The organism is Clostridium sp. LIBA-8841 (assembly GCF_034439435.1).
Lineage (GTDB): Bacteria > Bacillota > Clostridia > Clostridiales > Clostridiaceae > Sarcina.
The window spans coordinates 1,153,430-1,268,772 of sequence record NZ_JAPCKJ010000001.1; the positions used below are offsets into that span (position 1 = coordinate 1,153,430).

At 29.3% G+C, this 115,343-nt stretch carries 104 protein-coding genes, 9 tRNA genes, 1 pseudogene and 2 riboswitches (2 of these 116 running past the window's edge); of the genes and pseudogenes, 11 read left to right on the top strand and 103 right to left on the bottom strand.

Going from position 1 to position 115,343, the window contains the following annotated elements:
* The 4 genes in view from selB to OIF33_RS05040 are tightly spaced (at most 44 nt apart) and all read right to left on the bottom strand, a layout consistent with a single transcriptional unit that may run on beyond the window.
* Nucleotides 1-366 carry the 5' portion of a selenocysteine-specific translation elongation factor gene (gene selB, locus OIF33_RS05025; protein ID WP_322503127.1) on the bottom strand. It extends 1,557 nt beyond the left edge of the window, so only the first 366 of its 1,923 coding nucleotides appear in the window; its start codon is at nt 364-366; its stop codon lies off the left edge, out of view.
* Nucleotides 367-1,755, bottom strand: a complete 1,389-nt coding sequence (gene selA / locus OIF33_RS05030) for an L-seryl-tRNA(Sec) selenium transferase (RefSeq protein WP_322503128.1) — start codon at nt 1,753-1,755, stop codon at nt 367-369.
* A 16-nt stretch (nt 1,756-1,771) separates the two neighbouring features.
* Complete coding sequence (selD, locus tag OIF33_RS05035) at nt 1,772-2,803, bottom strand: selenide, water dikinase SelD (RefSeq protein ID WP_322503129.1); 1,032 nt, start codon at nt 2,801-2,803, stop codon at nt 1,772-1,774.
* A gap of 44 nt (nt 2,804-2,847) precedes the next feature.
* Nucleotides 2,848-3,588 carry a helix-hairpin-helix domain-containing protein gene (locus OIF33_RS05040; RefSeq protein WP_322503130.1) on the bottom strand — a complete coding sequence of 247 codons (741 nt, stop codon included), beginning with the start codon at nt 3,586-3,588 and terminating at the stop codon, nt 2,848-2,850.
* A gap of 195 nt (nt 3,589-3,783) precedes the next feature.
* On the opposite strand from OIF33_RS05040, the gene OIF33_RS05045 reads away from it, so the two are divergent.
* The gene (locus OIF33_RS05045) at nt 3,784-5,118 is read left to right on the top strand and encodes a D-alanyl-D-alanine carboxypeptidase family protein (RefSeq protein ID WP_322503131.1); all 1,335 of its coding nucleotides are present in this window, start codon (nt 3,784-3,786) and stop codon (nt 5,116-5,118) included.
* Between the two features lie 115 nt (nt 5,119-5,233).
* Here the strand turns inward: OIF33_RS05045 and OIF33_RS05050 are convergent, their stop codons facing one another.
* The 27 genes from OIF33_RS05050 to OIF33_RS05180 all read right to left on the bottom strand — a co-directional run bounded on the left by OIF33_RS05050 (nt 5,234) and on the right by OIF33_RS05180 (nt 31,255).
* A complete protein-coding gene (locus OIF33_RS05050) occupies nt 5,234-6,130 on the bottom strand; it encodes an RluA family pseudouridine synthase (RefSeq protein WP_322503132.1) in 897 nt (298 codons plus the stop codon).
* Nucleotides 6,127-7,440, bottom strand: a complete 1,314-nt coding sequence (locus OIF33_RS05055; protein WP_322503133.1) for an LCP family protein — start codon at nt 7,438-7,440, stop codon at nt 6,127-6,129. Before OIF33_RS05055 ends, OIF33_RS05050 begins: the two co-directional genes overlap by 4 nt.
* A gap of 21 nt (nt 7,441-7,461) precedes the next feature.
* Complete coding sequence (yqeK, locus tag OIF33_RS05060) at nt 7,462-8,034, bottom strand: bis(5'-nucleosyl)-tetraphosphatase (symmetrical) YqeK (protein ID WP_322503134.1); 573 nt, start codon at nt 8,032-8,034, stop codon at nt 7,462-7,464.
* 2 nt (nt 8,035-8,036) lie between these two features.
* Nucleotides 8,037-8,645 carry a nicotinate-nucleotide adenylyltransferase gene (gene nadD, locus OIF33_RS05065; RefSeq protein WP_322503135.1) on the bottom strand — a complete coding sequence of 203 codons (609 nt, stop codon included), beginning with the start codon at nt 8,643-8,645 and terminating at the stop codon, nt 8,037-8,039.
* Between the two features lies 1 nt (nt 8,646).
* Nucleotides 8,647-8,949: a ribosome assembly RNA-binding protein YhbY gene (gene yhbY, locus OIF33_RS05070; RefSeq protein ID WP_322503136.1), complete on the bottom strand. Its 303-nt coding sequence runs from the start codon at nt 8,947-8,949 to the stop codon at nt 8,647-8,649.
* 17 nt (nt 8,950-8,966) lie between these two features.
* Nucleotides 8,967-10,253: a GTPase ObgE gene (gene obgE, locus OIF33_RS05075; RefSeq protein WP_322503137.1), complete on the bottom strand. Its 1,287-nt coding sequence runs from the start codon at nt 10,251-10,253 to the stop codon at nt 8,967-8,969.
* A gap of 168 nt (nt 10,254-10,421) precedes the next feature.
* Nucleotides 10,422-10,724, bottom strand: coding sequence for a 50S ribosomal protein L27 (rpmA, locus tag OIF33_RS05080; protein ID WP_300349168.1), 303 nt, complete (start codon nt 10,722-10,724; stop codon nt 10,422-10,424).
* A 3-nt stretch (nt 10,725-10,727) separates the two neighbouring features.
* Nucleotides 10,728-11,099: a ribosomal-processing cysteine protease Prp gene (locus OIF33_RS05085; protein ID WP_322503138.1), complete on the bottom strand. Its 372-nt coding sequence runs from the start codon at nt 11,097-11,099 to the stop codon at nt 10,728-10,730.
* A 9-nt stretch (nt 11,100-11,108) separates the two neighbouring features.
* Nucleotides 11,109-11,420 carry a 50S ribosomal protein L21 gene (rplU, locus tag OIF33_RS05090; protein WP_003452389.1) on the bottom strand — a complete coding sequence of 104 codons (312 nt, stop codon included), beginning with the start codon at nt 11,418-11,420 and terminating at the stop codon, nt 11,109-11,111.
* Nucleotides 11,421-11,545: 125 nt separating this feature from the next.
* Nucleotides 11,546-12,988, bottom strand: a complete 1,443-nt coding sequence (locus OIF33_RS05095; protein WP_322503139.1) for an Rne/Rng family ribonuclease — start codon at nt 12,986-12,988, stop codon at nt 11,546-11,548.
* A gap of 18 nt (nt 12,989-13,006) precedes the next feature.
* Nucleotides 13,007-13,708 (bottom strand): TIGR03936 family radical SAM-associated protein, encoded by a 702-nt coding sequence (locus tag OIF33_RS05100; protein ID WP_322503140.1) that lies wholly within the window; start codon nt 13,706-13,708, stop codon nt 13,007-13,009.
* On the bottom strand, nt 13,692-15,545 hold the full coding sequence (locus OIF33_RS05105) for a TIGR03960 family B12-binding radical SAM protein (protein WP_322503141.1): 1,854 nt from the start codon (nt 15,543-15,545) through the stop codon (nt 13,692-13,694). Before OIF33_RS05105 ends, OIF33_RS05100 begins: the two co-directional genes overlap by 17 nt.
* A gap of 131 nt (nt 15,546-15,676) precedes the next feature.
* Nucleotides 15,677-16,531, bottom strand: coding sequence for a site-2 protease family protein (locus OIF33_RS05110; RefSeq protein WP_322503142.1), 855 nt, complete (start codon nt 16,529-16,531; stop codon nt 15,677-15,679).
* Nucleotides 16,518-17,384, bottom strand: coding sequence for a M23 family metallopeptidase (locus OIF33_RS05115; protein ID WP_322503143.1), 867 nt, complete (start codon nt 17,382-17,384; stop codon nt 16,518-16,520). The genes OIF33_RS05110 and OIF33_RS05115 overlap by 14 nt, the downstream gene beginning before the upstream one ends.
* Before the next feature lie 238 nt (nt 17,385-17,622).
* The gene (rodA, locus tag OIF33_RS05120; protein WP_322503144.1) at nt 17,623-18,747 is read right to left on the bottom strand and encodes a rod shape-determining protein RodA; all 1,125 of its coding nucleotides are present in this window, start codon (nt 18,745-18,747) and stop codon (nt 17,623-17,625) included.
* Between the two features lie 148 nt (nt 18,748-18,895).
* A complete protein-coding gene (gene minE / locus OIF33_RS05125) occupies nt 18,896-19,168 on the bottom strand; it encodes a cell division topological specificity factor MinE (protein ID WP_322503145.1) in 273 nt (90 codons plus the stop codon).
* 11 nt (nt 19,169-19,179) lie between these two features.
* Nucleotides 19,180-19,977: a septum site-determining protein MinD gene (gene minD, locus OIF33_RS05130; protein WP_322503146.1), complete on the bottom strand. Its 798-nt coding sequence runs from the start codon at nt 19,975-19,977 to the stop codon at nt 19,180-19,182.
* A gap of 27 nt (nt 19,978-20,004) precedes the next feature.
* On the bottom strand, nt 20,005-20,640 hold the full coding sequence (gene minC / locus OIF33_RS05135; RefSeq protein WP_322503147.1) for a septum site-determining protein MinC: 636 nt from the start codon (nt 20,638-20,640) through the stop codon (nt 20,005-20,007).
* A 285-nt stretch (nt 20,641-20,925) separates the two neighbouring features.
* The gene (locus tag OIF33_RS05140) at nt 20,926-23,922 is read right to left on the bottom strand and encodes a penicillin-binding transpeptidase domain-containing protein (protein ID WP_322503148.1); all 2,997 of its coding nucleotides are present in this window, start codon (nt 23,920-23,922) and stop codon (nt 20,926-20,928) included.
* Between the two features lie 8 nt (nt 23,923-23,930).
* A complete protein-coding gene (gene mreD, locus OIF33_RS05145; protein ID WP_322503149.1) occupies nt 23,931-24,428 on the bottom strand; it encodes a rod shape-determining protein MreD in 498 nt (165 codons plus the stop codon).
* A gap of 15 nt (nt 24,429-24,443) precedes the next feature.
* A complete protein-coding gene (gene mreC / locus OIF33_RS05150; protein ID WP_322503150.1) occupies nt 24,444-25,295 on the bottom strand; it encodes a rod shape-determining protein MreC in 852 nt (283 codons plus the stop codon).
* A 3-nt stretch (nt 25,296-25,298) separates the two neighbouring features.
* Entirely contained in the window at nt 25,299-26,327 is a 1,029-nt protein-coding gene (locus tag OIF33_RS05155) for a rod shape-determining protein (RefSeq protein ID WP_322503151.1), read from the bottom strand.
* 19 nt (nt 26,328-26,346) lie between these two features.
* Nucleotides 26,347-27,030: a RadC family protein gene (gene radC, locus OIF33_RS05160; RefSeq protein ID WP_322503152.1), complete on the bottom strand. Its 684-nt coding sequence runs from the start codon at nt 27,028-27,030 to the stop codon at nt 26,347-26,349.
* A 46-nt stretch (nt 27,031-27,076) separates the two neighbouring features.
* A complete protein-coding gene (locus OIF33_RS05165; RefSeq protein WP_322503153.1) occupies nt 27,077-27,655 on the bottom strand; it encodes a Maf-like protein in 579 nt (192 codons plus the stop codon).
* A 226-nt stretch (nt 27,656-27,881) separates the two neighbouring features.
* Nucleotides 27,882-28,676: an SPOR domain-containing protein gene (locus OIF33_RS05170; RefSeq protein ID WP_322503154.1), complete on the bottom strand. Its 795-nt coding sequence runs from the start codon at nt 28,674-28,676 to the stop codon at nt 27,882-27,884.
* Nucleotides 28,677-28,877: 201 nt separating this feature from the next.
* A complete protein-coding gene (locus tag OIF33_RS05175) occupies nt 28,878-29,696 on the bottom strand; it encodes a PHP domain-containing protein (RefSeq protein WP_322503155.1) in 819 nt (272 codons plus the stop codon).
* A gap of 107 nt (nt 29,697-29,803) precedes the next feature.
* Nucleotides 29,804-31,255 carry an aminoacyl-histidine dipeptidase gene (locus tag OIF33_RS05180; RefSeq protein WP_322503156.1) on the bottom strand — a complete coding sequence of 484 codons (1,452 nt, stop codon included), beginning with the start codon at nt 31,253-31,255 and terminating at the stop codon, nt 29,804-29,806.
* A 124-nt stretch (nt 31,256-31,379) separates the two neighbouring features.
* Here OIF33_RS05180 and pyk point away from each other — a divergent pair, with 124 nt between their 5' ends.
* Nucleotides 31,380-32,804 carry a pyruvate kinase gene (pyk, locus tag OIF33_RS05185; protein WP_322503157.1) on the top strand — a complete coding sequence of 475 codons (1,425 nt, stop codon included), beginning with the start codon at nt 31,380-31,382 and terminating at the stop codon, nt 32,802-32,804.
* An 89-nt stretch (nt 32,805-32,893) separates the two neighbouring features.
* Here the strand turns inward: pyk and rpsA are convergent, their stop codons facing one another.
* From rpsA to OIF33_RS05270, 17 genes and pseudogenes are all read right to left on the bottom strand, one after another.
* Nucleotides 32,894-34,030 carry a 30S ribosomal protein S1 gene (gene rpsA / locus OIF33_RS05190; RefSeq protein WP_322503158.1) on the bottom strand — a complete coding sequence of 379 codons (1,137 nt, stop codon included), beginning with the start codon at nt 34,028-34,030 and terminating at the stop codon, nt 32,894-32,896.
* 145 nt (nt 34,031-34,175) lie between these two features.
* On the bottom strand, nt 34,176-34,379 hold the full coding sequence (locus tag OIF33_RS05195; RefSeq protein ID WP_322503159.1) for a heavy metal-associated domain-containing protein: 204 nt from the start codon (nt 34,377-34,379) through the stop codon (nt 34,176-34,178).
* Between the two features lie 106 nt (nt 34,380-34,485).
* A complete protein-coding gene (gene yaaA, locus OIF33_RS05200; RefSeq protein WP_322503257.1) occupies nt 34,486-35,250 on the bottom strand; it encodes a peroxide stress protein YaaA in 765 nt (254 codons plus the stop codon).
* A gap of 187 nt (nt 35,251-35,437) precedes the next feature.
* Nucleotides 35,438-35,845, bottom strand: a complete 408-nt coding sequence (locus OIF33_RS05205) for a CBS domain-containing protein (RefSeq protein ID WP_322503160.1) — start codon at nt 35,843-35,845, stop codon at nt 35,438-35,440.
* Between the two features lie 84 nt (nt 35,846-35,929).
* Nucleotides 35,930-36,832 (bottom strand): 3'-5' exonuclease, encoded by a 903-nt coding sequence (locus tag OIF33_RS05210; RefSeq protein ID WP_322503161.1) that lies wholly within the window; start codon nt 36,830-36,832, stop codon nt 35,930-35,932.
* Nucleotides 36,833-37,068: 236 nt separating this feature from the next.
* Nucleotides 37,069-38,814, bottom strand: coding sequence for a DUF262 domain-containing HNH endonuclease family protein (locus OIF33_RS05215; protein WP_322503162.1), 1,746 nt, complete (start codon nt 38,812-38,814; stop codon nt 37,069-37,071).
* Between the two features lie 194 nt (nt 38,815-39,008).
* Nucleotides 39,009-40,796: a MutS family DNA mismatch repair protein gene (locus OIF33_RS05220; protein WP_322503163.1), complete on the bottom strand. Its 1,788-nt coding sequence runs from the start codon at nt 40,794-40,796 to the stop codon at nt 39,009-39,011.
* 116 nt (nt 40,797-40,912) lie between these two features.
* Nucleotides 40,913-42,945 (bottom strand): annotated as a pseudogene (gene ptsG, locus OIF33_RS05225) (glucose-specific PTS transporter subunit IIBC).
* Nucleotides 42,946-43,105: 160 nt separating this feature from the next.
* Nucleotides 43,106-43,954, bottom strand: a complete 849-nt coding sequence (gene licT / locus OIF33_RS05230; protein ID WP_322503164.1) for a BglG family transcription antiterminator LicT — start codon at nt 43,952-43,954, stop codon at nt 43,106-43,108.
* 182 nt (nt 43,955-44,136) lie between these two features.
* Nucleotides 44,137-45,033 carry a metal ABC transporter substrate-binding protein gene (locus tag OIF33_RS05235; protein WP_322503165.1) on the bottom strand — a complete coding sequence of 299 codons (897 nt, stop codon included), beginning with the start codon at nt 45,031-45,033 and terminating at the stop codon, nt 44,137-44,139.
* 155 nt (nt 45,034-45,188) lie between these two features.
* Entirely contained in the window at nt 45,189-47,957 is a 2,769-nt protein-coding gene (locus OIF33_RS05240; RefSeq protein ID WP_322503166.1) for an ATP-binding protein, read from the bottom strand.
* Nucleotides 47,947-49,092, bottom strand: coding sequence for a DNA repair exonuclease (locus OIF33_RS05245; RefSeq protein ID WP_322503167.1), 1,146 nt, complete (start codon nt 49,090-49,092; stop codon nt 47,947-47,949). The genes OIF33_RS05240 and OIF33_RS05245 overlap by 11 nt, the downstream gene beginning before the upstream one ends.
* Before the next feature lie 285 nt (nt 49,093-49,377).
* Nucleotides 49,378-49,560: an alpha/beta-type small acid-soluble spore protein gene (locus OIF33_RS05250; protein WP_322503168.1), complete on the bottom strand. Its 183-nt coding sequence runs from the start codon at nt 49,558-49,560 to the stop codon at nt 49,378-49,380.
* Between the two features lie 217 nt (nt 49,561-49,777).
* A complete protein-coding gene (locus OIF33_RS05255; RefSeq protein ID WP_322503169.1) occupies nt 49,778-51,913 on the bottom strand; it encodes a bifunctional metallophosphatase/5'-nucleotidase in 2,136 nt (711 codons plus the stop codon).
* Between the two features lie 173 nt (nt 51,914-52,086).
* A tRNA-Trp gene (locus tag OIF33_RS05260) sits at nt 52,087-52,162 on the bottom strand.
* Nucleotides 52,163-52,190: 28 nt separating this feature from the next.
* A tRNA-Trp gene (locus OIF33_RS05265) sits at nt 52,191-52,266 on the bottom strand.
* A gap of 213 nt (nt 52,267-52,479) precedes the next feature.
* Nucleotides 52,480-53,100, bottom strand: a complete 621-nt coding sequence (locus OIF33_RS05270; RefSeq protein ID WP_322503170.1) for a CBS domain-containing protein — start codon at nt 53,098-53,100, stop codon at nt 52,480-52,482.
* Nucleotides 53,101-53,399: 299 nt separating this feature from the next.
* On the opposite strand from OIF33_RS05270, the gene tsaE reads away from it, so the two are divergent.
* Genes tsaE through rimI form a run of 3 tightly spaced genes read left to right on the top strand, consistent with a single transcriptional unit; the run spans nt 53,400 to nt 55,008 of the window.
* Nucleotides 53,400-53,864, top strand: coding sequence for a tRNA (adenosine(37)-N6)-threonylcarbamoyltransferase complex ATPase subunit type 1 TsaE (gene tsaE / locus OIF33_RS05275; protein ID WP_322503171.1), 465 nt, complete (start codon nt 53,400-53,402; stop codon nt 53,862-53,864).
* A complete protein-coding gene (gene tsaB, locus OIF33_RS05280) occupies nt 53,858-54,562 on the top strand; it encodes a tRNA (adenosine(37)-N6)-threonylcarbamoyltransferase complex dimerization subunit type 1 TsaB (protein WP_322503172.1) in 705 nt (234 codons plus the stop codon). The genes tsaE and tsaB overlap by 7 nt, the downstream gene beginning before the upstream one ends.
* The gene (gene rimI, locus OIF33_RS05285; RefSeq protein ID WP_322503173.1) at nt 54,562-55,008 is read left to right on the top strand and encodes a ribosomal protein S18-alanine N-acetyltransferase; all 447 of its coding nucleotides are present in this window, start codon (nt 54,562-54,564) and stop codon (nt 55,006-55,008) included. Before tsaB ends, rimI begins: the two co-directional genes overlap by 1 nt.
* Nucleotides 55,009-55,042: 34 nt before the next feature.
* Here the strand turns inward: rimI and OIF33_RS05290 are convergent, their stop codons facing one another.
* Together OIF33_RS05290 and tex are read right to left on the bottom strand one after the other, a co-directional pair.
* A complete protein-coding gene (locus OIF33_RS05290; protein WP_322503174.1) occupies nt 55,043-55,633 on the bottom strand; it encodes an ECF transporter S component in 591 nt (196 codons plus the stop codon).
* Between the two features lie 126 nt (nt 55,634-55,759).
* Nucleotides 55,760-55,876, bottom strand: a riboswitch (FMN riboswitch).
* A 95-nt stretch (nt 55,877-55,971) separates the two neighbouring features.
* Complete coding sequence (gene tex, locus OIF33_RS05295) at nt 55,972-58,134, bottom strand: RNA-binding transcriptional accessory protein Tex (RefSeq protein WP_322503175.1); 2,163 nt, start codon at nt 58,132-58,134, stop codon at nt 55,972-55,974.
* A 261-nt stretch (nt 58,135-58,395) separates the two neighbouring features.
* Between tex and OIF33_RS05300 the strand changes: the two genes are divergently transcribed.
* Complete coding sequence (locus OIF33_RS05300; protein WP_322503176.1) at nt 58,396-59,739, top strand: M28 family metallopeptidase; 1,344 nt, start codon at nt 58,396-58,398, stop codon at nt 59,737-59,739.
* 135 nt (nt 59,740-59,874) lie between these two features.
* Here OIF33_RS05300 and prfB read toward each other — a convergent pair.
* The 6 genes from prfB to OIF33_RS05330 form a co-directional block, all read right to left on the bottom strand.
* A protein-coding gene (prfB, locus tag OIF33_RS05305) for a peptide chain release factor 2 (protein ID WP_322503177.1) occupies nt 59,875-60,970 on the bottom strand; the annotation gives its coding sequence in 2 pieces (ribosomal slippage) (nt 59,875-60,891 and nt 60,893-60,970; 1,095 coding nt in all).
* Between the two features lie 151 nt (nt 60,971-61,121).
* The gene (secA, locus tag OIF33_RS05310) at nt 61,122-63,644 is read right to left on the bottom strand and encodes a preprotein translocase subunit SecA (RefSeq protein ID WP_322503178.1); all 2,523 of its coding nucleotides are present in this window, start codon (nt 63,642-63,644) and stop codon (nt 61,122-61,124) included.
* A gap of 234 nt (nt 63,645-63,878) precedes the next feature.
* Nucleotides 63,879-64,418, bottom strand: coding sequence for a ribosome hibernation-promoting factor, HPF/YfiA family (gene hpf / locus OIF33_RS05315; RefSeq protein WP_322503179.1), 540 nt, complete (start codon nt 64,416-64,418; stop codon nt 63,879-63,881).
* Nucleotides 64,419-64,869: 451 nt separating this feature from the next.
* Nucleotides 64,870-65,529 carry a ComF family protein gene (locus tag OIF33_RS05320; RefSeq protein WP_322503180.1) on the bottom strand — a complete coding sequence of 220 codons (660 nt, stop codon included), beginning with the start codon at nt 65,527-65,529 and terminating at the stop codon, nt 64,870-64,872.
* Nucleotides 65,505-66,467 (bottom strand): hypothetical protein, encoded by a 963-nt coding sequence (locus OIF33_RS05325; RefSeq protein WP_322503181.1) that lies wholly within the window; start codon nt 66,465-66,467, stop codon nt 65,505-65,507. The genes OIF33_RS05320 and OIF33_RS05325 overlap by 25 nt, the downstream gene beginning before the upstream one ends.
* A 17-nt stretch (nt 66,468-66,484) precedes the next feature.
* On the bottom strand, nt 66,485-68,719 hold the full coding sequence (locus OIF33_RS05330; protein WP_322503182.1) for an ATP-dependent RecD-like DNA helicase: 2,235 nt from the start codon (nt 68,717-68,719) through the stop codon (nt 66,485-66,487).
* 136 nt (nt 68,720-68,855) lie between these two features.
* Between OIF33_RS05330 and nagA the strand changes: the two genes are divergently transcribed.
* A complete protein-coding gene (gene nagA / locus OIF33_RS05335; RefSeq protein ID WP_322503183.1) occupies nt 68,856-69,992 on the top strand; it encodes an N-acetylglucosamine-6-phosphate deacetylase in 1,137 nt (378 codons plus the stop codon).
* A 221-nt stretch (nt 69,993-70,213) separates the two neighbouring features.
* On the opposite strand, the gene metK is transcribed toward nagA, so the two are convergent.
* From metK to OIF33_RS05380, 9 genes are all read right to left on the bottom strand, one after another.
* Entirely contained in the window at nt 70,214-71,389 is a 1,176-nt protein-coding gene (gene metK, locus OIF33_RS05340) for a methionine adenosyltransferase (protein ID WP_322503184.1), read from the bottom strand.
* Nucleotides 71,390-71,623: 234 nt separating this feature from the next.
* Nucleotides 71,624-71,730: riboswitch (SAM riboswitch) on the bottom strand.
* Nucleotides 71,731-71,806: 76 nt separating this feature from the next.
* Nucleotides 71,807-71,892, bottom strand: a tRNA-Tyr gene (locus tag OIF33_RS05345).
* Between the two features lie 5 nt (nt 71,893-71,897).
* Nucleotides 71,898-71,973 (bottom strand) — tRNA-Thr (locus OIF33_RS05350).
* 30 nt (nt 71,974-72,003) lie between these two features.
* A tRNA-Tyr gene (locus OIF33_RS05355) sits at nt 72,004-72,089 on the bottom strand.
* A 5-nt stretch (nt 72,090-72,094) separates the two neighbouring features.
* A tRNA-Thr gene (locus OIF33_RS05360) sits at nt 72,095-72,170 on the bottom strand.
* Between the two features lie 17 nt (nt 72,171-72,187).
* Nucleotides 72,188-72,263 (bottom strand) — tRNA-Val (locus OIF33_RS05365).
* Nucleotides 72,264-72,267: 4 nt separating this feature from the next.
* Nucleotides 72,268-72,353 (bottom strand) — tRNA-Tyr (locus tag OIF33_RS05370).
* 5 nt (nt 72,354-72,358) lie between these two features.
* Nucleotides 72,359-72,434 (bottom strand) — tRNA-Thr (locus tag OIF33_RS05375).
* 163 nt (nt 72,435-72,597) lie between these two features.
* A complete protein-coding gene (locus OIF33_RS05380; protein WP_322503185.1) occupies nt 72,598-73,260 on the bottom strand; it encodes a hypothetical protein in 663 nt (220 codons plus the stop codon).
* A gap of 100 nt (nt 73,261-73,360) precedes the next feature.
* Here OIF33_RS05380 and yyaC point away from each other — a divergent pair, with 100 nt between their 5' ends.
* Nucleotides 73,361-73,891, top strand: a complete 531-nt coding sequence (gene yyaC / locus OIF33_RS05385; protein ID WP_322503186.1) for a spore protease YyaC — start codon at nt 73,361-73,363, stop codon at nt 73,889-73,891.
* A gap of 38 nt (nt 73,892-73,929) precedes the next feature.
* Here yyaC and mreB read toward each other — a convergent pair whose 3' ends face one another.
* The 24 genes from mreB to OIF33_RS05505 all read right to left on the bottom strand — a co-directional run bounded on the left by mreB (nt 73,930) and on the right by OIF33_RS05505 (nt 96,267).
* Nucleotides 73,930-74,967, bottom strand: a complete 1,038-nt coding sequence (gene mreB / locus OIF33_RS05390; RefSeq protein ID WP_322503187.1) for a rod shape-determining protein MreB — start codon at nt 74,965-74,967, stop codon at nt 73,930-73,932.
* 88 nt (nt 74,968-75,055) lie between these two features.
* Complete coding sequence (spoIIID, locus tag OIF33_RS05395) at nt 75,056-75,307, bottom strand: sporulation transcriptional regulator SpoIIID (RefSeq protein WP_003452341.1); 252 nt, start codon at nt 75,305-75,307, stop codon at nt 75,056-75,058.
* A 71-nt stretch (nt 75,308-75,378) separates the two neighbouring features.
* Nucleotides 75,379-76,146 (bottom strand): M23 family metallopeptidase, encoded by a 768-nt coding sequence (locus tag OIF33_RS05400; protein WP_322503188.1) that lies wholly within the window; start codon nt 76,144-76,146, stop codon nt 75,379-75,381.
* 111 nt (nt 76,147-76,257) lie between these two features.
* Nucleotides 76,258-77,280 carry a stage II sporulation protein D gene (gene spoIID, locus OIF33_RS05405; RefSeq protein WP_322503189.1) on the bottom strand — a complete coding sequence of 341 codons (1,023 nt, stop codon included), beginning with the start codon at nt 77,278-77,280 and terminating at the stop codon, nt 76,258-76,260.
* A 112-nt stretch (nt 77,281-77,392) separates the two neighbouring features.
* A complete protein-coding gene (gene murA, locus OIF33_RS05410; protein ID WP_322503190.1) occupies nt 77,393-78,658 on the bottom strand; it encodes a UDP-N-acetylglucosamine 1-carboxyvinyltransferase in 1,266 nt (421 codons plus the stop codon).
* Nucleotides 78,659-78,680: 22 nt separating this feature from the next.
* A complete protein-coding gene (locus OIF33_RS05415; protein ID WP_322503191.1) occupies nt 78,681-79,325 on the bottom strand; it encodes a hypothetical protein in 645 nt (214 codons plus the stop codon).
* A 169-nt stretch (nt 79,326-79,494) separates the two neighbouring features.
* Nucleotides 79,495-79,896 carry a F0F1 ATP synthase subunit epsilon gene (locus OIF33_RS05420; protein WP_322503192.1) on the bottom strand — a complete coding sequence of 134 codons (402 nt, stop codon included), beginning with the start codon at nt 79,894-79,896 and terminating at the stop codon, nt 79,495-79,497.
* Nucleotides 79,897-79,911: 15 nt separating this feature from the next.
* Entirely contained in the window at nt 79,912-81,309 is a 1,398-nt protein-coding gene (gene atpD / locus OIF33_RS05425) for a F0F1 ATP synthase subunit beta (protein WP_322503193.1), read from the bottom strand.
* Nucleotides 81,310-81,322: 13 nt separating this feature from the next.
* A complete protein-coding gene (atpG, locus tag OIF33_RS05430) occupies nt 81,323-82,174 on the bottom strand; it encodes an ATP synthase F1 subunit gamma (protein WP_322503194.1) in 852 nt (283 codons plus the stop codon).
* 64 nt (nt 82,175-82,238) lie between these two features.
* The gene (gene atpA, locus OIF33_RS05435) at nt 82,239-83,747 is read right to left on the bottom strand and encodes a F0F1 ATP synthase subunit alpha (RefSeq protein WP_322503195.1); all 1,509 of its coding nucleotides are present in this window, start codon (nt 83,745-83,747) and stop codon (nt 82,239-82,241) included.
* A 10-nt stretch (nt 83,748-83,757) separates the two neighbouring features.
* The gene (locus OIF33_RS05440) at nt 83,758-84,297 is read right to left on the bottom strand and encodes a F0F1 ATP synthase subunit delta (RefSeq protein ID WP_322503196.1); all 540 of its coding nucleotides are present in this window, start codon (nt 84,295-84,297) and stop codon (nt 83,758-83,760) included.
* Between the two features lie 2 nt (nt 84,298-84,299).
* Nucleotides 84,300-84,779, bottom strand: a complete 480-nt coding sequence (locus OIF33_RS05445) for a F0F1 ATP synthase subunit B (protein WP_322503197.1) — start codon at nt 84,777-84,779, stop codon at nt 84,300-84,302.
* A gap of 100 nt (nt 84,780-84,879) precedes the next feature.
* Nucleotides 84,880-85,098, bottom strand: coding sequence for an ATP synthase F0 subunit C (gene atpE / locus OIF33_RS05450; RefSeq protein ID WP_011592986.1), 219 nt, complete (start codon nt 85,096-85,098; stop codon nt 84,880-84,882).
* A gap of 61 nt (nt 85,099-85,159) precedes the next feature.
* Nucleotides 85,160-85,834, bottom strand: a complete 675-nt coding sequence (locus tag OIF33_RS05455; protein WP_322503198.1) for a F0F1 ATP synthase subunit A — start codon at nt 85,832-85,834, stop codon at nt 85,160-85,162.
* 51 nt (nt 85,835-85,885) lie between these two features.
* Nucleotides 85,886-86,254 carry an ATP synthase subunit I gene (locus OIF33_RS05460; protein WP_322503199.1) on the bottom strand — a complete coding sequence of 123 codons (369 nt, stop codon included), beginning with the start codon at nt 86,252-86,254 and terminating at the stop codon, nt 85,886-85,888.
* A 686-nt stretch (nt 86,255-86,940) separates the two neighbouring features.
* Nucleotides 86,941-88,119, bottom strand: coding sequence for an acetyl-CoA C-acetyltransferase (locus tag OIF33_RS05465; RefSeq protein WP_322503200.1), 1,179 nt, complete (start codon nt 88,117-88,119; stop codon nt 86,941-86,943).
* 266 nt (nt 88,120-88,385) lie between these two features.
* On the bottom strand, nt 88,386-89,540 hold the full coding sequence (wecB, locus tag OIF33_RS05470; RefSeq protein ID WP_322503201.1) for a non-hydrolyzing UDP-N-acetylglucosamine 2-epimerase: 1,155 nt from the start codon (nt 89,538-89,540) through the stop codon (nt 88,386-88,388).
* 64 nt (nt 89,541-89,604) lie between these two features.
* Entirely contained in the window at nt 89,605-90,234 is a 630-nt protein-coding gene (gene upp / locus OIF33_RS05475) for a uracil phosphoribosyltransferase (protein WP_322503202.1), read from the bottom strand.
* A 45-nt stretch (nt 90,235-90,279) separates the two neighbouring features.
* Nucleotides 90,280-90,729 (bottom strand): ribose 5-phosphate isomerase B, encoded by a 450-nt coding sequence (gene rpiB / locus OIF33_RS05480; RefSeq protein WP_322503203.1) that lies wholly within the window; start codon nt 90,727-90,729, stop codon nt 90,280-90,282.
* 266 nt (nt 90,730-90,995) lie between these two features.
* On the bottom strand, nt 90,996-92,048 hold the full coding sequence (locus tag OIF33_RS05485) for an L-threonylcarbamoyladenylate synthase (RefSeq protein ID WP_322503204.1): 1,053 nt from the start codon (nt 92,046-92,048) through the stop codon (nt 90,996-90,998).
* 22 nt (nt 92,049-92,070) lie between these two features.
* Complete coding sequence (locus tag OIF33_RS05490; RefSeq protein ID WP_322503205.1) at nt 92,071-92,661, bottom strand: hypothetical protein; 591 nt, start codon at nt 92,659-92,661, stop codon at nt 92,071-92,073.
* Between the two features lie 78 nt (nt 92,662-92,739).
* Nucleotides 92,740-93,822: a peptide chain release factor 1 gene (prfA, locus tag OIF33_RS05495; RefSeq protein ID WP_322503206.1), complete on the bottom strand. Its 1,083-nt coding sequence runs from the start codon at nt 93,820-93,822 to the stop codon at nt 92,740-92,742.
* A 56-nt stretch (nt 93,823-93,878) separates the two neighbouring features.
* On the bottom strand, nt 93,879-95,642 hold the full coding sequence (gene prmC / locus OIF33_RS05500) for a peptide chain release factor N(5)-glutamine methyltransferase (protein WP_322503207.1): 1,764 nt from the start codon (nt 95,640-95,642) through the stop codon (nt 93,879-93,881).
* Between the two features lie 25 nt (nt 95,643-95,667).
* Entirely contained in the window at nt 95,668-96,267 is a 600-nt protein-coding gene (locus OIF33_RS05505) for a thymidine kinase (protein ID WP_322503208.1), read from the bottom strand.
* Nucleotides 96,268-96,422: 155 nt separating this feature from the next.
* Here OIF33_RS05505 and rpmE point away from each other — a divergent pair, with 155 nt between their 5' ends.
* Nucleotides 96,423-96,629, top strand: a complete 207-nt coding sequence (rpmE, locus tag OIF33_RS05510) for a 50S ribosomal protein L31 (RefSeq protein WP_003452406.1) — start codon at nt 96,423-96,425, stop codon at nt 96,627-96,629.
* Between the two features lie 108 nt (nt 96,630-96,737).
* Nucleotides 96,738-97,862 (top strand): MGDG synthase family glycosyltransferase, encoded by a 1,125-nt coding sequence (locus OIF33_RS05515; RefSeq protein WP_416173351.1) that lies wholly within the window; start codon nt 96,738-96,740, stop codon nt 97,860-97,862.
* Nucleotides 97,863-97,969: 107 nt separating this feature from the next.
* Here the strand turns inward: OIF33_RS05515 and rho are convergent, their stop codons facing one another.
* The 12 genes from rho to OIF33_RS05575 form a co-directional block, all read right to left on the bottom strand.
* On the bottom strand, nt 97,970-99,436 hold the full coding sequence (gene rho, locus OIF33_RS05520) for a transcription termination factor Rho (protein WP_322503210.1): 1,467 nt from the start codon (nt 99,434-99,436) through the stop codon (nt 97,970-97,972).
* 260 nt (nt 99,437-99,696) lie between these two features.
* Nucleotides 99,697-101,304 carry a CTP synthase gene (locus tag OIF33_RS05525; RefSeq protein ID WP_322503211.1) on the bottom strand — a complete coding sequence of 536 codons (1,608 nt, stop codon included), beginning with the start codon at nt 101,302-101,304 and terminating at the stop codon, nt 99,697-99,699.
* A 349-nt stretch (nt 101,305-101,653) separates the two neighbouring features.
* Complete coding sequence (locus OIF33_RS05530; protein ID WP_322503212.1) at nt 101,654-102,073, bottom strand: DUF1934 domain-containing protein; 420 nt, start codon at nt 102,071-102,073, stop codon at nt 101,654-101,656.
* A gap of 23 nt (nt 102,074-102,096) precedes the next feature.
* Entirely contained in the window at nt 102,097-103,077 is a 981-nt protein-coding gene (locus OIF33_RS05535) for a tRNA 4-thiouridine(8) synthase ThiI (RefSeq protein ID WP_322503213.1), read from the bottom strand.
* 45 nt (nt 103,078-103,122) lie between these two features.
* Nucleotides 103,123-103,752 (bottom strand): stage II sporulation protein R, encoded by a 630-nt coding sequence (gene spoIIR / locus OIF33_RS05540; protein WP_322503214.1) that lies wholly within the window; start codon nt 103,750-103,752, stop codon nt 103,123-103,125.
* Nucleotides 103,753-103,820: 68 nt separating this feature from the next.
* Nucleotides 103,821-104,687 (bottom strand): 4-(cytidine 5'-diphospho)-2-C-methyl-D-erythritol kinase, encoded by an 867-nt coding sequence (gene ispE, locus OIF33_RS05545; protein WP_322503215.1) that lies wholly within the window; start codon nt 104,685-104,687, stop codon nt 103,821-103,823.
* Between the two features lie 134 nt (nt 104,688-104,821).
* Nucleotides 104,822-107,446 (bottom strand): cyanophycin synthetase, encoded by a 2,625-nt coding sequence (gene cphA / locus OIF33_RS05550; protein WP_322503216.1) that lies wholly within the window; start codon nt 107,444-107,446, stop codon nt 104,822-104,824.
* Nucleotides 107,433-108,260: a cyanophycinase gene (locus tag OIF33_RS05555; protein WP_322503217.1), complete on the bottom strand. Its 828-nt coding sequence runs from the start codon at nt 108,258-108,260 to the stop codon at nt 107,433-107,435. The genes cphA and OIF33_RS05555 overlap by 14 nt, the downstream gene beginning before the upstream one ends.
* A gap of 103 nt (nt 108,261-108,363) precedes the next feature.
* A complete protein-coding gene (locus tag OIF33_RS05560) occupies nt 108,364-109,926 on the bottom strand; it encodes a DUF3794 and LysM peptidoglycan-binding domain-containing protein (protein WP_322503218.1) in 1,563 nt (520 codons plus the stop codon).
* Between the two features lie 363 nt (nt 109,927-110,289).
* Entirely contained in the window at nt 110,290-110,526 is a 237-nt protein-coding gene (locus tag OIF33_RS05565; protein WP_003462688.1) for a Veg family protein, read from the bottom strand.
* Between the two features lie 163 nt (nt 110,527-110,689).
* Nucleotides 110,690-111,577, bottom strand: coding sequence for a sporulation peptidase YabG (gene yabG, locus OIF33_RS05570; protein WP_322503219.1), 888 nt, complete (start codon nt 111,575-111,577; stop codon nt 110,690-110,692).
* Between the two features lie 118 nt (nt 111,578-111,695).
* Complete coding sequence (locus OIF33_RS05575) at nt 111,696-112,700, bottom strand: CotS family spore coat protein (RefSeq protein ID WP_322503220.1); 1,005 nt, start codon at nt 112,698-112,700, stop codon at nt 111,696-111,698.
* Nucleotides 112,701-112,811: 111 nt separating this feature from the next.
* Here OIF33_RS05575 and OIF33_RS05580 point away from each other — a divergent pair, with 111 nt between their 5' ends.
* A complete protein-coding gene (locus tag OIF33_RS05580) occupies nt 112,812-113,930 on the top strand; it encodes a glycosyltransferase family 1 protein (RefSeq protein ID WP_322503221.1) in 1,119 nt (372 codons plus the stop codon).
* A 61-nt stretch (nt 113,931-113,991) separates the two neighbouring features.
* Here OIF33_RS05580 and OIF33_RS05585 read toward each other — a convergent pair whose 3' ends face one another.
* Together OIF33_RS05585 and OIF33_RS05590 are read right to left on the bottom strand one after the other, a co-directional pair.
* Nucleotides 113,992-115,032, bottom strand: coding sequence for a CotS family spore coat protein (locus tag OIF33_RS05585; RefSeq protein WP_322503222.1), 1,041 nt, complete (start codon nt 115,030-115,032; stop codon nt 113,992-113,994).
* A 15-nt stretch (nt 115,033-115,047) separates the two neighbouring features.
* Nucleotides 115,048-115,343, bottom strand: the end of a protein-coding gene (locus tag OIF33_RS05590) for a hypothetical protein (RefSeq protein WP_322503223.1). 388 nt of this gene lie beyond the right edge of the window; 296 of the gene's 684 nt are visible here — the last part of the coding sequence; the start codon falls outside the window, past its right edge; the stop codon is at nt 115,048-115,050.

Genomic DNA, 115,343 nt, shown 5'->3' on the forward strand with positions numbered 1-115,343 from the left:
TTCATCAACTAAATCCTTTTTAGTCAGAGCAACTATGCATTTTTTAACCTCTAAAAGCTCTAATATTTCTAAATGTTCCTTAGTTTGAGGCATTATTCCTTCATCTAGGGCAATAATTAGAAGAACTACATCTAATGATGTAGCTCCTGCTAACATGTTTTTGATGAACTTTTCATGCCCTGGAACATCTATTATGCCAGCTCTTTTTCCTGATGGTAAATCAAAGAATGTAAAACCTAAATTAATAGATATTCCCCTCTTCTTTTCTTCATCAAGCTTATCAGTTTCTCTCCCTGTTAAAGCTTTTATAAGAGTTGTCTTACCATGATCTATATGTCCTGATGTTCCTATAATCACATGTTTCATCTATTTTTCACCTATTTCCTTTAAAGCATTGAATATAACTTCATAGTCATTTTCTAAAATAGTTCTAAGGTCTATATAAACTGCTCCTTTATAAACTCTAGTTATTATAGGAATCTTATACTCCCTTAAAGCTCTTTCTAGATTAACTTCATTTATATTTTCTGAACTTATTTTAAGTAGATAAGTAGCTAATTTGCTATCTGGCATTGAACCACCACCAACTGTTGATTCACCCTCTTCTATAGAAAACTTATAAAATCCATTTAAATTTTCTAATTCATTATAAAGCCTATCAGCTCTTTCTCTTATTTCATTTAAATCTAAAGTCATCATATGAAGAGTTGGTATCTTTTCAATTGCCTCTTTTTCATTTAAATAATGTTTTAAAGTAATTTCTAAAGCAGCTAAAGTAAATTTATCAACTCTTAAAGCTCTAGTTAATTGATTCTTTTTTATTTTGTCTATGAACTTCTTTTTACCTACAATAATTCCAGCTTGTGCTCCACCAAGCATTTTATCTCCAGAGAAGGTTACAACATCTACTCCGGCCTCTAAACTTTCTATTACTGTTGGCTCTTTTTCTAGTCCATATTTACTTAAATCAATTAAAACACCACTACCAATATCCTCTATTACAGGTATATCTCTTTCCTTTGCTAAATTACATAGCTCAAGAGCACTTACACTCTTAGTAAATCCTACTATTTTAAAGTTTGAACTATGAACTTTTAAAAATGCTCCGGTCTCTTCAGTTATGGCATCCTCGTAATCATATAAATGTGTTCTATTGGTTGTTCCTACTTCCACAAGCTTAGCTCTTGAAAAATTCATTACTTCTGGAATTCTAAAAGAACCGCCTATTTCAACAAGTTGCCCTCTTGAGACAATTACTTCTTTATTTTCACAAAGAGAATTTAATACAAGCATTATAGCTGCCGCATTATTATTTACAACTAAAGCAGCCTCAGCTCCTGTAATATCTTTTATGATATTTTCTATAAGGGAGTATCTTGATCCTCTTTCTCCCTTTTCTAAATCATACTCTAGATTGCTATAGCTTGAAGCTGCTAAAGCAACTGCTTCAGTGGCTTCCTCACTTAACAAAGATCTTCCTAGATTAGTATGAATAACAACACCTGTTCCATTAATAACCCTTTTTAAATTTCTTTCTCTTTTTTTCAATAATCTATCTTCACATTTAATTTTGGCTTCTTCCTTTGTTAAAGCATAATTTGCTTCTCCACTTAAAATAGCCATTCTATTTTCATTGATTATATCCCTTAAAGTACTTACAACTGTTTCTCTCCCGTTTTTATTTAAAAAGTCCTCATTAAAAATACCAAGTATTTCATCTATCTTAGGCAAAGCTCTAAGAAGTTCTTTTGTCATGTTATCCTCCTAAAAACTACTCTACTACTATATATGCATCACTGAAGTCTTCGACACGTCCTATAACAGCACTTTCTACCTCTAATTTTTCTAATCTAGTTAGTATATCTATATATTCATCCTCTTTACAACTGATTAATAATCCACCTGATGTCTGAGGATCAAATAATATATCTTCCATCCAACTTTCAACATTCTTTAAAAGATATTTTCCTTCTAAATATCTTTTATTCTCATAGCATCCAGCAGGTACTAATCCCATATTAGCATATTCCTTAGCCTCTTTAATAAATGGAATTGCATCCTTAAAGATTCTAAATGTTTTTTTAGATGGTTCTGCCATTTCATATGCATGACCTATTAGTGAAAATCCTGTTATATCCGTACATGATGTTATATTATAGTCAGTTATTATTTCACCTGCATACTTATTTAAATATGCCATTACTTTTACTGCTTTTTCATAAGCTTCTTTAGAAGCTATTCCAGCTTTAATCGCTGTATTTACTACTCCTAATCCAATAGGCTTAGTTAGAATTAAGATATCACCTGTTTCTGCACCATAATTCTTAAGAACTTTATCCGGATGTACAATTCCTGTAACGGACAAACCATACTTAGGCTCATCATCTTGAACTGTATGACCTCCTACTATTACGGCTCCAGCCTCTAAAACTTTGTCTGCTCCCCCTCTTAATATCTCACCTAATATATTCATATTTAGACAATTTGGAAAACAAACTATATTTAATGCCACTATAGGCTTTCCTCCCATGGCATAAACATCACTTAAAGAGTTTGCTGCAGCTATTTGCCCAAAAGTATATGGATCATCTACTATTGGTGTAAAGAAATCCAAGGTTTGAATTGTTGCCATCTCATCATTTAATTTATATACTGCCGCATCATCAGATGTATCTATTCCAACAATTAAGTTTTCATTATTCATTTTTGGTAATTTACTTAAAATTTCTGAAAGAGCCCCCGGCCCTATTTTGGCTGCTCAGCCAGAAGTCTTTGATAGTTCAGTTAATCTTTTTTCTATCATAAAACTCCACCTCTTTTCTAAATAATAATATTCATTATATCATATTACTTTATAGAAATTTTATCTTTTATCTTCTCTAATGTTTTTTCTCCTATTCCACTTATATTAGTAATCTCATCAACACTTTTAAATCCACCTATTTCTTCTCTATAATCTATTATAGCCTGTGCTTTGCTTTCTCCTATACCATTTAGAGTCATAAGTGTTTCCTTAGAAGCAGTATTTATATTAATAGTTGAACTTTCATCACTACTACTTATCTTTTCTTCCGGTGAATTATTACTGACATTCTTAGAATTTTCATCATTTAACGCTTCTTCTAAGTCTTCTGTTTCATCTTGAACGTCATTTATATTTCTAACTACTACACATTGTCCATCACTTAAGTATAAAGCTCTATTTATATTGCTTAAATCAGCTTCTTCTGTAGGTCCACCAGCTTTCTCTATAAGCTCGTAAATTCTACTTCCATTTTCTAATACATAGACATTTGGATTTTTTACTTCTCCTTTAATTTCTACAACTATTTTTTCTATATTACTACTCTCTTCTTCACTACTTTCATTGCTATTCACTTTTTCATTTTCTTCAATATCATCATTCTTTTTAGTTTCTTTTAAATTTGATTCACTTTGCTCCTCTTCTTTTTCAGTACTTAAAAATAATCTTTCCATATCATCTTCACTTATTTTTTTATCATTTGTCTTTGAATAACCAACAAATAAAAACCCTATAGCTACTACAGCAATTATTAAGCTTCCTATAATTTTTTCTTTTTTCTTCATGACGCCTCCCAACATAAATTTACTGCGAATTTATTTTTTAATTAAAGTATAAAAATTATAAATTCTCAAATTTATCTAATATTATTGACATTTCCAATATTTTTAAGTACCAAATTCATACAATTCCATAGAAAATATGCTGTTTTATTGTTATAATTATTGTTGCGACCAAAATTAAAAAAAATTGGAGGCTTTATGAATATAAATTGTAAGAATCTAAAGAAAAAATTTGCATTTATAATATCAATAGCTTTTCTATTCGTCTTAATTTTAAATGTAAATGTTTTTGCTGAAACTGCTGCTCCTGAGATTCATGGTGAAGGAATGGTACTTATGGATGGCGCTACTGGAGAGGTATTAGCTGAGAAAAATGCTAATGTAAAAATGGCTCCAGCATCTACTACAAAAACTATGACAGCCTTGCTTACAGTTGAAAAAGCTAAGCTAGATGATGTTGTTACTATAGGAAAAAATCCTCCCTTAGCTGAAGGTACCCGCGTTGGACTTCAAGAAGGAGATAAATATACAGTGGAAGAATTGCTTAATGCATTATTGATACAATCTGCTAATGATGCCGCTGTGGCTTTAGCAGAGCACATATCTGGATCACAAGAAGAATTTGCTAAACTTATGAATAAGCGTGCCTTAGAACTTGGCGCTAAAAATACTCACTTTGTTAATGCCAGTGGGCTTTTTGAAGAAGATCATTTAACTACACCTTATGATTTAGCTTTAATAATGGACTATGCTTCAAAAAATCCTATTATCTGTGAAACAACAGAAAAAGTGGCTCATGAAATGCCTAAAAGCGTTGTAAGTGGAGAAAATATATGGGCAAATAATAATAACCAACTTATTCATACAACAAGCCCTTATTATTATGAAAATATATTCTGCAATAAAACAGGATATACAACTAAGTCTAAACATACCTTTGCATGTGCAGCTAAAAAAGGTGATAGAAAATTAGTTCTTACTCTCTTTGGATACGATACTAAGGAACAATATTATGAAGATACCAAGTCACTTTTAAACTATGGCTTTGATAATTTCTCCTTAGTAAAAATATATTCCAAAGGTGATATTGCAAAAGAATATTATATTGATGATAAAAACACACTATCTCTAGTTGTACCAGAAGATATCTATAAAACCTTTAAAAATTCTGATATAGAAAATTTATCTGTAGGTGATATAAAGAAAAACTTAAATATAGATTTTTCAGTTAATTCTACTACTCCAATATCCAGGGGTATAGATATATTAAAAAACAATACTCATTTTGTTGGAACAATTATGGTTGGAAACACGCCTTATAAAAGTTTAGATCTTTTAAATGGCAATGATATAACATATACAAATTTCGAAAAACTTATTATAAAACTTAAAAGCTTTAGTGGTTTTTATGTTGCTTTAACCATTATAGGGCTTATATTTGCCGTTATTTTAATATTGTTTATAGTAAGAATTATTTCAACCATAAAGAGAATAAGAAATAGAAAAAAGCGTAATTCATATTTATATAAATAAAAAGCTCTATTTCAAACTATTGTTTTAGATAAATCTGAAAAATTAGATAAAAATTAACATTCTATTAAAACAAAGCTAAATAATAAAATAAGTAGTTTTAAGCAAATGCTTAAAACTACTTATTTTTTAATTTATTTATTAAAAGTTTCATATCTTCTGGAAGATCTGCTCTTAAACTTAAAGGCTCTTTCGTCTTAGGGCTATAAAAATCTAATCCATAAGCATGTAACGCCTGTCTTGAAATATCTTCAGCATCCTCTGTTCCATAAAGTGAATCACCAAATATAGGATGTCCTAAGCTGCTTAAATGAACCCTTATTTGATGTGTTCTTCCTGTTTCTAATAAACACTCAACTAAGTCAGCTCCATCATAACTCTCTATAACCTTATAGTGGGTTATGCTCTCTTGTCCTCTTTCATCAACAACTCTTTTTATTGTATCTTCTTCTGGTCTATAAATAGGTCTATTTATAGTTCCCTCTTTTTCTTCTAAATTTCCATGAACTATAGCTAAATATCTTTTTTGAAATTTATCTGTTTTCATTTCATTAGATAAAACCATATGAGCATACTGATTCTTTCCTATGATTATAAGTCCTGAAGTGTTCATATCTAATCTACTAACTAGCCTAACTATACAATCCTGATTACTTTCTTTGAAGTAATATAATATACCATTAGCTAAAGTTCCATTAGGATGACTTCTTGTAGGATGTACAACCATAAACGGTTTTTTATTTAAAACTAATATATCACTATCTTCATAAACTATTTCTAAATCCATTTTTTCTGGTTCAATATTTTGAGATTCTTTCTTTGAAAGTTCAATTTTAATCTCTTCACCAGTTTTAACTACATAGTTCATTTTAACTGCAACACCATCTACTTTAATTCTCTTATCTATGGCAGCACTTCTTATTAATCTTGAAGATAATCCTAGCTCTTCCTTTAAGAACTCTCTTATCTTTCTTTTGTCATATTCTTTAGTTATTTTACTTTCTAAAATACTCATTGCATCTCTCCGAAATTTTTAAAGTCTTTTCCAAGTAAGATTACTACATCATAAGTTCCATTACTATCATACTTAGATGGTATTCCCTTTTTAATATCTTTTATCTTTAAATCATTTTCCATAAAAGCTCTAGAACTCTCATCCTTTATTAAAATCTGAGATTCTTCTCTTGACTCTCCATTTCCAACATCAACTTTAGGATATCCATTTTCACTTAACTGCTTTTGTACATTACCTGCTAAACCATTTATCTTAGTACAATTTAAAACTTTTATAGATAATTCCTCTCTAGCAAGACTAGGTATAACATTTTTTCTACCGCTTAAATCACTACTATTTAATTCACTTTTTAATTCCTTAGTAGCTTTTTCATCAGGAATATAGTAAGAAACATCCCCAATATACTTTCCTTCTCCAGGTAAAGTAACCATTTGTATATTACTACTATCGGTCTCTAACGCCTTAAGACCATATGCAACAGTAACATCTAAAGGTAAATCAGTTTCTATATTTTCATTAAGAACATCAGCTATATTATCTATTTTAGTTATCATAGAGAATGATAGAACCTTATCTATAACAGCATTCATAAGTTTTTGTTGGTTTTTAATTCTATCAATATCTCCATTTGCAAGCCCTGTACCATCATTATTCTTTCTCCATCTAAAGAACTCTTCAGCCTTTTGACCATCTAAATGTACAGTTTCACCTTCATTAAAATGTATGTGTAAATCTTGCCCTGGATCATCATAATTCATATCCTGCTCGATATACATATCCACTCCACCAATAGCATCTATTATGCCTCTAAAGCCTTCATAATCTACTTTAACAACATAATTAACCTTAACATCTAACATATTGCTTACAATATCCTTAACAAGTTTTTCGCCTCCAATAGGATAAGCCGCATTTATCTTTTGTGACTTGCCTCCTATTTTAACTCTAGTATCTCTAGGAATAGAGACTAGTTTAGCCTTCTTAGTTATAGGATCAAAATTAGCTAATATTATTGTGTCGGTTCTTTTTATATCTTTATTACCAACATCATTTGTATCACCAATATCCATTCCTAATAAAAGAACATTTATTGGCTCTTCAACTTTTATTACATCTTGCTTTACGTCCTTAACTATATCAAAAACTTGCCCTAGAAAACTACCATATTTAAAATAAACATATCCAAAAACACTTATTGAAAAAATAAGAATAAAGGCTAAAGTGCAAAGAATTATTCTTTTAATTAATCTTTTCTTATTGCTCTTCTCTTTATTCTTTCTTTTTTCAACTCTATTTTCTTCATTCCCCATATAATCCCCCCAATTATTTAACTAAGCATTTTTATTCATTATTAAAAAATTTCTTGCCTCTATAGTTAAAGGATGTATCAAATTACCTTGTTTTATCACAAACAAGATTGTATTTTCTAATCCCTTTAATACGCCTTCATCTAAGTCTTCTTTAGTTATTTTTCTTAGTTCTTGAACTCCTAGGAAATCTCTTCCTGGCTCAATATAATCAGCTATATATATTATTTTTTCTAAAGTACTCATATCTCTTTTAGCTAAAGTATGGTATTTTACAGCATCTAAAACATCCTCATCTTCTATACCAAACTTCTCTTTAGCAATTATAGCTCCAACAAACCCATGTAAAACTTGAGGAGATTTTAAAGTTATTTCATCTAAATCATAATCTCTCTCTTCTAAAATTTTAATTTGTTCACCTACTGGTACATATTTTGCTACATCATGAATTAGTGCAGCTAACTCTGCCTTATTAACGTCCTCACCATTAAGTTTAGCAAGTTCTTTAGCAGTTTCAACCACACCTAAGGTATGTGAGTATCTACTTCCCTTAAGAGTCTCTTTAACATATTCATTTATTCTTTCTAATGACCACATAGCTACTTTCTCCTATATAAATTGTTCTTATTTATTATATCCATTACACCTGGTGGTAGAAAGAATTTTACTTCTAAGGAATTAGCTACTCTTTCCCTTATAAAAGTAGAACTAATTTCTATATTAAGTAAATCTAAATATACTATATTAGTACAATATTCTTTCTCAAACTCTTTTTTCCTTTTTAATAAATCATTTTTATTAAATCCAGGTCTATTAAAAACAACTAAATTACTAAATTTGAAAATATCGCTTATATTTTTCCATGAATTTAAATTTAAAAGACAATCTGCTCCAGTTATGAAATAGAGCTCTACTTCTCCAAAACTTTCATTTAAATATCTTAAAGTTTCATAAGTAAAGCTCAATCCCTGTTTCTCTATTTCATAGTTACTTATGGAAAAAAAGCTATATGGATTTATAGCTTTTTTAACCATTTCATATCTAATTATTTCATCAGTTATATCCTTATTCCTCTTATGCGGAGGATTACCTGCTGGCATAAATATAACTTCATCTAATTCTAGTTCTTTATAGGCTTCATAGGCTATATAAATATGACCTATATGTATTGGGTCAAAGGTTCCCCCAATTACTCCTATTTTTTTCATATTACTTCCCTTTTTTAGGTAATTCTATCTTAGGATTATTTTTTGATGCTCTGTAAAGAACTATCTTATTTCCTATAGATTGAACTCCTTCACAGTTTAATCTTTCGCAGATGAAATTTGAAGCTTCTCTTGTCTCTAATCCACTGTTTTCAAGAACGTTTATCTTTAATATCTCTCTTGCTTCTAAAGCATCATCAACTTGCTTTAAGAAGTTCTCTTCTATTCCGTTTTTTCCTATTTGGAATATAGGAGTTAATTTAGCACCTAATCCTCTTAAATATGATCTTTGTTTTGTTGTTATCATTCTTTGTCCTCCATTAATTATAGTAAGTATTCAAACTCAAAGTCATTTAATCTTACCATATCGCCATCTTCTATTCCCATGTCTCTTAACTCTTGGAATATTCCCTTATTATTAAGAACTTTATGGAAATATCTTAATGAATCTGGATCATTTACATTAACAGCTAATAATAATCTGTCTACAAATGAACCTTCTACTACATAAACTTTTAATCCATCTTCTTCTATTGGGTTTATAGTATATGTAAACTTCTTATCCTCTGGGATGAATCTTTCATCTTCTGGGATTTCTAAGTCAGTTACAGGAATATCTTTAAGCATTCTAGCTGCTTCTTTGATTACTTCCTCTACTCCTTGTGAAGTAGCTGCTGACATTTTAAATACTTTATCAAAGCCCATTTTATTAACTTCAGCTTTAAAGTTTTCAAAAACTTCTTCATCAAATAACATATCACTTTTGTTTGCAACAACTATTTGAGGTCTATCCCAAAGTTTAACACTATAGTTCTTTAATTCTTCATTTATTCTCTTGAAGTCTTCTACAGCATCTCTTCCTTCAATACCTGATATATCAACAACATGTATTAAAAGTCTTGTTCTTTCTATATGTCTTAAGAAGTCTAATCCAAGTCCAACTCCCTCAGAAGCTCCTTCTATAATACCTGGTATATCTGCCATAACAAATGGCTCTATTCCTGGTACTGCAACAACACCTAAGTTAGGTTTTAAAGTTGTGAAATGATAGTTAGCTATCTTTGGTTTAGCCTTAGTAACAACTGAAAGGAATGTTGATTTACCAACGTTAGGGAATCCTAAAAGACCAACATCTGCTAAAAGTTTTAACTCTAAAGCAACCCATCTTTCTTCTCCTGGCATTCCAGGTTCAGCGAAAGTTGGTGCCTGTCTTGTTGGTGTACAGAATTTGCAGTTTCCTTTACCACCTTTACCACCTCTACAGATAGTAAATTCGTCATCTCTATGAGAAAGGTCTGCCATTACTTTATTAGTTTCAACATCTCTTATGATAGTTCCCATTGGAACTTCTACTATTAAATTTTCTCCATCTCTTCCGTAACATTTAGAGCCTTGACCGTCTTCTCCTCTGCCTGCTACGAATTTTCTCTTATATTTGAAATCTAAAAGAGTTGTCATTCCAGGGTTAACTTTAAAAGTTACATTTCCCCCTTTACCACCGTCTCCACCGTCTGGCCCACCAAGTGGAACATACTTTTCTCTTCTAAAAGAAACAGAACCGTGACCACCATCTCCAGATTTCACAAATATCTTGGCTGTATCTATAAACATGTTTTCTCACCTTGCTTTCTCTATAAAATATACCTTTTTAGTATATTATAACCTTAGTTTAATATAAAAACACAGCTTTTTTAAGTGCCATGCTCTCATATGATAAAAAATTTTTATACTTAATCAAAAAGCACCCTAAGTAAGGGTGCTTTTATAAAACTAAATATATTATTCAGCTATAACTTCTTCTACGTTTACTGGGTAAACAGAAGCTTTTTTCTTGTCTCTTCCAAGTCTTTCGTATTTAACAACACCATCGATTTTAGCGAATAAAGTATCGTCTCCACCTTTACCTACGTTAGCACCTGGATGAATCTTAGTTCCTCTTTGTCTTACTAATATATTTCCAGCAAGAACAAATTGTCCATCTGCACATTTAACACCAAGTCTTTTACTCTCAGAATCTCTACCGTTCTTTGAGCTACCAACCCCTTTTTTATGTGCAAATAATTGAAGGTTCATTATTAACATAGTCTACACCTCCTCTTTTATTATCTCTATATATTTACAACGCGTTTTCTTTCCTAAACTGCTATCCAGCCCTAGGACTAGACTCGCTAAGCTCATTTCAAAAGTTTTAAGTAAAACCTGAGCTTCAACTATCTCCTCATGAGTAAACCCATTTAGATCTAGTTTTAAATATCCATCACTCATTTCATAGTTTACATTTAGCTTTAACACTTCATCTAAACCAATGATTGCACTTTGAGATAATACTGATACGGAATTACATATCATATCGTATGCCTCTCCAGCTAGAACCGCATCTCTGCATTGCATCGCGTGTCCTTTTATAGTGAAGGAAATTATGTTATCTTCTCTTGATTGAAATTTAACCTTAATCATATCAGAAAATTAAGCTTCGATCTTTTCGATAACGATCTTAGTGTAAGGTTGTCTATGACCATTTTTTCTTCTGTAGTCTTTCTTTCTCTTGTATTTGAATACAACAACTTTCTTAGCTTTTCCTTGAGCTAATACTTTTGCTACAACCTTAGCACCCTCAACTACTGGTGCACCAACTTTGATTTCTCCGTCTTTAGCGACTGCAAGAACCTCTGTTAATTCAACTGTTGAGTCAACTTCAGCGTTAAGTTTTTCAACGAATAATACGTCTCCTTCTTGAACTCTGTATTGTTTTCCTCCTGTAGTTAATACTGCGTACATTAAAACACCTCCTCATAACGGTCTCGCCACTTAAGGTATAACTTCAAAAGTTATTTTTAAAACCTATTCGCGAGCGGTTTACAAAAGCCATTCTATCACAGCCACCATCTTTTGTAAAGCTAAATTTAATATTTCTCGATATTCTTCACCAAATACTCACTTACGCTTTCTATTTGATTTTTAAAGATTAATGGTTCTACTTTATAAAAATCTTTGAATTCTTGAAAATTCAAGTAGATGTTTAAATCTAATGCTCCAATTTCTTTTAAAAACTCAAAAATATTTCCTCTAATATCTTTTTCATAAATAGAGTTTATTTCTATGTGAAAGTCTTTTATATTTCCTTCCCCATTTTTCTTTAAAATCTCATTTCTTAAAAGAAGATTTATGTAAGATAATTTCAATCTTTTTCCATGACCATTACATGCTGGACAATTTTCTTCTATATACTCATAAATGCTTTTCCCTTTTCTATATCTAGTTATTTGTACTAAACCAAGCTCTGTAAAAGGGAATATCTTAGCTCTTTGGCTATCACTTTTAAATTCTTCTTTTAAAAGCTCCAAAATTTTTCTCTTGTTCTCTTTTGAATACATATCTATAAAATCAACTAATATTATTCCACCTAAGTTTCTAATTTTAATTTGCCTAGCAATTTCTTTTGCTGCATTTTTATTAGTTTCATAGGCAGTCTTTTCTTTATTTTTATGATTTGTATTCTTTCCTGAGTTTACATCTATAACATACATTGCCTCAGTCTTTTCAATAACTATATCTCCACCACAACTTAAATTAACTCTGTTGTTCCTAAGGCTAAGAATTTCTTTTTCTATTCCGTAATAATCAAAAAGACTTCTTGCCTCATCATATAGAACTACCTTTAAATACTCTGAGTTAGAAATACTATCCTTTATTCTTTCATAGTCTTCTAATGAGTCAACAATTATTGAAGATGTATCCGCATCAATGTCATCTCTAATTATCTTGTTTATAAGGTCCCCTTTGCCCAATAATCTTTTTGGATTTAGTGAAAATTTCCCTTCTCTTATGACATCTTTATAAATTCTATATAACTCTTCAATTTCATCTTGAATTTCATCTAGAGTTGCAAATTGAGCTTTAGTTCTAACTGTAATTCCTACTTCACTTGGTTTTAACAATGAATTCTCAAGCTCTTGTTTAAACTCTAAATTCTCTATTTTTCTTGAAACCGAAATATCATTTGTTGAAGTCTCTAAAACACAATATCTTCCTGCTAGAGAAATCTTTGAAGTAACCTTAGCTCCTTTATTTCCAAGCTGTTCCTTTAATACTTCAACAATTACTCCATCACCTTGTTTTAAATCTTTATCCTCTTCTCCAATTACCATATAAGCTTGTTTGTTATAGCCTATATCTATAAAGGCACTTTTTATTCCTGAAACTACTCTCTTAACTACACCTTTATAGATTTCTCCTTGAACTGGCTCTAGGCTCTCTTCTTCTATATAGCACTCACTTAAAAGATTATTTTTCTTTATGGCGACTCTTAATAAATTTTCTCTTCTTTCTACGTATATATCTCTCATGAATTCACTTCCTAAATTTTATATGTATTTATATAAAGGAACTAATATATCTCCTTTGTATGCGTACATCTCAACTCTTTTTATTTCTACGAAAGCTTCTTCATTAACATTTGAAGTATTTTCCTTTATAACATTAGCTAAAAGATCTGCTGAAAGATTCTCTCTACTTCCGCAGCTAATTGTTGCATTAACAACTAAGCAATCATCCTTAGTCCAACATTTGAAGTCCTTTATAAATGGTTTTATATCAGCTTCTTTTTCACCTTTTTTAGTCTTTTTAATTGTTACTATTTCTTTTTTAGTCATTAAAGCATTAACTTCTTCTTCAGCTTTAGAAACATCACTATACTTTATTTTTATTGTATAGTTAGCAGCATCTAAAAGAGCCATTGCAGGTGGTAATCTCTTAATATTATGGATAACAGGACTTTTTGAAGCCTCTAAGAATTTAATCCCTTTAGCTGAGAACTCATTTAATTGTTCTTTTACAGCGTCAACATTCATATCTTCTTCTAGATTTAAGTCTAAATAATCCCCCTCTGAATAAACACCAACTGATAAAGGTTGTGCTATTGCTAAAGCCATATGAGGATTGAAGCCCTTTGAATATCCAACTGGAAGCCCAGCTCTTCTTACTATTCTTTGAATTGTTCTCATTAAATCTAAGTGAGAAATAAATTTTATATCTGCATCTTTAGTAAATTTAATTAAGTATCGCACCTTCAAAACACTCCCCATCTTTAAAGTTTACATTTACTCCACAACCTGTACATCCTTTTCTACAGTTTTGAGTAAGGTCGGCAGTTCTTGCCTTTTCATTCTCTCTTTCAAGGTACTTTCTTGTAACTCCAATATCTATGAAATCCCAAGGTAAAACTTCATCATAGCTTCTTTCTCTATAAGCATAGAAATCTCCATCTACATTGCACTCAGCCATAGCTTCTTGCCATGTTTCGAAGTTGAAGTATTCTGACCAACCATCAAACTTAGCACCTTTTTCATAAGCTTTTATTAAAACATCACAAAGTCTTCTGTCTCCTCTTGCTAAAACTGCTTCCATGTATGATGTTTTTTGCTCATGATAGTTGTAGTTTATACTTCTTGATTTTATAGCACCTTTAACAGCCTTGATTTTCTCAGTTACAACATCCATTTTCTCCATTGGAGCCCATTGGAATGGTGTAAATGGCTTTGGTACAAGAATAGAAGTACTTACATTAATTCTAAGTCCTTTATTTCTTATATGTTTTGGTACTGCAAAATATTGATCTGCAATCTTTTCAGCTAATAATCCAACTTCAGCTGCATCCTCAACTGTTTCATAAGGAACTCCTAGTATGAAGTATAATTTTATTGTACTCCATCCTGATTCAAAGGCATTTTTAGCAGCTTCTAATATCCTTTCTTCGCTTAAACCTTTGTTTATAACATCTCTCATTCTTTGAGAACCAGCCTCTGGAGCAAATGTTAAACCAGTTTTTCTAACTTTTTGAATTTCTTTTAATAAATCAACTGAAAAAGCATCAACTCTTATTGAAGGTAAAGCAACACTTACATTATTCTTTCCATGTTCTTCTATAAGGTCTGTTACTAACCCTTGTATATCTGAGTAATCACAAGTACTTAATGAAACTAATGAAACCTCATCATATCCTGTAGCCTTAAGCATCTTTCTAGCTTGCTCAACTAAAGTCTTTCTACTTTTTTCTCTAACTGGTCTGTATATCATTCCAGCTTGACAGAATCTACATCCATTAGTACATCCTCTGAATAATTCTAAAACAACTCTATCATGAACTATTTCACTATAAGGCACTATTAAGCTATCTGGGAATTCAACTTTATCAAAGTTATTAACTATTCTCTTCTTAACTGTTTTAGGAACATCATCATACTTAGGAGTAAACTCTTTTATAGTTCCATCCTCATTGTATGTAACATCATATAATGAAGGAACATAGACACCTTGAATCTTACTTGCTTCTCTTAAATAAGCATCTCTATCAAAGTTATCTTTATGTTTTTGATAAAGGTCTAATAAGTCATTTATAGCCTCTTCACCTTCACCTAATTGAACTATGTCAACTATATCGTATATTGGTTCTGGGTTGTATGCACAAGGACCTCCAACAATAACTATAGGATCATTACCTTTTCTTTCTGAAGCTCTTAACTTAACTCCACCCATATTTAACATGTTTAATATGTTTGTATAACTCATTTCGTATTGAAGAGTAAAACCTAAAAATTGAAACTCACTTATAGGATCTTTAGTTTCTAAAGCGTATAATGGTACATTATTTTCCCTCATAAGTTTTTCCATGTCTGGCCATGGAGCATATACTCTTTCACAATATGTATCTTTTCTTTCATTTAAAACATGATATAAAATTCTTGAACCTAAGTGAGACATACCTACTTCATAAACATCTGGGAAGCAGAATCCAAATCTTATGTCAACTTCTTTTGGGTCTTTTATCACTTCGTTAAGTTCTCCACCTACATATCTAGATGGTTTCTCAACTCTATATAAAATATCATCAGTTATTCTTACCATTTAGTTTCCTCCTACATTTCTATAAAAATATCAAAGCTAATATCTATAATAAAAAGAGAAGTATACCTACTATACTTCTCTAATATTAACAACTTATATTCTATCACAAAGAATAATTATAACCAATATATTTATTCTTTTCTATACTTAGTGTAATATTCTCTTAAATTCATATTCCCAATTGACTTTAATATCTCTATTATTTCATTCTCTTTTAAAATATAAAGTATATTCATCTCTTCATCTAAAACGTAAAATATATTAAATCTATTTTTGTCAATAATTCTAAGAAGATTAACCATATCTTGTTCACAATATACTGAAGTGATTCGACTGTCTATGTATTTTTTATTAATTAATCGTTCTTTCTTTTTCGTTATATCACTCATAATTATATACATTACCTTTCTTCTTTCATTATAACTTAAATATATTATAAATATTCCTGCTAATATACTTGTTATATTAAATTTGCCTAAAATCAAAATTCCTAATATAGAAAGTGAAATAAAGGCTATTCCGAATGAATAGCTTATCTTAATCAATACATCATTAACGTCTTTAAATATCATTTTTTCTTCTAAAATCGCACCTAATATTTTCCCCCCATCTAAAGGGTACGTCGGTAGCAAATTAAAAATAAATAGAACTAGATTTATTTCATAAGAAGAATAAATATATTCACTTTTAAAAAATACCTTATAAATACAAAAGAAAACAATAGCTGCAACACAATTTAAAATTGGCCCAGCTGAGCATATTATTAATTTTTCTCTAGAGCTTAAATCCTCAAAGTCTTTAATTTCTAATCTAGCACCTAAAACATGAAGCTTAAATTTTTCAGATTCTATATTTAGTTTTAACATAACGAAATAATGAGTTAACTCATGTATTATAATCCAAAAAAAGGCTAGGGATAAATCAAATATAAATCCTAAAGTAAAAAATATTATTAGTTGAGCCACAATTTTTTTATTTATTGTCACTGCTTTCAACTCCTAGAAAACCTAAGTTTTTCTCTGGACTAACATACTTACTTTCTAATAATACCTGAAGTATTAATCCTTCTGCCTTTTTATTTTCAGAAGAACTTCCTATCACTTCATCCCCCTCTATACTATCCCCTTCTTTTTTTATTACATCATCAAGATTATGATATAAAATTTCTAAATCATCTCCATGCTTCACCCTAACGCTATATGTTTCTTCCACTTTCTCAACTTTACTTATAGTTCCTTTTAATAAACTTTTTACTTCTCCTTTTTCACCATTTAAATATAGTTTTTCTCCTTCTAAATCAGAACTTTCTAATTTCTTAACACTTCCCTTAAAAGGAATAACCTTACTCTCTCTTAAAAAATCCATAGAATTTTTTTCAACTACTTCAAAATTATTGAATCCAATTATATCTTTATTATCTTCTTTGTTAGAGTCTTTATTTTTTTCTTCTTGAAGATTATTTACTTCACTTTCCACGTTTACTTTCTTTAAATTTCCATTATCACCAATACTTTTGCTAATAGCAGAGACTATTTTGCTTTCATTTAGTGCCAGTTCTTTATAATATCCATCAGTTGATATAACTTCTTTAAATTTATTGCATAAGCCATTTAAAGATTCATTTTCTACTTGATTTATTATAAAAAAGCTAAAAAAAATAAAACAGCTAAAAATTGATGAAAATAAAATATCTTTAACTACATATTTTCCTAAGCTTTCTTTATTTTTTCTTCTGTAATTTCTCTCATTATTTAATTTCATTTCATAAGTAGGAGAAGTTTTGTCAACTTTATTTATTTTTCTATAATACTTCTCATATTCTCTGTTATAATTCCCCATTTTCTTCTCCTTTCTTTAATCTTTAATGATACTTAATATATATTTTTTATATGTATTTTATAGAACTATTTAATATAAACTGAAAAATGATTTAAAGAATATTTTCATTAATTTTAATTAGGGCTCTATTTTAAACATCCACCTAAAACAGAGCCTTTAATTAAAATATTCAAAAGAACAGACAAAAAAATAAAAGCATAGAAATTTAAAATAAATTCCATGCTTTTATTGATTTTATTTAGAATTTTAACTTTTTCCTTCTCATTGATATATTTAAAACTAACCCAACAGTCATTACAGTTGTCAATAGAGAACTGCCTCCGTAACTTACTAATGGCAAGGTTATTCCTGTTATAGGCATTATACCAATTGTCATACCAATATTTTGTAATATAGCAAATATGAAATAGGAGGCGAATCCTACACATATTATAGAACCAAATATATCCTTGGCGGTCTTCGCTGTCATTATTATTCTATATATCATTATGGCATACAATGTTAAAAGGAATATACCTCCTAAAGTACCCCAGTGCTCTCCTATTACAGCGAATATAAAGTCTGTTTGTCTTTCTGGAACGAATTCTGAAGAATATCCGCCACTTTCACTATTTAAGTCTAATCCTGTTCCAAAAAAACCACCTGATCCAATACCTATTTTAGATTGAGTTAATTGAAGATTTATACCTAACTCATCCCCATCAGGATTTAAAAAACCAACAAGTCTGTTTTTTTGGTAATCCTTTATAAGACCTGAGTTCCAAACTAAGGCTATTGCAACTACTATTGATAAAAGACCAGCACCGATTACTTTCATATCTAATCCAGCAGCAAAGAATATACCAAGTGCTATGAAAAATGAAACCATAGTCATACCCATATCAGGTTGTACAACTATAAATATCATTGGTATTATTGCATACATTGCAACTTTAAGAAAATTCCTCAAGTCATTTATTCTCAAATCAATTTCTTCCATCTTTTTGGCCAGCATAAGTATCATAGCTATTTTGGCTATTTCCGAGGGTTGAATACTTACTGGTCCTAATACAATCCATCCTCTAGCACCATTTATTACACTACCTGCAAATCTAGTTATTATAAGTAATACTATGGAACCCCAATAAAATATTTCAACGTAATTGTAGATTATGTTATAATCCCACAAAAGTAATATGTACAAAACACACATTGATATTATAAACCATATGAACTGTTTCTTAGCAAAAAATACTCCCCATTGAGATCTTGTTCCTAAATATATGTTTAATATTCCAAAGAGTATTATTACTATCATAGATACTAAAAGCTTATAATCAATTTCTCTTCTTAGTTTACTATCTAGTTTTAGTCTACTAAGCATTATAGTACCTCCACAAACTTTATTTATTTAACATGACTATTTATATAATACTTTATTTTTACCTATTTTGAATTACAAAATTCTGAACTTTTTAAAAGATTAATAAAAAGCTATCTCAATAAACTTGAAATAGCTTATATTTTTTACCTTATCTAGCTTTTCCTTTTATATTCTTTATAGGAATATTGGCTACTAAAGATGGAGATTCCCCTTCTATTGCATTTGACTTTGTAACAGTTATGTCAACATCTTCATTTTCAATCTCAACGTACTTAGAAAGAACATCTAATATCTCTAATCTTATTTTATCTAAAACTTCATCAGATAATTCTCCCCTATCATGGATTAGAATAACTTTCAATCTATCTTTAGCAACTTGTTTTGGTGTAGGTTTGCTAGAAAAAACATTTAAAAAACTCATTTTTTTCTCACCTACCCTCTTCTAAATAATTTTAATATTGAACTAAATATACCTTGATGTTCTGTATTTAAATCCATTATTGGAACATCTTCTCCTGTTATTCTTCTTCCTATGTTTCTAAATGCTTGTCCAGCACTAGCTTTTTCATCTAAAACTATTGGTTCACCCTTATTAGTAGAAACTGTTATATTTCTATCATCTGGTACAACTCCTAAAAGTTTTACTGAAAGAGTTTCTATAATATCTGATATGTCTAACATATCACCTTTTTTAGTCATTTCATAATTTAATCTATTTACTATAACCTCATGGTTTTCTAATCCCTTAGCATCAAGCTTTCCAATAACTCTATCTGCATCTCTTACAGAAGTTATTTCTGGATTAACGACTACGATAGCTCTATCTGCTCCAACTATAGCATTTTCAAATCCTTGTTCTATACCTGCTGGGCAGTCTAAAATTACATAATCAAACTCTTCTTTTAATTCATTCACTAATCTTAACATTTGCTCAGGGCTTATATCATTTTTGTCCTTAGTTTGAGCTGTTGGTAATAAGAATAAATTATTAAATCTTTTATCTCTTATTAATGCTTGTTTAGTTCTACATCTATTTTCAATTACATCAACTATTGTATAAACAATTCTATTTTCTAATCCCATTAGCACATCTAAGTTTCTTAAACCTGTATCTCCATCAACAACAACTACTTTCTTTCCTTGTGCTGCTAATGCTGTCCCAATGTTGGCTGTAGTAGTTGTTTTTCCAACTCCACCTTTTCCTGATGTTATTACTATCGATACTCCCATTACTTTCCCTCCATTAAATATGTAATCTTAATAAGAATATTTATCCGGTAAATACGGCTCTACAATTATATTATTTTCATTTAATCTAGCAACCTCTGGATATCCAGTTCTTTCAAAATCATCTGGTGATATTGTTATTTTGCCTGATATAGAAATAAGCTCTGGTTCTAAAGAATATGCAGCAATAATAGCATTTTCATTTCCATTATCCCCTGCAAAAACTTTTCCCTTTAAATCGCCTAAGACAATTACATTTCCATGTGCTCTAACTTCGCCACCATTATTAACATCACCAATTATTATTAAGTTGCCTGCATAATTTAAACATTGACCACTTCTAACAGTTTTTCTTATAAACTTCGTTCTTCCTTCATAAACCCCTGAAAAAACATTGCTTTGCTTTTCTAATCGTTCTTCAAATATACAATCCTTTATAAGAATTTCATCAAAAAGTACATCTTTTAACTTTGATATCTGTCTCTCATTTATATAATTTAAATCAGTAGTTATGGTTAAAGTAGCACCTTTATAGAATTTCTTCCCTCTACTTAACTTTTCAACTAAAGAATCAAGCATTTCATCGAAATCCCCAAATTTATCCATATTGATTATGGCATTTATTCCTTGTTTGTTTCCTTTTATAAAAATTCTATCATCGCGCATAGTAGATTACTATCCTCCAAGTATCCAACCCCTTTTATTCTTAAGGTAAACTATATACATTAATTTAATTCTCACTTTATATTATATAAATTATTTTTAATTTATAAAAGGACTTTATGAAATAATGTAGTAAAATTTTGAAAAAAACAACCATATTTTCAAAACTTAATGCCAGTATCTTTAATTATTAGCCTTATCTATAAAAAAATTAATATAAAAAGGCCTACAGAAATTATTTCTGTAGGCTTCAAATTAATTAATTATAATTTAACTTTTTATATTTCATTATTGAGCATTATTTTGTTGTTTATTCTCAGAATTATTATTTTGCGTATTTTCAACAGGCTTTCCTGTTGAATCTAATTCTGCATTTTCAACCTTACTATTTATATTTCCATCCTTTATACTCTCTAAAGGTGGATTTAATGAATAATCATATGGAACACCATCTATAGTACGTGGTTGATATCCCATCCCCTTTAATTGTTCTCTATAGTAAGTTTCATAAATAGCTCTGGCTACTGATGCTCCAAAATATCCATGACCACCATCATAAATTACTGTTGCTACAGCTATCTTAGGATTATCTAAAGGAGCAAAAGAAATATAAACTCCGTAGTCTGTTCTTCCATAATCTGATTGGTCATTTCTAAAGGTTGCTGTACCAGTTTTACCAGCAGTAGATATCGGAAAACTTCCCATTATCTGAGACGCTGTACCAGTCTGTTCAACTCTTTTCATACCTTCTTTAATAGCATCTAACGTTGATTGTGACATATCAACTTTATTTAAAACTTCTGGTTTAAACTCTTCTACTATATTACCTTGAGCATCTGTTATTTTATCAACTAAATGAGTTTTATACCTTGTTCCCCCATTTGCTAGGGTTGCAACATAGCTTGCAAGTTGTACTGGAGTAAAGTTACTTATACTCTGTCCTATAGCAGAGTCAGTAAGGTTTCTTGGTGAAACTATTTGGTAAGCAATATCTCCAATAACCCAAGCAACTGTTTTTTGAACAGTTAAGTTTATTGCTTTATCAACTTTTTCATCTTCATCCTTAGCTTTTATTCCACCAAAGTTCTTAACGCTCTCTTGATATTCTGGATAAACACTATAAAGATTTTTAAAGTCCTTTGTTAATGTTTCTGTTAATACTTTATCATCAACAGTATTTCCATCACCTATTTTATTAAGTGTATCTTCTATATCCTTCTTTATAGATTCTTTAGCTGTTGCTAATTCCTTAGAATCTCTATCATTAACACCAATATTCACCGTTGGGAACTCAGGAGAAGATGTATTTACAAATGTTCCCTTTTCAAGAGAATCAACTAAAGTAAATCTCATAAGTGATATTGTTTGTTTTTTATAGGATTCAAAGTTATAAACTTGCCCAAAGTTTTCAGATATTTCAAGTCCTGTTGAAGCCTTTTGATCTGAATTAGGATCAATTCCTAATCCAAATTGCCATGCATATTTCGCAATAGAATCTAAGGCCTCTATACTACTCTTCTTATATCTTCCATCACCATATGGATCTCCTCCATTTTTATAATAAAGCCTTACAGCACCATCAAAATAATAGGAGTTTGATGATTTCATTAAAGCAGTATATAAATCAACTGTCCCAATATAGTTCTTATCTCTTGGCCAGTTAGCAGAGTTAGTACCAAAAATCTCAGGATAACTTCTTCCAAATTGTTCTTCACTTACAACCATAGTATCAGTTGGTTTTCTTACTCCATCTTCCAGCATTGCAACACTTGTTACTGGTTTAAATGTGGATCCTGGAGCTACCATACCTAAAGTAGCATAGTTATAGAATCTCTTTGGATACAAGTCATATACGTCTTCCCTTACTCCTGTTTTAGGATTCTTAGGAAATAGATCATCAACAGTTTTATTCAAGCCATTTCTAGATATTAATTGTTGTGCAAATGCCTCATAATCTGGTTGGAAATACTCCTTAGCAACTGCTGGATCAAGTTCTCCCTTAGCAAACTCATTTGGATTAAATCCTGGTTCACTTACTAAAGCTAAAACTCTTCCTGTATCTACTTCTATAGCTACAGCTGCTCCTCTAGTTGCATTTCTAGTATCTACACCACCGCCTGGAGATTGATGTTGAAGATAATTTAAAGTATACTTCATCATAGTCTCTGCTGAGTATTGGATATCTTTATCTATACTTAAATGAACATTATTTCCTGGGTAAGATTCTAAGTCATACAGTTCATCAGTTTTTCTACCAGATGAGTTTACTTTAACTGTAGTACCACCCTTAACCCCTTTTAATTCATTTTCAAAGGCTGCTTCTATACCAGCCTTTCCTATTAAATCAGTAGAAGCATCATACCCTCTAGCTTCATATTTTGCCTTTTGATCTCCATTTATTGAAGAAACATACCCTAAAACATCAGACCCCAATTCATTATATGGATAGTATCTCATAGGTTCAATGCTTACATCTATACCTGGTAAATCATTAAGTCTTTGATAGAATATAAATGCTGTATCCTTATTTATATCCTTAGCTATTGTAACTGGTTTATATCCAGAGAAACTTTGCATTTTTATAGCATCTTTAACAACCATATATCCTCTTATATCTTGTAGAGAATATTTCTTTAAAATAATATCAGTTATTTCTTCTGGTTTCATTTTTGTATACGCTTTTGCTTCTTCTTCACTTGGATTTAATACATCATATAATGTGTACTCCTTAACTAAATAGTCAAAAGCTTGTTCTGGAGTAATCTTTAGAAGTTCTTGGTCTATTTTATCTTCTTCTTCTGCTGTTAAATCTCCCTCTTTATTTTTGTAAAGAGTATTTTTAACCTCATCACCAAGCCCTCTATCTTTTAAAAATCTTAATTTTTCTGCATCTCCTGAAACATCAAAATAAAGTTTTCCATTTTCATCAATTCTAAGCTTGAAGTTATCAAGTATAGCTTGATTATTCTGCTTTAAAATAGCATAAACTTTATCTATTGTAGTGTAGAAATTCTTCTTTGACTCATCTGTTTCAGTAAAAGTTAATGTATATGTCTGTCTATTGGTAGCTAAAATGTCCCCGTTTGAATCATAAATTTTACCTCTTGGAGCCTGCTCTGATAGAAATCTCATAGATCTAGTATCAGCTCTCTGCTTGTATTCATCATAATTGAATACTTGAAGATAAACTAACCTTACTACTATAGACACAAATACTATTATCATTATTCCTATGAGAATTTTATATCTATCTATGGACGCTCTTCCACTCTTCGTACTTCTCATGCAACCACCTATTTTTTACTTATTTTCCAATCTCTCTTCATAAGCTCTCTATTGCATAACCTATAAATCCAATTATACATAAAGAATCCTATAACTACGTTGTAAAGTGCCATAATCCAAAAGCTTAATAAGTTTATTCTTATATTTATAAATCTTAATATAAGAGCTACCGCAAAAAACTTTATTATGGTAAGTAGACCTACTGACAATATTGGAATCATCTTCTTATGTTTAAATACACTTTCACCAATATAAGCTGCTATTAAACATACTAACATATTTACCAACATATTTACTCCAAAGACATTTACAAAATAAATATCTTGAAGAAAACCAGATAATACTCCTATAAACAATGCTTCCCAATAACCACTCAGAAGAGCATATAGAACAGCAAAGGTGAACAATAAACTAGGATAAACACCTTTTATTGCAAAAAAGGGCATTAGGGTATTATCTATTATAAATAATAAAAGACATATTAATATTAGTATTAATCTCTTCAATTTATTCCCTCTTTTCTAGTACTGAACTATACCATCTCTTTCTGCTGGTGGTACAACTACAAATAATTCTTGTAAATTATTAAAATCAACATATGTTTTTAGTGTCGCAGTTTTCATAACTTTAACATCGTCTGATTGTACTGATGTTACCTGGCCTATTTTTATTCCCTTTGGATAATATCCTCCAAGACCTGATGTAACAACTACATCTCCTTCTTTTATTGTGGAATTCATAGGTAAGTTAGTTATTTCAACTTGCATTTCATTTCCGCTTCTATATCCTTTAACTATTCCATCGCCAGAGTTAGATTCCCCTTCTACTGTAGATGCAACAGCCACATTTTCATTTAATAATGTTTGTATTTTTGACCAGCTTGAGTGAACTTCCGTAACAACTCCAACTAGCCCTTCTGGAGATATTACTATGTAGTCTTTCTTAATACCTTGATCTGAACCTTTATCAATTGTATATCCTTGAACAAAACTATCTCCACTTTTTCCTATTATGTTTGTCCCAACATATTTATATTGGTTATTTTCTTTAGAAAAATCAACTATTCCTCTTAAAACATCATTTTGACGCTTTAACTCGTTATATTCAACTAATTGATTCTCTAATTCTAAATTTTTCTTTTTTAAATCATTATTTTCATTCTTAACATTAGAAAAGTTATAAAAGAAATCAAAGACATCATGAACTTTATCGCTTATAGTGTAAACCACTTTCTGCACAGGGTTTAAAACAGTACCAACTCCACCTGAAATTGGGTTTTTAGAATCACTCTTAACAGTAAACACAATTATTCCTAAAAAGGCAACTGACAGTACTATAACAGTTACTGCCAGTTTATTCTTGAAGAATTTCATATTCTATCCTCTTTGTTGTTTAACTATTAAATCAAACTTATCTAAAGCTTTTCCTGTACCTAAGGCAACACAGTCAAGAGGTGATTCTGCTATATGAACAGGCATTCCTGTTTCTTTTAATATAAGTGCGTCTAGTCCTTTTAAGAAAGCTCCGCCTCCAGCAAGCATTATTCCTTTATCCATGATATCAGCTGCTAATTCTGGTGGTGTTTTTTCTAAAGTAGTCTTGATTGATTCTATTATTGATGAAACTGGCTCTTTTAAAGCGTTTCTTATTTGACCTGCATCAACAACAACAACTTTAGGAAGTCCTGATATTAAATCTCTTCCTTTTATATCCATTGTTGCTTCTTCTTCATTTTCATCAACTTTATAAGCTGATCCTATTTCCATTTTTATTTGCTCAGCTGTTCTTTCACCAATCATTAAGTTAAATTCTCTCTTAATGTAGTTTATGATTGATTGATCTAATTCATCTCCAGCAACTCTTAATGATTTGCTAGTAACTATTCCACCTAATGATATAATAGCAACCTCAGTAGTACCTCCACCGATATCAACTATCATGCTTCCTGTAGGCTCATCAACTGGAAGTCCTGCTCCTATTGCAGCCGCCATTGGCTCTTCCATTAATATTACGTCTCTTGCTCCTGCTTGTTTAGTAGCTTCTTCGATTGCTCTTCTTTCAACCTCAGTTACACCTGAAGGGAAGCATACTATTATTCTTGGGCTTGTGAATGCACTCTTATTAGTTATCTTTTCGATAAATCTTTTAAGCATTGTTTGAGTAACGTCGAAATCTGCGATAACTCCGTCTTTTAATGGTCTTATAGCAACTATATTTCCAGGTGTTCTACCTATCATTTGCTTAGCTTCAGTACCAACAGCTAATGATTTTTTTGTTAAGTTGTTTATAGCAACAACTGAAGGTTCTCTTAAAACGATCCCCTTTCCTTTAACGAACACTAGAGTATTTGCAGTTCCTAAATCTATACCCATGTCTTTTGTCATTCCAAAATTAAATAAACCCATTTTTAATCCCCTTTCCTAATCACAATATGTCTTTTTCTTTAAGACTTATGAATCTGTTATCTCCTATTATTAAATGATCTAAAAGCTCAATACCCATCATTTTCCCACACTCTTTGAGTCTTGTTGTTATGTTTATATCATCTTTACTCGGTGTTGGGTCGCCTGAAGGATGATTATGACATATAATTATAGATGCTGCACTGTCCTTCACAGCTTCTTTAAATATCTCTCTTGGATGTACTAAAGATGAATTTAATCCACCTCTAAATATCTCTTTTTTAGATATTACTTTGTTCTTAGTATCAAGAGTTATTAGCATCAACACTTCCTGCTGTAGCATTCTTAATTCATCTAAAACCAATTCAGCTATATCTGAAGGCTTTGAAATTTTAATTTGTGTAAATTCAGAAGCTTTAAATCTCCTATATAACTCACACATAGCTAAGATTTGAGTTGCCTTAGCTTCTTTGACACCTTTGACTTCCATAAGCTCCTTAGCAGAAGCTTTAAAAAGCCCTTTTAATCCACCAACACTATGTATTATTCTATAAGACAATTCAACTACATTTGAATCCTTATTTCCAGTTCTAAGTATTATAGCTAAAAGCTCCTCATTAGATAAAAATTGTGCTCCATAAAAAAGCAATTTTTCTCTTGGTCTTTCACATGACGGAATTTCACTAATTTTTAAGTTTTTAGACATATTACAACTCCTTGTTTAGAAATTAACATGCCCATTGAAAGTAATTCTAAAGTATTGTTATGTCGTATTTTTCTAATGCTTTATATAATTTATTCAAGGGCAATCCCATGACATTGTAATAACATCCCTTTATCCCCTCTACAAAAGCACCACCTAAGCCTTGAATTCCATAAGCTCCTGCTTTATCCATAGGCTCACCAGAATTTATGTAATTTCTTATTTGTCTATGAGTTAATTCTGAAAATCTTACTTCCGTACAGTCGTAATCAGTCATTACAGTATCATCTTCAGTATTTATTAAGCAAATACCTGAATATACTTTATGAGTATTACCACTTAATGAAGATAACATACTATAGGCATCCTCTTCACTCCTAGGCTTTTCCAAAACTTTTCCATCTTGGAAAACAACTGTATCCGCAGCAATAACTATAGATGGCTCCGTTACTCTTTCTGAAACCTCTATAGCTTTATTTTTAGACAAATCTTTAACATACTTTTCAACATCCCCATTAAAGTCTATAGTATTTTCATCAAACTTTGATTCAATAACATTAAATTCTTTAACTAATTTTTCAAGAATCTCAACTCTTCTTGGAGATTTTGATGCTAAAATAACTTTCATATTTTCACCTTACCTTGTCATATAAAAAGCTTTTAAATAATCTCATTTTTTCCTAAAATAAGGCCTTGTATTCTTATCCTATATAGTTTATCATTTATTATTTTTATAAACAAGTATAAATATACATGTAGCGCAAATTATAAAGAAAAAAATGAAAGAGAATTAAGCTCTTTCATTTTTATTATAATTTAAAAATATATTGCTATAAATTAAAAATAAATTACAATTATTTGTTTACTTTAAATTTATTTAAAGTATCAAAGATTATTTGATAGCTTCCTTCTATATTTTCTTTAGTTATTTCGTCAGGAATTTCATTAATTCCTGTCTTTAGCTCTTTAAATATTGGAAAATATTCAGATTTACTATCTTCTTCTAAACCATTAACCCATTCTTTAAATTCAGTTGTTTTAACTCCCTTAACAGAATCCTCTTTTAATTTATTTATTATATTTACATATCCATTAACTATTTCTATAATTTCATTACTACATGTATCAGCCTTTGGAATTAAAAATCTTCCCTTAGTATTACTTACTCCTTTTTCTGTTAATTCATTAGAAAGTTTAGTAGCCTCTTCCTCATTTCCAATATGAACTATTACCCTATAGTTTTCTGCTTCACTTAAAGAAACCGCTATATAATCCTCTTTCAAATCTGCTTTTACACTATTAGCATTTTCTTTATTTGAATAGAATCCACATTGAACCATTACATATTCTTGCCCTTCCGTACCCTCAGAAACAACTTTGTTATCCTTTGGCTTTTCTTCTCCACCTGGATTTCCATTATTTTCTCCCGGTTTTTTTTCTCCTTCAGTAGTAGTTGTTTCTATTTGCTCCTTACTTGCTGTCTTTTTGCCCTCTGGCCATATAAATTTAGACATTATAGTTGATATTACAAGAGCTACAACAATAACTCCAACAAAAAGCAGTATGAAGTTTTTTCCATCATTATTATTATTGTTGTTATTCCCACTACTCCTTTTTTTATTTTTTACATCAATTCTAGTGTATTTCACCCTTCCCCCAACCTTTCTTTGATTTTAACTTTACTTAATATATTTATTTTACAAATTTTGTAAAATTCCTTCTTTTAAATGCCATTTTCCTAAATTTAACATTTTAATAACAAATAAAAGCTTTATTAAAACCTACTCTAATAAATCTAATGCAATTAGATTTTCTTAAAGCTTAAGTTCTAATAAAGCTAATATAAAAATTTATTTATCAAGTAAATCTCTTCTTGTATAAAATTCTGGAGTTCCTAAACTTCTTTTAGAAATTAATCCTCCATGATAATCAGATCCACCTGTTATTATTAAATTATTTTTTTTACAATAATCCACTAAATATTTTATTGTCTCTTCATCGTGGTGAGGATGGTAACACTCTATTGCTTGAACTCCCCATTCCTTAAATAATTCTAACATCTCATCTAATTCAAATTGTGATTTCCCATATTTAGGATGAGCCAAAACAACAATTCCTCCAGATTCTTTAATTGTTTTTATAACCTCTTTTGGATGAGGAAAATCTGGATATTTTAAAGCTCTTTCTCCCACAAATACTTTATTGAAAAACTCATCTATGTTTTTACATATTCCTCTATCAATTAAGAAATTAAGGGTTTTCCATCCTCCCTTTGAAGGATCATGTTCATAAGCTAAATAATCCTCAAAATTTATATCATATCCTGCATCAATTAATTGTTTTATGGAGTCATCATCCTTCTTTTGAAGTAACCTATCATTATTTTCTATTAAATCCATTAATTCTTTATTATTCTTATCAAAATTATAAGCTAATATATGAAATTGCTCTCCATTTATTATACTTGAAATCTCTACCCCAGGTATGAATTTAACATCCATTTCCTTAGTCATTTCCTGCATTTCATCTAGACTTCCTATGGAATCATGATCTGTTACAGAAAATAATTTTATATCTTTTTCAACTATTTCTTTCAATAATTCTTTTGACATAAGTGTTCCATCAGAAGCTCTAGTATGCATATGTAAATCTGCTCTTACTAAATCCATGTCTATTTCCTCCTAAAGTCTATTATGTTTATTTTTATTATTTACTAACTAATTCAATAAAATAATAGGTTAAGCATATTAAATACTTAACCTAAAATTATTTGTTATTATTTTATAGCTTTTAATATTTCAACTAGGAAATCCCAAACATTTTTTACTGAAGATATGCTAACATGCTCATTTGGAGTATGTACATCATACATATTAGGACCAAATGAAATCATATCTAATCCATCTATTTTTTCTCCTAATAATCCACACTCTAATCCAGCATGAATAGCTACTATTTCAGGCTCTTCCCCTGTCATATTCTTATAAACTTCACTACAAAGTTCTCTTATTTTTGAATCAGGATTATATTGCCAAGCTGGATATGGTGCTTGTATTTCAAATTGTGCTCCTAAAACATCTGCAACATCAGCTATCTCTGTAAGAAGCTTAGTTTTTAAAGTTTCAACTGAGCTTCTTGTTGAACTAGCAAAAACTATTTTATCAGCTTCTGTAATAACTACACCTAAGTTTGTTGAACTTTGAACTAATCCTTTCATTTCTATGCTATAAGTATCAACTCCATCAGGAATTAAGTTCATTATTTTTATTGCTTTAAATGTAGTATCTTTAGAAAATACTTTATGATTTTCATCTTTTTTAACTAAAGTTACATTAACACCATTATCATTAGCATGGTATTCATCTTTTAATATTGAATCCCACTTTTGAATTAATTCTTCTAATTTCTTAACGTCATCTTTCTTAACAGCTAATAAAGTATCACATTCTCTTGGAATAGCATTTACTTTAGATCCACCATTAATTGATATTAATCTAATATCACAGTTAGTATTAATATCATTTAATACTCTTCCCATTAACTTATTAGAATTTCCTCTTTGCTTATCTATTTCCATTCCAGAGTGACCACCTTTTAGTCCTCTTAACATAATTTCATAAATTTCAAAGTCTTTTTCCATTTCTTCAAAGTTTATTGGTAAAGTAACTTCACTTCTAGCTCCACCTGCACAGCTTACTAAAAGTTTTCCCTCTTCTTCTGAATCTATGTTTAAAAGATACTTACCTTTTAATAGAGTTCCATCTAAAGCTATTGCTCCACCCATTCCAACTTCTTCATCAGTTGTAACTAAAAGTTCTATAGCTGGATGTGCTATATCATTTGAAGCTAAAACAGCCATTCCATAAGCTACTGCAATACCATTATCAGCTCCTAAAGTAGTTCCAGTTGCATATATATAATCACCATCTATTCTAAGTTCGATAGGATCTTTTTCAAAATCATGTATAGTATCTTTATTTTTTTCACATACCATATCCATATGACCTTGTATTATTACACCTGGTGCATTTTCATAACCTGGAGTTGCAGGCTTTCTTATTATTATATTTAATGCCTCGTCTTGTATTGTTTCAAGGCCTAAACTCTTTCCGAAGTTAACTAAAAAATCACTAATTCCTTTTTCATTTCCTGATCCTCTAGGAATTTGTGATATCTCTTCAAAATATTTTAAAACGCTTTGTGGCTCTAAACCTTTTAATATATTCATTTTTACTCATCCTTTCCTATTTTATTGTGGTAAAATATAATTAATTTAATAATTTATTCTATTATATCAAACTTTTAAAACAATCACTAAACTATTTTAGTTTAAACAAAATGAGGTGGTTTTTATGCAAAAAACAAAAATGATATTTACAATTGGTCCTGCAAGTGATTCAGAAGAAATTCTAAGACAATTTATTAGAATTGGTATGAATGCTGCGAGATTAAATTTTTCTCACGGTGACCATGAAAGTCATAAAGAAAAAATTGAACTTATTAAGAGACTTAGAAAAGAGGAAAAATCAGCTACAGCTATTTTACTAGATATAAAAGGTCCTAAAATAAGAACTCATAAGTTTAAAAATGGTGAAGCTGAACTTAAAGACGGTGATGAATTCATATTCTCTTGTGGAGATGAAATATTAGGTGATAACACTAAATGTTCAATCTCTTACACAGAACTATATGAAGACATACAACCTGGTGGATCAATACTTGTTGATGATGGACTTTTAGAATTCAAAGTAAAACAAGTCCGTGGAACTGATATAATATGTGAAGTTATTGAAGGCGGTACAATAAAAGACCATAAAGGTGTTAATGTACCTAATGTGAAAATTAAGCTTCCTGCTGTAACAGAAAAGGATAAATCTGATTTAATTTTTGGTTGTGAAATGGGAGTTGACTTTGTTGCTGCTTCTTTCATAAGAAAACCAGAGGATGTACTTGAAGTTAGAGAAATATTAGATTCTCATGATGGAAAAGACATAAAAATAATATCAAAAATAGAAAATCAAGAAGGCGTAGATAACATAGATAAAATTATAGAAGTTACTGATGGTGTAATGGTAGCTAGAGGAGATATGGGTGTTGAAATTCCTATTGAAAATGTACCTGTAATACAAAAAAATATTATAAAGAAATGTAATCAAGCAGGTAAAGTAGTTATAACAGCAACTCAAATGTTAGACTCTATGATAAGAAACCCAAGACCAACTAGAGCCGAAGCTTCCGATGTGTGTAATGCCATATTTGATGGTACAGATGCCGTAATGCTTAGTGGTGAAAGTGCTTCTGGTAGCTTCCCTATTGAGGCTGCAATGACAATGTCTAAAATAGCTAAAAAAGCTGAGGCTAACTTAGACTATCAATATCTTTTAAGAAGATTAAAGGATCCAAATCCAGATCCAAATGCTTTTGCAGATGCAATAAGTTATTCTGCATCAAAAACAGCTAGTAAATTCCCTACAAAAGCTATTGTAGCAGCCACTCAAACTGGTGCGACAGCTAAGATATTATCAAAATACAAACCTAGCTGCCCAATAGTGGCTATTACTCCATATGAAAGAGTTAGAAGAAGCCTTGCTTTAAACTTCGGAATAATTTCTAAGAAATGTGCTTATTTTAATAGTACAGATGAAATCATAGAGGAAGCTAGAAAAGTAGCAAAAGAATTCCAAATAGCTGAGGCTGGAGATAACATAATGGTAGCCGCTGGATTCCCAACATCAATAACTGGCGGAACAAACATGCTAAAAATAGAAAAAATCTAATAAAACATATGAAAAGAGCTAGTAATTTATACTAGCCCTTTTCATATATAAAGCTTTTAATTAGAACTTCTTTTTATATTTAAAAATATTTATAATTTTAACCCTTTAAATAAGTCTGCTAATGAGTAACCTTCTTCTTCGTCATTATATTGCATATACTCAGTTGAAGTTTCTACAGCATCTTTTATGCTTAAGCTCATTTTCTTATTTTCATCATCTATGTTTAAGATTTTAACCTTAACGTCTTGACCTAATGATAATACATCTGATGGCTTAGCTATATTTTCATCACTGATTTCTGAAATGTGAACTAATCCCTCAATACCAGGTAAAACTTCAACAAAAGCTCCAATCTTTATAAAGTTAGTTACTTTACCAGGAACAACATCTCCAACTTTTAATCCTTCTAGTGTTTCCCATGGATTTTTAACAACATCTTTTAATGAAAGCGCTATTCTTTCTCTTTCCATATTAACTTCAGAAACGAAAACTTGAACTTCATCACCAATAGCAACAACCTCTTCTGGTTTATGTACTCTTGACCATGACATATCACTTAAGTGAACTAACCCTTCTACTCCACCGATATCAACGAAAGCACCAAATTTAGCTAACCTAGTTACTTTTCCAGTTCTCTTTTCTCCTTCTTTAATTGAAGACCAAAGAGCTTTCTTTTCATTATTTCTTATTTCTTCATCTATTACTCTTCTTGAAACAACAACTTTTCTATTTTCCTTGTTGAATTCTATAACTCTAACCTCTAAAGTTTTTCCAACTAAATCTTCTAAGTTTTCTATTCTTCTTCCTGCACATTGAGAAGCTGGCATAAATACTCTAAGACCATTAAAGTCTCCTACTATTCCACCTTTAACGACTTCTTTTAATGTAACTTTTATTGATGCTTCTTTTTCGAAGGCCTCTTTTAAATCATCCCAAACCTTTATGGCATCTGCTCTTTTCTTTGATAAAAGAACATTTCCCTCTCCATCATCACCGCTTAATACCATTACAAATATATCGTCATCTACATTTATTGAATTTATATCAAAATCTTTGTCACTTGAAATTTCATTTCTTGGTATTACACCATCTGCAAAGTGTCCAATATTAACTATTATTTCATCATTTTTTACACTTATAACTTTCCCTTTAACTATTTCACCTTTATGAAAATGCTTTAATTCAAAGCTATCCATTAAATCTGACATTGTAAGATTTTCACTCATTTTTACATCTCCTTTATTTAAGGTTTACCTTATAAAATATTTTACATAACTATATAGGATAAAACAAGTAATACTTATAATTTATTACATTATTAACCAAATAAAAATTACCTAATAATATTCTATTATTAGGTAATTAAATCACTTAATCTTCAATTGAAACTAATTCATAACCAACTTCTTCTAAGGCCTCTCTTAAAGTGTCTTCATCAACTTCAGTATCAACTACAGCTCTACCAACTTCTACTTCTAAAACATCTACCCCATCAACATCTAATAAAGCTGCTTGAACGTGTCTAACACAATTTGAACATGACATTCCATCGATTTCTAAAATAAGTTTGCTCATAAAAAAATCTCTCCTTAAAAATTTAATTTATTTATATAATATACTTGAATTTTATATAATAATTCATAGATATTATTCATAACTTTTTAATATCTATGATTTTTAACTAACCTCTGGTAAATACCCATGTATCTCCTTCTGAAAGCTCATGGTTAAATTCATATCCATCCAAATCAAACTTCTTAATATCCTCTGATTTAGTTATACCATTTTGAGTTATATATCTTACCATTTCTCCTCTTGCTTTCTTAGCATATACAGTAACCACCTTATATTCAAGACCCTTTCTTTCCTTAAATACCGGAGTTATAACTCTAACTTTTTTCTCAATTTTTTTTACTGACTTATAATACTCATTAGAAGCTAAGTTTATAACAACCTTTTCATCGTGATTTTCTAAATCATCTAAAATAGCATCTATTATTTTATCTCCCCAAAAGTCATAAAGATTTTTAAAGCCATCAATTGAAATTTTTGTTCCCATTTCTAATCTATATGCTTTTGTTCCATCTAGTGGTTTTAAAACACCATAAAGACCAGATAATATCCTTAGAGATTCATTGCAAAACTCTAATTCTTCCTTGGTAAAATCATCTGCATTTAACCCTCTATAGGCTTCTCCTTTAAATGATAATACGAAAGGCTTTTCATCACCATAATAAATTGTATTCCAATCTTGAATTTTGGTGAATGTGTGAACTCCTAAATCTTCACTTATTTTCATTAATGGGCATAAGTCATGAACCTCTAACTCTTTTAAGTCATCCATTATAGTTTCAGCCTCATTAATAAATTTTGGCTTACTTGTTTTTAAATCTAACTTTACCTCAGTTAAATCTAAAGTTTTTGCAGGCGATAATAAAGCTAATATAAGTATCACCTCTTTCTTCATTAATTTGATTAAAAATATTATATAATAAAATAATTTTATTTGAAAATATCCTAAACATATTATTATAAAATTATTTAAATATACTTAATAATAATACTTTCAGAAGATTCAATCAATATTTTTTTCTATTAAAAACAAAAAAAATTTAAGGTCAAAAGACCTTAAATTATTTTTTATATATACTATTGTAACAGTGATTTATTATATCACTTCTTTTTATTATCCCTATAAATATGCCATTATCATCAACAACTGGTACAAAGTTTTGAGAAATGGCTAATGATATTAAACTTTCCATATCTTCATTAATGCAAACGCTTTTATGTTTTACTCTTCTTGGTATGTCTCTTACACTAACAGTATTAGTATTCTTAAAATTAAGCTCTGGATTTCTTTTCAATGTCCAAAGCAAATCCCCCTCTGTTAAAGTACCTATATATTTTCCTGTTTTATCTATAAGCGGAATAGCCGTATATCCATGATGCTCCATTCTCTCAATAACTTGTCTCATTGTTGCATCTGTATATTCATAAGCTACCTCACTTTTTGGTGTTAGAAAAAAAGCAATATTCATAATATATCAGTTCCCCTATTTTTTATAGTAATTGTTCTACTTTTATTTTATCATACATATTGTTTTTTAAGTGACAATATGTTGTCATTTAGCTAATTTTTTAAATTTATAATCAAGATCAATATATTCTGTATCGTTTATTAAAGAGTTTGTAGATTCATAAACTAAATTTCCAGACAGAGTCTTTTTCAAAACAACCTCTTGTCTCACATTTTTATTACATTTTGGACATTTTCCTATAGATACAAATCTCCAACTAAATAGTCTAAAAGGATGCTCCATTTCTACTTTCACATTGCATTTTGGACATTTAAACTCTACATCTTCATATTCTAAACTATAATTTTTTAAATCTTTCACTCTAATAGACGGCATATTATATACATCTTCTACTATATACTCTTTTACTTTTTTAACATTATAAAGTCTTTTAAAAACCTCAGCTGTATAAACAGCATCATTTAATGCATCATGTAGCTTACTTTTATCCATTTTTATTTTTAACTCTTCTAAGGCATGCTTTAAACTTAAAGATTTTTTATGAGCTAAAATTTTAGTGCAATATTTTTGTATATCAATATATTTTTTTATCCAACTTATATTGTTATAGGAATGATACTTTGCGTTATTAACTATATGAACAATATCATCAGTTGCCCATGAACAAAGTATATCATCTTCTTCAATAAAATCTTTAAGATTGTCCATAGCATCCTCGAATTTAATTCCATCTTTTAAATTCTCTTCAGTTATTCCTGTTATATCAATTATCTTAGGATTTAAAACTCTAAATACTGATGGCTTAATATATGTTTTAAACTCATCTACTTTCTGCATAAATTTATTTAATTTTATAGCCCCAATTTCTATTATTTCATTATAGGAATCTAATTCCTTTAATTCCTTGTGCTCATTATAAATATTAGGATAAAATTTTGTAATATTTTGCATATTATTAAATTCTAGGTCTATTATTACATACCCCATTCTCTACATCCTCTCACTATCTATATCCATATATAATTATGCCACGAAATTCTAATTTTTTCATTAAAATCAAGTTATTATTATTTTTTAACCAAAATCCTCAACATAAATCCCTTTTTATCTTATCTCATAACTTTTATTTTATTGAGTTATATTATAATTTTCAATAGACAAAATTAAACTTTTATTTAAATAAAAAGCACTGAACTTTTTTCCTGTTCAGTGCTTTAAAAATTTTAGAATTTAGTCCAAAGTTCTAATGCTCTTTCAACTAAATTTTCATGTCTATTTTTTAATGAATCCATATTCCAGTCTTCTAACTCTAAAACTTCCTTAGTTACAGCAAAATCGCTCTTTTTGCTTAAGTATTGTTCAACTTTTTCAGCAAATGGCTTATTATTAGCTCTTGTGTTCTTAGCTCCTGATATTATAACTAAGTTTCCAAATTTATTAGCCCAGTTTCTTCTCTGATCTGCTGTAAAGTTTTCTCTCCAGTAAGCTTCCTTAGCATTTCTAGGAAGAACATGCTCTATCATAATCTTATCACTATAATCTAATACTTCATTTGGTCTCTTTTCCATATCAAGTCTTACGAAAATATATTTAGGTATCATCATTCTACCTTTGCTATAGAAGTCTATATCATTTAAAGCATTTTCAAAGTATGCTGTTGTTCTTCCTAAATCATATAAGAATACTGATTCTTCTTTTATTTCTTCTAAAGAATCTTTTTCTTCTATAACTTCTAAAATTTTATAAACTCTATTTAATCTATCTGCAAATGAGTTTCCATTTACCCAATCAATAACAAGTCTTTTCTCTAGAACTTTAACAAAATCTAAAACTAATTTATCATTATTAAACTTCTCAGCAAATCTAATAATTGCTGCCATCCATTCATCATATGGTAGTAATTCTCTCATTATATTTATTAAATTCTTATAATAGATCTTGTCCTCTTCAGATACTCCTTCAAGATTTCCATCTATTATGTACTTATCATATAATGCCTTTATAGCTGTTAAGTGATTTACAAAGTTAACTCCTAAATATCCAGGCTCATTTCTAAATATCTTCTTGCTAAATTCCTCATATACACTTTCTTCAGCTTTATTTTTAAGCTTCATTGTTCTCATGAATCCTATAATTTGGTCAAGTTTTTCTTTACCTAAATCTTGTTCATGATTTTCCCAAATATCAGTATATTCTTTTCTTATTTCAGGATCTATAACTCTTAAGTTTTCACTCTTTAAAAGATCTGAATCTGTTAAAGGTAATCCTCTTGCATTTATTACATTGAATAATCTAAATGCTGAAGTAAATGATTCAGTTGTTATTACAACAAGTACAACTTTTTGAAGTAAGTAAACTATGAACTCATTTAACTTTTCTTCTAAAAGATCTCCTTCTTCATTGAAGAAATTAGCTCTAAATACTTCTATTGCATTAACCATATTTTGTTTAGCTTCTGAAAGTTCTGCTATGTCTAAATCTTTAACTAAATCAGTTCCACCATCATTTAATATGTACTTTTTGAAGAATTCTTCTTCTTTTCCTCTAGCTTTAACTCTTATGCTTTCTTTAATTCCCATAAGAACATTTGGCTTTTGGTATATTAAATCAGATAATACTTTTTTATATTCTTCATTATCTATTAAATCTCTTATAGTAGCTATTAACATTATGATTGATGTAAGTCTTTGTTGTCCATCTATTACATCATATATACCACATCCATCATCTTTATATTCTTTAGAACATAAAACAATACTACCTAAGAAATATGGCTCGTATTGATCAAACTCTTTACTACCTCTGCTTTTATTTAATTCTACTGATTCCCAGATATCATCAACTAATTGCTTTAAGTTTTCTTTAGTCCAAGAATACGCTCTTTGATAATCTGGAATTTCAAATAAGAACTTATTACTTAATAAATCCTTTATGTAATATTCTTTTGCTTTTACCTTTTCTGTAAACAAAATATACATGCCTCCTAAATTTTTGCTATTTATTTAAAGTGCTCTTTTACTTAATAATCCTACTCATGAAAAAAAGCCATTTAAGGCTTTTTTTCATAAAATACATCATTATTTTATTATAACAAAATTAATTTAATTTGTCTAAAATTAAGTTATATTGCTATTTTTATATACATAAATAGCAATTTTTTCTTTTATTTAATATCTATTCCGGCCATTTTCATTAAGTATCTAGCATTTCTTGTTTGCGAAACACCTTTTCTTAAAATATAATCAAACTTTAGTTTATTATCTTCATAATATTCTCTAAAATTATAATTTTGAATAGTTGAATTTTCCTTTTCCATATCACAAAGTTCAAAATCATGAGTTGATACTAATCCTAAGGTATTTCCTTTTAAAAGCTGATTTATTAAAATCTCTGCACCTTCATGCCTATCTAAAGAATTGGTACCTTTAAATATCTCATCTAATAAGAATAAAATCTTTTCTTTTCTTTTTACACCCTCAACAATAATCTTTATTCTAAGTATCTCAGCATAGAATGATGATATACTTTCCTCAAGATTGTCTCCAGTTCTCATACATGTATATACTTCTAATATTGGTGTCTCAAAGCTTTCTCCTTTTACCGGTAAACCTAAATAAGCTAATATACAGTTAAAACCTACTGTTCTTAAGAATGTGCTCTTACCAGACATATTAGATCCTGTAATTAAAATAACTCGCTTATCTTTAGTTATTTCAAAGCTATTTCCTACACCTTTATCACCTAGCATAGGATGACTAAGATTTTTTCCTTTAAGGGTGTATCCATTGTTTATTTCCGGCATAGCCCATCCATTATTATTATAAGTAAATCCAGCTAGAGAAACTAAAGCTTCAAAGTCACCTAATGCGGTCATCCACCCCTCAAATTCATCCTTATTATTCTTCTTCCAAGTTTCAAGCCTTGATAAAATTTGATAATCCCAAAGTAAATAACAGTTTAGTAGAACATAAAAAGCATTTCCTCTATCATAAAGCCATCCAGTTATTCTTTCTAATTTCTTTAACTCTCCACTTGCACTTTTATCCTTATTACTTAAATTGCTTTTTATCTCATTAAGTCTATTAGATTCAAAGGTTTCTTTTTCCACTAACCCTAAAGCATCTACATATGTTTTTATTCTATACTTTAAATCTTCAAAAATATTTAATCCCTTAACAACATCCTTATTGCCAATCTTTAAAATCACATAACTTACTAAGAGAGAAATCAATAAGATTTGCCAAGTGACAATATTAATGCCTACTAAAATTGTAATTCCAATATTTATTAAAGGCATTAATATTCGTAAAATGTTTATTAAAGGTGATATGCCCTTATGATTATCTTTTAGCCAATCTCCTAAATACTTTTCCTTCTTTCCTTTTTTATCTTTCAGAGATGATATAAATTCATGTCTAAAGTCAACCTTTTTAGAAAGTTCCTTTAAGGCTTCTTGTCTAAGTATAATCTCCTCCTTACTTGGAAGCTCTTCTAATTTTAATAAATCACTTAACTTAGTTCTTCCATAAACAGTGCCAGTTTCATTTATCCACTGGAATAAAGAATTTTTACCAAATATATCCAAGTCATTTATAAATGGATGTTCATTATCTAAATATTCCTCACCAAAATCTTTAAATTCTCTCCATTTCCCTTCTAATCTCAAAACTTCTTTTTTGTTTATATCTATAAGCGCTTCTTTTTTATTTATTTTGTTAACTATCCCCTCATGAACCTTTGCTAAATATAGAAATAATGCTGAATTAAGCAAAAATAATATAATCCCAAATGATATGGAGCTTATACTATATGCATAGTATATAAAAAATAAAATACTCAAAGAAACAAGCAATCTCAATGCACTTATTATATTATAATCTCTTCTTAATCTACTTAAACTAGTTGAATATTCTTTTATTCTTTTCTCATAAACACTTTTTCTATTATCCATATTTATCCTCTCAAACTACTTTTTTAATATTATACCATAGTTAACATATTTTAATACAAGGCAGGTTTTAAACTAATGCAAAAAAGACCCTGTACAAATAGTACAGAGCCTTTTTTTTATCTTTTGTGTATTTCTAAAAGCTTATCTCCAATATTTATTTTTTTTCCGTTTTTAAAGAAAATAAATTCATCTTCTTTTAAATCTGTAAATATTATAGGAGTAGTCTTTAGTATATTATTTTCTTCTAAGCAGTTTAAATCAAAGAGGATAAGTTTTTCTCCACTCTTAACCATATCACCTAATTTAACTAGAGATTTAAATCCTAATCCTTTTAATGAAACTGTATCAATACCAATGTGTATTAAAATCTCTCTTCCTAAATCACTTTCTATTTTAATAGAATGCTTAGTCTTAGAAATCCATGTTACTTTTCCATTAACCGGAGAACAAAGTACTCCTTCTGAAGGTTCTATGGCTAAACCATCTCCCATGAGCTTACAAGAGAATATTTCATCATCAACCTCTTCTAAGTCAATTATCTTTCCACTCATAGGCGATAATATTATATCATCCAAAGTTTTACCTTTTTTTATCTTTTTCTTCTTTGATTTTACTACTTTCCCCCCATACCACTCATAATTTCTTTAATTTGAGTTTTTAGTACGTCTGATTTTCCACCGAATATAGCTTGAATATTTTCTCCAACTTGCATTACACCAGCTGCTCCAAGCTCTTTTAATCTGTCTTTATTAACTTTACTTGAATCATTAACTGTTACTCTCAATCTAGTTATACAAGCATCTAATTTATTTATGTTACCTGCACCACCTAAAGCTATTAAAATTTCAGCCGCTAAATCATCATTTGAAGTTGTATGTTCATTATCTATATCATCAAATATATCGTCATCTTCTCTACCAGGAGTCTTAAGATTAAACTTTCTAATAAAGAATCTAAATAGGAAGTAGTAAACTACTGCGAAGCATAATCCTACAACTATTACTAACCACCATCTAGTTCTGTTTGGTATTACACCAAATAACATGAAGTCAATAAGACCACCTGAGAAAGTCATACCAACTTTAACATTTAATATTTGCATTATCATAAATGAAAGACCTGCTAATACACAGTGTATTGCGAATAACACTGGTGCAACGAATAAGAATGCAAATTCTAAAGGTTCAGTAATACCTGTTAAGAATGAAGTTAATGCTGCTGAGAATAAGATACCAGCTGCGATTTTCTTCTTACCTGGTTTAGCTTCATGGTACATTGCTAAAGCCGCTGCTGGTAATCCAAACATCATGAATGGGAATTTACCAGTCATAAATGTACCTGCTGTAAATGGAACTCCATCTTTTAATTGAGCAAAGAATATTTGTTGGTCTCCCATTACTAGTTGACCAGCATTGTTTGTGTATTCTCCAAATTGATACCAGAATGGGTTATACCAAATATGGTGTAATCCAAATGGAATTAATGCTCTTTCTATAACTCCAAATAAGAAAGCTGCTATTGTTGGGTTAGCATCTATCATACTCTTTGAGAAGTATAATAAAGCATTTTGTATTGGTGGCCATACAAATACCATGATTCCACCTATAATTAATGCTGCTAAAGCTGTTACTATTGGAACGAATCTCTTACCAGCAAAAAATCCTAAATATGAAGGTAATTCTATTTTATAGAATTTCTTAAATAAAGCTGAGGCTACAACCCCGATTATAATACCACCAAAAACACCGGTTTGAAGTGTTGGTATTCCAAGAACGGTTGCATACATACCTGTTTTAACATTTGCAACTACATCAGCAGTTACTCCAGCACCGATTCCCATTGTTACATTAAGTATTAAGAATCCAACGATTGCCGCAAGCCCTGCAACACCGTCTCCTTCAGCTAATCCTACAGCAACACCTACTGCGAAGATTAATGGTAAGTTAGCAAATATAATATCTCCAGCACTAGTCATTATTGTTGCTATTAATTGGAACCATCCTGCATTTAACGCTGGTGCAATGTTTAAGAAATCTGGATTTTGAAACATTGTACCAAATCCAAGTAATAAACCTGCCGCTGGTAATAAAGCAACTGGTAACATTAGGGCTTTACCTATTCTTTGTAAAACTCCAAAAGCTTTCTTCATCTTAATCTCTCCTTTTTTAAATGATTTCTTTCTTTATAATTCCTCAAAATATATAAAAAATAAAGACTCAAATTTATTATTCCTATAAGACACCTATTTTATGATTCAATAGGTATTAAAATAATAAATCCAAGTCTTGCCTGCTAATCCAGTAACAATCCTAGCTATTCTCTTTTATTACAGATATAACTCTGTGAATATGCATTGTTAAATATAATATTTCGTCATCACTAACTTTATAATTGTACTTTGTGCCCATATAATCTTTTATTTTTACGGCACATTCATATGCATCCTTGTAATTAACCTTAATTACTTCTAAAAATGAATTTTCTTTATTTTCGCTTTGAGTATCTGTCATAACTCTTTTTGCAAAATACTTCAAATGCGTAAGTAGCCTATCATAACTTATATCGTCATCATCAAACTCAACTGAAAAATTGTATCTTATGATATTTAAAATTCCTTTTACTATGTTAGTCATTTTTGTTGATTGACTTGCTGTCTCTTGATAGGTAGCATTTATTATATGTAATGCTATAAATCCAGCTTCATCAATAGGTAGTGATATCTTTAATTTTGAATTAATATGATCTACCGCCCAAAGTCCAATTTCAAATTCTTCTTTATGAATCCTTTTTATTTCATGTAAAAATTCATTTTTAATTTTAATGTTTTTTTGATATCTTTTAATTGAAAAAGCAATGTGGTCTGCTAGAGAAATGTAAACTTGTTTATCAAGCTTTCTATCTAGTGTTTTTTCAGCATGTATTATTATCTCATGAGCTAATTGAAAAATACCATCTGGAATTTGATTAATAAGTCTTTTTATCTTATCTCCTACTCCACGTTTATCAACAGTAAATGTTTTTTCTATTTTACTGTTATCAATCTCTTGACCTACTTTTTTCTTAAAAGCTATTCCACACCCCATTAAAATAACTTCTTTCTTAGTCTTTGGGTCTATTGATACTACTACATTATTATTAAGAATTTTCTCTATGATCATAGATTTGTCAACTCCTTGGTCTTGAGAAAATAAAAAACCTAAATTAAGAAAATAGTGTACCTTTCTTAATTTAGGTATTGCCTGCTTTACAGTAACAATCCTGTTCTATAATTACACTGTAATTATAGCATCAGATTTTGCTTCTGTAAAGCTTTTATTCGTTTTATCTACATCTTTCGACTTTATTTTTGTGACGCTAATGCATCGTATATTTTTGAAAGATTTTCTTTCATAGCATCTAAGTAACTTATACCATCTTCATTACTTTCTAATGTATATATTTTCTCAATTTTTCCTCCAACCTCATTTGCTAATGTTTGTGATATTTTCTCACTAGCTAATTCAGGCATAAAGATTGTTTTTATATTATTCTCTTTACAGAACTTAACTATTTCTTGCATTTTTTGAGGAGTTATTTCTCCCTCTCCAAAAAGATTTTCAACACTAACTTGTTTTAAACCAAATTCTCTGCATAAATATCCAAACGCTGCATGCCCAGTAACAAAATCTTTGTTAGTTAATCCATTGAACTTTTCTTTATACTCATTTGCTAAAGAATCAGCTTGCTCTGAAAACTTATTATAATTCTCTTCATAGTAAGCTTTATTTTCTGGATCCACTTCAACTAAAGCATTTTTTATATTTAATGCTTCCACTTTTGCTCCATTTAAACTCAACCAAAGATGAGGATCTACTTTATCCCCTTCTTTTAATACATCTGCTCCAGTAGATGCATCTACTGTTTTAACCTCTTTATTTTCTATTGTATTAAGCACTTGATCTATCCAATGTTCCATACCTAATCCATTATAAACAAAAACTTTCGCTTTATTTAATTCAAGTAAATCTTGAGTTTTAGGTTCAAAATCATGTGGTTCTGCTCCGTTAGGAACCATTGTTTTTATATTCACCTTATCTCCACCGATTATTTCAGTAAATTCTCTTAAAGGCTCAATGCTTACAACTACATCTACTTTTCCGTTATCTTTGTTATTTTCAGCAGTTTTAGCACTTTGGCATCCAACAAAAAAAGCTGCCATAATTATACCTAAAAAAACTGTAATTAATTTCTTTCCCATATTCCCTCCAGTTTGCAAATGATTTGCATTATTATAATATAAACTTTATATTACTTTTCTATTATTGTCAATATTTATAAAAAAACTATCATAGAAAGTAAAAAAATAAGACTCTACCATTAATTCCTTTGATAAAGTCTTATACTCTTTAAACTTTAAAGCTCTATTATATTTATATTTTCTCTTTCCTTTAAAAGATTAATTTCTCTCTTTTGACAAGTAAATAAAATTATTTGATTCTTTTCTGATCTTCTATATATTATATCTAACATAGTCTTTAATCTTTTATCATCATATTGAGTAAAACTTTCATCTAGTATTATAGGAACTTTTTTATTTTCAAATATTATATCAATAATACCTATTCGAAGAGCTAAATATATTTGATCATAAGTTCCACTACTAAGATAATTAGTATCCATAATAGCATTATTTTTTGTATTTTTAACAACTAAATTATAATCCTCTGATACCTTTAAATCCTTATATACTCCCTTAGTTACTTCTCCAAAAACCTCTTCTACTTTTTTATTTATTACAGGCCCGAAGCTCTTTTGAAGTTCTTTAAAAGCTTTCTCCATATACTTTGCTGCAATCTCTATACCTTTTAAATTTTTTTCTAACAATTTGATTTTTTCTTTTACTTCTGCTAAATCTTCATCTATTATAAATAAACTTCTACAGGTTAATTCTTTACTACTTATTAGATATTCTACATCTTTTATTTCTTTTTCAACATTCAATAATTCATTATTTTTGCTCTTTATTTCCTTTAAAATTTCTTCTTCACTATAATAATCTTCCTCAATATCCTTAGTTAATTCATACTTAAGTCCATTTTTAACTTCTGCTACATCTCTTCCTTTAAGTAACAGCTTACAACTTTCCATTACCCCATTTAGTTTATTTTCTAAACTTTCCTTATATTCTATCTTTTTTAATATTTCATCTAAACTAAAATATACTTCCCTTAATTCCTTGTTTTGTAAAGATGTATTGATTAAATAATTTCTAATTCTACTCTCTAAGCTTAGAATATTATGATTTAACTCACTTAAATTTTCTTCTACTTCTTTCAATTCTGCTTTTTTTCTATTTAGCAAATCTTCTTGATTTTTCTTTTCTCTTGAAAGCTCCAAGATTTCCTCTAAAGAATTTGCTCTAGTAACCTTTAGAAGCTTTTCTATAAAAGCTTGATTATTTGATAATATTTCCTTAGTTTCTTCTTCTTTCAATAGAACTAAACTTTTTTCTTTTTCTTTGATTTCAATTGAAAGAATATCTAATTCTTTTTTGATAAATCTATAATCTTCTAATGTTTCCTTAATAGCATAATCATTTTTTACATTAAGAAAATTTTTATATTCATTAATTTTATTTTCTAATGATTTTAATTCCTCTTTTTCTTTTATAGAATTATCTATTTCACTAATTATCTCATTTATATTATTTTTTTCCTTTTTATAAGAATTGCTTTTAGCTAACAAAAAGATAAATGATAACATTCCAACTATTGCCAATGCTAAATTTATTATATTTTCACTCTTTAAATAATTGAAAAAGAAAAAAAGAAAAATTACTCCACTTATAATTTCTCCTATTCTGCATAAAAGAATCTTCTTTGAAAAGCTATTGTCTTTATCCTGAAATTCTTCTAAATCATCTTTAAAATCATTTTTCCCTAAATTATATCTTTTCTCTAAATCATATTTTTCTAAATCACTTTCTATTTCAATTACTAAACTATCATTTAATCTTAAAGCATTTAAATGACTTAAAAAATCATTTTTCTTTTCATTTAATTGATAGAGTCCACTCTTAATTTCTTTTATAACCTCATAGTTTTCCTTTAGCTTACTTTCCTCAACTCTTAACTCAATTAGCTTAGTTTCTAAATTATTTGATAACTCATTTAAAATCCCATATTTTTTTAATTTTTCGTTGTATTCATTTATAGAGTCTTTTAATTCACTTATTTTCTCTTCTTTTTCTTTCATAGAATTTTTTAGAACTTCATGATTTCTGAATTCTTCTTTTAATTCATTAATCTTTTTTAGGTCACATATAGCTTGTACATCTTTTAATTCTTCCAATAAAGTTCTTAGATTATTTTCTAACTCTTCTTTTTTATTTAAGTATTCATTTATATTTTCATACTCATTTTTTAGTTCTGATTTTTTCAGATGTTCCTTTGCTTGTTCTAGTTCCTTAATTCTAAGATTTAAATCCTCTTTTTTTAATTTTAGTTTATTCAAATATACTTCATTTTCTATATTTTCTTCATGAATAACTATTCTTTTATATCGTTCTTCTAAAAGATTGCTTTCTTTGACCTTTAATAAATCAAGCTTCCCTGTTTTTCTTAAATTGGTTAATTGCTTTTTATTTTCATTTAAATTATTTTTTATTTTTTTATAAGAAACTTCATCTGCTCCGCACTCTAAAATATTTATAATCTTATTTAAGACATCATCTTGTTTAGAATTTTCTACACTACATCCCATTTGACTTATGAATAGAGTGTTTTTAAATCCATCTGCTGAAATATTTAATATATCTTTTCCAGGCTCTTGCCAAGAATATTTATTTATTTTCTCTCCTGTTATATTATTAAAAATATTTCCTTCATCGTATTTCTTAGTCTTTCCAAAGCTTCTATCTATTAAAAGTTCTTCATTTTCTACTTCTATAAGTAACTCTCCTGAAAATGTACTTTTTCCTATTGGAGTATATTTTGCTCTATCTGCTAAAGATTTTTTACCTTTTTTGTTATCAACGCCATATAGCATAACCTTTATGAAAGATTGTAGTGTACTTTTACCACTTTCATTTTCACCATAAATTATGTTAAATCCCTCTTTTAATTCTAATTCTTTATTTTCTAATTTCCCAAAGGATTTTGCATTTATTTTCTTAATTATCATTTAAATTCACTTCTCCATCTAAAAGACTTTCCATACCAAATCTAAAAGCTATATCAAGTATTTCATCATCCTCTTCTCCTGATTCAAAAGCATCTTTTATTAGGGAACAAAAAATACCTTTAATTGAATATTCATTACTAAGCTCATCTATATCTATTTTAATTCTAGTAGAGTTCTCAATCTTACAATAAAAAAATTTCTCTCTAATTAAATTTTCCAATAAATCAGTGTCAATTTTAAAATGCTCCTCTATATTTCCTTTTAATATAACTTTAAATAAATTTTTTACTCTTGATTCTTTTGAAAAAGTATTTAATATTTTTTCGATTATTTCTTCCTTAGTTTCACATCCTGATACATCAACTTCTTTTATGAAATATTCTCTTTTATTCATTTTTACAAAGTTTAAATCTACTGCTCCTAAAGTTACATTTCCTAATATTATTCCTTTGTTTCCAGCTTCATCAAACCCTCTTCCCTCTGGACAACCTACATACGCATAATAAGTTTTACCGATTTTCTTTATTCCTGAAAACTTATGAATATGACCTAAAGCTATATAATCCATATTACTAGCTTCTATCTCTTTAAATAAAAGAGGATTGTATTCTCCAACTTCATTATTTCCTAACTCTCCATGTAGAAGCATAATTTTTATTAAATTTTTATCATCTTCTTCCACTCTAAAATCTTTTAGTTGTGATTCCCTAATATACTTATCATTGAATGATGCTCCATATACCACTGTGTTTAATTCAGGTATTTCTACCCTCTCCATTTGATTATTAAATATATAAACATTTTTTCCCCAACTAATCATGTTATAAAAAGATTTTTTATTATAAGGATCATGGTTTCCAGCAGCAATAAATACTTTTATATTATGCCTACTTAGTTTATCCATCTGATCTTTTATAAAAATAAGAGTACTCTTTTCCACAGTATCATTGTCAAAAAGGTCTCCTGTTAAAAGAATTAAATCAACTTTTTCATCTATTCCTTTATTTATTATTTTACTAAAGCATTCTCTTAATTCTGCTCTTCTCATTACACCTATTTCTTTTGGTAATTCCTTAAAAGGAGTATCAAAATGAATATCGCTACAATGTAATATTTTTACCTTTTTCAACAGCATGACACCTCGCTTATTCCAATTTATTCTAATTTTATCATAGAGAATGTCAAAAAAAAAGACTATCTAGAGGATGTAACATCCTCTAGATAGCTTTTTGCGGTAGAAGTTTAAGCTTCATGTTTTGGTGGTTTACCTTCCATAACACTTCCTCCTGCTATATCTTCAGAATCACTATGTAGGTTATCTTCAATGGTCGTTTCTGCGTTTGTTTCTGCAATGCCCATATATATTACCTCCTACTTTCAAATGAATCTTTGGTTTAATTAAGTACTAGCGAAAGGGTTATTATTTTAACTGACTTTCATAAGCTTCTACCATTCTTTTTACCATTTCGCCGCCTACGGAACCACATTGTCTTGAACTTAGGTCTCCATTATAATCTGAGAATGGTACACCTAGCTCTCTAGCTACCTCAGTCTTGAATTTACTTAATCCATTTTTTGCTTCTGGAACTAATGTTTTTGACATTTCTAATTCCTCCTTTGGCTTTGGTAATTTGTAAGCTTGAAATTTGTTTATCTCTTGCTTACACTATTATATTAACCAGAATGCAGATTATAAACCTATGAAATAGAAGGATTTTTATCTATATAATGCCAATATAATATAACTCTCTTTCAAAGCAATTTAGACTCTTAAAAAGTAACTACCAATGAAAATTCACCTAAAACCTCTATATAATTATTTATCTTTTAATTTTTAATACTACACCTAATCCTATTAATAACATAGCTATTTGTGCTACAGTTTCTCCACCTATAGGAGATCCTGTATTAGGAATCTCATTTTCTTTTTTGTTGTTTTCTTCAACATCTTCTTGATTATTATCTATTTTATTTTCATTATTTTTTTGATTTTCTACATTTTCATCTACTTTAGGTAATTCTTCCTTACTAGCCTCATTATTTCCTTCATTATTTTTTTCTTTGTTTTTATCTGAATTTATATTAGCATCTTCTTTATCTTCTTTAGGTATATTATTATCCACATCTTCTTTAGATGTATTATTATCCACAGGCAAATCCTTCTCATTTATTGATGCTAAATTAGTATATTTTCCATCTTCAGAGCTAGGTATTTTTAACTCTCCTGAATTAACTAAATCTCTAACTTTTTTATAGTTTTCTGAGTTTGGATCTATACCTAGCAAACGCCAATTATTTTGTTTTTTTGCATTTATAACACCATTTTTAACATTTTTAATATAATCTATAGCTAAATTTCTTATTGTTCCTTCTTCTTCTCCATAAGCAGTTTTAGAATCCCAAAGTTTTTTAAAATCTTTACCTTCAAAGATTCCTCCCTTTCCTTGTAATTGTCCAAGCCTATATGAATTCATTCCTAATTTTAAGACATCTGTATCCTTAAGTTCCCTTCCATCCTTATATTTAACATCCTTAATTCTATTTCCTTCTTTTTCTCTTAAATCAATTTTATAAGTTATTCCACCAAACATATCATTAGTACTGTATTTAGATGCTCTTCTTTTAGGATTAAAACTTGGAGTAATGTCTCCTGGATTTAATGTATTAAAATATCCAGCAGCCCATTCCATGTATTTTTTTAAGTCTTTTCCTGTTACTTCATAAACGCTTATTTCTCCACCAGTATATCTATAGTTATACGCTATATCTTTTTTCTTTATTTCTCCTAAATCTAACTTAGCTTTATCATTATCTATAGCTAATGCTATTACATCAGCCTTACTATAATACTTTCCAACTTCATGAAAGAAGTCAATTAATGGAGTATCTTCTATATGTATTGTAGGTATTCCTTTTATGTAATCTTCATCTACCATATTAACCCCTTCAAGTCTTCCGATAACTGAATTGGCATCTTTACGCAACTCTTCGTGAAAAGGCTTTAATAGATTTTCTATTTCTTTATCTGATTCTACATTAGCCACTGAAATAGTATTAGTGCTTTTATTTTTTAATACATTTTTACCATTTTCTTTTTTGAATGTTAAATCTATTTTTGAGACAGCCTGTCCATATTTTCCTGGTTCAGTTATAATTACTCCATTTATAATATCGTTTTCAACTAGTTTATGCATATGTCCACCTATAATTGCTGTAAGTTCAGGACACTGATTAGCAATATCTCTAACACCTGTATTCGGGATTTCATTTTCATTATCTAAGCCCATATGCATAACGCCAATCATAGCATCAACTTTTCCATCTAATTCTTTTATAATCTTTTTTGTTTCTTTAACTGGATCTCTAAACTCAATTCCTTTTATATTATATGGTTTTTCAAATTCTTTTATCATAGGAGTATCCATTCCTATAATGCCTATTTTTATTCCGTCTCTTTCTATTATAGTATATCCATCCATATATCTTGTTCCATCGTCATTATAGATGTTACCCGCTAATACTTTTCCTTCAAATTGATTTGTTACATGCTTAAGAACATCTAATCCAAAGTTAAATTCATGGTTTCCCATTTCCCAAACATCATATTTCATCTTATTCATACCTAAAACCATAGGTTGCTTAGGTCCTTTATTAAAAGTTTCAACAAAGTTATCTTGAATTGAGTCACCTGCATCTACAAGAATTACATTTTGATTCTCTTTTCTTTCTTTTTTTACAATTGTTGATATTTGTGATAAGCTTCCTGAATTATTTTCAGTATCTGATGCATAATCCCAAGGAACAAATCTTCCATGTATATCTGAAGTTCCTAAAATAGTAACTTTAGTTTCATTAGAAATTTCCTCCCCCTTAACGACTTTATCATTAAAAAAACATAGATTTAATGATAAAAACATAATTGTAGCAAAACTTAATGGTTTAATAATTTTTCTCACTATTCTTTATCCCCTTTACTTTTAAACTGTACAGATAATATTATACATCGTTTTAAAATCGTTTACAATTTTTATATATTTTACACATTTTATAATATAAACATCTTTACAAAAACCAATATTTTTTTTAAAATTAAGCAAAAAAAAATCAGTAAATTAATTTACTGATTTTCTGGCAGGGGCAGTAGGACTTGAACCCACAACCAATGGTTTTGGAGACCACTACTCTACCAATTGAGCCATACCCCTATAATATTATGTTATAATTTGTGTTAATTGGCAGGGGCAGTAGGACTCGAACCCACAACCAATGGTTTTGGAGACCACTACTCTACCAATTGAGCCATACCCCTGAACACAGAATTTATTATATATTAAAAATAAACTTAACGCAAGGGTTTTTTATGTAAAATTTTATTTTTAATAAAAAATACATATTAATTCCTTGATAAAATAGTCTTATATTTACTCATAAAAGTAGAGTATATTCTATTTTCAAACCTATAAATAAGGATTACTAAAATTTCTTTTAAAATATACTCTACTCTATACTCTTAACTATTTTATTATGCTAATTTAAATCCTGAATCTTTCAATTTTTTCTTTATATTATTAATATCTCCATTCTTAATTCTAACAATGACTTCTTTAACCTCAGTTAAACTTTTTGTATCTATAATAACTACACTTAATATATCTCCCTCTTCTTGAGATATTATTTTAGTCATCTTTGATAATTGTCCTGGAACATCAAAAGTTCTTATAACTATTCTTTCTCCCTTGTTAAGGCCAAAGGCATTATTGAACTCTTTAAATACAGCTTTATGAGTTAATATTCCCTTAAAATTATCAAATTCATCTACAACAGCAACAAAAGAAATTCTCATTTTTTCTAACATAGCAACTGCTTTTTCTATATGTTCTTCCTTACTTATTATAGGAATTTCTGTTTTAAAAATTTCTCCCACAGTAACATTATTCAATAACTCTTCTTTACTTAAATTATTTTTAAAATAATGCTCATATATACAGCTTTTAGACACTGCCCCCCTAAATTTATTGCCATCTACTACAGGAATTGATAAAAAATTATTATCATCCATAATTTTTAATGCATCTTTAAGTATAGTTTTAGAAGTAACCAAATCAAGATTGTCCTTCTTTGTCATAACAGCCTTTACTAACATACAAATCCCCCCAATTCCTAAATTTACATACTTTATAATAATATTATACTATTATCCCATTATATAATTATCTAATTATATTAAATTTACAAAAGTATCAATTAAAGAGTCTTTTGCCCTTTAAAGGTTAATATTATAATAATTTTATAGGTGTATGTTTTATTAAATCTCATAGAAAATTTGAATCATTTAAAACACATAATAAAACTTAAAATATCTTATTAAATCTAGCATCTCTTTTCTTTTTCTTTAAATTTGGATAGAATGATTAAAGAGTGTTAATTTGAAAGGAGTTCTTTATGGAATTTATAGTAGATAGTGTAGAGAAAACTATGCATATTGGAAGACAACTTGGTTCTCTTGTAAATAAAGGAGATATTCTTTGTTTAACTGGCGACTTAGGAACTGGCAAAACTCATATAAGCAAAGGAATTGCAGAAGGATTAGGAATTGATGAGCATATAACTAGTCCAACTTTTAATATAGTTAATGAATATCATAGTGGAAGATTAACTCTTTACCATTTTGATGTTTATAGAGTTAATGATCCAGATGAAATTGAAGCAATAGGATTTGATGAATATATCTTTGGTGATGGCGTAAGCTTAATTGAATGGGCTAACTATATAGAGGAACTTATCCCAGAAGAATATATACATATTAAAATAGAAAAATTACCTGATATGGGTGAAAACTTTAGAAAAATAACTATTAATAGTTATGGAGATAGATATAACTACATAAAGGAGATAAAAGAATGTTAGTATTAGCTGTTGACTCTTCTTCTAGCACTGCTACATGTGCCTTAGTAAATGAAAAGGGAGTTCTAGGAGAAATAAACTTAAATGATAAAAAACAACACTCCGTTTTATTAATGGATTTAATAGATGATTTACTTAAATATAACGACTTAAAAATCAAAGATTTAGATGGATTTGCTATTAGCGAAGGACCTGGTTCATTTACTGGTCTTAGAATAGGAATGGCAACTATTAAAGGGTTAAGCTTTGGAAGTAAAAAGCCTTCTGTTTGTATTTCTTCTCTTGATACCTTAGCTTATAACATATCAGGCTTTAAAGGGATAATCTGTCCAATTATAGATGCTCTTAGAGGAAATGTATATGCTTCTCTTTATAAAAAAGACGGAGATGAGCTTATTTCCCTTAGTGAAAAAGAATGTATTTCCTTAAATGACTTAGTTGAAAAAATTAAAGAGAGAAATGAAGATGTTATCTTTGTTGGAGACGGAATAACTAAGCACAAAGCTTTCCTAAAAGAAGCTCTTCCTAACTGTTCTTTCGCACCTAATCATTCAGCTTATCCAAGAGCAGCATCAGTTGGAGAATTAGGATTAAGATTATTAGAAAATGGAGTTTATCATGATTTAAATACATATGCTCCAGTTTACTTAAGAAAATCTCAAGCTGAAAGAGAATACGAAGAAAGAATGAGATTAAAATAATGAGTTCTTATAAAATAGAACCTATGAACTCTTCTCATATAGAAGGTGTTTTTGAAGTAAGTAAACTTAGCCTTACGGAGGCTTGGAATATAGAATCGATTGAAAATGAGCTTTCAAACAAGTTAGCAAAATACCTTGTGGCTCTAGATGAGAATAAGGTTATAGGCTTTCTTGGAATGTGGGTTGTTTTTGGTGAAGGAGATATAACAAACATAGCTGTTCATCCAGAATATAGAAAGCAAGGAATTGGAAATCTATTAATGGATAATCTAATTACTTTATGTAAGGAAAATAACATAAATTCTCTTACTCTAGAAGTAAGAGAATCAAACCTTCCAGCACAAAATCTTTATAAAAAACATGGATTCAAAGAGGAAGGGATAAGAAAAAACTTCTACCACAATCCCAAAGAAAACGCCATAATAATGTGGAGACACAATATTTAAATAAAAAAGAGCCCTAAATTAGAGCTCTTTTTTATTATCCTAAATTTTCTTTCATAGGTTTGTCTAGCATAGGTTCAACTTTGAACACTGATACAGATAGCTTTTTATATAGTACATATGTTATTCCACATACTAAAATCGCTTTTATTCCGTTAAATGGAATTAATCCAACTGTTACATACTGCATTAATTCTGCCTTTGACATAGCCATACCATAGGCTGGAAGTAATAAATATACATTAGCTAATATTCCTACTATTTCTATAGCTAATATTCCTACTAACATTCCTAATATAGCAGTTTTCTTAGTCTTATTTCTCTTATAAATCATTGCTGCTGGCCACACCAAAGATACTCCAACTAAGAAATTAGCAATTTCTCCCACAAATCCTGTTCCAGTTCCCTTTACTATTAAAATTAATAAGTTTTTCATAAGTTCTATTATGACTCCTGATAATGGACCGAAAGCAAATGCTCCCATAAGTGCAGGCACATCACTTAAATCGATCTTTAACCACGGGAATATTGGTATTACTGGAAAATCAATGTACATAAGAATTACTGCAATAGCAGATAAAAGTGATAATTTAATAAATTTGTTTGTGTTTAAGGTTTTTGTTTTCATTTTGTCCCCTCCCAAAAGTTAATTCCTCTGGGGCTACTAAGTCTTTAATGACTTCATTCAAGCATAAAAAAGCCCTGATACGTAATTATATCAGGGCATATAGATTCAGAATTTAAATCATTAAACACTCATCTTCTTTCATCCAGACTATACTGTCGGCCTCGGAATTTCACCGAATCATGCTAAATTTAGCTCGCGGGCTTTACCGCCGGTGGGGACTTACACCCCGCCCTGAAGACTTTTTATTTATTTGTTATAATTTTAACTCTTTTTTATTTAAATTTCAATATATTAAATACTGAAATATATTAAAATTTACACTTATTTTAATTAATATTTTAACTTTCTTTTTTCATTGAAAGAGAAATTCTTTTTCTTTTTAAATCAACATCTAAAATTCTAACTTCTACAACATCTCCAACCTTAACTATATCAAGTGGATGTTTAACAAATCTATCAGCCATTTGACTCTTATGAACTAATCCATCTTGGTGAACTCCAATATCAACAAAAGCACCAAAGTCAGATACGTTTCTAACTGTTCCCATTAAAATCATACCTGGTTTTAAATCTTTCATATCTATTACTCCAGATTTAAATATTGGTTTAGGTAGTTCCTCTCTTGGGTCTCTTCCAGGCTTTTTAATTTCTTTTATAATATCATTTAGAGTAGGCTCTCCAACTTCTAATTCATTTGCTAAGTTACTTAATCCTTTAAGCTTTACTCTCTCATCAATATCTCCTAAATTTCCATTTTTTAAATCTGAGTCTTTGTAACCTAATATTTTTATAAGTTCCTTTGCTACTCCATATGATTCTGGATGGACAGAAGTATTATCTAAAAGTTCTTTACTTTCCATAACTCTTAGGAAACCAGCACATTGTTCATAAGCTTTTTGTCCTAATCTTTTTACCTTTAATAATTCTTTTCTACTCTTAAACTTACCGTTCTCTTCTCTATAATCAACTATATTTTTAGCTATTGTAGCATTTATTCCTGATATATAACTTAATAGAGATGGCGTTGCTATGTTTAAATCTACTCCAACATTATTAACACAATCCTCAACTATCCCTGCTAAAGACTCATCTAATTTCTTTTGAGTTACATCATGTTGATATTGACCTACTCCTATAGCTTTAGGATCAATCTTTACAAGCTCTGCTAATGGGTCCTGAAGTCTTCTTCCAATAGATATTGCTCCCCTTACCGTTACATCTAAGTCAGGATATTCTTTATTAGCAAGCTCTGATGCTGAATAAACAGAAGCTCCAGCCTCTGATACTATAACATAGAATAACTCTTTTCCTATTTCATCTTTTATTTCTTTAAGCATTCTTGCAATAACTTCTTCTGATTCTCTTGAAGCTGTCCCATTTCCTAAAGATATAACATCTACCCCATGTTTCTTAATAAGTTTTTTTAATGTAGCTATTGTCTCATCAATTCTATTTTGAGGAGCCGTTGGATAAACTGTTGTATTCTCAACAAATTTTCCTGTTTCATCTAAAATAGCAACCTTACATCCAGTTCTAAATCCAGGGTCAAATCCCATTACGACCTTTCCCTTTATAGGGGCTTGCATTAATAAAGCTTTTAAATTTGCTTTAAATATATCAATAGCTCCCTCTTCTCCTTTTGAAGTTAACTCACTTCTAATTTCTCTCTCTATTGATGGATAAATAAGTCTCTTTAAAGAATCTTTTATACTTTCTTGTAAGTACTTATCAGTAATATTATTATTTTTTAAAATTTTTCTATTTAAAAAGTCTATAATAACTTCCTCATTACATGTTACCTTAACAGAAAGAATCTTTTCTTTTTCTCCTCTATTAACAGCTAATATTCTATGTGATGGAATTGTTCTTACTGGCTCTTTATAGTCATAATACATCTCATAAGGTGTTTGTTCCTCACTTCCACCCTTAACTTCTAAAATTCCATCTCTTTGTACAAAACTTCTTATCCACTTTCTATAATCAGCATTATCAGATATTATTTCGCTTATTATATCCATTGCTCCTTGAATAGCTTCTTCTTCACCTTTAACTTCTTTATCTTCTTTTATGTATTTACTAGCTTCAGCAATTATATCGTCCTTAAAATCTCCTGATAATATAAGTTCTGCTAAAGGTTTTAACCCTCTTTCAACAGCCATAGTTGCTCTTGTTCTCTTTTTAGGTTTAAAAGGTCTATATATATCCTCAACCTCTGTAAGTGTAGTTGCTTTTTCAATTTTCAACTTTAATTCTGGTGTTAAATTATCCTGTTCTTCAATAATTCTTAAAACGTCTTCTTTTCTACTCTCTAAATTTCTTAAATAAGTTAATCTCTCATTAAATTTTCTTAAAATTTCATCTGATAACCCACCGGTTCTTTCTTTTCTATATCTAGCTATAAAAGGTACTGTATTTCCTTCATCTAGCATCTCTATAACACTTGCTACTTGTTTTAATGAAATACAAAGTTCTTTTGATAAAATCTCATGTATATTGTTCATAATGTCCTCCTATACTCTATCTCATTAACCATTAAACATAATTAAATTATTTCTTTATAAATTGATTTTAAAGTTGTTATTAATCTAAATAAATTTATATTAAACCGCTAAAATTCAGTAAAAATAAATTTTTTTAAAATAAACCTCATTTTATTATTATATTACTTCCAATTATTAATTCAAGATTAATGGTAATTTTTTGAATAAACATAATTTATATTTCATACCTTTAATTATAACCTAATCTTTAAGGAGGAAAATATGAAAAGATTATACATAACAATTATAAATGTGCTTCTTTGTGCACTTATTCTTATGATAAATTTCTCTTTAGTTTACAGAAATAAATTTAACCCCTTTGAAAAGGAAGATGTTTTAAACAATATAGAATATTTAACCTCTGATGAATTGGAAGGAAGACTTTGTGGAAACGAAGGAAATTATTTAGCTCAAGATTTTATTGAAAAATCTTTTATTAAGTCTAATATAAAAGAATTTAACTCTACTTATCTTCAAGATTTTAAAGTAAAAGCTCCTATATTGATTGAAGGTGATCCCTATCTTAAAGTTTATGATAAGAATAACAACTTAATAGTTTCTTATAAGTATGGAGTAGATTTTAAAGAAGCATTCATAAATTTTAGAGTAAATAATATAAGTTTTGATAACACCAATGAATTTAAAGCAGTGCCTTCTGCAATAAAAGGAACCTCATCTTCTAATAATAGTGTGGTTTTTCTTTCATCACCAATAGATTCTTTTAATTTTAGAAGTTCTTTTATTGAAAATACACCTTGTGATTTATATGTATTGGTTGCTCCAGATCTTATAAAAGAATTAGAATTCTATTTGAATAAAGGATATAGAATCGATTGTTTTCTTCCTTATAAAGTTGAAGAAAAAGAAGTAAATAATATTGCTGGAGTTATAAAAGGTAAGAATCCACTTTTACCCCCTTTAGTTCTAACAGCTCATTTTGATCATATGGGTAAAGGTATTTCCGGGGAAATCTATAGAGGAGCTTTAGATAATGCCTCTGGTGCTTCCTTTTTATTAGAATTAAGCTCTTTCCTAGCTTCATTGCCTCAACCATCAAGAGATATTATTGTGGTCTCATTAAATGCAGAGGAGTTTGGATTATTAGGTTCTAAAAACTTTGCTGAAGAAAATAAATCTTTATTAAAAGGAGCAACAGTTATAAATTTTGACATGATAGGTAGCGATAAAAACGTCCCTCTTACTTTTATGAACGGTGAAGGTAATTGTGCTCATAGCTATCTTCTAGATAGACTTTGTGAAATTTGTAATCAAAAAAAAATAACTACCATAATAGAAAACAAAGATTCTTCTGATCATGCTAGTTTCATTAAGGAAGGCCTTGACTCAATAACAATAAATGATGGAGATATTACAAGAATTCATACTCCTGAAGATACAATTGAGTATATAAGTCCTACAGCTATAGATAGAAGTTTCTCGGTAGTATGGAGTGAAATTTTCTCCACCTCCTACTCCTCATCAGGATTATTTTTATTAGACTTAAGAATTCTTGTGCTTTTAATATTATCAGTTCTACTTTGTATAATATTAAAACTTAAAATTTAGATTTAGGCTATTTTTTAGATGAATATTGATTTTTAACTAGCTCCTCAGACCTGCTTAATTTTAAGTGAAAGTCAAAATTAAAAGAACTAAAAGCTTTTTAAAACTATATTAGCTTTTAGTTCTTTTTTAATTCTATTATGAATTTAAATATGCAATTATAAAGTTATCTATATCTCCATCCATAACAGCATTTACATTTGATGTTTCAACATTAGTTCTATGATCCTTAACCATTGAATATGGATGAAAAACATAACTTCTTATTTGACTTCCCCATCCCATATCTTTTAATTCACCTGTTAAGTCTTCTATTTTCTCCTTATGTGCTCTCTCTTTAAGTTCTATCAGCTTAGATTTTAACATTGCCATAGCAGTATCTCTATTTGAAAACTGACTTCTTTCATTTTGACATTGAACTACTATTCCCGTTGGAATATGAGTAATTCTCACTGCAGACTCCGTTTTATTTACATGCTGACCACCAGCTCCACCTGCTCTATAAGTATCAATCCTTAAATCTACTGGATTTATTTCAATATCTTGATCTGATGTTAATTCTGGTAAAACCTCTACTGAAGCAAAAGAAGTTTGTCTTTTTCCATTAGCATTAAAAGGAGATATTCTAACTAATCTATGTATTCCTTTTTCTGCTTTTAAATAACCATAAGCAAACTCACCCTTAACTTTTAAAGTAACACTTTTAACACCAGCTTCATCTCCTGGTAGATAGTCAATAGTTTCTAATGAATATCCTTTCTTCTCACACCATCTTGTGTACATTCTAAGAAGCATTTCAGTCCAGTCATTAGCATCGCTTCCACCAACTCCTGTATGTAATGTTAATATGGCATCATTTCTATCATATTCACCTGATAATATAGTTTCTATTTTTAATGTGCCTATTTCTTTACTTAAAGCTTTAACTTCACTTATTATTTCTTGAGCTGTTTCCTCATCATTTTCTTCCATAAGTTCTTTTAAAACTTCTACATCATCTATTCTCTCATTTAAATTTTTAAACTTATCTATTTTATCCTTTGTTCTTTTTGCTTCTTGGGTTACTTCTTGAGCCTTTTGGACGTCATCCCAAAATCCCGCCTCTTGCATCTTTAACTCAAGTTCTTCACTTTTCTTCTCTAAAGATGCTAAGTCAAAGTGAAGCCCCCATTTCCTTTAAATTATTTTTTAGCTCATGCAACTTTGATAATTGATTTTCAAGTTCCATAATCATAAAAACTTCACCTCTATCTTTAATTATTTTTCATATTATAGAGTATATCATTTTACTGTTATTTAAAACAATAAAATGATATCTGTTTTAAAAATAATATATAACTCTAAACAAAAAGCCTTCGCATTAATTGCAAAGGCTTTTTCTTATATTAAACTACTTCTCTTCCACAGCATGATTTATATTTTTTGCCACTTCCACATGGACATAAATCATTTCTACCTACTTTAGGTTCTTTTTTAACTGGTTTTTTCTTAACTTCAGATGAGTCTCCACCATGACTTGCTCCTGTTTCTTGAACAACTCTTTCCCTTTGTGGCTTCTCAGCTTCAACTTTTACATGGAATAAGTATCTTACTGTGTCTATTTTGATGTTATTTATCATTTCATCAAACATAGCACTACCTTCCATTTGGTATGCTTGAGTTGGATCTTGTTGTTTATATGCTCTTAAACCAATACCTTGTTTTAAGTGATCCATATCATCTATGTGATCCATCCACTTAGTATCAACAACTCTTAAGATTATAACTCTTTCAATTTCTCTCATTTGCTCTGCGCCAACGAACTCTTCTTTTTCTTTATAAACTTCTCTAGCACATTCAATGAATTTTCTAGTTATTTCTTCATCTGAAGAAGTTTTTAAGTCTTCAACAGTAAATCTACCATGCGGTAACATTATATCCTCTAAATACGTGATTAAATCACCAAGTTCTTTTTCAAACTCATTCTCATCTATGTTTCCTAAGTGAGATTGAACAGCTGAAGATATTACATCCTCAATCATAGCTTGAACGCTATCTTCTAGATTTTCTCCTTCTAGAACTTGAGATCTTTGCTTATAGATAACTTCTCTTTGTTTGTTCATAACATCATCATATCCTAATAATGTCTTTCTTATATCAAAGTTGTTACCTTCTACTTTCTTTTGAGCATTTTCTATTGATTTACTAACCATTTTACTTTCAATAGCTTCTGATTCTTCTAAACCTAATCTATCAACAACAGATTGAAGTTTTTCTGAACCAAATATTCTCATTAAGTCATCTTCTAAAGAGATATAAAATCTTGAATGACCTTTATCTCCTTGACGACCAGAACGTCCTCTTAACTGGTTATCTATTCTTCTTGATTCATGTCTTTCAGTACCTATGATTTTTAAACCACCGACTTCTATAACACCTTCTCCAAGCTTAATATCTGTACCTCTACCAGCCATATTAGTCGCAATTGTTATGTTACCTAATTCACCTGCACGAGATACAATTTCAGCCTCTTGTTCATGGTATCTAGCATTTAATACCTTGTGTGGAACACCTTTTCTCTTTAATAAAGCTGAAAGATATTCTGATTTTTCTATACTTGTTGTACCAACAAGAACTGGCTGACCAGTTTTATGAGTTTCTATTATTTCTTCTACTATAGCATCATATTTTCCTTTAGCAGTTTTAAATACTAAATCTGAATGGTCTTCTCTTTGAATTGGTCTATGAGTTGGAATAACAACAACGTCTAATCCATATATTTCTCTAAACTCAGTTTCCTCAGTAAGAGCTGTACCTGTCATACCTGCTAATTTAGTGTACATTCTGAAATAATTTTGGAAAGTTATAGTTGCTAAAGTCTTAGATTCTCTTTGAACTTTAACACCTTCTTTAGCTTCAATAGCTTGATGAAGACCATCTGAATATCTTCTACCTTCCATAAGTCTTCCTGTAAATTCATCAACTATAGCTATTTCATCATCTTTAACCATGTAATCTTTATCTCTCTTCATTACATAGTTAGCTTTTAATGCTTGAGTAATATGATGTTGTAATTCCATATTATTAGCATCTGCATAGTTTTCTATTCCAAAAGCTTTTTCTGCTTCTTCAACCCCTTTATCAGTAAGCATTGCAGCATGTGCCTTTTCATCTATTGTATAATCTTCTTCTTCTCTTAATTTCTTAACAAAGAAATCTGCTATTTTATAAAGATCTGTTGATTTACTTCCTGCTCCTGAAATTATAAGAGGAGTTCTTGCTTCATCTATAAGAATTGAGTCAACCTCATCCACTATACAATAGTGTAATGGTCTTTGAACTCTTTCCTCTTTATAAATAACCATGTTATCTCTTAAATAATCAAACCCAAACTCGTTGTTTGTTCCATAAGTTATATCTGCATTATATGATTCTCTTCTTTGGTCATTAGTTAATCCATGAACTATAACTCCAGTAGTTAATCCTAAGAATTCATATAATTGACCCATCCATTCTTTATCTCTTGTTGCTAAGTAGTCATTGACTGTGATTACATGAACACCTTTGCCAGCTAAAGCATTTAAATAAACAGGTAAAGTAGCAACTAACGTTTTACCTTCACCAGTTTTCATCTCAGCTATTCTTCCTTGATGTAATACTGTACCACCAATTAATTGCTCCCTATAGTGTTTCATTCCTAAAACTCTTGTTGATGCTTCTCTACAAACTGCGAAAGCTTCTGGAAGCATATCGTCAAGGCTTTCTCCATTAGCATATCTATTTTTAAACTCAAATGTTTTTTGCTTTAATTCTTCATCAGATAGTTTTTCCATTTCAGGTCCAAGCGAATCTATTTTGTCTACAATAGGTGTTATTCTTTTAACTTCTCTATCGCTATAACTTCCAAATATTTTATCAAATAATCCCATTATACTATCCCTCAATTCTACTTTCTTATATGCTTAATATTCTAATAATTATTTAATTATAACATATATATACAATATTCTAACTTTTCCTAAGAAAATATTTAAAATAATTCTTATTCGATTATAACATTTATAGTAACCAATTTTCAATAAATGTAATAATTTAGATAAAACTTTTACATAAAAATAAAAAGATGTGGGTTTAAACCACATCTTTTCTTATATTCACTAATATTAATCTTCGCCTAATCCTGGTTCAATTAAACCATAATTTCCATCTTTTCTTTTATAAACTACATTTAGTTGATTTGAATCTGCATCCTGGAAAACAAAGAAATCATGACCTATAAGCTCCATTTGTAAGACTGCTTCTTCAGCTCCCATTGGTTTAAGATCGAATCTTTTAGTTTTAACTATTGTTGATTCTTTTCCTTCTTTTAAATCTTCTATTGGATCTATATGAGCAAATCTTAATGAATCATATCTATTTTTCTTTGATAATCTAGTTTTTTGCTTTCTTATTTGTCTTTCGATTTTTTCTTCGACTAAGTCTATTGACTTATACATATCGTCAGTAGATTCTTCACCTCTTAATAGTATTCCATTAAAAGGAATCATAACTTCTATGATTTGTTTATTTTTTTCTACGCTTAAAGTGGCCTTTGCTTCAACTTCTGGTTCAAAATACTTGCTTAATTTGGATATCTTCTTTTCTACGGAATCCTTTAAAGCATTTGTTAACTCTATATTTTTAGCATATACTGTTACTTTCATATAGTCAGCCCCTTTCAAAAAAAACAAGTAACCTTAACTAATGTAAAGGTTTTAACTTTATAATATAATTGTACTCCCTTATAGCTATTTATACAAGTTTAAATTATCTCAATTTACTGAAAATTTTAACATCTAGTGAATACATGTCCTATTAAATCTTCGTTTTGCTTAAATTATTTATAGTTAATGTAACTTGACAAAATTAAAAAAGGACCATGAAAATCATAGTCCTTTTTTATAGCTAGTTGACCTGGTTTTTGACCCCACACTCGCCTACTGGAGCTTTTGCTACCCGGAATCAACCTCTCACTACTAACCCTCTCAGCCTTTATTGGCTGGTAGGTCTTACTTCTAAGCCGCACCATGCTCATTAAAACTTTGTTTAACTTACGTGGATCGTTTCGCCTGCGACTGGCATCGACTTTCAACCACAAACCTAGCTACATTACTATTATATATTACTTTTTGCAATAGTCAATAAAAAAATTTTAATATCTTTGATTTTTTTCAATTCCCTTATGCAAGATTTTAGAGTAGCACCTGTTGTCATGACATCATCTAAAAGTATAATGCTCTTTCCTTCTAAACATTTATTTTCCTTAAGTTTAAAGGCGTCTCTTACATTTTTTTCTCTTTCTTCTTTAGATAATGATTTCTGTTCTTTAACTTTATTTTTCTTTTTTAGTGTTTCTATAGCTTTAACATCCAACTGCTTAGCTAATTCCTTAGCTAAAAATTCACATTGATTAAACTCTTTCTTTTTAAGTGCATCCTTTGCTACTGGAACATATGTTATAAAGTCAATATTCAAATTTGCTTCTTTCACCTTTTCTTCAAGTAGTAGCACCAATATTTCTCCAGCGTGAAAATCACCTTTATATTTAAGTCTTAATATTAAATCCTTAACTATAAAAGAATAATAGGAGCAAACCATCATTGTGCATTCTTCAATAATCAATATATCACTTGCCTTTGGTATTTCTCTTCTACATTTGTCACAAATTATTTTCTTACTTTCCTTATTACATATATAGCATTTTTCTTCTATTGGATAAATAGCTTCTAATAAGCATTGGAAGAAATAGTTTACCTTATTTTTGCATATCTCCATAAAGTTTCATTAAAGCTTCTTGCTAACCTCCTAGCAGTTTCTATATTTTCATTTTCATCATTGCTTAATAATATTATTTCTTTTCCTATACACTTATTTTTACATAAAGCCCCACATGCAAATATTATTTTTTTGTAATCAATAAATTCTTTTTCAAAAGAATAAATAATTAAATCACAATTAGGAATAGAATCAAAATATTCATGCAACGAGTCTGTTATAAAAATAATTCCCTCTTTTTTAAATATACTTTCATTTATTACTTGTAAAAGAGAATTTTTTTTATCCTCTTTTACTATTTTAACCTTATCTTCTAAATTTAAATCCTCAGTATAATATTCATATATTCTATTTAAATTAACTTCATTTGGAACATACACAACTAAAACTCTCTTTTCTCTTATAAACCATTCAATATAATTATATAAAGCATAAGGCATTGAATTTATTAAGTTCAATCTAGTTGTTATTAATCTTGGTTCTAAAAAGTGAGTTTTTCTTTCTTGGTTTAATATTTCTATGTGATTTATATTATTAAAAACCTTATCTACTGAACATATTATTATCTTTTTAGATAAACGCTTTAAATATATTAAATCCTCACTACATTCCATACTGCTTTTATTCGAATAAAAACTTATATCATCATATATTATTAAGTCAAACTTCTTTTTAATATTAAAAATATTATTAAATGATTCAAACTGGAAATTGATTGAATTTAACTCTTCACTACTACAGATTTTTCTATTTTTCCCTACGTACAGTACTCTTTCATTATTTCTTAAGCATTCACTAATCAAATCACATATAAAATTCAAATTTTGATATGGCTCACATATCAAATTTATAAATATTTCATCCCCTTTTACATACCACCTTTTTAATATATTACCATACCTATTCTCCATTCTGAAATTATCGCCATACAAACTCACATTAAAATCCCCCTAATTTAATCTTGTTCAAAAACCTCATTTGATATTACTTCTTTTATTCTCCAATTTAATGAAGAATAACGTTCCATACTTCTTGTGTTATCAACCATATATTTTAATGCTTTTGGTATTCCAACAACTACTACCATTTCTTTTGCTCTTGTTATTCCTGTATATAATAAATTTCTATTCATAAGTAATGGTGCTCCCATATAAGCAGGTATTATTACTACTGGGAACTCACTTCCTTGACTTTTATGTATAGTAATTGCATAGGCTAAATCTAATTCATCTAAATACATGAAGTCATAGATTACTTTTCTTTCATCATCAAAGATTATAGATAATTTTTTCCCCTCTAGATCTATACTTTCTATAAATCCCATATCTCCATTAAACACTCCAGAACCTTCGTGTTCCCCTTTTCCAGCTATTCTAGTCCACTTTAGAGAGTAGTTATTTTTTATTTGCATAACTTTGTCTCCCTCTCTAAATATCATACTTCTAAACTCTTTTTCATTTTTATATGTCGCCTTAGGATTTAAGACATTTTGTATTTTTTCATTTAAATTTGTAACCCCTAAAACACCTTTTTTCATAGGAACTAAAACCTGAATATTTTTTAACTTATCCCAATTTGAATTAAACTTAGGCAATCTAGTGTTTATTAAATCTATTATTGTATTTAATATTCCTTCTTGGATATCATTTTTTATAAAAAAGAAATCAGTTCCTTTTTCATTTAATTTAGGCATTTCTCCTTTATTTATTTTATGTGCATTCACAACAATCATACTTTCTTTTCCCTGTCTAAAAATCTCTTTTAAACGTACAACTTTAGTAAATCCACTCTCTATAAAGTCATTTAAAACATTTCCAGCTCCTACTGATGGAAGCTGATCAACATCACCAACTATTATAAGTCTAGTTCCAACCTTAATAGATTTAAGTAAAGCATTCATAAGTGTTATATCAATCATAGATGCCTCATCTATTATTACTACATCTGCTTCTAATGAATGTTCTTCTGTGTTAGTGATAAAAACACTTTCTTCCTTTTCAAAAACTCCCATATCAAGCATTCTATGTATTGTCGTTGCTTCTTTTCCTGTAGATTCGCTCATCCTCTTTGCAGCTCTTCCAGTAGGTGCTCCCAAGAGAACTTTTAATCCGCAAGTTTCAAAAATTTCAATTATACACTTTATTATAGTAGTTTTTCCTGTTCCTGGTCCTCCAGTTATTATCTCTATTCCATTTTGAAAAGCACTTATTATAGCATCTTTCTGAGATTCTGCAAAAGTTATATTATTTTTATTTTCAAACTGAGCTATTAAATGATCTACATCTACATTTATATTTTGAAAATTGCTTATAGCTAAGGTTAAAATTCTATTAGTTATTCCAAGTTCACAATAATAGTTAGGTATTGTGAAAACACCTTCTTTATTGTTAACCTTCTCTAACTTTATTTTTCTATCTAAAGCCGCATTCTTTATATTTTCTTCTATTATATCTCCACTTACAGTCAACACGTTGCTTGCTTCTTTTATAAGTTCATCCTTAGGCATGAAAGTATGCCCATTTGCACAAAATTCATTTATTACATATCTTATACCACTTTGAATTCTAAAAGGAGAATCAATTTCTACTCCTAAACTTCTGGCTATTTTATCAGATGTTTTAAATCCTATTCCTGAAATTTCATCACAAAGTACGTAAGGATTATTCTTGACTGTCTCAACTGAACTAGAACCATATTTTTTATAAATTTTTAAACATTGATTTACGCTCAATCCGTGTGTTTGTAAAAATATAGTTATATTTTTTAATTCTCTCTGTTCTTGATAAGATTCAATTATTGTCTCTAATTTTTTCTTACCAATCCCCTCTATTTCTTTTAGTCTTTCTATATTATTATCTAAAATATTAAGCGTATCTTCTCCAAATTTATTTACAATCTTTTTAGCTGTAACTGGACCTATACCTTGTATTATTCCAGAAGATAAATATTTCTCTATTCCATCCTTTGAAGTTGGTAATATCTCTTCACATTCTTCTACCTTAAACTGCTTTCCAAACTGAGAATGATTAACCCAACTTCCTGAAAGTTTTAAATTTTGTCCTTCTCTTACATGTGGTAATACACCAACTGCTGTATGAATATTATTATTTTCTCTAAACTTTATAACTGTATACCCTGTATCAGAGCTTTTAAATACTATACTTTCAACTATTCCATTTAATGCTTCCATATTACCTCCTAAAAGGTTTCTCTTAAATTGTTATTACTATTAATTATATCACAATTATTAATTTTAAATCATGAAGCTGATTTTGTTGACTTAGTCAAATTTAAATCTTAAGATTATTATGAGGAAGGTGATTCGTATGTTAATAAAAAATTGTAATATAGTATATTTAGATAGGATTGAACCTGGAAATATACTAGTAGAAAACGGAAAAATCAAAGCTATAAACCCGAAAGAAGAAACTAATTGTGAAATACTAGATGGACAAGGACTTTATGTATCTCCTGGATTTATAGATGTTCATATACATGGAGCTGGTGGACACGATACTATGGATGGTACTTATGAAGCTATTAATGAAATTTCAAAAGTAATAGTTAAGCATGGTACTACTTCATTCACACCAACAACAATGACGGTAGCTGCTGAAGATGTTTTAAAATCAATGGGAGCTATACACCAAGCTAAAGTTGAAGGAACTGATGGAGCAAATGTTTTAGGAGCTCACCTTGAAGGACCTTTCATAAGTCCAAGTGCTATAGGAGCTCAAAATCCTGATTTCTTAATACCTCCATCAAAAGAAAACTTCTATAAATTAGTTGGAGCTTTTGAAGATGATGTTGTTTCAATAACTCTTGCTCCAGAAGTAGATGGGGCTAAAGAACTTACTAAATTCTTAAGCGAAAAAGGAATAGTTGTTTCAATGGGACACACTAAAGCTACTTACGAAGAAGCTATGGAAGGTATAAGATGTGGTTGTTCTCACTCTACTCACCTTTTCAATGCTATGACTCCATTTACTCATAGAGAACCAGGTGTTGTAGGTGCTGTGTTTGATAGCGATATAACTACAGAAACAATTTCTGATGGTATTCACATTTCATTCCCAAGCTTAAGAGTAGCTTATAACCAAAAAACACCAGATAAAGTCTTATTAATAACTGATGCTATGATGGCTTGTTGTATGCCAGATGGAAGATACTCATTAGGTGGTCAAGATGTTGAGGTTAAAAATGGAGCTGCTAGATTATTAACTGGTTCTTTAGCTGGTTCAGTTTTAACTTTAGATGTAGCTGTTAAAAATGTATTTAACAATACAAAATACCCACTTTATGAAGTTATAAAAATGGCTACTTATAATGGGGCTAGACATTGTAAAGTTGAAGATAGAAAAGGATTAATTAAAGAAGGCTATGATGCTGATTTAATTATCTTTGATGAAGATATAAACATAAAATATGTAATAGTTAATGGAAAACTAGTTCATAAAGCTTAATATAAATAAAAAAATACTTTGGATTAATCCAAAGTATTTTTTTATTTATAAACCATATTAACTATCATCTAACTTCATAAAACATTAATTTAATAATCAAAATAATATTAGGCTCTGTTTTAAGTAAAGGTTGATTTTAAGCTATCTCTTCCTGCTTAGATCAACATAAAAAAGTTAAAGTTCAGAAGAATATAAACTTCTGAACTTTAACTCTATTTATCTTAAAGATGTTTTTTTATCTCTTCAACTTTATCTAACTTTTCCCATGGAAGATCTAAATCTGTTCTTCCAAAGTGTCCATAAGCTGCTGTTTGTTTGTATATAGGTCTTCTTAATTCTAGGTCTCTTATTATAGCACCTGGTCTTAAATCAAATACCTTATTTATTATATTAACTATTTCTTCATCTGATATTTTTCCAGTTCCAAAAGTATCTACTATGATTGATACTGGTCTAGCAACACCGATAGCATAAGCAACTTGAACTTCTAACTTATCTGCAATACCTGCAGCTACTAAGTTTTTAGCTACCCATCTAGCAGCATATGCAGCTGATCTATCAACCTTAGTTGGATCTTTTCCTGAGAAAGCACCACCACCGTGTCTTCCATATCCACCATAAGTATCAACTATAATTTTTCTTCCTGTTAATCCTGAATCTCCTTGAGGTCCACCAATAACAAATCTTCCTGTTGGATTTATGTAATATTTAGTGTTTTCATCTAATAATTCTGCTGGTATAACAGCTTTTATAACATGTTCCATTAAATCAGCTTGAATTTGCTCTTGAGATATTTCTGGACCATGTTGTGTTGAAATTACTATAGCATCTATTCTAACAGGTTTATCATTTTCGTACTCAACAGTAACTTGTGTTTTTCCGTCTGGTCTTAAATAAGGTAAAGTTCCGTTCTTTCTTACTTCTGTTAATCTTCTTGATAATCTATGAGCCATAGCTATTGGTGCTGGCATAAATTCTTCAGTTTCATTAGTAGCAAAACCAAACATCATTCCTTGATCTCCAGCTCCAACTGCATCTATGTCAATTTTTTCTCCTGCTCTTGATTCTAGAGCTTCATCAACTCCCATAGCTATGTCTGATGATTGCTCATCAATTGTAGTCATAACTGAACAAGTTTCACAGTCAAAACCATATTTAGCTCTATCATAACCTATATTTTTGATAGTTTCTCTAGCTATTTTAGGAATATCAACATAACAATTAGTTGTTATTTCTCCCATTACCATTACTAATCCTGTAGTAACAGCTGTTTCGCAAGCAACTCTTGCATTTGGATCTTTTTCAAATATAGCGTCTAAAACTGCATCTGAAATTTGGTCACATATTTTATCTGGATGTCCTTCAGTAACTGATTCTGATGTAAATAATCTTCTCATGGCTATAATGCTATCTTACTATGCTAAATAAGATAGCCGATTCACCCCTTTCATTTTTTAATTATTTATTAAATTATTCTTTCCAACTATATAAAATAATATCTTTAGTTTTTTCATTTTAAAAATTACATATCTTAATGCGCGCTTTTAAGATATATTTTATTAACAAAAAAATCTCTTCTAAATCTTTAAAAGATTTAAGAAGAGATTCTAGTTATACACTAAATTTATCTTCTCTCATCTTGTAAAGAAAATTCTTTACCGGAATTGGCACCGTGGTGATTTCTCACTGGTTGCCGGGTTTCATAGGGCCTTTTTCCCTCCACCTCTCTGGATAAGAGTATATAAATACTAAATATTCTATTTTATTGAGATATTATTTTAAACAAAGAGACACTATTTCCAAGTGTCTCTTGCTGGTGGTGGAAGAAGGATTCGAACCTTCGAAGTCGTCCGACAACAGATTTACAGTCTGCCCCCTTTGGCCACTCGGGAATTCCACCACATATGGAGCTGATGATCAGACTTGAACTGATAACCTGCTGATTACAAGTCAGCTGCTCTGCCAATTGAGCCACACCAGCATATTAATATTTTGTTTTCTTTTAAATAAATGGTGGTGGAAGAAGGATTCGAACCTTCGAAGTCGTCCGACAACAGATTTACAGTCTGCCCCCTTTGGCCACTCGGGAATTCCACCACTTATGGAGCTGATGATCAGACTTGAACTGATAACCTGCTGATTACAAGTCAGCTGCTCTGCCAATTGAGCCACACCAGCATATTTATTATTTTTAATGGTGGTCGCAACAGGGATCGAACCTGTGACCCCCTGCTTGTAAGGCAGGTGCTCTCCCAGCTGAGCTATGCGACCTTATTGGTGGTGGAAGAAGGATTCGAACCTTCGAAGTCGTCCGACAACAGATTTACAGTCTGCCCCCTTTGGCCACTCGGGAATTCCACCACTTATGGAGCTGATGATCGGACTTGAACCGATAACCTGCTGATTACAAGTCAGCTGCTCTGCCAATTGAGCCACACCAGCATATTTATTATTTTTCTTTGTCGGTTTGACTCACCGCCAATCGACAAGATTTAGTATATATTGTTACGCTTTTTATTTCAAACTCAATTTTAGCCCATTTTTGATAATTATGTTAAGTTATTTCGAATTTTCTCTATATATCTTTTGTTTACTTCTTTTTTAATTATATATTTTCTTCAATCAACTCAATATTTATGTATGGACTCAATATATCTTTCATTTCCTTGTACTCATTCTCCTCTAATCTATCCTTTAAAATTCTAAATATATCAACTGCAGCATCTAGCTCATCACTTCTTTTAATATGCTCTAATAATATTCCATAATCTAATATAGATAAATTTTTAGCTATAGACATCAATTTAAGCTTATCTGATTTTGCTATTTTTTTCGGAATTGAATATTTATCCATCCTAAAGACCTCTTTGCTTTCTTCTTCCAAAGAATCCTTTACTTCAAAATTATTATTATCTTTATTTTTCTCAATATCTTTTACTGCCTCTCCGATTTTTTCTTCTATCTCATCTTCATTTTCTTCTATTTCAAGTTCATACTCATCAAAAATATCATCTTCTTTTTTATCAGAATTATTATTTTGATTTAATTTATTATTATCTTCTTTTTCTTTTTTTTCCTCAATTTTATTATATTCTTTATTTTCATTACTGTTTTCATCTAAATGATTCTTCTTTTCTTTTTCTATACTATTAACTTCAAATTTTGGGCTATGCTCAAAATTTAAATTAACAAAGTACAACATAATCCCCATTGTAATTGTAGTAAAGAAAAGTATTAGAAAACTTAAAAATCCTCTATTCATAAACATATTCACCTCCTCTTTTAATAATTGCCACCTAAAATCTTTTTTATACTTCTCTTTAATATTTCTTACTATCCTTTCATATAATTAATCAGGAGGTGAAGCCTTGAATAAAATAAAGACTTATTACGAACATTATTTAGCATATTATGAAATTTCAAATTTTTTAAAAGATAATATAGATGAAAAAACATTAATAGTATGTATAGGTACAGATAAATGTATAGGTGATTGTTTAGGACCACTAGTTGGAACTCTATTGAAAGAAAAATTCTTTCCTTTAAATATATTTGGTACACTTGACTCTCCTATACATGCACTTAATCTTGATAAAAAAATAACTGAGATATTAAAAAATTATCCTGGATATAAAATAATAGCTATAGATGCCTGTTTAGGAGATTCAAAATCTATTGGAGAAATTCATACTAGAAACGAGCCTATACACCCAGGAAAAGGTGTTGGGAAAACTCTAAGAAGCGTTGGTGATACTTCTATTATTGCAATAGTTGATTCATCGGAAAATATAGATTTATTTACTACTAGACCTATTAGATTAAGCTTCATATTAGACATGGCTAAAGTTATCGTTGATGCTCTAATACATGCTTATTATTTAAGTACAAAAAAAAATTAACCATATATCTCTTAATATTAAGAGATATATGGTTAATTTTATTCATCAATTAATTTTACTTCTAAATCGTCCGTACTTAAGTTTATTTTTTCAAAGGCTTTAAGAACCTTTCCAGTTCCTTCCGCTACACACCTTACAGCATCTTCTGCTACATTAACCTTAACGCCAGTTCTTTGCTCAATGAATTTATCTAAACCATTTAGTAAAGCTCCTCCACCAGTCATAAGAATTCCTTCTTCAATTATATCAGCAGCTAACTCTGGTGGCGTTTTTTCAAGAACAGAATGTACCGCTTCACCAATTATATTTACTTGATCTTTTAATGCCATTCTAAGTTCTTCACTATCTACTTTTATAACTCCAGGTAGACCAGTTATTAAATTTCTTCCTCTCACTTCCATGAACTCATTTCTATTTCCTTCTACGACTGTAGCAACATTTATTTTAAGTTCTTCGGCAGTTCTCTCACCAATCATAAGTTTATATTTATTTCTAACAAACTTGATTATAGCTTCATCAAATTTATCACCAGCGACCTTCACAGATTGTCTAATAACAATTCCACCTAAAGATATTATAGCAATGTCTGCTGTTCCTCCGCCTATATCTACAACCATATGGCCACTAGCTTTTGATATATCTAATCCAGCTCCTATGGCAGCAGCTAATGGTTCTTCTATAAGATATACATTTTTAGCTCCTGAATTTTTAGCAGCATCTATAACTGCTCTTTTCTCTATTTCAGTTGCTTGAGAAGGTATGCATACCATAACCTTTGGCGCTGATATTCTTCTATTTCCAACACCTTTTTTAATGAAATATTTTAGCATAGCCTCTGTCATTTCATAATCTGATATTACACCATTTCTCATAGGTCTTAATGCTACTATATTTCCTGGTGTTCTACCAATCATTTGTCTTGCAGCTTCTCCTACTGCTAAAACTTTGTTTTTATTTTTGTCTATAGCTACCACTGATGGCTCTTTTAGGACTATACCTTTATCTTTCATATAGACAAGAACTGTTGCTGTTCCAAGGTCTATACCCATATCTGTACCTTTTCTCCAAAACCACATATTTACACTCCCTAATATATAATAAAATTATTATTTCCTATAAAATTATACATAAATACTAACTTTTATTATATAAGGAATATTTTTATCATTCAACAACTTTATATTTTAACTTAGTAGCTTTTCCACCTCTTATATGTCTTTCAGCCTTATTTAAATCCAATATACTTTTTGCCTCTTCAGCTATATCTGGATTTATTTTAGGCAACCTTTCAGTCATATCCTTATGTATAGTACTCTTACTTACTCCAAAAACCTTAGCTGTTTTCCGTATAGTAGCTCTTGAATAAATAATGTACTGCGCTACTTCTAAAACTCTTTCCTCAATATAATCTTTCAAGAACCTTACCTCCTTAAAAATATTACTATTATTTAATCAGCTGCCTTTAAGGCAGCTGATTATCTCTTAAATTATTCTCTTACTGGAATATCCTTTAAATATTTTTGTGGATCTACTGGTTCTTTAGAATTTTCCATATGGAACATTAAATAAGTTTCAGAAACTCTATCACTTGGACTATTTTGGATAGTTTTCCCAACCTTACCTACAGGATCTCCTTTTTTAACAGTATCTCCTTCTTTAACTTTTATTTCAGGATCTAAGTTTCCATAAAATCCAACTACACCATTTTGATGCTCTATCTTAACAAAGCATCCTTCTTTTGAATTTCCTTTTCCAGCTTCTACAACCTTACCATCACCAATTGCTAAAACCTCTGTTCCTTCAGCAACTTCAATATCTATACCTTTATAAACAGATGCACTTTGACCTGATTCATTTAATCTAGGTTCTAAGTTATATCCTCTTGTTATAACTCCATCTTTAACCGGTGATATAAAACTTTGATTTTGGTTTGAAGTAGCTACAGAATCATCTGTATTTTTTGCTTCTGGATTTACTACGTCACTATTTTCTTCTACATCTGTATTAGATGTAGTCTCTTCTGAATTATCTGTCCCCTCTGTTTTTCCTTCAACTAGCTCTGCATCATCAAATGTATTACCAGTTGTAGTACTATTATCCTCTGTATTTTCTACTATGCTTTCATCTACTGTGTTATTAGCACTCTTATTTGCTACCACTACTCCAACTGTTGCTATTAAGCATAGGCAAACAAATAAAACTACATAAAATCCATCCTTTTTAATAAATCTCTTAAATTGGTCTTTTTTATTCATTTTCAACACCTCCGTTACTAATTCTGTCCATTTATCCTAAATTAATACACATATAAAAATCTTTTTTATAAAAAAAACAACAAGCAAATAAATATTTGCTTGTTGTTTTAACTACTTATACATAAAAACCTTATTACTTTTTTCTACATTACTTTCTTTAAAGTAATGTTCTAATATTTCATCATATTTTTTTCCATCCTTACCCATTACATTTGCTCCCCATTGGCTCATTCCAACCCCATGACCATATCCTAAACACTTTATATTTACTACATTCTCTGAAAACTCTAGTGTAAAATTGGCTGAATTTAAAGATAATATTTTTCTAAAGTCCTTTCCTTTAATTATAGCCTCTCCTATTTTTATGTCATCTACAGTTCCACCTGTGTTTCTATTTAAAATTTGAATATCTTCTTTTATATTATCTCCTAAATTGCTATTAGAAACTGCTTTTTTAATTGTATTCTTAAAATCATTTATTGGAATATTAACTTCACTTTCATATTTAGGTGATATCTCTTCTCCAGGGCTCTCAACAGACTTTAGATATGGTACATCCTCTGAAAAAACAGAAACTGCATCTTCAGTATTTCCCGAACTTGTAGAAAAATATTGTGGATATCTTACTAATTCTTTATTATAAGATAAAACTTCCCCCTCAGTTTCCTTTACCGCCTTTTTTATCTTTTTCAAATACTCATCTCCATTTTCCCCCCAAGCTTCTTTTCTTTTATCAATATTTAAATATGCCTGGCAATGAGTTGTATCACAAATATTTCCTTCTTTAATATTACTACATCCAGCAATCATTTTATTTATAACAAAAGTTCTAGCTAAAACTGCCTGAGCTTTTAAAGCTTCTTCATGGAAAGAAGCAGGCATTTCACTTGAAACTACAGATAAAACATAATCTTCTAAAGACACCTTTTCCACTTTATTTTCTTTAGATATGTAAACTTCAACTTCTTTTATATTAACTACTTCAGATAACCTTTGATTTTTCTTTATTTCAGTACTATTGCTTTCAGCTATACTGGAGCTTGATAAAAACCCAAATAATATAGGTATAATAAATATACTTAATATAACAGCTCCTATAAAAATTACTGCTTCTAAAATTCTTTTATTTCTCATAAATCCTCCAAAAACTTATTAATACACTTTATGTATATGCTAAGTATCTTGAAACTCGAACTCATATTAAAATTATTTAAAAACAAAAAAATCAACAGCATATGCTGTTGATTTAAACTCTATTTATGTCAGCGCCTAACGCTCTGAACTTATTTTCTATTTCAACATAACCTCTATCTATATGGTGTATATCAGTAACTATTGTTTCTCCCTTTGCTATAAGTCCAGCTAAAACCAAAGCTGCTCCTGCTCTTAAATCTGTTGCCTTCACTTCACACCCTGTAAGATTATCTACACCATCAATTAAAGCAGTTCTTCCTTCTACTTGTATATTTGCACCCATACGTCTTAATTCATCAACATTCATGAATCTATTTTCAAAAACACTTTCTGTTATAATACTACTACCCTTTGCTATACTCAATAAACTCATCATTTGTGATTGCATATCAGTAGGATACCCTGGATACGGCATTGTCTTTATATTAATTGGTTTTATCTCTTTATTTCCTCTTACTATTATACTATTCGGCTCATTATCAATTTTAAAGAATTCTGTTCCCACTTCTCTTAATTTAGAAATTGTGGCTGCACAGTGGTCTGAATTAACACCATTCAATTTTATTTCTGAACCTGTTATTGCTGCTGCAACCATAAATGTACCTGCTTCTATTCTATCATATATAGGAGTATATTCTGTTGAAGTTAAAGATTCTACACCATCTATTACTATTTCTCCTGGTTTTTCAGTATAAATTTTTGCTCCCATAGAATTTAAAAATTTAATTAAATCAATTATTTCTGGTTCTTGAGCAGCATTTTCAATCACTGTAGTACCTTTAGCCATAGTTGCTGCCATCATTATATTCTCTGTTGCACCAACAGAAGGAAAGTCTAAATATACTTTATTTCCAAATAACTTTTTAGCTTGAATACATACAAATCCATTACCACAATTTTTATCTTCTGCACCTAAAGCTCTAAGACCCTTTAAATGCAATTCTATTGGTCTTGAACCAATATTACATCCACCTGGTCTAGCTAATTTAAATTCTCCATATTTAGTTATCATTGGCCCCATTATAAGAAATGAAGCTCTCATTTTTTTTACTAAATTCTCATTTGGGATTAAAGGTTCTCTTTGCAATGGTGGTACAATTAATTTATTATTTTTCTTATCTATATTTAATTCATAACCTAATTGTTCCATAACATCACAAATAGTAAACACATCTTCTAACATTGGTAATTCATTTATAGTTATAATATCATTAGCTAATATAGATCCTGCAATTATTGGTAAAACTGAATTTTTAGCTGTACTAATTTTTACTTCTCCATTTAATTTTTTTCCACCTTTTACTACTATTTTATCCATATTATCCTCCATTAAAATTATTTTAATATGTTGTGAATATAATAGGAGTGCCTAAAATCAACTTCCTATCTTCCTCATATGTCATAATGGAGTAATTAAACTGATAATCACTCTTAAGATTAATTATTCCTGTAGTTCCATTCTCTAAATTTATACTTTGTGATTCTATTACATGCTTCTTACCAATTGATTCTATAATTTTTTTTTCAATTTCATCTATATTATTATTTTCTCTAATATTACCTTTTATATAAGTGTAATATTTTATATTTGATATGTTTTTATTATGAATAACTTGAAAATATTCCTTAATATAATTAAAATCAATTCTATATCTAGAAAATATTTCTATTTGAACTCTATTTTTCCCATTTTCTTTTATCAAACTAATATTTAATTTAATTTCATCACTAGAATTCTCTAAATATAAACCACCTTCACTTTCTTCTACAATACTGAAATCTTTAATTTTAAGAGAATTATATAAATTATTCAATTCTTTATTGATACTTTCATTAGTTAGATATTCTATTTTTATTCCATACTCTTCTATATCACAAAGTTCTTCTGATACTTTAGTATAAACCTCATTTTCTAAATTGCTAATGCTTGGACAAAAAATAAAAGAGAAACAAAATAATACCATTGTAAAAATATTTTTATTCATCACTATCCCACCTTTCTTCTTAATTATTGTCAGGGATAGCTTTTTTATACAATAATTGCCTTTCATATTATCAATATATTAAAATCACCTGAAAAAGTTCTATTAAATTACATAAAAACATTTGTTATACCAAAAAAAAGCATACAGTTTCCTGTATGCTTTAAATAATCTACATTTCTTTTAACTTTAATCTAGACATAGCTCTTGCTAAGGCTAACTTAGCTCTTTTTACATCTGTCTCATCAGCAATTTTTTTTAATCTTTCTTCTGCTCTTTGCTTAGCCTCCATAGCTCTCGCTTGATCTATTTCTTCTGGCCATTCTGCAGAATTTACACAAAATGTAACTTCATTATCTTGAACCTTCATTAATCCTGTTGAAGTAAATAAGTACTTACTTTCACCATTTTCATCATCTACTCTTGTAACTGTTGGAGTAGTAGCTGTTATATAAGGTTGGTGACCAGCTAATATTTCAAACTCACCAAGAGCATTTTTACATAAAACTCTTGTAACCTCACCTGAAATAAGAACTCTTTCTGGTGTTGTTATAGTTAAATTGAATTTACTCATCTTTATTCACCCCTTTTATTGGGCTATTTCTCTAGCTTTTTCTAGTACTTCATCTATTGATCCAACAAATAAGAAAGCTGATTCTGGAACATTATCGTATCTACCTTCTAATATTTCTTTGAACCCTCTTATAGTTTCTTTTATTGGAACATATCTACCTTGCATTCCAGTGAATTGTTCTGCTACTGTGAATGGTTGTGATAAGAATTTTTGTATTCTTCTTGCTCTAGCAACAATAAGTTTATCTTCGTCAGCAAGTTCATCAACCCCAAGGATAGCGATTATATCTTGAAGTTCTTTATATCTTTCTAATATATGTTTAACTTTTGAAGCAACTTCATAATGCTCTTCTCCAACAATTCTTGGATCTAGTATTCTTGATGAAGAATCTAGTGGATCAACAGCTGGATAAATACCTATCTCAGCTATACTTCTTGATAAAACTGTCTTAGCATCAAGATGGTTGAATGTTGTAGCTGGAGCTGGGTCAGTTAAGTCATCAGCAGGTACATATACTGCTTGAACTGATGTAATTGATCCATGAGTAGTTGATGTAATTCTCTCTTGAAGAGCACCCATCTCTGTAGCAAGTGTTGGTTGGTAACCAACAGCTGATGGTATTCTTCCTAATAAAGCTGAAACCTCTGATCCAGCTTGTGAGAATCTAAATATATTATCTATGAATAATAACACGTCTTGACCTTGATCTCTGAAGTACTCAGCCATTGTAAGTCCTGTTAACGCAACTCTCATTCTTGCTCCAGGTGGTTCGTTCATTTGTCCAAATACTAGTGCAGTATTTTTTATAACTCCTGATTCCTTCATTTCGTAGTAAAGGTCATTACCTTCTCTTGATCTTTCTCCAACTCCTGTAAATACAGAAATTCCACCGTGCTCTTTAGCTATATTGTTAATAAGCTCTTGGATAAGAACTGTTTTACCAACACCGGCTCCTCCGAATAGACCGATTTTACCCCCTCTTTGGTAAGGTGCTAAAAGGTCTATAACCTTTATTCCAGTTTCAAACATTTCAGGAACAACTGATTGCTCTTCAAATGATGGAGCTGGTCTATGAATTGGATATTTTTCTTCATTATTAACTTCTGCTCCACTATCTAGTGGTTTACCTAATACGTTAAATATTCTTCCTAATACGCATCCACCAACGGGTACTGATATAGGTGCTCCAGTGTCAACAGCTTCTATACCTCTTCTTAATCCTTCAGTAGCTTCCATAGCTATAGTTCTAACTATGTCATCTCCTACGTGTTGCTCTACCTCACAAACTAAGATTTTTCCATCGTCCATTTTTATGTGTATTGCATTAAATATATTAGGAAGTTCATCATTTGCAAACTTTATATCTACAACTGGTCCAATAACCTGAACTACTTTACCTATATTATTAGACATTTTGAGTACCTCCTTATTTTTGTGCTTCTGCTCCACCAACAATCTCTGATATCTCTTGAGTTATGATACTTTGTCTTATTCTATTGTACTTAGCATCTAATGAGTTTAATAAATCATCGGCGTTTTTAGTTGCTCCGTCCATTGCCTGCATTCTAGCACTTTGTTCACTAGTTTTTGAATTAAACATAGCATTCATGAATTTACCTTTTAAATATGATGAAACTAATGAATCTATTATTTCATCCTCATCTGGTTCAATTAAAAAAGAAACCTTTCCTTTTTCTCCAGTTAAATCTAAAGGTAATAATCTCTCTTCAACAACCTCTTGTTTAACAGGTGAAAAGAATTTAGTATAAACTAAATTTACTTCTCCAAAGTTTCCATCAGTAAATTCTTTAACAGCTTTATTTACTACAGTTGATGCATCACCAATATTCGGTGTATCTCCTAAATCAACATATTCTGCTAAAGTAGAAATCCTATTTTTCTTAACATAATGGATACCTTTTTTCCCCACTACTATTGCTTCTATATTTTCAATATTATCTTCATACTTATCTCTTACAAAAGCAGCAGTATTACCATTAAATCCACCACATAATCCTGAATCTGATGCTAATAATATTATTAACTTTTTAGGATTATCATTGGATTTAAGTAAAGGATTATTATTGCTATTTAATGATCCGATTAATTCTCTAGCAATTTCATCTAGACTTCCAAAATATTGATTATTTTCATTTAACTTTTGTCTAGCTTTTCTTAACTTAGAAGTGGCAACAAGTCCCATAGCTTTTGTTATTTTTCTTGTGTTTTTGATACTTTTTATTCTTCTTTTAATTTCTAAAAGTCCTGCACCTGCCATTTAAGCTCCACCTCCATTCTTAAAAATGTGGGCATAGCTTTAATTAAAAAGCTATGCTCTTATTTTATATTAAGAATATTTTTTTAAATTCTACTATAGCGCTTTCTAAAGCAGATTTTAATTCATCGTCTAAAACTTTCTTATCTAATATAGCTTTACCAATTTCTCTATGATGAGTATCCATATATTCTAAGAATTCTTTTTCAAATCTCTTAATATCTGAAACCTTAATATCTAATAAGAAATTGTTAACTGCAGCATATATTATCATAATTTGTTTTTCAACTGCCATTGGCTTATATTGGTCTTGTTTTAATATCTCAATAATTCTCTTACCTTTTTCAAGTCTTGCTTGAGTATCCCTATCAAGGTCAGAACCGAATTGAGCGAATGATGCTAACTCTCTATATTGAGCAAGTTCTAGTCTTAATGTACCAGAAACTTGTTTCATTGCTTTTATTTGAGCATTTCCTCCAACCCTTGAAACTGATATACCCGGGTTAACAGCTGGTCTTTGTCCTGCGTTGAATAACTCAGTTTCTAAGAATATTTGTCCGTCTGTTATTGATATAACGTTAGTTGGGATATATGCTGTTACGTCTCCTGCTAATGTTTCTATTATTGGAAGCGCTGTTAATGAGCCTCCACCATTTTCTTTTGATAACTTAGCAGCTCTTTCAAGTAATCTTGAATGTATGTAGAATACATCACCTGGATAAGCTTCTCTTCCTGGTGGTCTTCTAATTAATAATGACATTGTTCTATAAGCAACTGCGTGCTTACTTAAGTCATCATACACTATTAATACAGATTTACCTTTGTTCATGAAATATTCACCCATTGTACAGCCTGCATATGGTGCAATATATTGTAATGGAGCTGATTCTGATGCTGATGCAGTTACAACTATTGAATAGTCCATAGCTCCTTCTTCAGTTAAAGTGTTAACTATATTAGCTACTGTTGATTGTTTTTGTCCAATAGCAACATATATACATATAACGTCTTTACCTTTTTGGTTAATTATAGTATCTATAGCTATAGCAGTTTTACCTGTTTGTCTATCTCCTATAATTAATTCCCTTTGTCCTCTACCTATTGGTATCATTGAGTCAATCGCTTTAATACCTGTTTGTAGAGGCTCATTAACAGAACTTCTTTCTAATATACCTGGTGCTGGTATTTCTATAGCTCTGTAACCATCATTTTTGATAGGACCTTTTCCGTCTATAGGTTGACCTAGTGAATTAACAACTCTACCTACTAGATCCTCTCCTACTGGTACTTCAACTATTTTTCCAGTTCTTTTAACGATGTCTCCTTCTTTTATACCTTCTTCTGATCCTAAAAGAACGCAACCAACGTTATCCTGCTCTAAGTTAAGAGCCATACCGAAAACTTGATTAGGGAATTCTAGAAGTTCACCTTCCATACATTCTTCTAATCCGTAAACTCTGGCAACTCCGTCACCTATCTGTATGATAGTACCAGAATCAACAGTTTCTAGCTCTTTTTCATAGTGTTTTATTTCATTCTTGATTATAGAAGTTATTTCTTCTGGTTTAATATGCATAGACTCACCTCTATTCTCTCTTAAGCATTATAAGTTTCATATCATCAAGTCTAGATTTAACAGTACCATCTATAACATCATCGCCAACTCTAACATAAAGTCCACCAATGATACTCTTATCTATATCTTGCTTTAATAATATTTTCTTTGAATATTTATTTTCTAACTTTTCTACAAGTCTTTTAACTTCATCTTCTGTTAGTGGAACAACACTTTTAACCTCAGCTAATAAAGTATTGTTTCTTTCTAGATGAATTTTTTCCATTTCTTTTAATTTTTCTTTTAGGTAAAGTATTCTATCTTTTTCTATAAGAACCATTAAGAATGAAAGTAACTCTTCATCTATTTTTCCTTCAAATATATTTTTGAAAGTTTTCTTCTTTCTTACAGTACTTATTTGAGGATGCTTTATTATTTCATAAAGCTCTGTATTACCATAAACTATGTCACAAATTTCTCTCAAATCATTTAAGTACTCTTCAACTTTGTTCTTTTCTTCAGCAACTTCGTATAGAGCTAAGGCATATCTTCGATCTAAATATTCGTACATAATTAGATACCTACCTTTTCAATAAAGTCATTTATTAAATCTCTATGTTTAGCTTCATCGATAGATTCTCCAAGTGCTTTCTCTGAAAGCATTACAGAAATATCAACTACTTGTTGCTTTAATTCATATCTCGCTTTTTCTTCTTCTCTTTGAATTTCAATATTAGCTCTATTTAATATAGCCTCAGCTTCTCTATGAGCATCATCAACTATTTCTTTATAAATTCTGTCAGCTTCTTTTTTCTGTTCTTCTCTAAGCTTTCTGCCTTCTTCCTTCGCAGATTTAAGAATTCTTTCATTATCTAATCTTAATCTTCTTGCTTTTTCTGCATCTTCATCAGCTTTTAAGATTGTTTCATCTATAGCCTCTTGTCTTGCGTCGATGGCTCTCTTGATTTTGTCCCAGAAAAAATGTTTTAGTATAAGAATTAAGATTATAAAGTTAATGATTGTAGCTAATATTCTCATAAAATTTAATTCCATATATCAATCACAGCCTCCCTTCGGAGTCAATTATATTAACTCTATTATCTTCATTTATTAATTACTACAAGTTCTTAATAAAAAGTTACGCAATTTGATATTAAACAACGAATAATAAGATTATTGAAATTACTAAACCATATATAGCTGTTGCTTCTGAAAGACCAGCTCCCATGATGAATAAACTTTGAATTTTATCTGATGCTTCTGGTTGTCTTGCAGTTGCTTCTATTGCTCCTGCTGTTGCAATCCCTATACCTATTCCGGCTCCTATACCTGCTAATACAGCTATACCTGCTGCTAATAACTTCATATCCATTAAAAATTCCTCCTTTTTTAAATCAAACTAAAGTTATTTTGATTTGTTCCTCTAATTTTTCTTAGTGATCTGCTAACATTTTAATGTTTACCATTGTTAACATTGTAAATACTATCATTTGTATTGTTCCATCAAATACATCGAAGAAACCATGTGCTAGTATTGGCACACCTATTTGTGCAATCCATCCTATATGAGCTAGACCTGAGTACATTAAGTCTATTAATAGAGTGGCTGCTAACATATTACCAAATAAACGTAGTGCAAGAGATACTGGGAAAATTATTCTCTCCATTATATTTAAAGGTAACATTACTGGATATGGCTTGAAATATCCTTTGATATATCCTCCAAGATGACATTTACGTAATGCATTAGCATGAACAACAACAAAGGAAGTAATTGTTAATGCCACTGCAACACTTAAATCCTGAGTTGGAGGTGCAAGCCCTATTAATCCATAAAGGTTTAAGACAAGTAGGAATACTGCTAATGTTCCTATATAAGGTACAAAACCAATATAACTTTCCCCCATGTTACTCTTTACCAAGTTATAAACTGTTTGATAAACTGACTCTAAAACAACTTGTAACTTGCCTGGTTTATTTTTAAGGTTTCTAGTTGATACTATAGCAAATATTGTTATAACAAGCATTGCTGCCCATTGAAAAATAATTGTACTACTAATTGTCAAACTACCAACCTTAACTGTAAACATTGGTGCAAAGATATCCACGGAATCACTCCCTTTCTATCTTAGTATTAATTTATATATGTATATAAATATTTATTTATTTTGTGATAAGGCCTTATTCTTTTTGGTATAAATAAATATTGATATCTGATGTGAAATAAATCCAATTAGATAAAATGCTAACTCTTTAACATTTCTCATAAATACTAGTGTAAATAAAAGAATTAGAATCATTCTTAATACAAAGCTTATTTGAATTTTTAAAGCTCCTCTTCTTTTATTTATGACCTTGTGGATTACAATTGCATTAACCGTAAAATTAATTGTAGCAACTATACTTCCAACTAAAAAAGCCACCCCAAATTTAAAATTAACTAAACTAATTACTAGGGTTGCTATTATCGTCAATAAAATATTAGTTTTCATTACTGAAAAAACTAAATCTTTGATTTTAGCGTTCACGTATAACCTCCATAGTTCCGCAATGTTACTTTACTAATTATATTCCTGAATTTAATATTAATAAAATTTAAATTTTGCTTGAATTTATTAATATTCTGATATTTTAAAGTACTTTTAAGCATTTCCTTCATTTTTACTCTCAAAAACTCTCATTTACTCTTTTTTCAATTATTTTTGAATGCTTTTGAATATACTATTTCATTTTTCTGAATTTTTTAATTATTATTCATTATCTTGAGTTAAATTTCGATTACTATTTTCGATTTTGAAATCCTTTTTTAAAAGTTTTTATTATAAAATCGTATATTTTATCACCTTTTTTATCAAAAAAGTTTCAAACCACTATTTAGAATAAAATATACAACTTAAAAGGTTTTGAATAACCTTTTTAATATTTATTCACATTTTTTTTGATTTTTTTTTAAAATCCTTATTTTTTTTAATATTTTCGGAACCTTAATCCTATTTTTTTCTATTCTTTATTCTATTATTCATACTTTTTATATAAAATCTAAATAAAATATATATTTTATAATATGAATTTTTATTATTACTTTTGTGCATATTTTTTTAATATATTCTTTATATTAAGATGATAAAATGTATAAATTTAATTTTTAAAATAAAAAGATGCTATCCTATTAAATGGATAGCATCTAAAAATATATATAATAATGGTAAACTTATTATCTTTCTACGATTAAAGCTGTTCCCATTCCTCCACCTATGCAAAGTGTTGCTAAGCCTGTTTTAGCATCTCTTTTCATCATTTCATGAAGTAATGTAACTAATATTCTAGCTCCTGAAGCTCCTACTGGATGTCCTAAAGCTATAGCTCCACCATTTACGTTAACTTTGCTCATATCAAAATCTAAATCTTTAGCTACTGCTAAGCTTTGAGCAGCGAAAGCTTCGTTTGCTTCTATTAAATCAAGATCTGAAACTGTTAATCCAGTTCCTTCTAATGCCTTTTTAGTAGCATAAAATGGTCCATATCCCATGATTGAAGGATCTAATCCTTTTGAACCATAAGAAACTATTTTACAGATTGGAGTTACTCCTAATTCTTTTGCTTTTTCAGCACTCATAACTACTAAAGCAGCGGCACCATCATTTATACCTGATGCATTACCAGCTGTAACTGTACCATCTTTTTTGAATGCTGGTCTTAATTTCCCTAATTTTTCAGCAGTTGATCCAAATCTTGGGAACTCATCAGTATCAAATACTATTGGATCACCTTTTCTTTGTGGAATTACTACTGGTACTATTTCATCTTTGAATTTTCCAGCTTTTATAGCTGCTTCTGCTTTAATTTGAGAATTTGCAGCAAATTCATCTTGCATTTCTCTAGTTAATCCCCATTGATCTGCTATATTTTCAGCAGTTATACCCATATGGTATCCATTAAATGCATCTGTTAATGCATCATTAACCATGGCATCTATCATCTTGCCATCGCCCATTCTTTGACCAAATCTTGCAGTTTTTAAAACATATGGTCCTTGTGACATGTTTTCCATACCACCAGCTACTACTACATCAGCATCTCCTGCTTTTATCATTTGAGCAGCTAAAGCCACACATCTTAAACCTGAACCACAAACTTTATTTATTGTCATTGCAGGAACTTCAACTGGTAAACCAGCTTTTACCGCTGCTTGTCTTGCTGGGTTTTGTCCTAATCCTGCTTGGATTACATTACCCATTAAAACTTCATCAACACATTCTGGTTTTACACCAACTTTATTTAAAGCTTCTTTAATAACTAAAGCTCCTAAATCTACAGCAGGAACATCTTTTAATGAACCTCCAAATGATCCTAATGCTGTTCTTACTGCACTTGCAATAACTACCTCTCTCATATCAAAAACCTCCCATTTAGGTAAAAATTTATCAAAAATATATGTTTTTTCTAACCAATTTAATTATAACCATAAATTTACTAGCTTTCAATATATTTTGTTAAATTTTAAACAATCTTTTTTATTATTTTTTGCTTTTTATAAAAAAAGACAGATATTTTAGCTTCATTATAGAAATATACCATTAAAATTTCTATATTATTCTAAATATCTGTCTATTCATCCCAATTATTCAAATTATATTTATCAAACTTTTTAACAAAGTCTTATTTGCTTACAAATTCTTCTACAGATTCATCACTTTTTCCAAAGTAGTTTAAGATAGCTTTTACTATTCTTTCTGAAGCTTTACCATCTCCATATGGATTTATAGCTTTACTCATTTCTGCGTAAGCTTTTTCATCATTTATAAGTGAATTAGCTTCTTCTAAGATTTTTTCTACATCAGTACCAACTAACTTAACAGTTCCTGAAGCAACAGCCTCTGGTCTTTCTGTTACATCTCTTAAAACTAATACTGGTTTTCCTAAGTGAGGAGCTTCCTCTTGTAATCCACCTGAATCAGTCATAACCATGAAGCATTTATTCATTAAGTTATGAGTTTCTTTTGTATCAAGTGGTGGTAAAAGATGTACTCTTTCTTTTCCATCAAGATTTTTATAAACAACATCTTTTACAACTGGATTTAAGTGAACAAGGTAAACTAATTCAACATCTTTATTATCTTCAACTATTTTGTTTAAAGCTGTACAGATGTTTTCTATACCTTCTCCCCAGTTTTCTCTTCTATGAGCAGTTATCATGATAACTTTTTTGTTTTGGAAATCTATGTTGTTTAATTCTTCATTTTCAAACACATAATTTTCTTCAACAGTATGTTCCATAGCATCGATTACAGTATTACCTGTAACTTTTATGTCATTTTCATTTATTCCTTCTCTCAAAAGGTTAGCTTTTGAACCTTTAGTAGGAGCAAAATGTAAATCAGCTAAAGCACCTGTTAATTTTCTATTCATTTCCTCTGGGAATGGGAAATATTTATCAAAAGTTCTAAGTCCAGCCTCAACATGCCCAACTCTTATTTGTTGATAGAAAGCTGCTAATCCACCAGCAAAAGTTGTAGTTGTATCTCCATGTACAAGTATCATATCTGGTTTTTCTTCAGTGAATACTTTTTCTAATCCCTCTAAAACTCTATTTGTTATTCCAGTAAGAGTTTGACGAGTTTTCATTATATCTAGATCAAAGTCAGGTTTTATATCAAATAGTTCTAAAACTTGGTCTAACATTTCTCTATGCTGAGCAGTTACACAAACTTTTGACTCTATTTCTGGTCTTTTCTCTAATTCTTTTACTAGTGGAGCCATTTTTATAGCTTCCGGTCTTGTTCCAAAGATAGTTAAAACTTTTATCTTTTCCATGAATCATTTACCTCCAAAAATAATCAATAGCTACTTATATATTAAGTAGCTATTTAAATTATAACTATTTTGTTCCAAATAGTCTATCTCCTGCATCACCTAATCCAGGAACTATATATCCATGATCATTTAATTTCTCATCAATGCATGCAACATATATATCAACATCTGGATGAGCTTTTTGTACAAATTCTATTCCTTCTGGTGAAGAAATTAAGCACATAAGTCTTATTTGCTTAGCTCCTCTTTTCTTTAAAAGAGTTATAGCATCTGCTGCTGAACCACCTGTAGCTAGCATTGGGTCAACAACGATTATATCTCTTTCTGCTATGTCTTGTGGTAATTTACAGAAGTACTCTACTGGTTGAAGCGTTTCTTCATCTCTATATAGTCCAATGTGACCTACTTTTGCAGCAGGTATAAGTTGTAGCATACCATCTACCATACCTAATCCAGCTCTTAATATTGGAACTATAGCAACTTTTTTACCAGCTAAAACTTTACATTTAGTTTTGCATACTGGAGTTTCTATATCGATTTCTTCCATTGGAAGATTTCTTGTTACTTCATAAGCCATAAGCATAGAAACTTCACTTACTAATTCTCTGAAATCCTTAGAACCTGTATTTTTATCTCTTATGAACGCTAACTTATGTAATATAAGTGGGTGTGTTATTTCTGTTACTTTACTCATTGTATCTTCCTCCTAAAATCTATATATAAAAAATTTTTTGACTAATTATTTTGAATATTTTTTCTCAATTTCAGTTAATTTATCAATTCTAGTTTGGTGTCTTCCACCTTCAAATTCTGAATTTAAGAAAGTATCAACTATATCTAAAGCTAATCCTGGACCTACTACTCTCTCACCCATAGCTAATATATTTGCATTGTTATGTTGTCTTGTTGCATGAGCACTAAATGTGTCTGAACAAAGAGCAGCTCTTATTCCTGGAACTTTATTTGCTGATATTGATATTCCTATACCAGTTCCACAAATTAATATTCCAAATTCAAATTCTTTTGAAGCTACTGCTTCTGCAACTTGTATAGCTATATCTGGATAATCACAAGAATCTGTGCTATATGTACCAAAATCTTTTAACTCAATACCTTTTTCTTCTAAGTGCTTCATCACTATGTTTTTTAAATTAAATCCACCATGATCGCAACCAATTGCTATTTTCATTTCATTAACCTCCATTATACCTGTTTATTTTAAAATATATTATTTTAAAAAAAGTGCTCTTTCAATGACTAATAACACTACTTAAAATAAAAATTTAAATAGTAAGTCAAATAAAAAAGCACTTTTTTTTATTAATTGGAAGAACACTAAATAAAGATATTAAACTTTCAAAAAAAACAAATATAGAATTTTTAAAAAATGTAAATTCAAAACAATTCCTTTTTCTCAAAAGTTTCATTCTTATCTAGCTCCTTCCATATATTTTCTTAAACTATTGTTATATCAAATCCACAGGATTTTTTTAATCTATTCATTATGGCCACACCTAATCCTTTTTCTTCAAAAGCTTCAGTTATTATAATATCCACTCCTAAATCGTCAAAGGCTCTAAGCATTTCAAATAAGTTTTTTGTTACAGAAGTTAAATCTTCTCTAGTTCCTAATGATTTAACTATCCCTTCATCATACATAGAAACAGTTTCATCAGTTGCCATAATTCCGACCTTTAAATCTTCATCTATGTAATTATGCACCATTTCTTTAATTTTTTCAACCATTTTATTTATTGGTCCTTGAACCATTTTAACTTTTGCCTTTGGTGCATAATGTTTATACTTCATTCCTGGGGCTTTAGGTTTTGTATTCTCATCTAAAGTAGTTAATATAGCTTTATCTATATATACACCTTCATCTATACTTTTTAACATTTCTAAAGTTATTCCTCCAGGTCTTAAAACACATAAATGTTCACCTGTCGCATCTACTATAGTTGATTCTACCCCTATTTTACTTTTTTCAGATCCAACTATGAAGTCAACTCTTCCATTTAAGTCTTCTTCACATCTTTCTATATCAGTTGGACTAGGTCTTCCTGATATATTAGCTGATGGTGCTGCAATAGGCACTCCAGATAATTCAATTAATTTTAATGCGATATCATTATCTGGCATCCTTACTCCAACAGTGTCTAATCCTGCTGATGTAATATCTGAAACTATATCTTTTTTCTTTAAGATAATAGTTAGAGGACCTGGCCAATATTTTTCTATTAATTCCTCTGCAAACTTTGGTACCTCAGCAACATATTTATCAATATCTTCTTTTTTTGCTATATGTATTATTAAAGGATTATCTTGAGGTCTTCCCTTTGCCTCAAAAATTTTTTTAACTGCTTCTCCATCTAAAGCATTTGCACCTAAGCCATAAACAGTTTCAGTTGGGAAAGCACCTATTCCACCTGATTTTATAATTTTAGCAGCTTCTTCTAAATGTTTTATATCTTTATCTATATCTTTTATGAATTGTATTTTTGTTTTCATAAAACAATATCACCTTCATCTTTTATAAATTCTTTTGACCTCTAGCAATCTTTATATTTTCAATACTATCACTTGTATAGGTTGCTGTAACACAACTTTTATATATGTCATCTAAAAGCTTAAATTTCTTTAAAGCTCCTCTTTTTATTATTATGTAATACCATTGGCTTCCTTTATTTAATCTAACCATCTTTTTATAGTCATCACTTAACCCTTGGTGAACCTTACAAAAATAATCTCCAATAGGCTTCCCAAATTTACCTTTTCTACCTTTATTAGAAAAGACTATAATTATTTTCATATCCTCTAACTCATTTTCTGTATGAACTAAAACTACCCTGTCACAGTATATGTGTTTATATTTAGATAATACATTAGGTTTTATTCTTAAAATTCCATTTTCACAAGAATACTCTAACCTTATATTATTAAAATTTTTAACCATAACAATAACTATAAAAATTTCTAAAAAGATTAAATAAACTATTAGAAATTCCTTATAAACTTCAAAAAACCAAACTAAAAGAGGTAATAGTATTAGAAGTATTACCATAATAAACATGAATCTTTTATATGATTTTCTTTGTTTTTTTATAGCCTTATCTATATTCATAAGTATATTCCTCTTTAATCAACATATTAAAACCATGTATTTTTAAAGCCTTACATTATTCATGTAAGGCTTTATATATTAAAATTCAGTATTACCCATTGCTTTCATTTTTTGAGCTTGATCTTCAGTGATTAAAGCATTTAATATTTCGTCTATATCACCATCTAAGAAGCTATCTAATTTATATAAAGTCATGTTTATTCTATGGTCAGTTACTCTTCCTTGTGGATAGTTATAAGTTCTTATTCTTTCACTTCTATCTCCAGTACCAACCTGACTCTTTCTATCTTCGGCAATACCAGCTAATCTTTCTGCTTCAGCTTGCTCGAATAATCTTGCTCTTAATACTTTCATAGCTTTTTCTTTATTCTTAAGCTGTGATTTTTCATCTTGACATGAAATAACAATACCTGAAGGTAAGTGAGTTAATCTTACAGCTGAGTCAGTTGTATTAACGCACTGTCCACCATTACCTGATGCTCTAAATACATCTATTTTAATATCTTTATCATTTATTTCTATTTCTACATCGTCAACTTCTGGTAAAACAGCTACTGTAGCAGTTGAAGTATGTATTCTTCCTGAACTTTCTGTATCAGGAACCCTTTGAACTCTATGTGCTCCACTCTCATACTTAAGTTTTGAATAAGCACCTGCTCCTTTTATCATGAATACAACCTCTTTGAAACCTCCAATATCAGTTTCATTTGAACTCATTAATTCAACTTTCCATCTATTCTTTTCAGCGTATTTAGTGTACATTCTGAAAAGGTTAGCTGCAAATAGTGCTGCCTCGTCTCCACCAGCACCACCTCTAATTTCAACAAATACGTTTTTATCATCATTAGGGTCTTTTGGTAATAAAAGAATTTGTATTTCGTCTTCTAATTCTTTTTTTCTTTCTGATAAATCCTTAATTTCAGCATTTATCATTTCTCTCATTTCTTGATCACTTTCTTCTGAAAGCATCTCTTTATTAGCTTCTAAATCTTCTATAGCTTCTTTGTACTCTTTGTACTTATTAACTATAATTTCTAAGTCAGCATGTTCCTTACAAAGTTTTCTCCACTCTTTTTGGTTAGCCATTATTGAAGGATCACTTATCTTGACTGAAAGTTCATCATATTTATTTTCAATAAAATTTAATCTATCAAGTATCATCTATTATCACTCCGTATACAGATTTTCATATTTTACAATTATAACACACTATTATGTTATCTTTCAAGATTTACTCTTCCTATAACACATCTGTCTAAGCCTGCTAAATCTTTAATTACCTTAACATCATAGTATCCTTTTTTAACCATTAAGTTTTTAACATCTTCTCCTTGATCATGTCCAATTTCAAAAGCTAATATACCATCTTGCTTTAATACTTCTAAAGATTCGTTAATAATTCTTCTATAAAATATTAAACCATCCTCTCCCCCATCTAAAGCTAAATGAGGTTCATAATCTTTAACATCCTCCATTAAAGTGTTTATAACTTCCGTTCTTATATATGGTGGATTTGAAACTAAAATATCATACTTGTTTTCTTTTTTTATAACTTCACTTAGAAGATCACTTTTTATAAAATTACATCTTTTTGATAATTCTAGCTCTCTTATATTTTTTCTTGTAACCTTTTCTGGTATATCATCTATATCTATTAAATCTACATTTATATTCTTTCTATAATTAGCTAAAGATAATCCTATAGCCCCACTTCCACAACATAAATCACATACATTTATATTTGCATCTTCATCTACATTGTTTAATACTTCCTCTACAATTATTTCAGTATCCCCTCTTGGAATTAATACTCCCTCTTCTACATAGAAATCTAATCCCATAAACTCACAAGTTCCTAAAATATATTGCATAGGCATTTTTTCTTTTCTTTTCTCTAATAAATTTAAAAAATGTATCTCATCAGATTTTTTAACTTCTTCATTCTTATTAGTAATAAGCCAAATCTTATCTTTTTCAAGAACTTTACCTAATAATAGTTGAGTATCTAATATATATGTATCAATCCCAACTTCTTTTAGAGTTTCATTTCCTAAATTTAATAATTCTCCAACTTTTTTATTTTGTTCTTTCAATCCTTCAGCCCTCCTTAAAGAAGCTATGGCTACTTCAATCTGAGAATCATCTGGTTCTCTTGTAGTTAATTTTTGCAACTGCAAACCTGGTGCTGCTATTATTTTAGCGAAACTTCCCTGTGATTTCCCAAGCCATCTTATAAGTTCATATGTTATTCCTGCTACAACTGGCAACATTGCTACTCTTATAGCCGTTCTTTGAACTACTGAATCCCAATTAGTAAAAGAAAATATAAATATACTTACAATAGCAACTAAAAATAAAAAGTTTGTTCCACACCTAGGATGAAATCTAGGGTATTTTCTTACATTTTCAACTGTAAGTTCATCTTCATTTTCATAGCAAAATATAGTTTTATGTTCTGCTCCATGATATTGGAATACTCGTTCTATATCTTCTAATTTTCCCATTAAGTACATGTATCCTAAAAGCATCCCAATACTTATTAAACCTTCAATAGCACTTAAAGTCCAGGCTGGGAAACTAAGTTTTTTAAGTAAAAAAGTAATTCCCGTTGGTATTGCTACAAAAAGAATTATGGCAAATATAAAAGAAAGCATAATTGTAAGAGTCATTATTACATTATTAGCTTTTTCACCAAATTTATTATTTAACCAATCTTCAAATTTTGAAGGCTCTGTATCATCAAAAAAACTTGCTGAATAATTTAAAGATTTTAAACCTACAATTAAAGATTCTACAAGAGTTACAAATCCTCTTATAAATGGTAGTCCTAAAATTTTATTCTTCTTTGTATATGGTATTGTTTTTTCAAAAGAAACCTCTATATTTCCATCTTGAGTTCTAACCGCTGTAGCTGTTCCTTTTGCGCCCCTCATCATAACGCCTTCTAATACTGCTTGACCGCCAACTTGGCATTTTCTCATAATTTAAACCCTATCCTTTCACTAACTAATTATTAGAATCCTTACCATATTTATAATTGAAATAACATTGTCCACATAATGATTGATATTCTACATTATCAACTAAGTCTATAGCAACTTGCTCTCCTTCAAATGTAAACTTACCATTTATCATTCTTCCATTTAATATAGCTTTTCTTCCACATTTACATATAGTTTTCATTTCTTCAATACTATGTGCTAATAATAAAAGTCTTTCACTTCCTTCAAAGCCATTCATTTGGAAGTCTGTTCTTAATCCGTAACAAATTACTGGAATACCTTTTCCAACTGCAATCTCAAATAATTCATCAATATGATGAGCTTTTAAAAATTGAACCTCATCAACTATTATACAGTCTATTTTTCTCCCCTTCTCAAGTCTTTCATCAATCATCTCTATAATATTATCATTAACATCTATTAAAATATCTACAACTCTCTCAACACCTAATCTTGAAACTACTTTGTCTCCACCTTTTTTATCTGTTGATGGCTTAACTATGATAACTTCCAAACCTCTTTCTTCATAGTTATGTGCCACTTGCATAAGATGTGTAGATTTACCTGAATTCATTGCCCCATATCTAAAATATAATTTGCTCATATTAATTTTAAACTCCTTATCCTCTTATAATATTCTAAATATGATTATAACTTAAATAAGAACGCTTTTAAACTATTGACGATTAAATAACCCCATGATATACTTGTAAATAGTTGTTTAGCAACATTTTTTTATTTTTGAAAGAGGTGAATTACATGAGACAAGGCATACATCCAGAATACCATCACGATACAGTGGTTAAGTGTGCATGTGGAAACACTTTCACAACTGGTTCAGTTAAACCAGAACTTAAAGTTGAAATATGCTCTAAGTGCCACCCATTCTTCACAGGAAAACAAAAAATCGTTGATGTTGGCGGAAGAGTTGATAAGTTCAACAAGAGATTTAATCTTAATAAATAATTTCTTTATGGGAAAGACTCAAATCTTTCCCATTTTTGTTTATAAGGAATATTTTTCAAATAAAGTTTGTTTTTACAAACATATTTTTAGTAAAAGTGAGTGAATATGATGAAAAAAGTTCTTATTTTAAGTACATCTACTGGTTATGGTCATAATCAAGCAGCTAACTCTTTAATGGAACTTATAAAGAATGATGATACAGAAATTCTTATACACGATTTTCTTAAGGAGAACCGTTTCTTTGATAGATCAATAGTAAATGGATACGATTTATGTGCAAGTTCCCTAGGAACTCTTTATGGTCTACTTTACAAAATTAGTAATATAAGAATTATAAATAGTTTAACTAGTCTTTTATTTTTGCCTGTTGCAAATAAGTTAGCTAAATTTATTGATAATTTTAATCCAGACTTAATTATTACAACGCATCCTTTAGCCATAAGTATTCTTTCTCATTTAAAAAGAAAAAAAGTTATAACAGTACCAGTTATCTCTGTTGTTACTGATTTTAAATGTCATTATACTTATATATCTAAAAGAATTGATCATTACATAGTTGCTTCTGAATTCACAAAAGAAAATCTAGCTTCAAAAGGAATACTTAAAGAAAAAATATCGCCTTTTGGTATCCCTACAAAAAAAGATTTTTACGAAGCAGATTATCATAATTATGTAGAACATATTACCAAACCACCATTAAAGCTCCTTTTAATGGGAGGCGGCATGGGTTTAGATAACATATCTAAAGTCTTAGAAACTCTAATGAAAAATGAGAACCCTTTAGATTTAACTATTGTTTGTGGAAACAACACTGTGTTAAAGGAACATTTATGTAAAGAATATGAACATGTAAAAGGGAATAAAACATTAAATATTTTAGGATATACAACGGAAATACCTAAAATAATGAAAAATTCTGATTTAATCATTACAAAGCCTGGTGGATTAACTACTACCGAATCACTTTTAAGTCATTTACCGATGATAATTCCATTTATAATTCCAGGTCAAGAAAGTGAAAATAGAGACTTTTTATCACAAAGCAATTGTGCAATTGCTATCAATCACTTGGAAGAATTAAATACGGTAATTGACGAATTCAATACAGATAATAATAAATTAATTAATATGAGAAATAGTATTTTAGAAGTATTAAGTTCATATTCTCCAGAAGAGACAGTTAAACTTTGTACCAATATGCTAAATAATTCTTATAATAAAAGAAGATATTAAAGTTAAAACTTTAATATCTTCTTTTATTTTTCTATCAATTATAACAATATTATTTTTCACTAAATTATTTGATGTAATCTAAAAACTTCCTAAATACCAATATTTAATTATTCCAAATTACTCTTTAATACAACTTGTAAAAATTCCTTATTATTCTTTGTCTTTGATAATAAGTTTATAAGCTTTTCAGCAACATCTTCTATATTATTTTCTCTTTGTAATACTCTTCTTATTTTATATGAAGCTTCTCTTTCTTCTTCATTAAATAATAAATCTTCTTTTCTTGTACCAGATTTATAGATATCTATAGCTGGGAATATTCTTCTTTCTTGAAGTTTTCTATCTAAATGTACTTCCATATTTCCAGTACCTTTAAATTCTTCAAAAATCATATCATCCATTCTACTTCCTGTATCTACTAATGAAGTAGCTAATATAGTTAAACTTCCGCCTTCTTCTAGCTTTCTTGCTGCTCCAAAGAATTTTTTAGGCATTATAAGTGCTCCTGGATCTAATCCCCCTGATAAAGTTCTTCCAGAAGGAGTAACTGTTAAGTTATAAGCTCTAGCTAATCTTGTTAATGAATCCATTAATATAACTACATCACTACCTTGTTCAACCATTCTCTTAGCCCTTTCTAATACAATGCTTGAAACCTTAGCGTGGTTTTGTGGTTCTTCATCAAAAGTTGAATAGATTACCTCTCCATCAATACTTCTCTTCATATCTGTTACTTCTTCAGGTCTTTCATCAATTAAAAGAACTATAAGTTTAACCTCAGGATTATTTCTTGATATGTTTTGAGCTATTCTTTTTAATAATGTTGTTTTACCAGCTTTAGGTGGTGCAACAATCATACCTCTTTGTCCCTTACCTATTGGACAGATTATATCCATAAGTCTTGAACTTAAATCCCTACTATTATCGCTTTCTAATTTAAGTCTTTCTTTTGGATAAATTGGAGTTAAATCTTCAAACTTCTTTCTTCCAACTGCTTTTTCCGGACTTTCTCCATTTACCTTTTCCACATAAAGAAGAGCTTTAAATTTTTCTCCCTCTTTTGGAATTCTAACCTTACCTTGAACTTCATCACCAGTTCTTAATCCGAATCTTCTTATTTGTGATGGTGAAACATATATATCATCTTCACTTGTTAAATAATTTCTACATCTTAAAAAACCAAAATTATTATTATCTAATATTTCCAGTATTCCTTTAGCTGAGTCTGATGAACTTATCATATCCTTTAATTGTTCTTTTTTACCTTCATCATTGCCGTTGCTGTAGTTATTACTATAACTATTATTATTACTATAACTATTATTATTTCTAAAATTTCTTTCATTAGAAGTATTTTCTCTACTTCCACCTTGCTCTTTTTGAGATATTTTTTCTCTTAAAACAACACCATCTTTATGTATCATTTTAGTATTATTATTTTGTTTATCAAAAACAGCTTTTAATTCTTCAATTAATTCGCTTTTTTTCTTTTTACTTATATTTTTTATTCCTAATTCTTTAGCCTTTTCTTTTAACTGGACTAAAGTCATATTTTCATATTGTTCTATATTCAATTTAAGCACCTCCTGCTTTTTTTAATTAGTGGAATAAGGTAAAGAAAAGTTATTTTAGATTGCCTTAAGAATTTAATATATAGAAACTTTCGAATATTCTTTAAAAAATATATAAACTAATTATGTTAAATATTTATATTATTATCATATCACATAAAATCTAATCTATATATAGTATATTTTCCTAACATTTATTCCCATAACTAATTAGTCAAAAAAGGATACCTAACAAAAGTTAGGTATCCTTTTATAAAATTTAATTATTTATTGTTTAATGCAGCACCAACAAATCCTACGAATAATGGATGTGGTCTGTTTGGTCTTGATTTTAATTCTGGATGATATTGAACTGCTACGAACCATGGATGATCCTTAACTTCTACACATTCAACTAATCTTCCATCTGGTGAAGTACCAGCTATAGTTAATCCTGACTCTAATAATTGAGCTCTGTACTCATTATTGAATTCATATCTATGTCTATGTCTTTCGTAGATTAAATCTGAAGCATAAACATCTTTGCAGAATGTATCGTCTTCTAATTTACATGGATATAATCCTAATCTCATTGTTCCACCTAAATCTTCAACATCCTTTTGCTCAGGCATTAAGTCGATTACTGGGAATGGAGTTTCTGGATTTAATTCTGATGAATGAGCTCCTTCTAATCCTAATACGTTTCTAGCATATTCTATAACAGCACATTGCATTCCTAAACATATTCCTAAGAAAGGTTTTTTGTTTTCTCTTGCCCATCTTATAGCTTCTATTTTTCCTTCTACTCCTCTGTCTCCGAATCCACCAGGTACTAAAACTCCGTCTACACCTTTTAATAATTCATCAACATTTTCTTTAGTTACATCTTCAGCGTTTATCCACTCTATTTCAACGTTAGTATCATTGCTTAATCCACCGTGATTTAAAGCTTCAACAACTGATATGTATGCATCATGTAACTCAACATATTTACCAACTAAAGCAATCTTAGTTGTGTGAGTTAAGTGAGTTATTCTATGAACCATGTCTATCCATTCAGCATTGTCTATATCTCTGCATCCAAGGCTTAATTTTTCACAAACTAATCTATCTAAACCTTCTTTATGTAACATTAAAGGAACAGCATATAAATGTTCTGCATCTAAGTTTTGGATAACTTCACTTGCATCTATATTACAGAATAATCCGATTTTCTTCTTGATATCTTCTGATAATTCTTTTTCTGATCTACAAACTATTATATCTGGTTGAATTCCTATACTTCTTAATTCTTTAACTGAGTGTTGAGTTGGTTTAGTTTTTAACTCACCAGCTTTTCCTAAGTAAGGTACTAATGTAACATGTATGAAACAAACATTTTCTTTACCTACATCATACTTAATTTGTCTTATAGCTTCTAAGAAAGGTAATGATTCGATATCACCAATTGTTCCACCGATCTCAGTGATTACTACATCTACATCTCTTTCTTTTCCTACTCTGTGAACTCTATCTTTTATAGCGTTAGTTATGTGAGGTATAACCTGTACAGTACCACCTAAGTACTCACCTTTTCTCTCTTTTGATATTACTGACCAGTAAACTCTACCTGAAGTAACGTTTGAGTTTTGAGTTAAGTTTTCATCTATGAATCTTTCATAGTGACCTAAATCTAAGTCTGTCTCAGCACCATCATCTGTTACGAAAACTTCTCCGTGTTGGTATGGACTCATTGTACCTGGGTCAATATTTAGATATGGGTCAAACTTTTGAATACTTACACTTAACCCTCTATTTTTTAATAATCTACCTAATGAAGCAGCTGTTATTCCTTTTCCTAATGAAGAAACAACTCCACCTGTTACGAATACGTACTTAGTATTTTTGCTCATATATCTTCCTCCTAATGTAAAATTATGCTTGACATCGTTCTTTGTTTCATTTATAATGATAATTACCTCATTTAGAATGGGTTTTTTATTGCTTGTTTTAATAACATAGTAGATATTCTACCAAATCTTAATGTGGAAGTCTAGTACTTTTTTTTGTTTTTTTAATTTTTTTATTTGTAGAACGTTTACTATTTATATTTTGCTCAGCTTTAGCAGAATTACTTATTAATATTTGAATTTATATGTTGAAACTTATTTAAATTAGTTTCAACTTTTTTATTTTAATTATAAATAAAATTTTATAAAAATAAGGCTATATCAAAAATATAGCCTTATTTAAATTTATAAATTATTCTTCTACTTTTATTTTCATATCAAGATTTGTTTGTATAGGACTTTGTCCTCCAGCTATTAGATGATATTTTATGGATATATTTCCTCCATTTTCATTAACGTCTAACTCTAACTCTTTTGTTGAAGTTTTAAGCTCTAACATTCCATAAGGAGTATTATAAAGGGCAACTGATGTATTATCCTTTTCAAACTCCATCTTTGTACTTGTTGTTCCTTCTCTATGTAATACAACCTTGTCACCTTTTATTCTTAAAGTTGTCTTTGTTCCTTCCATTCCTGATATCTCAGTTTCATCATAAGTAGCTATAAATTCATCCCCATCAGTAGAAAATTCGCCAACAGTAACAACTTCTATCTTTTCTTGTTCATCAATTTCTTGAGTACTACATATTGATATTATAGCTTTTTTACCCATATTAATGATCCTTTCTAAATCAATTATTGATTTATCATATACTTTTTAAGTTCCTCATCTTTAAATGGAGTTATTGTTATTGTATTTATCTCTCCATCTTTTTCATAATTTATTTCAACAGCATCACTGTCTTTTTCTTTACAATATCTTCCGCATATTCTAGCGGCAACTTCTAAATCCTCTTGGTTAAATTCACCTCTTAATATAACAGGCGCTCCAGTAGAATTCTTAGGTGTAACTAAAACATCACTATCTTTTTTAAATTTAACTATATCTTCCCACTCATCACCACTTCTAGCTATTATAGCTTTATTTTTAGGTGAAATTCTCATATGTCTACCATATTTAAGAAGTCCTATTTCATCTTTAGCTACCTCTTCTTGGTTATCAAGTAAATCACTTAATCTTATAGCATATCCTGGCTCTGTTAACTTACATCCACCTGCTGGTGATGGATAGTCTACTATATTCCATTTTTCAGCAAGCTCCATTTGAGCCTTTCTACTTCTACCTGATATTTTTAATAATTTTTCTCTATCTACTAATCCATTTAGCTCCATTTCTGTAGGCTCTAAATTTAAAGCACATAAAGGTCTTAATATTTTTTCACTAAATCCTGATTCTTTTTTTACAGTATTTAAGGCTTGTCTATTTTGAGACATTGGTCTTTGATTTAAAACCTCTCCAGTTATTATGAAATCAGCATCAAATTTCTTTAGTAATTCCCCTGAATATCTCATCATCATAGCATGACAATCTATACATGGATTCATATTTTTCCCTCTACCATGTTTAGGGTCTTTTACCATCTCAAAATGCTCATCTGAAAAATCAACTACCTCTAAAGGCATATCTATTTGTTTGCACATTCTTTTAGCATTTTCTTCATTAAAGAAATAAGATCTAAAACAAATACCTATTACTTCTATTCCTTGTTCTTTTATTAATTTTGCAGCTAATATACTATCTAATCCACCTGAAACCATGGCTAATGCTTTAGTCATATTTTTTCCTCCTAAAAATCACTTTATTATCATATGTTAATTCTTTTATTTAAATAAATCAAATATTTTTAATTCAAAATTTACATCATTTTCTTTTTTATTAACTTGCTTAAACTCCTCTTCTGATAAAACATCTTTCATCTTTTTTTCTGTTTCATCATAAGCTACTTGTCCTTTAGTAACATCTATAAAACATAAAGGTGGAAACATAACACACCACCAATTTTGCCCTTCTCCTTCTCCAATTAAAATTCTATAAGCTTCATATTCACCTTGTGGTAAAACTATATTTCCATATTCTTTAACTGGGAAATTTTCTCTTGTTAAAGTAGTTTCAACAGTATAATTAAAACCTTCTTCTTTTATACAATTTTCAGCTATTTCAATGATATTACCATCTTCTCTTTTTAAAATCTCTCTTGATTCTTCTAAACTTTCAGATTCATTTAATATAGGCAAAATATATTTAAGAACTTCATCCTTAACTTTCATTTTTAACTGTTGATCTATGTTACTATCACTATTGGCTAAAACATGAAATCTTATTAACTTTTCACTTATATCCTCAACAACATTTTCTTCTGAAACACCTAAAGCTTGTCTCTTATTTAAAGATGTTCCAACAATACTAAAAACTAAAATTCCTAAAAATAAAATTGATAATACTTTTTTCATAACAAACACCCCCTGATACCTTGATTATTACCAAAGAGCATTTTTATATACACTAAAGAATTATTTTTTTATAAATTATTATTGCTTATAGTTCTCGTTATGTATACATCTGAATATTTATATTTATTCTTTAAAAACTCAAAAGATTTTTGAGCAGTCAACATGTCATCAAAAAAAGCAAATACAGTAGGACCACTTCCGCTCATCATAGCTCCTAAAGCACCACTTCTTCTCATATCTTCTTTTATTGTTTTTAATACACTATGTTTTTTTAAAGTTACGTTTTCTAACACATTTTTCATATTCTTTGCAACATAGTTTAAATCATCATTTTCCATAGCCTCTATTAATTCTTCTATGTTAACATGTTTTCTTATCTTATTTATATCTAAGTTTGTATATACCTCTTTAGTGGAGACTCCAAAGTTAGGTTTTAGTACAACTAAAATTTTATTTTCAAAAGGTTTTAAAGGTGTTATAACTTCTCCAATCCCTTCACATAAAGCAGTTCCTCCCTCAATACAATAAGGAACATCTGCACCTATTTTAAGACCTAATTCTTTTAACTCTTCTAAACTAGCATTAACTTTAAAAAGTTTATTCATCATAACTAAAACTGCAGCGGCATTAGTACTTCCTCCTGCCATTCCAGCAGCAACAGGTATATTCTTTTTAATACTAATCTTTACTCCACCTTTTATATTAAAATTTTCTCTAAATAACACTGCTGCTTTATAAGCTAAATTTCTTTCATCTGTAGGGACATAATGCTTATTACAAGAAATACTTATACTACTATCATTACTTTTCTCAATATCTATAACATCATATAAATCTACTGTTTGCATTATCATTCTTAGTAAATGATAGTTATCTTCTCTTTTTCCAATAGCATCTAAAGCTATATTTACCTTTGCATAAGCTTTCATTTTCATATAATCACCCTTCTTACATTATTAAAGCTAAATATAATTATATTATTTTCTTTCAAAAACATAAAGAGTTAATTAAAATAAAGAGAAATCTTCTAAATTACTAATAGAAGATTTCTCCTGTAAACCTATCATTCTTATAAACTAGCACTTTTTAATCCTTTTACTCCATTATTCTTAAATTCATTTATTATATTATAAAGTGGCTCATAATCTTCAAAAAACATTATTATAGTATCACCTTTTTTAGCCGTTTTTAAAGTTTCTATAAGTGCTTCTTCCTCTGATAGTATTTTTGAAACTTTTAAGTTTTTTCTAGAAGCTTCATTTACTCCTTCTAGCATGATATTTGCAACTTCTCCTTTTTCTCTTCCCCTTAAATCTTTATCCTCTTTTATTACTATAGAATCAAAAAATTCACCACTTAATTTTCCAACTGTTTTTATAGTATTTAAATCTCTATCTCCTGGAACTCCTATTATCCCAGTTATATTTTTAAATCCAATATTTTTAAGTGATTCTATTATAACCTTATACCCATCTATGTTATGTCCATAGTCTAAAATTACATTTACTCCATTAACATCAAATATATTAAATCTTCCTCTATTATCTTCCTCACAAGATTTAAATTGTTTTAATCCTTTTGAGATGATACAGTAATCAACCTCTATTCCAACTAAAGCTGCACAAGCTGCCATTGCATTTTCTATATTATGTTTAAGTTTCCCATTTATAGTGAACTTCATTTCTTCAGCAGAAGCTATTCTGTATTCCTTACCTCTATTCTTCACATATATAGTTTCATCTCTATAAAATACAATTGGATTTCCATTTTTCAAGTTATCTTGAATATACTTATTATTTTCATCCATAGAGAATAATATTTTAGGTTTTTTTATTCTATCTAAAATTTTTATACTCCACTCATCATCAGCATTTATAATTGAATAGCCATTATCTTTTACAGCTTCTCCTACCAATGATTTTACAAAAGCTAAATCTTCTAAATCATTTATACCATCTATGCCTAAATGATCTTCTCTTATGTTTGTTATTACTCCTACATCTGCTAAGTTGTAGGCTAATCCTCTTCTTACTAATCCTCCCCTTGCACTTTCTAAAACAGCGACCTCAACCTCTGGATTTAATAATACTGATTTTGCACTTTCATACCCAGTATCATCACCTTTATGTATATATTTATCTCCTATTTTTACTCCCGAAGTTGTTGTACATCCCACATTAAATCCTATTAATTTTAAAATATAGGATATTAATCTAACTGTTGTGGTCTTTCCATTTGTTCCTGTAACTGATATAACAGGGATATTATCATATCCGTTTTTAAACATATTATCTAAAATCTTCTTACCTACATTTCTTTCTTTTCCTACTGTTGGGAAATGATGCATTCTTATTCCTGGTGCTGCATTTACTTCTAATATTATTCCACCAGTATCATATAAGGGTTCTGATATTGATTTTGTACAAATATCTATACCACATATATCTAGACCAATGACTTTTGCTGCTCTTTCACAAATTTCAATATTTTCTTTACATATTAAATCTGTGTAGTCTTCAGCACTTCCTCCTGTAGAAAGATTAGCATTCCCTCTTAAAATAAGTTTTTCACCATATTCTAAAATTGAATTTAGATAATATCCTAATTTCTCTAATCTATTCATTAATTCTTCGTCTATTTTAACCTTTGTTAAAGGCTTTTCATGTCCTTCGCCTCTTAGAGGATTAGCATTCATGGCATCTATTAAATCCTTAATACTTCTTACACCATCCCCTATTATGAAAGGTGGTTTTCTTAAAGATACTGCTACTACTTTGTAATCCACTAGCATGACTCTATAATCATTTCCCTCTTTATATTCCTCTATCATTACTTCTTTACATTCTTTAATTAATTCAGCATATGCTCTTAATAACTCTTTTTCATTATTTATATTTACAAAAACTCCATTGCCCTTACTTCCCCATTGAGGTTTTAAGACTACTGGATATCCTATCCTATTTACCACTTCAAGAAGTTGTAATGTATTAAAAACTTTTTCCCCTTTAGCTACAGGTAAATTTTCAATATCTAATAGTTCTTTTGTAAGCATCTTATCACAAGCTATATCTACAGCTATTCCCTTTGTATTGCTACCAATTGTAGCACTAAATCTTTTTCCAGCTTTTCCATAACCTATCTGATATAAATTTCCATTTCCTATAGAAACAACAGGAAGACCAACATCACTAGCAGCATCACATATTGCCTTTGTTGATGGCCCTATACTTTCTTCTCTAATAACTCTTTTTATTATTTCTAATCTTTCATCAAAATTAATATCTTTCTTTTTTATTATAGCGTTCATTAAATCTACAGCTAATTCAGCAATTAAAATAGCTGTTTTCTTTAATTTATATTCAAAGATTATATAATAAAAATCATCTTTAATCTCTCTTGCTTTTCCGTACTTTACGTCTATGCCTAACTTATTATGTATTCCTATTATTGTATGTTCACAAACATGAGCTAAATATGTTCCTTCTTTTAAACGTTCCACAAAGCCTCCGTCTATGTCTATTCCACATCTATGCGTATATAATTCTGGAACATAATTTAATAGTCTTTCATTAAATCCATCAATATCCTTTGTAGGCGTTTCACAATATCCTTCCAAATCAACATCTAATCTCACACAACTTCTATGTGAATAAATGTTTCTTCCTTCAAAGATACGTTGATTATTTATCTTCATTTTTATTTCTTTCCTCCTCAAAAGGCACCCTAGTTAATAAATTCATTTTTTTGCCTGATGTTAATACATGTAACTTAACATTAAATATACTAAAAACTTCATCTTGTTTTCTTTCAGATACATTGGTATATTCTATTTTTCTTCCATCAACAAAATAAACTGCTCCACTTCCAATAACCATTAATTCATCATCATTAATTACTATGGCAGTATCTTCATCTATACCTACCCCTAATACTTCTGGATTTTGACAAACACCTGATAATAATCTTCCTATTCTTCCTCTTTGTGCAAAGTGTTGGTCTATAAGAGTATTTTTTATAAGCCCTAGTCCTGCTGACATATTTAACGTGCTCTTTTTAGGGGATTCCTCCTCTTCTCCTCCAACAATCATCACATCGCTCATAACTGATGCTCCTGCTGATGTTCCAACAAAATAACAACCTTCGTTGCTTCTTTTTTGCAAAATATCATAAAGAGGTGTTCCTCCTATTAAACTTGTTATTCTAAGCTGGTCACCGCCTGTAAAAAATATAACAGAAGCATCATTTACTAAGTTAATATTTTCCTCATCAAAAGCTTCTTCTCTTTCTATAACACGAAGCTCCTTAATCTCTCTTATTCCCATACTTGAAAATATATTTTTATATTGTTCTATGACTATATTAGGAGATTCTGTAGCTATGGTTGCTATTACCATAATTCCATCGGATTCTTTGAACCTATCTGCTACAAAATTTAATATAATCTTGTCTCCTTTCTTATCTTCTGCTCCACCTATTATTATTAAATTTTTTTTGCTACTACTTTTCAAAACTATTCACCTCAAATCATGCATTTCTTATTTTTGCCACAAATATTATATTTATTCATAATAAAAAAAGAGTTTTATGGTATAAAACCATAAAACTCTTTTTCTATAATATTGCTCTTCCCGGAATCATAATCTTTTCACCAGCATATATAACATCTGGATTTTCAATGTTATTTAGCTTAACTAAATCATCTATTGTAGTTCTATATTTCTTCGCTAAACTCCATAAAGTATCACCTTTTTGTATTATATATATTGTTACAGATGCTCTTTTTTCAACTTTATCATCATTTTGCTCAACATCTCTTACATATTCTTTGTCAAACATATCTGAACATTTAGCATAAAAATATATATTTGCTTTTACAGCTATGCTATTTCCTTCTATGCTACATAGTAAATCTTCTATATTTGCTTTAGTGTCAAAGGTCATTCCTGATTGTGAATTAGGCATATCTAATGCAAACTCAAAAGGTATTTCTCCACATACTTTATTAAGTCCTTTTTCCTCGTCTGTTGTTTTATATATTGCCTTAATTGCTAAATTACCTTTTATAACTACCCTAGAGTCAGCAAAATAACTTTCCATACCAACAATATTACCAGTACAGTCTATTACTTGAGTAGCATCTCCACCATCTTTTAATAAATTAATATTACCTCTTATTGTTGAATCATTTGAATTTTCACTAACTGACATATTAACCTTACAGTTTCCTTTTAAAGGCATTATATTTCGAGTTGGAGAATATAAATCTTCAACAGTTTCTGTTAATTCTAATTTAGATACTCTAACATTAGCATCAACAGCTAAATTTACATCTATTACTCTACTTTCCCCTAAGTCATTTTGAGATATTCTTGCATCATGGTCTTTTATTTCAAAATATCCATTGCAATTCATATCAGCATTTACCCCTACAACTTCTTCTTCCTTTGATAGGTATAAGTCTTCTTCTAATGCTACAACTTCTCTTGAATCATAAGCTCTATATAAAATATTTATTTTAGCTAAACATGATACTTGTACCTTATCTTCCCCTAACTTAACTTCTTGTCTATGAAGCATATATCCACACTTTATTATTTTTCCTATTTGAGGCTTATCCATTCCTATATTTATAGGTAATTGTCCATTCATTGAGCAAACCATGTTAGTTATATTTTTTTCTATACTTTCTGGTTTTCTCTTTATTTGTAAATCTCCTAAGCCATCTAATTCTTTTACAACATCAATTTTTTCTTCCTTATAAACCCTATATTTAGTTTTAAGTTTTCCTTCTACTCTTATCTTTCTTTCATTGATTATGTTCGCATCGATATGTTCTAAATTACATTCCATATCACACATCATACTATGTTCGGCACCAGCTATATCAATAAAGCTAGAATTTTTTTCTTTGTAAACAACACTATTTACACCTAATCCCTCTTCTTCTCTAGCTAAGTACATAACATTACACTCAACTTCATATTCTAATAAAACTCTATCACTTTGAACTTCTCTATTAAGTACAAATACATTAGTATCTACTGAAAGCACTTCATGAACATCTGGCTGAGTATCTGGTATTAAGTATTCTTCTCTAAATGGTATGTCTAACGAATTTTCATTTAAAATTTTTTCAAATCCAAGACTTTCTTTAATAATATCTAAATTAACCAAATCTATCCCTCCTAAATAATCTACTACTATAATATATATGTATGACAGTACCATTATGATAATTCTTCTTATTATTACTTTATTTATTTTTATTTTATCTTTTGAATTTATAAACGTTTACATTAATTTTTAAAGTAAAATTAAAAAAAACATTGTTTTTTTCGACATTTTTTTATAAAAAGTGTTGACACTCTAAAAAAAATGTCGTATTATAAAGATGGTTATTGACCATATAACCTCTCATAAATTCTCAATACCCTTTTATACCATAGTTGAAAGATGGAAACCCACCATCTTTCTTTTTTTTTGTGAAAATTAATTTAAATAAAAAAACTAGCTAATTTACTTAGCTAGCCTTTTTATTTAACCAACAAAATCTAGTTGAACTGTTTTTGTAAGTACATCTGAATAACTGTATGTCACTTTCCTTTGGGTGTCTTTTTGTAATCTAACTACAAAAATACTTGGGTGAACACTTTCTAGTATTCCTTCATTTTCCAAAATCTTCTTTCTTCCACCATTAGCTCTTAGTTTAACTTTCTCACCTACGTGATCCTCTATGCTTTTTCTGATGGAATTCAATGTAAGTCTGGTACTCATTTTAACACCCTCTTTCTATTATATATTATACACTAAAAAGGATGTTTTTTCAATAGAACAAAATATTTTACTATATAAAGCCGTGTCTTGTCAATAAAAATATACTACATTTAAACTAAAACATCCAATTATATTATTAACTGAAACCTTTTATTTTATTCTATTAATTTATATACGGTGATTTGGGATATCCTTCCCTATATTTCCCTCTAGTTTGAAGCCCTCCTATACCTTTTATTCCTGTTATTGTGTTTTCTATAACATCTTTTATAGATACAATTTCATCGATTCTTGTATATGCTATTCTTTCACAAACTAAAACTGGATCTAAACAATGTATAAGTACTCTATTCGGTGAACTTGCAAAATTAGCTCCTGCTTCTAAAATGCTTTCATAACAGGATTGACAAGCCCCTGCAAAAATAACAAGTTCATCATAACTTGAATTATGGCTTCTTAAAATTTTTACAGCATCAATAAAATATTTTGAATTTCTATAATTATTTAAATCAAGCATTCCTTTTGAATCCTTAAGAACACCATCATGTCCAGTTAGCACAACTATATCTGGATTATACTCCTTTACTAAAGATAGAACTTTTAAAGGCTGATCCTTTTCAGATATTGCTATGCCTACAGCATTTAAATTTAATTGCTTATATGCCTTCAAACATGTTTCCATATAAGATGGATCACCATCTATATGAAGTATTCTTCCTGGCCTCCCAAAAACCAAACCATTATCCTTTGCAGCTCTACTCTCATTAATCTTTTCATCATCTCTCGTAATAGATTCACTGCTTCGTTGCTCTCTACTTATTAAAACCTTTTTAATAATATCATTCACCTTTGAATCGAAAGCTCTATCCTTATCACCAGCAAAACTATCCTCTACCTTTATTAAATCCTCTTCCTGTGAATCAGCTATTATCCTAATATGAAGCCCTTTTAAAATATAAATTATTCTTCCATCATCATCTTTTATATCTATAATTTTAAAAGTTATATCCTTACTATATGACTTTCTTACTACTAGATCTCCAACTTTCATATGTCTTCTCCTAACTTATATAATCCCATTATCATAATATGAATATTGGTTTATAATTGTGATGAAGCTAATTTTTTTCAATAAAAATAGTGCCTAAACCTAGGCACCTAAACCACTGTTATCCAACTTGATTATATTTAGCTTTGAAATCTTCAATGAATTTTATATAGCTTTCTTTCTCATTAATTATGTTGTTCATTTTATTCATGAAAACATTTTGTCCCCATATAACTTCATTATAATAATATCTATTAGCTAGTCTCCAATACCTTTGAGGAAATAATAAGTATGCATATAAAACTTCATATTCCTCCTCTTTTAATTGACTTACTGAATTATATGCATCAATTATAGCCTCTGCATATTCAATATTCCAATCAACTCTTTTTAAAACCTTTTTCATGAAATTGGCTATGTCATATGTTCTTATTTCTCTCTTACAATAATCGAAGTCTATTATATAAACTTCATTATCTTCTCCAATTATTATATTGTGATAAGTATAATCATGATGACAAAATACTTTTTCAGTCTCAGCCTCTTCACATAAACTTAGATATTTTGAATTATTTAAAACCTTCGCAGCCCTTATTGCTAAATCTTTATAAAAATCAATATTTTTTATATAAAGAATATCAAAATCTTTTTTCAAATTCTTTTTTCTAGCCATGCCTCTCATTTTTTCTAAGGCTTTTCCCCTCTTCTCCATAAGATATGGCCATCTTCCTAAATCGCTTTTAAGCTTAGAGTTTTCAGGTGGATCATATCCTTTACTAGCTTCATGTAATTCCGCTAATTTTTTAGCAGCTAATTTAACTTCTTCTATATTAGTAAAATCACACTCTCTTCCATTTATCCAATTTGAAAGAGTATATAAATCCTCATTTACTAAAGCATAAGGCTCATCTTCAATATTTAAAAAATATCTGTCTATATGGTCAAAACCATTCTTAGCTAAGTGTTCCTTTGCCCCATAAACAAAAAGAAGCTTTTGAGTCCCATAATTTATCCGTTTTAAACATCTTTCACCCATGTTGCTTTTCAAGTAATATACACCTTTATTAGGCTTTAACTGTTCTATTTTAATATCAAATTGTCTTTCTATTTCAAACTCTCTCATCATATCTATTCACCCCCTACCATATTTATATGTATCAACCTTCGGTTTTATTAACATTTTATTCCATACAGAAATATAATAATAATATATCTCTATACCGAAAGGATTTGACTTATGAAAATATGTATTGATGGAAGAGCTGCCACGCTGTATCGTGGTACTGGAATTGGCAACTACACTTATCAAATAATAAATAATTTACATCAAATAGACTTTTTAAATGACTATAATATACTTATTCCCCCATCATCATCCTTAAACCTACCAAATAAAAATAACTTTAATTATTTAAATTCAACCACAAATGAAGAAAAAAATTTTTGGGAATTTATAAATACTCCTAATTCTAAAGAAAATATTATAGGTGATATTTATCATATTCCTCAAAATGGCATAGGACTCTCTAAACCTAATGATATTAAAACAGTTATTACCCTGCATGATATAATTCCCATGAAAATGCCTGAAACCGTTAGTGACACTTTCTTAAAGATTTTCCAATCCAACATAAAAAATATCTTAGATAACTCAGATGGAATTATTACTGTTTCTAATTTTTCTAAAGAAGATATAAGTAAAACTTTTTCTTATCCTAAAGAGAAGATTTTTGTCACTCATTTAGCTGCTGAGGAAATTTATAAACCATTAAATAAATATCACTCATCTCAATATCTAAAGAAAAAATATAACATAGACACTGATTTTTTATTATATGTAGGAGGATTTAGCCCTAGAAAGAATATCGTTGGAATAATAGAAGCATTTAATCTAGTTAAGGCTTCTTACAAACAAGGATTAAAACTAGTAATCCTAGGATCAAAAGGACCTTCCTATGAAATTTATAGAAAAAAAGTCGAAGAATTAAATTTAACTTCCTCTGTTATTTTTACAGGATTTATTCCTATAGAAGATATGCCAATATTTTATAGTGCAAGTAAAGCTTTGGTATATCCTTCATTTTATGAGGGATTTGGTCTACCTCCTATTGAATGTATGGCCTGTGGCACCCCAGTAATAGCTTCAAATTTGACAGCTATACCTGAGGTATGTAAAGATGCTGCCCTCTTAGTTAACCCTCATGATGTTGATGAAATAAAAGAAAATATATTATTGTTATTAAATCATCCTAAGTTCTATTCACTTATGATTTATAAAGGATTAACCCATTCAAGCAAATTTAATTGGAAGAAAACAGCCTATAACACTCTTGATGCTTATAAGAATATTTCCTAATAAAAACAAAGGCTATATGTATAAATAAGTTTAAAATCTTATTTACATATAGCCTATTTTTTTATTCTTTTATATTGTTTTTTAGATGATTCACTAATACTTCCTTTTCCTTAGTATATTCTAATTTTCTCTCAAATTTATTCAAGAAAGATTCATACTTCCAATCTTTTAATTTATAATAATATTGCATTGATATTGTATAAAAATCATGTGGAAATCTTAAATATACATACATTAATTCTTTTTCTTCTTTTGATAGATTATTTAATTCATCATATTTCTTTATTATTGAATCACACATTTCTAAGCTAAAACCAAATCGCTTTATGCTTTTGCTTATAAAATTACATAAATCTATAACTCTTAAATTTATATTACAATAATCAAAATCTATAAAACTCACTTTATTTTGATTAAAAAGTATATTATGATATGCCAAATCATTGTGGCAAAGAGTTATTTTTCCCTTATCATTACACAATTCATTATATTTGCTCTTTTCTAATAGCTCTATACAAATATCTATATCATTTAAGTGATAGTCCACTTCTTTTGAAAATATTTCGTCAAACTCATTTTTGTATTTATAATTCATTACTAATTCTCTTAAACATTCTAAGCTCTTCTTGCTATTTATAAAATGCTCATTTAATTTAAAAAGTTCACTATTTTTCTCTCTCATTTCTTTTGAAGTTGCCTCTTGAATTCCCATACCTGCATTATGAAGATTAGCTACTGCCTCCGTTATTATTTCTAATTCTACTGGATTTGCAATATTAAATTCAGTACCTTCAAAATAATCTAATAAAATATAGCTATTCCCCTTCCATTGAAATCTATTTTTTCCATTAGGAAGTTTATTTATATTTAATATTCCATCATATTTCTCTCTTAAATACTCTGTAGAATGGATTATAAAGTTTAATCTCTCATCATCATAGTTAATCATTTTTAATATTTTCTTACCTTGTTTGGTATCTAATAAGAATACATTTCTATTTGGTCTTAAGTCAAAAATCTCTAATCCTAATGACTCAAATAACTTCATATCCAAATCATATTTACACAAATACTTTTCATCCTTATATCTAATTTTATTCATATACCTCTCCTCCTTTTATATTAAATAATCTCTCGCTAATAACCCTTCTAAAGCTTTATTTTCAAACTCTATATCTTTTACATATATATCCTGCAAGTACTTCATAGAATTGTAAGGATATTCTATTAAAGCTTTTATATAAATATAGCTTTTAAAATCTAACTCTTCCTTCTCTACAGCTACTTTAATTAAATCATCAAGCTCATTTTTATAAATTCCTTTTATTTTTTTAAAATAAGTATAATAATCATCTTCTCTCATATTAAACTTTATATTATCTAAATTTGTTATAAATACTTTTTTATATCCCT

Coding starts and splice junctions, on each gene's coding strand:
- rplU (WP_003452389.1), bottom strand. CDS start 11,420: ATGTACGCAGTATTAACTACAGGAGGAAAACAATACAGAGTTCAAGAA.
- OIF33_RS05380 (WP_322503185.1), bottom strand. CDS start 73,260: ATGTTTATGAATAGAGGATTTTTAAGTTTTCTAATACTTTTCTTTACT.
- OIF33_RS05045 (WP_322503131.1), top strand. CDS start 3,784: ATGAATATAAATTGTAAGAATCTAAAGAAAAAATTTGCATTTATAATA.
- OIF33_RS05235 (WP_322503165.1), bottom strand. CDS start 45,033: ATGGGAAAGAAATTAATTACAGTTTTTTTAGGTATAATTATGGCAGCT.
- OIF33_RS05330 (WP_322503182.1), bottom strand. CDS start 68,719: ATGGAAGCATTAAATGGAATAGTTGAAAGTATAGTATTTAAAAGCTCT.
- prfA (WP_322503206.1), bottom strand. CDS start 93,822: ATGATACTTGATAGATTAAATTTTATTGAAAATAAATATGATGAACTT.
- OIF33_RS05055 (WP_322503133.1), bottom strand. CDS start 7,440: ATGGGGAATGAAGAAAATAGAGTTGAAAAAAGAAAGAATAAAGAGAAG.
- minD (WP_322503146.1), bottom strand. CDS start 19,977: ATGGGAGTATCGATAGTAATAACATCAGGAAAAGGTGGAGTTGGAAAA.
- OIF33_RS05210 (WP_322503161.1), bottom strand. CDS start 36,832: ATGGGGTATGTAATAATAGACCTAGAATTTAATAATATGCAAAATATT.
- rpsA (WP_322503158.1), bottom strand. CDS start 34,030: ATGAGTGAAAATCTTACAATGTCAGATTTAATGGATAGCTTTGAATTA.
- tsaB (WP_322503172.1), top strand. CDS start 53,858: ATGTTAGTATTAGCTGTTGACTCTTCTTCTAGCACTGCTACATGTGCC.
- nagA (WP_322503183.1), top strand. CDS start 68,856: ATGTTAATAAAAAATTGTAATATAGTATATTTAGATAGGATTGAACCT.
- tex (WP_322503175.1), bottom strand. CDS start 58,134: ATGAACAATATACATGAGATTTTATCAAAAGAACTTTGTATTTCATTA.
- yabG (WP_322503219.1), bottom strand. CDS start 111,577: ATGAAAGTTGGAGATCTAGTAGTAAGAAAGTCATATAGTAAGGATATA.
- OIF33_RS05240 (WP_322503166.1), bottom strand. CDS start 47,957: ATGATAATTAAGAAAATAAATGCAAAATCCTTTGGGAAATTAGAAAAT.
- mreC (WP_322503150.1), bottom strand. CDS start 25,295: ATGAAATTCTTCAAGAATAAACTGGCAGTAACTGTTATAGTACTGTCA.
- murA (WP_322503190.1), bottom strand. CDS start 78,658: ATGGATAAAATAGTAGTAAAAGGTGGAAAAAAATTAAATGGAGAAGTA.
- spoIIR (WP_322503214.1), bottom strand. CDS start 103,752: ATGAAAAAAGTATTATCAATTTTATTTTTAGGAATTTTAGTTTTTAGT.
- OIF33_RS05290 (WP_322503174.1), bottom strand. CDS start 55,633: ATGAAAACAAAAACCTTAAACACAAACAAATTTATTAAATTATCACTT.
- obgE (WP_322503137.1), bottom strand. CDS start 10,253: ATGTTTATAGATACAGCCAAGATATTTGTGAAATCTGGAGATGGTGGT.
- OIF33_RS05085 (WP_322503138.1), bottom strand. CDS start 11,099: ATGATTAAGGTTAAATTTCAATCAAGAGAAGATAACATAATTTCCTTC.
- spoIID (WP_322503189.1), bottom strand. CDS start 77,280: ATGAGAAATAAAAGAATTTTAGAAGCAGTAATTTTTATAGGAGCTGTT.
- atpD (WP_322503193.1), bottom strand. CDS start 81,309: ATGTCTAATAATATAGGTAAAGTAGTTCAGGTTATTGGACCAGTTGTA.
- upp (WP_322503202.1), bottom strand. CDS start 90,234: ATGAGTAAAGTAACAGAAATAACACACCCACTTATATTACATAAGTTA.
- atpA (WP_322503195.1), bottom strand. CDS start 83,747: ATGCATATTAAACCAGAAGAAATAACTTCTATAATCAAGAATGAAATA.
- OIF33_RS05205 (WP_322503160.1), bottom strand. CDS start 35,845: ATGAATATTGCTTTTTTTCTAACACCAAAAAGTGAGGTAGCTTATGAA.
- OIF33_RS05580 (WP_322503221.1), top strand. CDS start 112,812: ATGAAAATATGTATTGATGGAAGAGCTGCCACGCTGTATCGTGGTACT.
- OIF33_RS05505 (WP_322503208.1), bottom strand. CDS start 96,267: ATGAGCAAATTATATTTTAGATATGGGGCAATGAATTCAGGTAAATCT.
- hpf (WP_322503179.1), bottom strand. CDS start 64,418: ATGAAAGTAACAGTATATGCTAAAAATATAGAGTTAACAAATGCTTTA.
- OIF33_RS05585 (WP_322503222.1), bottom strand. CDS start 115,032: ATGAATAAAATTAGATATAAGGATGAAAAGTATTTGTGTAAATATGAT.
- rodA (WP_322503144.1), bottom strand. CDS start 18,747: ATGCTTAGTAGACTAAAACTAGATAGTAAACTAAGAAGAGAAATTGAT.
- OIF33_RS05565 (WP_003462688.1), bottom strand. CDS start 110,526: ATGAGTACCAGACTTACATTGAATTCCATCAGAAAAAGCATAGAGGAT.
- wecB (WP_322503201.1), bottom strand. CDS start 89,540: ATGGAAAAGATAAAAGTTTTAACTATCTTTGGAACAAGACCGGAAGCT.
- OIF33_RS05515 (WP_416173351.1), top strand. CDS start 96,738: ATGAAAAAAGTTCTTATTTTAAGTACATCTACTGGTTATGGTCATAAT.
- pyk (WP_322503157.1), top strand. CDS start 31,380: ATGCAAAAAACAAAAATGATATTTACAATTGGTCCTGCAAGTGATTCA.
- OIF33_RS05465 (WP_322503200.1), bottom strand. CDS start 88,119: ATGAGAGAGGTAGTTATTGCAAGTGCAGTAAGAACAGCATTAGGATCA.
- OIF33_RS05250 (WP_322503168.1), bottom strand. CDS start 49,560: ATGTCAAAAACATTAGTTCCAGAAGCAAAAAATGGATTAAGTAAATTC.
- rpiB (WP_322503203.1), bottom strand. CDS start 90,729: ATGAAAATAGCAATTGGTTGCGATCATGGTGGATTTAATTTAAAAAAC.
- rpmE (WP_003452406.1), top strand. CDS start 96,423: ATGAGACAAGGCATACATCCAGAATACCATCACGATACAGTGGTTAAG.
- OIF33_RS05220 (WP_322503163.1), bottom strand. CDS start 40,796: ATGGATAATAGAAAAAGTGTTTATGAGAAAAGAATAAAAGAATATTCA.
- OIF33_RS05575 (WP_322503220.1), bottom strand. CDS start 112,700: ATGATGAGAGAGTTTGAAATAGAAAGACAATTTGATATTAAAATAGAA.
- OIF33_RS05440 (WP_322503196.1), bottom strand. CDS start 84,297: ATGTACGAATATTTAGATCGAAGATATGCCTTAGCTCTATACGAAGTT.
- radC (WP_322503152.1), bottom strand. CDS start 27,030: ATGTCTAAAAACTTAAAAATTAGTGAAATTCCGTCATGTGAAAGACCA.
- OIF33_RS05245 (WP_322503167.1), bottom strand. CDS start 49,092: ATGCTGTTGAAAAAGGTAAAAATATTACATTGTAGCGATATTCATTTT.
- OIF33_RS05420 (WP_322503192.1), bottom strand. CDS start 79,896: ATGAGTAAATTCAATTTAACTATAACAACACCAGAAAGAGTTCTTATT.
- minC (WP_322503147.1), bottom strand. CDS start 20,640: ATGCGCGATGATAGAATTTTTATAAAAGGAAACAAACAAGGAATAAAT.
- mreB (WP_322503187.1), bottom strand. CDS start 74,967: ATGTGGTTTTGGAGAAAAGGTACAGATATGGGTATAGACCTTGGAACA.
- OIF33_RS05180 (WP_322503156.1), bottom strand. CDS start 31,255: ATGAATATATTAAAAGGTTTAGAGCCACAAAGCGTTTTAAAATATTTT.
- OIF33_RS05155 (WP_322503151.1), bottom strand. CDS start 26,327: ATGGGTTTATTTAATTTTGGAATGACAAAAGACATGGGTATAGATTTA.
- OIF33_RS05530 (WP_322503212.1), bottom strand. CDS start 102,073: ATGGGTAAAAAAGCTATAATATCAATATGTAGTACTCAAGAAATTGAT.
- secA (WP_322503178.1), bottom strand. CDS start 63,644: ATGGGATTATTTGATAAAATATTTGGAAGTTATAGCGATAGAGAAGTT.
- prmC (WP_322503207.1), bottom strand. CDS start 95,642: ATGAGAAAATGCCAAGTTGGCGGTCAAGCAGTATTAGAAGGCGTTATG.
- OIF33_RS05485 (WP_322503204.1), bottom strand. CDS start 92,048: ATGAAAACAAAAATACAATTCATAAAAGATATAGATAAAGATATAAAA.
- OIF33_RS05050 (WP_322503132.1), bottom strand. CDS start 6,130: ATGAGTATTTTAGAAAGTAAAATAACTAAAGAATATGACAAAAGAAAG.
- OIF33_RS05490 (WP_322503205.1), bottom strand. CDS start 92,661: ATGAATATAGATAAGGCTATAAAAAAACAAAGAAAATCATATAAAAGA.
- OIF33_RS05535 (WP_322503213.1), bottom strand. CDS start 103,077: ATGACTAAAGCATTAGCCATGGTTTCAGGTGGATTAGATAGTATATTA.
- OIF33_RS05195 (WP_322503159.1), bottom strand. CDS start 34,379: ATGAGCAAACTTATTTTAGAAATCGATGGAATGTCATGTTCAAATTGT.
- OIF33_RS05140 (WP_322503148.1), bottom strand. CDS start 23,922: ATGAGAAGTACGAAGAGTGGAAGAGCGTCCATAGATAGATATAAAATT.
- OIF33_RS05115 (WP_322503143.1), bottom strand. CDS start 17,384: ATGGGGAATTATAACAGAGAATATGAGAAGTATTATAGAAAAATAAAT.
- licT (WP_322503164.1), bottom strand. CDS start 43,954: ATGATCATAGAGAAAATTCTTAATAATAATGTAGTAGTATCAATAGAC.
- cphA (WP_322503216.1), bottom strand. CDS start 107,446: ATGAAGATAAATAATCAACGTATCTTTGAAGGAAGAAACATTTATTCA.
- minE (WP_322503145.1), bottom strand. CDS start 19,168: ATGAGTTTTTTAAATGTTTTTTCTAGCAAACCTACACCAAAACAAGTT.
- OIF33_RS05095 (WP_322503139.1), bottom strand. CDS start 12,988: ATGAGAGATATATACGTAGAAAGAAGAGAAAATTTATTAAGAGTCGCC.
- ispE (WP_322503215.1), bottom strand. CDS start 104,687: ATGAAAATGAAAGCTTATGCAAAGGTAAATATAGCTTTAGATGCTATT.
- OIF33_RS05300 (WP_322503176.1), top strand. CDS start 58,396: ATGAAAAGATTATACATAACAATTATAAATGTGCTTCTTTGTGCACTT.
- rimI (WP_322503173.1), top strand. CDS start 54,562: ATGAGTTCTTATAAAATAGAACCTATGAACTCTTCTCATATAGAAGGT.
- nadD (WP_322503135.1), bottom strand. CDS start 8,645: ATGAAAAAAATAGGAGTAATTGGGGGAACCTTTGACCCAATACATATA.
- OIF33_RS05175 (WP_322503155.1), bottom strand. CDS start 29,696: ATGGATTTAGTAAGAGCAGATTTACATATGCATACTAGAGCTTCTGAT.
- atpE (WP_011592986.1), bottom strand. CDS start 85,098: ATGGATATGAAGTTATTAGCAGCAGGTATAGCTGTATTAGCAGGTATA.
- yhbY (WP_322503136.1), bottom strand. CDS start 8,949: ATGATAACAACAAAACAAAGATCATATTTAAGAGGATTAGGTGCTAAA.
- OIF33_RS05320 (WP_322503180.1), bottom strand. CDS start 65,529: ATGGAGATATGCAAAAATAAGGTAAACTATTTCTTCCAATGCTTATTA.
- OIF33_RS05270 (WP_322503170.1), bottom strand. CDS start 53,100: ATGTTAGTAAAGGCTGTTATGACAAAGAAGGACAATCTTGATTTGGTT.
- OIF33_RS05040 (WP_322503130.1), bottom strand. CDS start 3,588: ATGAAGAAAAAAGAAAAAATTATAGGAAGCTTAATAATTGCTGTAGTA.
- OIF33_RS05415 (WP_322503191.1), bottom strand. CDS start 79,325: ATGAATAAAAATATTTTTACAATGGTATTATTTTGTTTCTCTTTTATT.
- OIF33_RS05165 (WP_322503153.1), bottom strand. CDS start 27,655: ATGAAAGTTATTTTAGCATCAAAATCTCCAAGAAGAGTTGAGATTCTT.
- tsaE (WP_322503171.1), top strand. CDS start 53,400: ATGGAATTTATAGTAGATAGTGTAGAGAAAACTATGCATATTGGAAGA.
- atpG (WP_322503194.1), bottom strand. CDS start 82,174: ATGGCAGGTGCAGGACTTTTAGAAATTAAAAGAAGAATAAAAAGTATC.
- metK (WP_322503184.1), bottom strand. CDS start 71,389: ATGAGAAGATTATTTACATCAGAATCAGTTACTGAAGGACATCCAGAT.
- OIF33_RS05400 (WP_322503188.1), bottom strand. CDS start 76,146: ATGAATAAAAAAGACCAATTTAAGAGATTTATTAAAAAGGATGGATTT.
- OIF33_RS05445 (WP_322503197.1), bottom strand. CDS start 84,779: ATGGAATTAAATTTTATGAGAATATTAGCTACAATCATTAACTTTATA.
- selA (WP_322503128.1), bottom strand. CDS start 1,755: ATGACAAAAGAACTTCTTAGAGCTTTGCCTAAGATAGATGAAATACTT.
- yqeK (WP_322503134.1), bottom strand. CDS start 8,034: ATGTGGTCATTAGAAAGAATAAATGAATATGTTAAAGAGACTCTTAAG.
- OIF33_RS05525 (WP_322503211.1), bottom strand. CDS start 101,304: ATGAGCAAAAATACTAAGTACGTATTCGTAACAGGTGGAGTTGTTTCT.
- OIF33_RS05105 (WP_322503141.1), bottom strand. CDS start 15,545: ATGGTAAGAATAACTGATGATATTTTATATAGAGTTGAGAAACCATCT.
- rpmA (WP_300349168.1), bottom strand. CDS start 10,724: ATGTTAATAATGAACCTTCAATTATTTGCACATAAAAAAGGGGTTGGT.